Below are 100,518 nucleotides of genomic sequence, written 5' to 3' on the forward strand. Positions count from 1 at the left end.
CCGGAGGATTTTCCTGTTTCATTGTGCGCTTCCTCGGCCCGCATCGGCCATTCCTTGAGCCTCGGCAATGGGGATCTTGCCGTTGTACGGGCAGAGGATCCTTGTCTTGCAGATGCGGCGGCCACTGCTTACTGCAATATGTTGCGGGAACCTGCGGACGCGGAGCTGGCCGCAAAACAGGCGGAAAAAATCTGGAAAAATTTGCGGGGGAAAGAAAAGGGAATCGAAGGCCTTTTCGTGCAATGCGGGGAGGGCATGGCCGTATGGGGGCGCATGGAACTTACCCCGCTTTACTGGCCTTGAAATACCGGACTATCGCGTGACATTCTCACGCTGTACAGAAGTGCGGAGAATATCCTTGATTTCGGACCATTATTTTCTCTAAGGTGGAAATATGGCATATCAACCGGTCTCTTCGCCCTTACCTGCCGCCACATTACGCACTCTGCCCTGGATTGTGGCTATCGCCTTTTTCATGCAGATGCTGGACAGCACCATTCTCAATACGGCCATCCCCACCATTGCCAAAAGTTTGCATGCCAGCCCCTTGCGGATGCAATCGGTGGTGATCGCCTACCTGATCACCGTGGCCATGTTGATTCCCACTTCCGGCTGGCTGGCCGACCGTTTCGGCACCAAGCGGGTTTTCATTGCCGCCATTGCGGTGTTCTGCCTGGGGTCGTTTTTGTGCGTCATCTCCACTACCTTGAAGCAAATGGTGCTCAGCCGTATTGTCCAGGGGGTGGGCGGCGCGCTCATGGCCCCGGTCGGGCGGTTGATCGTCCTGCGGGTCTTTCCCCGGCATCAATTGGTCCAGGTACTGAGTTTGATCACCATCCCCGGGATGATCGGCCCCCTGTTGGGACCCGCGGTGGGCGGCATCCTGGTGGAATATGTGAGCTGGCACTGGATTTTTCTCATCAATTTGCCGGTGGGGCTGGTGGGCGGCCTCCTGGCGATGAAATATCTGCCCGAGCCCGAAGACACCCGAAGCGATCCTTTCGACTGGCTGGGATTTTTCCTGTTCGGTGCCGCGATGGCAGCCATCACCGTGGCAATCGAGGGGATGGGCGAGTTGGAGATTGCCTGGCCGCTCACCTTAAGCGTGTTGGCGGGCGGTTTGGCGAGTTTGGGCGGCTATTGTTTGCATGCCTGGCGCGCGGCACATCCCCTGTTCGCCCTGACCGTCTTTAGAATCCGTACGTTCAGCGTGGGTATTGCCGGCAATTTTTTCGCCCGGCTGGGCAGCGGAGCCATGCCGTTTCTTCTGCCCCTGCTGCTCCAGGTGGCTTTGGGATTTTCCCCTGCGGTGGCCGGACTGACCATGATTCCCAGTTCGCTGTGCGCCATATTCAGCAAATTGATCGTGCCGGGCATGATCCGGCGATTCGGTTTTCGCAGCATCCTGGTGGTCAATACCGTGTGTCTGGGCGGCTTCATCGCCTCGTTCGCCACCATTGGCGCCGACACCCCCTACTGGCTGATCATTCTCCACCTGGTACTGTTCGGGGCGGTCAATTCCATCCAGTTCACGGCCATGAACACGGTCACGCTTATCGATCTGCCGGCCGAACACGCAGCCGGCGGCAACAGCATTCTCTCGGTGGTGATGCAGATCGCCATCAGCTTCGGGGTCTCGTTCTCCGCGCTGATGCTGAGCCTGCTGGTGGGACCGGTGGACGCTGCCCACAGCCGGAACCCGGAAGTGCTGGCGGCCTTTCAAACCACCTTCATGCTGGTGGGTGGCGGCTCGATCCTGGCCACCTGGATCTTCTATCTGCTGCCCAAAAAAATGGCCGCCCCCTCTCCGCCCGTCGAAGTGTCCCAACCCCATTGAGCTGGAGTGTTCAGGGGGTGTTCTCCCCGGGTTTACGGGTTGTTGAACACGCCTAAAAGCCTGTCGGACTTGACGCCATTACCCAAGGGCAATATTCGTCATTTTGACTCATTGACTTTGAATCCTCACCGGTTTTTCGAATTTTCAGCCTTGCCTCGTCAGGATATGGTCGATTCGAGGTGTGCAGAGCATTTTTGGAAGGTTTTATACTGTCAACGCATGCAACCGTTTCAGGTTCCAAGCCATGCAGACCAAATCCCACTTTTTCCTGACCGACTTCACGCCTCGGAGCAAAAGTGCATCTTCAATTTTTTCTTGCGCCGGTTTCTTTAACGAAGAACACGACAGGTAAAGCCAGGGCTAACATAATCGGAATCGGTAGAGTGGCGAGACCGAAGCTCTCCACACTCAATACATTGCCCGAGGCATCCAAGGCGTAGGCTTTGATCAGCCAGCCGATCAGGCTGGAAAGCAAGGCCCCCATGGTAAAGTTCAGAGCGTTGATCACTCCGGATGAAGTCCCCGCGTATTCCGGCGGATTGGCTTCCTTGATGGCTGCATAGGCCACCATGGCTGATCCGGAAAAAATGCCGTAAGTAAACATGATCGCGGCCAGGGCAGCGTGTGGCACTGTGGCTAGATCGGTGACCCGAGTATAGACCGACATGCACAGGAGCAAGATGATGCTGGGGATGATCACCAGCTTACGCGAACCGATATAATCACTGAGCCAGCCCATAAGGGGTGCGCCTACTACCCAGCCCAGAGGCAGCAGAGTGACCAGAGAGGATCCGAACGTGCTGAAATGATACACTTTATGGAAAAATGTCATGCCCAAAGCCATGTCGCCCACAGTGGTGGGCGCGAACATGGCCCCGGCCACGAAGCCCAGCAGCCAGCTTTGCGGATTACTGAGCACGGCCTTCAGGGGGGCAACAAAGGCAACGCCTTCGCCTTCGCCAGGGCGTTGACGGGGCATTATCAGAAAAATAGCCACCGTGAAGACCAAGCCAATGCCTCCGAGAATCAGACTGATCTGACTGAAGTCCCAACCCTGAAAGGCGGCGAAATCAGCCAGAGGCTTGCCGCCCAGCGAACCGCCGGACATGCCGAAGGATTGGGCCGCGCCCGTGGCCAGAGCCAAGACGGCCACGGGCAAGTATTTAGCCGCGATGAATGCGCAGGCCACAAAGGCAAAGGCGCAACCTGCTCCTTGGACGATGCGTCCGGCGGCGACGATTTCGTAGTAATCCGAAGCCATCATGAGTGAGCCCGTACCAATGAATAAGGCGCCAAAGGGGAGAGCACGTCGTACGCCGAATTTATCCAGAATGGGACCGGTAAGGAGGCAGCCGGCGCCGTAGGTGTACATCAGCGCCCCCACCATGCCCGAAGCAGTGCCTAAATCAATGCCCAGAGAAGACTGGATCTCCGGGAGAAAGGTTCCCGGGACCGTTCGGATAACGTACTGATACAAGTAGAAAATGGAGGCGACAATAAATGCGGTCAGGGCTCCAGCTGTAATGCTGCTTGGAGGGCTAATCTTCATGGTTTGCGACATGGGGCACCTCGTTGGTTATAGTCTGGAGTTTGAAGTTTCATCCCGTCAGCCTGAGGTAGATTCCCAGGACCGCTGGAAGTAAGGAGATAATAAACATTCCTGGGATGGCGGAAAAGTGCCTGGTTTATCCTGGATGTCATGACAGATCGATTGCTCGTGCCGTATTGCGAACTCAGCCAATTTTCCAGCAACGGCTCAATCTCGCTGAAGTTCGTCGATGATCGGATAAAAAAAAGCAGCAAGCGTTAGCTTGCTGCTTTGTTGGTTAGCCGTTGCCGACCTGCTGGGCGTTTTCACGCCTCGGCGGCAGTTGCCGGAGGCTCTGTTGAGCCACCCAGAGGGGAGTTGTGCGTCGTCGGTCCTCACGGGCAGTTCATTGCATTATCCCCACACCCCGTGTCGCAATCGTTTTGTTTTACATGGTCCCCGCGGTTTTGAGCGAGTCGAGCCAGAATGCATCCAAAGCACGGAGAAATGCAATCCTGGTGTGCTCAAACTCCTGCATCAGGGCAATGGCCTGTTGGCGATCGTCCTTTTGCATGGCCTGAACAATCATCAGGCCGTAGTCATGAATCTTTTTATGTTGGGCCACCACTTCCGCACGATGAGCGCTCCCGTGCAGTGCCTCGCCTTCCGGTCCGAACAACCATTTGCCGAAGGCGCAGTCGCGATCCGAGGCAACGTTTTCCATGCTGGCCTGCTTGCGGCCGTAAACAATCTCCACCAAACGGGACCGCCACTGCATGTGGGCGGTACGGACGTTCGCCAGATCGAAGCCGGGGGGCGAGGTCTTGAATTGGGCGACAACGTCTTTCAGATTTGAAGAAAAATCAATCACCTCATACATTTGGGCATTCACTTCCGAGGATAGAATATTCATGTGGCGGGTATTTTGGTTTACCTCGGAGATATCGGAAGAAATGTCACCCGCGATGGCCGTGGCCTCGGCAACATTGCGGGTCGCATCCTGAATTCCTCCCGATGCCTGGTGCAGGTTGGCGGTGATCTCGGCGCTCCTCTGCGACTGGCTTTCCACCGAGGTCGCAATCATGTCGACAATTCCGTTGACTTCCTTGATGACCGCCACAATTTTGCCGATTTCGTTGACCGTGTCGTTGGTGGTGCTTTGGATCAACTCGATCTTGTTTTTGATTTCCCCGGTGGCCTGGGCCGTTTGTTTGGCCAGTTCCTTGATCTCGTTGGCCACGACCGCGAAACCCTTGCCGGCTTCCCCGGCGCGGGCCGCCTCGATGGTGGCGTTGAGCGCCAGCAAATTGGTTTGTTCGGAAATCTCGGTAATCACTTCGGTGACCTTGCCAATCTCGCTGACCACGTTGCCTAATCGATCGATGCGTTCGGTGGCGCCGCCCGCCTCGGAAGACGCTTTGTCGATGATGCCTCGCGCGTTCTCCGAATTTGCGGCAATTTCCCTGGCTGTGGCGGACATTTCTTCCATGGCCGCCGCCACCGTATTGACGCTGGCGGACGCCTGGTCACTGGCAGCGGCGACAGAATTCATGGTATTGTTCATGAATCCGGCGCTTTGAACCACTCCTTCCGATCGGGTCGAGGAAGAGGCCGCGCTGTCCACCATTTGTTTGACAAAGGCGTCGAGATCGGTGGTGGACAGTTGCAGTCCCCGGGCCCGCGAATTGATTTGGCCGACAATGAGCTCCATTTTGTCGAGAAAGGCGTTGAACCAATGGGCCAATTCGCCGACCTCGTCTTTTTGCGCGATCAGCAGCCGTTTGGTCAGGTCTCCTTCTCCCTGGGCGATGTCCCGCAGGCCTTCGGCGGCTTTCTTGATGGGGGAGACGATGAAGGAGGCGCCGAAGATCATGACCAGTGCTGCGACAACAAGCGAGATCGCCCCGATCAGGATGATCTTGCTGCGCAGGGCGGTGACCTCGGCCAAAAATTCCTGCTCGCTTTCGGTGATGACGACCCGCCAGTTGGTGTTCGGCACCGGTGCGAATCCCGCAATCATCTGGCTACCTTCATAGAGGTATTGCTGAACGCCGGTTTGTCCCGAGGAGACCAGGGTCATCAGGTCGCGCATGCTCGCAACCGAAGAGAGATTCAGTTTCAACACCTGGTCTTCCTGGGGATGGGCGACGACGAGCCCCTGCTCGTTCACCATAAGCGCATAGCCTGTTTTCCCCAGCTTGAAATCGGCAATCAGGTAGGTCAACCGGGTCGCTTTGAGCGAAAGCCCGAAAATGCCGCCAAAGGATCCATCCGCCAGCATGATGGGCGCGGCGATAACGCAAATCAGCTCGCCGGTCGCCTTGGAACGCACAATGTCGCCTGCAGCCGCCTTGCCGCTCTGCCGGATTTTTTTGAAGTAATCCCGGTCCGCCACATTGGTGCCCTTGTATTCGGTGCCGTTTTCCAACTCACCGGTATAGAGGTTGCCGGCCTGGTCCGTGACGAAAATGCCGAGATACCCGGCCCCGAGCAGTTGATACTTGGCTTTCATCTCCTGGCGCAGGGCACGGATCGCGTCGCCTGCGTCCTGCGCGCCGGCCTTGTGCACCTCGTTGGCCGTCTTCTTGACCAGATAATCGGAGGCCATGGCCGAGGCGGTTTTCATCTCGCTGGTCAGCAGGCTTTCAAGGCGGGTGGCAAGACCGCGGGCCAGGACTTCCTCGCTTTGCGAGGTTAGGGAAACCAGCGCCAGGGACACATCCCTGATCACCAGCGTGCCATTGATGAGCAGAAGCAAGATGAGCACAAGGCATCCCGCGCCCAGCAATTTGAAACGAATCGACGTAAACCGCATATTGATGATATCTCCGTGAAATAGGGGTTGTTGTCTGGAGCACCGACCACCGGCCCGATGGCAAGGATGGCGCTTGTCCGTGCATTCCCATTTTTGAGCACGTTGCATTTCGTTTTTGTAAATCTTATATCAAAAACAAAAAGGGAGACCCAAGGAAAATTACTCAATCAATCCCTGACTTGCTGGCTTGGATCCGTTTTCTCGGTTTGTTTTTTATGTATTTTTGTGTAGCGGGAATGGTGTTGTAATTAAGTGAAATTGTGTAAAAAATCTTTTTGAATGTCGAGGGGAATGTCAGGGACGATTTTTTTTTCGATTCGGCTTGCAAGGAGAGTGGGGAGCGGCCAGTTCGACGGCAAGGGACAGGGTACATGTGGCGTCGAATCGTGCCAAAGGTCTTCCTGCGGTCCGATGGGAATCCGACAGTGCCGGATGAACTTGGTGCTACAATGTATTATTTGTATCGGTCAAACAATTGCGGAATTCAGGAAGACGGGAGAGGAGGGGCCAAGGTGCCGGCAGCAAAGGTAAGGGATGGAGGATTCCGACACGCAGACAGGGCGCGCTTTGGTTCGTAACCAGCTTAAATCGCCATAAAAAATACTGGGAGGCGTAAAATGTATCTGTTCTTTTTTAACACCGCCTGCTATGCTGCCGCTTCGGCAATCTTCCGTTATCTTGACACAACTGCACCTGGGGAAACTTTGCCTTGCGAAAAGGCATGAGGATTGCCTTTTTCAAGATCATACGAAGTCGTTGCAGCGTACCATGGGATCTATGTTCGTTGGAGAGCGTGTCGGATGAGAAGGCTCACGCAATACCAGGATGAATTCTGGCCGCGCCGAGCGTGGCCCCGCAGTGCCGGCCGAAAAAAAGTGGCTGTTTTCGCAGGCACCCGCCCCGAGGCGATCAAGGTCGCGCCGGTTGTCTCGCTGCTCCGAGCCCATCCGGAATGCTTTGAGGTTTCGCTCTGTTCCACCGGCCAACACCGGGAAATGCTGGCCCAAACTTTCGCCGATTTCGGCCTGACGCCCGACTTCCGTTTCGATGTCATGGCCCCCAACCAGGGACTGAGCGCGCTCAGTTCCATGCTGTTTCATCAGGTGGGCGGATTTTTGGCAACGCATCGGCCGGATGTCGTCCTGGTGCAGGGCGATACCACCACGGTGCAGGTGACCGCCCTGGCCGCTTTTTACGCCTCCATTCCAGTGGGACACATCGAAGCCGGGCTGCGTACCTGGGACATCGGCAACCCCTTTCCCGAAGAGCTGAACCGCCGCATTACCGGCTTGGTCAGCCGTTGGCATTTCGCGCCGACCGAGCTTGCCCGCAACAATCTGCTGCAGGACAAGGTGCCGGCGGACCGCATCGTCGTGACCGGCAACACGGTGGTTGACGCCCTGCTGCTGACTCTGGATGCCGTCCGCCGAAATCCGCCGCCCCTGTCGGATCGGGTGGAGGAGGCCATTGCCCGGCAACGGGATATCATCCTGGTCACCGGGCACAAAAGGGAAATCTTTGGCCAGGGAATCCGTAACATCTGCCAGGCCTTGAACCTGATCGCCAATGTGCTGCCGGAGGCCCGGATCATTTACCCCGTGCATCTCAATCCCAATGTGCGGGGGCCCATGTTCGAGCTGCTGCGGCATGCACCCAATGTCTATTTGGAAGACCCGCTGCCGCATAAGGCCTTTGTTCGGCTTATGGCGGCGAGTAAACTGATCCTCAGCGATTCCGGCGGCATTCAGGAAGAAGGTCCCACCCTCGGCAAACCGGTGCTGATCATGCGCAACGTCACCGAGCGACCCGAAGGCGTGGAAGCGGGCGCCAACATGCTGGTGGGTATCGAACCGGAAAGCATCGTCCGCCATACCGTGCGCCTGATGCAAAACGAATCCGTCTACGCCGCCATGAGTTCCCGTCCCAATCCCTATGGCGACGGCAGCGCATCCGAGCGCATCGTCGACAAGCTGCGCAGCGACATGATGTGCGTTTCGCGCCAATCCGAAGCGGCCGGCTGATCCTGCCCCAGAACCGGCCTCCCCCAAGGTTTGCGCGGAGGCAAGGGCAAGATGCTTGCCAAAAAAACTCAAGTAAAAATGATGATAAAAATAAGTTTTACTTACTTTTGGCTTGATTTTTACAATTTTCGAGGGTAGTGTAGTAACCAATCCCATAAGTGGATAACCTGTCCCCTTTGCCGTGTGCTCCCCCTTACCCGGCAAAGGGGCTTTTCTTTTTCAGCCCACCAAAAGCCCGCGCCGGTAGCCCACAAAAGTGGCTGTTTGCCGGCAAGCGGGGCCTTTTCTCTTCTTATCCGATCAACTGAGGTAGTCTGGAAAAAGTGGACACCAATCTGATAATCGCGGCAGGTGAATCACGGCTGAACCGGTGAATAGCGAACGGTAACGCGTGGCTTCCGTAACCGCACAGATTCTTGACTCGTGCGTTCTTGGCCGTCATCCGCTATCATGTCTTGGCAAATCGTATGTGTTCCTGTTCCTTCTTCCCCCCAAGGCAACCATGAACATACTTCTTTTCAACGGCAGCCCTCGGAAACGCGGCAACACCGACCTGTTACTGGAGCGCATCGAAGCGGTCATCCACCGCTCCGGCTACAAGGCCGAACAAATCGATCTGCCCCGACTGGACATCCATCCCTGCACCGGCTGCGGCCACTGCGAAACCGAAGGGGTGTGCATCTTTAAGGACGACATGACCCCGCTTTACGACAAGATCGAGGCCGCCCACCGGATCGTCATCGGCTCGCCCATCTATTTCTTCGGGGTCACGGCCCAGGCCAAGGCTTTCATCGACCGGTGCCAGGTGCTGTGGAGCCGCAAATACCTGCTCGGCGAAATCAAGCCGGAGCGCGAATACCGGCACGGCTACATGGTCAGCGTTGCCGCCGCCGACAGTGACAAGATTTTCGAGGGCGCCCGCCGGACCATTCGCTACGCCTTCGATGCCATGGAATTCACCTTCAGCGGCGAATTACTGGCCCGAGGCGTGGACGGCAAGGGCGCGGTGGCCGACAAAGCCGAGCTCCTGGCCGAGGCCGAGCAGTTGGCCGCAACCATTTGCCAGAAACCTTGAACGCGCCATGAACAGACGTATCCGGACCGGCGGCTCCGTGCTCGCCGCATGCCTGTTGCCGTTGCTCTTAACAACAGGACTGGCCCTGCCGGCAACGGGCCGAGGCGTTTTGCCCGAACTGGCCGCCAGTTACCGCTTTCTGGTCAGCGACCGCCAGGACGGCGGCATCCTGTACACCGCCGGCGCCGGCGATCTGCGCGGCCAGCGCCTGCCCTTGAGTTTTCATGACAGTGCCGCCTACTGGGGTCGACACGTCTGCTCGACGGCCGACTGCGCGGTGACCGACCGCTACGATCCGCTGGCCTTTACCCTGCTGCCGCAAAAAACACCCGGCGGCGATCTCCAGACCGAACGGGTCAACACCCACAACGGCAGCAACATCTACGATGCCGCGACCTGGCAGATTGCGGTGATGCTCGGCCACCGGCTTAATCGACTGCCGCTGGCCGATGGCCAGGATGCCTATGGCCTGGTGAACGCCCAAAACCGGCTGTTGGCGGCCGGCCATTACGGCGACAGCCGCCATCCCTCGCCCCTGCAGACCCGCGCCCGCTCGGTCGGATCGGTGTTCGTCTACAACCAGCAGCGCATCACCGAGGCCGCGCATGCCTACAGTTTCCGCATGCTCCCGCGGGATTGGCTCTCGCGCGATCCCTTTGCCGGCACCCCCTATGCGCGTTTCATCACCGCCGCGGACCTGCCGGCCGGCAACCCCGACTATCGACCCGGCGTGATCAGTTGGACCGACTGGAAACCGATCACCGGCGAAAACGCCTGGGCCTTTCTCATCGGTCCGCTCCAGGCCGCCCATCTCCACTTTGTCCATGGCCGCGACAACGGCTATGTCCCCTTCCGCGAACAGGCCCTGACCAATGCCCTGGCAGTGCTGCCCGCCTTTGCCGCCATGCAAGCGCCGCTGGGCGGCGTGTATTACGCCCCGGCCGGCACGGTGGCCAACCAAGGAGATGAATTGGTCGATCCATCGTTCGTCTCGGTGGAAAACACCTTTTCCGTCTACGCCGGCCTGCGTATTCTCGAAGCCACTCTGACAACTACATTGGAACGGGACGGCACCCTTGCGCCAGCCGACAAGAACGCCATTGCCGACGGGCTTCACCTGTGCCGATCCATGCTCCATGGCGGCCGGCTCGCCCCCGGGCGCACCACCGAGGGCCTGCTCTCATTTCTGAAAAAGTATGCCTGGCAGGATGGCGCATTTGTTCAGGGTGGCCTGCTGGATAAGGCTGGCGCTTCGCGCCGGTGGCTGCCCAACTTGTCGCCCAAGGCGGTCGATGTCAACACCTGGGGCATTGCCGCCCTGGAGCCGACGGTGGTTGACGATTGGTTCGGATTTGGTGCCAGCTTCAATACCTGGCAACAGGTCAAACGCTGGGGCGGCTACGGCACGGACACCATCATCCGGGGGGTGGGATTTTCCGACCAAGACGGCAACGGCCTCGGCCCGGACGAACGCTATCGCCAGGGAGTGCTGTCCGGAGAATGGACGGCCGGGGCCATTACCATGGTCCGGGCCATGATCGCCCACTACCAAGCCATCGACCGCTCTTCTCCCCAGGCACCGCAGGCCGGCCGCATGGCCGGCATCCTCCGCCAGGACGAACAGGCCATGCTGAGCGCCATGAACACCCTGCGGGTCGACAACTATGCATCAGCCGGTTTTCCAGGAACTCCCGAGCAATACGACCAACTGTTCACTCTCTCCACCAAGCCGTACCTGTACGCCAGCAAGCGTTATCTCATCCCCTTTGGCTGGTACGCCAATCCCATTCCCAGCACCTGCGCCACCGCCTGGATGGTGATGGTGGCCAACCGCTACAATCCGTTTCTGCCCGGCGGCGGCCTCCGGTAATCCACCGGACGACATCCCTGGCCGCCGATACTGCGGCAGCACAGGACCTTACAGCCATTTTTTCCGCTTGAACAGATAGATAAGAAATACCGGCAGCGCAATGAAAAAAATCCACAGCGCCGGATAGGCCCAGCGCCAGTGCAACTCCGGCATGTAGTCGAAATTCATGCCGTACACTCCGGCGATGAAGGTCAGGGGGATGAAGATGGAGGCAAAAAGGGTCAGCACCTTCATGATCTCGTTCATGCGGTTGCTGACGCTGGAAAGATAGATATCCAGCATGCCGTTGAGCAGGTCGCGGAGGGAATCGGTGGTGTCGATCACCCGCAGGGTATGATCGAATACATCGCGAAAATAGGGCAGATTCCTTTCCTGGATCAGTGGGCTTTCACTCCGTTGGAGGGCGAGCAGCATCTCGCGTAGCGGCGCGATCGCCTTGCGGACCAGCACCATCTCGCGCCTGAGCAATTGGATGATGGCAAAGGTTTTGGGCTGCGCCCGGTGCAAGAGATCGCTCTCCGCGGTCTCGATCGCATCCTCCATGGTGTCGGCAAGGACAAAATAATTATCCACCACCGTGTCCAAAATCGTGTAGGCGAGATAATCGAGCCCCAGGGTGCGAATGCGCCCCTTGGCCCCTGATAGTCGTAGCTTGACGGCGTTGAACAGGTCGTCGGCCGTTTCCCTGAAGGTGAAGAGCACATCGGCGAACAAGAGGAAAGAAACCTGCTCGTGGCGGACTTTCAGCGCCCGGCCGCTGCGCAGGACTTTCACCACCGCAAACAGATAGTCGTCGAATTCCTCGAATTTCGGGCGTTGATGGGTGTTGAGGATATCCTCCAGCACCAAGGGATGGACATTGAAATGGCGGCCGATGGCCTCGATCAGATCGATCATGTCCAGTCCCTCGCAGTGCACCCAGAGCGAGGCGCCCTGGCCGCGATGCCGCAGGATATCGTCCAGGCCAATGACCGGAAAAGTCTCGAATTGATCGGCGGTGTAGCGATACAGAGTGACGCGGCCGGCCGTGGTCGGGGCTGGGCCCACATGTACCAGGGTGCCGGGCGGCAGGCCTGTTTTCTCGGACGGGTTGGTGAGGGAATCGGCCATGGGCATCTTCTCCGGAGCCGGAAAGCGAGTCAGGAACAGGGGCGGGAGGTCAAAAGGCGGCATTCGATCAGTTCGGCGATTTCGCGGCTTTGATCAAGCCGAAAACAATGCTCGCCCGCCAAGGGCGGATCGGAGGCCACGGCTATCACCCCCGCAACCAGGTCGCGGAGCAGCGGTGCCTGAGCGTCCCGGCGCACCTCGATTTTCAGCACCTCGGCATGCTTGAATCCCTCGGCCAGCACGATATCCGCTTCCGGAAAAAGCCGTTCGGCCAGTTCCGGCAGGTCGCAGGTCAGGGGCTGGCGTCGCACGATCAATTGATCCGGTGCCACCAGCGCCACCCCCTCGGCCCCGGCCTCCTTGTAGCGGGAGGTATCGGAGCCGGGCCGGTCAAAAACAATGCCGCTTTCCTTGGTCGACTTGATCACCGCCACCGTATGGCCCCTGGCCCGAAGATGGCTCACAACCTGGCGGGCAAGCGTTGTTTTTCCGGAATTGTGCCATCCAATGAAGGCGATGAGCGGCGGCATGGACCTTCTCCTGAAAAATGCGGGCAGGCAAATTTTCTTTTGCAAAAAATGCCTTCCAAGATGATGGGATTGTTATTATAAATTTATATTAAAACAACAAGTTAAATCTTGTGTTTTGCCGTTCCCTGTTGCGGAGACCGCCGCAAGATTGAGCGGTTGCAGCGTATCCGATATCACGCGCCCGCCGGCCGTAACCGGCGGCGCCGTCGTTTTCTTTATCCAGGAGGAACAGCTATGCGTATCCAAACCCTGACGAAAATCGGAGCGGTCTTGGTGATCCTGGCGGCAGTGCTGGTGGTGGGTGCGGTCGTGGCCGTCAAGTCGATCAACCTCGACCAGATCAAGGAGGTGCTCACCACCCAGGTGAAAACCGCCACCGGCCGGACGCTCGCCATTTCAGGCCCGCTGGAATTGCACCTCGGCCTGGTGCCCAGCGTGGCGGCCAAGGGCATCACCCTTTCCAATCCAGCGGGCGCGACCCGGCCGGAGATGGTCAAGATCGGCGGCTTTGAAATGGAAATGGCCCTGCTCCCCTTGCTGAAAAAGGAGATCGTGGTCAACCGCCTGATTCTGTCGTCGCCCGATATCCTGGTCGAGACCGAGACCAAGGGACCGGGCAATCTCGATTTCACCGTGCCGGCCCAGCCGGGCGAAGCCAAGCCGGCCGAGCAAAAGCAGGAGCAAAAGCAGCCGCCCAGCGGCGAGGGCGCGTTCCGGTTCACGATCAACGAGCTAAAAATGACCAACGGGGTTGTCGCCTGGTATGACCGCGACACCAAGAAGACCGAAACGGTTAAGGTTCAGGAACTGACCCTGCAGCCGGACCGGGCCGGCGGCGAGTCGTTGGCGGTGCGGCTGCTGGCAGAGGTGCTCGGCCATAATCTGGAGTTGAAGGGCACCATCGGCGGACCGCAGGCCATACTCGGCAACAAGCCCTGGCCACTCAAGCTTACGGCTCAACTGCCGGGGGCCACGGCGCAGGTCGAGGGCGCTGTCGCCAATCTCGCGGCCTTCAGCGGCATCAATCTGAAAGCAACCGTCCAGGGCGCGGAATTGGCCGAGGTTCTGCGGCTGGCCAAGCTCAACCAACCGCATCTGCCCGCGAGCATCGGCCCCTTCAAGGTGGCGGCCCAGTTGCAGGACAACGGCAAGCGGTTTGACCTGACCAACGTGGCGGTCGAGGTCGGCCAGGCCGGGCTGGTTCTGGTCAGCGCCACCGGCACGGTCAAGGACCTGGCCGGCGCCCTTGCCGTGGATATGCCGGTGACGATCGCCAGCGATAATCCGGCGGCCGCGGCTCAACTGGCCGGTGCCGATTATGCCGGCAAGGGTCCGCTCAAACTGGCCGGCCATCTGCAAGGCGGCGGCAGCGCCTGGAAGATGGTCGATCTCAAGATAACGGCCGGCAGCAGCGACCTGGGCGGCGATTTGGGCGTGCAACTGGCCGGCCGGCCGAAGATTGTTGGCAAGCTGTCGGCCAACACCATCAATGTCGGTGATTTCGTGTCTGCCTCGACGCCCGGCAGTGTTCCGGGAAAAGCGCCGGAAGCCGCCACCAAAGCCAAAAGCGACGGCCGGGTCTTTCCCAACGACCCGCTGCCGGTGGCCGCCCTGCGGTCGGTGGATGCCGACCTCTCCCTCCAGATCGGCAAACTGATCCACGACACCCTCCAACTGACCGATGTGGCCGCGACCATTCAGCTGAACAACGGCAATCTGGCGATCAAGCCCTTGCGGCTGGGATTGGCCGGCGGTACCATCGAGGGCGAGGTTGTCCTCGATGCCTCGGGCAAAACCCCGACCACCGCCCTGCGGCTGAACGGCCGCCAGGTCGAACTGGGCAAGCTCGATGCCAAGGGACCGATTGTCGGCGGCAAGAGTGACATCAAGGCGGATTTGAAGAGCAGCGGCGACACGGTTCGCGCCCTCATGGCCTCGGCCACCGGCGAGACCAGCGTCAGTGTCGGCGAGGGGCGGCTGCGGAACAAGGCGGTGGATGTGGCTGCCGGCGACCTGCTCTTCCAGGTGCTGGGGGCCATCAATCCCTTTGCCAAGAAAGAGGATGCCACCCAGATGGAGTGCGCGGCGGTCCGGTTTGTCATCCGCGACGGCGTGGCCACCGCCAACAAGGGCATCGCCCTACGCACCGGTCAGGTGGATGTGGTGGGCTCGGGCACGGTCGATCTCCGTTCGGAAAAACTCGATCTCGGCATCAAACCCCAGCCGCGCGGCGGGGTGGGGCTCTCCCTGTCCACCCCCTTGGCCGGTCTGGTCCGGGTCGGCGGCACCATCGCCAAACCGTCGATCGGCATCGATGCGGCCGGCACCCTGAAAACCGCGGCCTCGGTCGGCGCGGGTCTCGCCACCGGCGGCCTGTCGACGGTCGGTGAAATGCTGATCGACAAGGCATCCGCCGACGAGGATCCCTGCCGGACCGCCCTTGGCCAGGCTCCGCAGGGACAGAGTAAAACGAAAACCGAATCCCGGCCGAAACAGGAAAGCCCGGGCAGCTTGCTCAAGGGGATGTTTGGCCGATAACCGTTGCGGTTGACGGCATGACGCAACCAGCCCGGTCTTAGCCAGTGCCGGGCCGGTTGGCGCCATATCGTCTTTTTGCCTGAGACGGCCTGGCCGGAGCAGGCGGACTCTCACCACAAAGAGGTTTAGATGATGCGACCACGATGTTTGCTGTTCCTGTTGCTGTTCCTCAGTGCCCTCCCCTTGGACGCCCGCGCCGACCTCAACATCTTTCTCGGCGACCTCAATAATCGGGCCGCGGCTTCTCCCCTGGACTACAACACCCGGCTGGGCAGCCAGTTCGGCATTCCCCAGCCCCAGGTAAGCTCCCTGATGCGTTCCGTGGCCTCCCCGGCCGACGCCTTCATGATCCTGCAACTCGCCCAGATGCTGGGTCTTTCGCACGACCGGGTGCTGAATGTCTACAACTCCAACCGGGGCAAGGGATGGGGCGTGATCGCCAAGGATCTGGGAATCAAACCGGGGTCGCCGCAATTCCACGCCCTCAAGGACGGCCGGTTCAACTTCACCGGGGTGCCGCCGCGCGGCATCGGCCCCGGACCAGGACCCGATTATCATGGCCCCGGCCAAAAAGGACAGGGCAAGAAGCATGAGCAGGACGGTCCCGGCAACTGGCCGAATTTCGATGATTCCGGTTCCGGCAAGGGCAAGGGAAAAGGCAAGGGCCACAACAAATAGGCAATCAGCAGCATCTCGTCGCCATGTCCACCACCGCCGCGCCATCGCCGGCAGCCGCCACCTCCTTGGAAAGGTCGGCCTTGCTGGTCGCCACCCTGACCTCCTTTCTGGGGCCGTTCATGATCTCCTCGGTCAACGTGGCCCTGCCGGCGATCCAGGCCGATCTGGACCTGACCGCCGTCCAGTTGAGCTGGGTCGCCACCTCCTACCTGCTGGCGGTGGCGGTGGTGTTGCTGCCGGCGGGCAAGATCGCCGATATCCACGGTCGCAAGAAGGTGTTCACCGCCGGCCTGGCGGTCTACACCCTGGCATCCACCATGGCGGCCTTTGCCGACAGCGCGGCCGGGCTTCTGGTCTTTCGGGCCTGCCAGGGGATCGGTGCCGGGCTGTTCGTCACCACCGGCATGGCGATTCTGACCTCCATCTTTCCGCCCCACAAAAGAGGCCGGGCCATCGGCATCTACGTGGCCGCCGTCTATGTCGGCCTGTCGGTCGGCCCTTTTGCCGGCGGCGCGCTGATTCAGCAGTTCGGCTGGCGCTCCATCTTCCTGGTCATGCTACCGCTCGGCATCGGCGCCATCGCCATCACCTTGACCTTTCTCCGGGGGGAATGGGCCGACGGACCCGGCCAGCGGCTCGACGTCGCCGGCAGCCTGATCTACTCCGTCGCCATCCTGGCCCTGGTCTACGGGGCATCGATCCTGCCGTCCACGAGCGGCGCAGCCCTGGCCGCCGCCGGCCTAGCCGGGCTGGTGCTCTTTTTCCGCCAGCAGCAGCGAACAGCGCATCCCCTGTTCGAAGTCGCCCTGTTCACCGCCAACCGGACCTTTGCCTTTTCCAGCCTCGCCGCCCTGCTCAACTATTCCTCCACCTTTGCGGTCACCTTGCTCATGAGCCTGTATCTGCAATACCTCAAGGGCATGCCGCCCCGGAACGCCGGCATGCTGCTCATGGTCCAGCCGATGGTGATGGCGCTCTTCTCGCCGGTGGCCGGCCGGCTTTCCGACCGCATCGAACCGCGCCTGCTGGCCAGCACCGGCATGGCAATCACCGTGGTGGGGATGCTGGTCTTCAGCCGCTTGCATCCCGACAGCGGCCTGGTGGGAATCGGCTGCAACCTGGTGCTGATCGGTTTCGGCTTCGCCCTGTTTTCCTCGCCGAACATGAGCGCGATCATGGGCTCGGTGGCCAAGGAGCATTACGGCCTTGCCTCGGGGGTAGTGGCCACCATGCGGCTGATGGGCCAGATGATGAGCATGGCCATTGCCATGGTGGTGCTCTCCCTGCTGGTGGGCCACGAAACCATCGGGCCTGCGAATTTCGACCGGTTTTTACAAAGCATCCGGACCGTGTTCCTCATTTCGGCCCTGCTCTGCTCGACCGGCGTCTTTTTCTCCCTCGGCCGCGGCCGCCTCAGGCAACCGTGAGTACCGGCATCAACCACCTTTCCCCCCGCACACCGCAATGAACAAAGTCGACTGGAAACCGGGCACCACCCTGTACCCCCTGCCGGCGGTCATGGTCAGCCTGGGCGAAACCCCCGAGGAATACAACATCATCACCATCGCCTGGACCGGCATCCTCTGTTCCGATCCGCCGCTCTGCTATATTTCGGTCCGGCCGGAACGCCATTCCCATGCCATCCTGACCCGCACCCGGGAATTCGTCATCAACCTCACCACCCGAAAACTGGCGCGGGCCACCGACTGGTGCGGCGTGCGCTCCGGAAGACAGTACCGTAAATTCGAAGAGATGCGTCTGACACCCGGACCGGCGGCCAAGGTCAAAGCGCCGATCGTCGTCGAGGCGCCGATCAATATCGAGTGCCGGGTCTTCGACATCAGGCCTCTGGGCACCCACGACATGTTCCTGGCCGAGGTGGTCAACGTCAAGGCCGATCAGCAGTACATCGATCCCCGCACCGGGGCCTTCGACCTGGCCGGGGCGGAACCGATCGCCTTTGCCCACGGCAAGTACTTCACCCTGGGGCGTGCGATCGGCAAATTCGGTTTTTCCGTCGAAAAAAAGCGGCCACGGAACAATTCGGGCCCAGGGGCAGCCGCAACCGGGAAGAAAAAGAGCGGGTGAGCCGAGGTCGTGGCCGTGGCTATGCCGCGCCGGGCACTTCGATTTTCCAATGCGGCATATCGTGCAACTGCTCGGCTCCAACACTTTTGCCGGTGAAAAGCCTGGTTACCGCGCAACAGGTTCGAGTGTGGAGGGTGGGGGTCTGGCAGAAGAAAAACCCGCCCCGGGCCAGCGAGAGCGGCACAATGAGCTGATCGGCGAGATAGCGGTCGGCATTGCCCCAATATTCGCGGTAATAGGCCAGGCGGGCGCAGATTTCCTCGGCAGCCTTGCGGGCACTTGTCCTGCTGGTGCCGCCGTGGGCGCTGAGCACGCGCGTTCCCGTGGCCTGGACGCCATGCCACACAATCACGTTGCCGGGGCCGTCGGCATCGGCAACGTGTTCGATACGAGGCCAGCCGCCGTGCAGATACTCGCGGGCATGTTGCCTCAGTCCTTCCGTATCGCCCGGAAAAAATCCGCCCCACAACGACGCCACAATCCGCTCGGCTTCGTATTCGGCCAGGCCGTCCGGCAGATTGGCCGCCAGGATGCGAAAGCGCCACGGAACGCTGGTTGCCGGATGATCGATTTCCCACTCCAGCCGTTGGGGCTCGGGTGCAGGCAGAATCTCCACCGTCATGCTGCCACCGCCGGCCCCGAAGCCATGACGGTCAAGGCGGACCTTCAGCCTCGGACCAAGTCGTGCCAGAATGGGCAGCAGGGTTTCGGCGAAAAATTCATAGGTCGGGGCATTGGCCGTGTGGGTGGCGCCGCGAACGGTTACCCGGCTCGGACCGGAAGCCACGAGCAGGGGCGGCAGCACGGCCTGCAATACCAGGGTGCAACTGCCCGCACCCCGGATATCGAACAGATACTCGCCCGGTTGCACCGGACCCGGCTCAAAACTGAGGCAATCGGAGTCGATCCGAACCCCTGAGCATTTGGCCCGGCAAAGAGCGGCCACGGCGTTGACGGCGCAGAGATGTTGCTTTCTGAGTCCCGGCTTGCGGCGGGACCTCCTGATTCCGACGATGGAAAACGGTTTGCCCAGCCCGGCGGACAAGGCCAGGGCCGACCGCAATACCTGGCCGCCGCCCTCCCCCATTCCCCCGTCGATATGGATGTGCTCGGTGCGCACAGGCTCACCCTGGGGCGGCGACGCCATTGCGCCAGGGCCGAACCACAGCAAGCCTTGTCCTGTTCATGCCGGGCAAGTGGGCGTGGATCGCGGAAGGACAAGACAGGCCCGCAGCCCCGACCGCAAAGCGATTTTGGCCTTTTGTCATTTATCGCAGGTGAATTTTTTGGGATCGCCGGTTTTGGTCAGGCAGGCAACCACCGCCTCCTGGACCTCCTGGCCAAGATTGCCCCGCTGCCCCATGGTGGCGACAATGGCCTTCCAGTTGGCGTCGGGCTGGTCCAGCTTGGCACAGACCTGCTGCAAGCCGTGGCAACGGGCACAGTTGGTCTGCAGGGTTTGCGGACAAGCCTGCGGGTTGTCCCGATCGGCACCGAACGCTGTTCCTCCCAAGGCAAACAGGGTGGCGGCGGCAATGAGCAGATGGTTGTTCATGGGTGTCCTCCTTGCGGGTTGAAGGGATGCGCTTTTTGACAACTGCAGCGGATGGGGGCGGAACCGCCCCAAACGGGACGGCTGAAAACGATGCGGACATAAACCGACGAGCACAAGCCCGGCACAATCCGCAACGGCCCGGTTGGCCTAGAGATAGCGTTCAAGGATCCGGCCCTGCTCGACCTGTTCGGTCAACTCCTCCATATCGGCGGCGAGCTGCGCGACCAGCGCCGCCAGGTGCCGCACCGCCGGGTCGTCTTCGCCCAGCCGATGCCGGGTGTCGGCCAACAGCGTCCGGCCTTGATCGAGCCACGTTTCCAGATCGATCAACAACCTTTGCCGCCCCTGCTGTTTTTCCTGCTCGGCACTGAGGACCGGCATCAGCCGCTGAATGGAGATTTCGACCAGCAGATCGCGCGGCAAACCGTGCACCTTGGCGACATAATCGAGGGCAAGCAGCGAGCTGCGGCTGACGACATAGGTCTTTTGTTGCCGCTGCGCCTGTACGGGCCGGTAGCTGGCTGCTCCCGAGGCGAGCCGTTCGAGAATGGTCCGATCCTCGACCAACTGGTCGAAGAGCGATTTTTGCTTGAGCCCCAGCTGGCTGGCAACCACGCTGAGCAGTTCGATCACCGGCTGCGGCAGCTTGAACGTTGCCCTAACCGACTGCCTGCCCCGGAGCATCTCGGCCGACAACCCGGCCATCGACTCGTTGTTCTGTTCACATTGATCCGTTTTCCCGCTCATGGTCCCCTCCGGATTGCGCCCGGCCTCTTCTATTACCAACACCCTATCACTTGCATTTAGTAATGCAAGCAAAAGATTACCAAAGACGTTGACACGCCTTCCATGAGGATTACAGTTTTACTCAGCGAACAACACGGCGTATTGCCGTGCCAATCACAATAGCAGAACAAGGCGTCAGCAAGGAGGGAACGAACGATGACACGTTGGCAAGACATTCACGGTATGTTGGGAGCCATGGACCTGTTCCGCAATCAGATGAACAGCCTGTTCAACGAATTCGACCGCAGCCACGGCTATGGCCAGAGCTGGGAGATTGCGGAAACCTCTCCCCGGACCAATTTGAGCGACACCGGCGACAATCTGGAGTTGATCGCCGAGTTGCCGGGCGTCAACCGGGAGGAGCTTACGGTAAAGATTCAGGGCAATTACCTTGAAATCAGCGGCTCGCGCCGGGCGGATGCGCCGGAGGGCTACACCGTGCATCGGGCCGAGCGGCCGGCCGCCACTTTTTCCCGCAGTTTCACCCTGCCGTACGAGGTGGACGCCGCCAAGGTGACGGCAACGCTCAAGGACGGGTTGTTGACCATGACCCTGCCCAAATCCGAGGCTGCCAAACCCCGGCAAATCAGCATTCAATAACGTCCGCGATCCGCACGAACGAACAGGAGGAGCCTTTATGAACGAGAATCAAGTTGTTGCCCGCAAGGAACAGCCGGCCGAATTGGTGCGGCAATTGCCCGTGATCGCACCGGCGGTGGATATCTTGGAAAACGAAAGCGAAATTTTGCTCCACGCCGATCTGCCCGGGGTGCTCAGGGACGACATCGCCATCCATATCGACAACGGCAAGATGACCCTGTCGGGCACCAGGCGCCTACGAATGACCGGCGCCGCGACCTGGCGGGAGTTCGCCGAGGTCGAATTCCGCCGTACTTTCGCGGTGCCGCAGAGCATCGATGTCGACAAGATTCATGCCGATCTGAAGGACGGCGTGTTGCGGCTGCATTTGCCCAAGTCCGAATCGGCCAAGCCCCGTCAGATCGAAATCACCGCCGGTTGAGCTGCCGCGCTCGGCGCGTACGCCGGTGCAACGTCCGTAACGCGTACCAGGAGGAACTCGTATGGAACTGAGAAAACTTGCGCCTTGGAACTGGTTCAACAAAGAGGAAGAAATCGACCACGATGTACCGGTCAAGCATCACGGTAAAAGCGGGTACGGGGCCGATCGCTACTACGACCCCACCTTTCCCATCCACCGCGACATCGACCGGCTGTTCGACCGCTTCTTCCGCGGCTTCGCGCCGGCGGACCGGGGGTTCTTCGGCCGTTCCTCCTTGGGCGAGGGGCTGCTCTTGAAACCCAGGGCCGATTTGAGCGCCACCGATGCGGAATACCAGTTGACCGTCGAAATCCCGGGCGTTGCCGACAAAGACGTGTCAATCGACATCAGCAACGGCACCATGACGGTCAAGGGAGAAAAAAGACAGGAAAAAGAAGAGAAAGAAAAAAACTACTACCGGATCGAGCGGAGCTACGGTTCGTTCCAGCGGGTGCTTTCGCTCCCCGAGGATGTCGACCAGGAGGGGATCAAGGCCCATTTCAACAACGGCGTACTGACCATTACCATGCCCCGCAAGGCCACGGCCAAGGGGGCGGTAAAGCAGATCGAAATCTCCTCTGCCGATTGAGTGCCTTTACCTTTTCCCTGGTTCGGGCTCAACGGCCGTGTGGCCGTTGAGCCTTTTTGTTGTCGACAAAACCGCCGCTGCCCCGCAGGCCGTCTCTATATCCGCCAGCTTCATGGCCTCGGCATGGCATGAACGAACAAGTGCCTTGCATGTGCCTACAGGTTGTTGAGCTGCTCCAGCAATTCACCCATGACGGCCAGCTTTTCCCTGGCCACGGCCACCGAATTGTTCCGGCCGTCCACCTCCATGTCGGCGGCCAGCCACCGGATGCCATCCAGGCCAAGGCTCGCCGACGAGCCTTTCAGGCTGTGGGCGGCCCGGACCACCGCCTCGGCGTTGCCATCCGCCACTGCCCGTTGCAACTGAAGATAATCGTCGGCCGAGGAAGTGCGAAACAGGGTCAGCAATTCTTCCAGAAGTTCCTCGTCACCGGCTGTCTGCTCCAGGGCAAATGCCTTATTCCACTGTATGTCGGCCATCCAGCCTCCATTTTTTGTTATCGTTTTTGATAAAAGTCCGCGGCAGCCTCCTGCACCGCAGCGAATGCGATCTTGCCTTCCCGAATACACCGGAGCCGATCCCGTTCCAAGCCGACCAGGGTCGATCCGCAACCGCCGGGAGTGAGCCCGCCATCGACGATCAGATCGATTTCGTCGGCAAAGGTCCTGGCCACCTCCCGGGCCGATATCGACGCCGGAAAACCGGTGATATTGGCACTGGTGGCGGTCACCGGGCCACCGAAGGCGGCGATGAGGGCCGCCGCCGTCTCGTGGGGCGATTGACGCACGCCGACGGTGTGGGTGTCTCCGGTCAGCTGCGTCGGCAGCGCAGGCAGTGCCGGGCAAACCAAGGTCAGCGGGCCGGGCCAGAAGCGCTTGATCAATCGACGATAGACCATCGGCAGCGGGCCGGTCAACCGCGGTAACTGTTCGCAGCCGGAGACCAGGACCAGAATCGGCAGATGGCGCGGCCGCCGCTTGATGGCGAACAACCGGTCAAGGGCCCGCCGATTGAAAGGGTCAACCGCCAAGCCGTAATAGGTCTCGGTCGGAAAGGCGACCACTCCGCCCGCCCGCAGCAGGTTGGCGGCATGGACCAGCCCTTCCCGGTCGGCGGCGACAGGCCAGTTCACCCGTTCAAGGCCTTGTTCTTGGCCGCAACCTCATCGGCCATCTTCCGGGCGTGCTGCTCCAGCCGCTCCTGCAGGCCGCTGTCGCCGAGCGCCAGGATGCGCACCGCCAGTACCGCCGCATTTTTGGCCCCGGCCTTGCCGATGCCCATGGTGGCGACCGGGATGCCGGGCGGCATCTGCACCGTGGACAGCAAGGCATCCAAACCGTTTAACGACGACGCATCCAACGGCACCCCGATGACGGGCAAGGTGGTATGGGCCGCCAGGACGCCGGCCAGGTGCGCGGCCATGCCCGCACCGGCGATGATCAACCGAAGACCGCGATCCCGAGCTGTTTTGGCATAGGTGCAGGCCTGCTCCGGGGTTCGATGGGCCGAGGTGATGCGCATTTCGAACTCGATGCCGACCGATTGCAGGAAATCGGCCGCGGCCTGCATCACCGGCAAATCCGAATCGCTGCCCATGACGATTCCCACCTGTGGCCGTCGGCTCGCCTCCAGCCGCGACAGCGCCCGATGGCCGATGTCTTGGCGATAATAGCATCCAGGCCAGGTAATCTCTTTGGCCGCGGCATAGGCTCGGTCGATGGCCTCGCGTATGCTGCCGCCCGTGGCCGTCACCCCCAGCACCCGGCCGCCGTTGGTCACGACCTGTCGTCCTTTCATGGCGGTACCGGCATGGAAGACCTCGACACCTTCCACCTGGGCCGCCGCCTGCAGACCGTCGATTACCTTGCCGGTTGCATACTTGCCGGGATAGCCTTCCGATGCCAACACCACGCAAACCGTCGGCCGTGGATCGATCTCCATGCGCACCCGATCAAGCGTTCCGTCGATGCATGCCTCGAAAATCTCGATCAAATCGCTTTGCAGCCGCATCAGCAGGGGTTGGCATTCGGGATCGCCGAAGCGGCAGTTGAATTCAAGCACGTTGATCCGGTCGCCGTCGATCATCAGACCGGCATAGAGCACACCTTTGTAGGGACGGCCTTCCGCCGCCATGCCGCGAACCGTCGGCAGCATCACCTCCTCCATCACCCGCGCGGCCAATGCGTCGGTGATCACCGGGGCCGGTGAATAGGCGCCCATCCCGCCGGTATTCGGGCCCTTGTCGCCGTCGAAGACGGCCTTGTGGTCCTGGGACGAAGGCAGGGGCAGCACGGTTGCACCGTCGGTAAAAGCGAGAAAGGAGGCCTCTTCGCCCTGAAGGAACTCCTCGACCACCACCAGGTTGCCGGCGGTGCCAAAGGCCTTCTCCTTCATGATCAGGTCGACCGCCTGGTCGGCCTCCTCGAGAGTTGCGGCAATGATCACCCCCTTGCCGGCGGCGAGTCCATCGGCCTTGATCACGCACGGCACACCGATGGTACGAATGAATTTCTTCGCCGCCCCCCGCTTGGCAAAGGTTTCGTAGCGGGCACTCGCTATCCCGTATTTCTTGAGAAAATCCTTGGTGAAAACCTTGCTGCCCTCGAGCACGGCGCCCTGTTGGTCAGGCCCGAAAATCCGCAGCCCGTTTTGACGAAAGAGGTCGACAATGCCCTTGGTCAGCGGCTCCTCGGGACCGACCACCGTCAGATCGATCCGTTCCTTCAAGGCAAATTCCAGCAGTGCGTCGATATCGCCGGCGCCAATATCCAGGCACCGAGCCAGGGCTTTGATGCCCGCGTTGCCGGGCGCGCAAAAAATCGCCTCCACCTTTGGGGATTGCTTCAGCTTCCAAACCAAGGCATGCTCGCGGCCGCCTCCCCCGATCACCAACACCTTCATGCTCTCCTCCTTGTTGCCTTGATGAATCCTTATCCTTCACTTTCTAATAAATCGGCCCAAGTCCCGTCCAGCAAAATTATCGGCCGCCTCACGGCCTTCCTCCCGTGCCCCGGAACAAGATATAGGCATTTTTCTTGACAATTTACCCGGTATACTGGTAGTTTCGGAATGAGGATTCATTCATTTTCTCGGCAATTGTCAGTCGCAACATATTAAATGAAATCAACGGACAAACATAGGAAGATCATCCGCGCCGCCACCAAGGTTTTCGCCAAGAAAGGCTTCTTCAACGCCCGGATCTCCGATATAGCCAAGGAAGCCAAGGTGGCCGATGGCACCATCTACCTTTACTTCAATAACAAATTCGACATTCTCCTTTCTGTTTTCGAACAGGAGATCGGCAAGCTGATCGAACATGTCAACCTGCTTCTGGAAAAGGAAGCCAGCGCCAAAACCAAGCTCGAGATCTTCATCACCAACCATCTCGAAGAGATGAAGAAAAACCGCTATCTCTCCGAAGTCATTCACATTGAGCTGCGCCAGACCACCAAGATCATCCGCGAATACAGGAAAAACACCTTCAACGAATACCTGAAGATCATTGCCTCGATCATCGAAGAAGGGCAGGCGGATGGAACCTTCCGCCCGGATATCAAACCGGACATCGCCCAACAGGTCGTGTTCGGCGCCTTGGATGAAATCTCCATATGCTGGCATACGGACAGCAACTGCCCCTACACGCCGGCCCAGGTGAGCGCCCAGCTGACCAGCCTGTTCCAGACCGGTTTACTGACACCGACGCCCTGAGCCCCTTCTTGCCCGCTCCGGCCTGGGCGATCATCCGTCTCTCCGGCCGGAGATTCCTTACATCAACGCCTTGGCTGCGGCCTAGCGAATGGTTGAGGCCTCGATGGCGATAATCTCGAATTCGCGTATCCCTCCGGGGGTCTTGGTCTTCACCTCGTCGCCCACTTCTTTGCCGAGCAGCGCCCTGCCCAAAGGCGAGAAGACCGAAATCGAGCCCTTTTTCACGTCCGCTTCCTCGGGCCCGAGCAGTTGATAGGTGGCCTCGGTTTCGGTGATCAGATCCATCAGGGTGACAACGGTGCCGAAAACGGCCCGGTTGGTGGAAACCTTGGAGCAGTCGATGAGCTCGACCCGGCTGATTTTATCCTTCAACTCGAGGATTCTCCCCTCGACCAGGCTTTGCCGCTCCTTGGCCGCATGGTATTCGGCGTTCTCGCTGAGATCGCCATGCGCCCGCGCCACTTCGATCGCCTTGACGATTTCAGGGCGCTCCACCCGTTCTAGCCGTTCCAGCTCGTCCCGAAGTTGCTGGTTTCCAGTCAAGGACATCGGGATACGTTCCACCATTGCTCATCCTCCCTTGGATGTTGTAAGTGCTGACAAGAAGAAAGCGTTGGGGATATTCCCAACGCTTTCCGGTACCACTTCTGATTATTAAAGGTTCGATCGTACGGTGCGGACCGTCCGGGCGCCGGTGCAGCGGCGCTCACGCGGCCCTATTAGCCGGCACGATAAAATCTTTTGATCGTCTCAACTACATAAACCAGTTGTTCGTCGACCAATTCGGGAAAAATGGGCAGGGCCAGGGAATTGGCCGCCGCCTGCTGCGCCACCGGGAAGGACTGCTGTTTGTAGTGTTCCGGACGGAGGCATTCCTGCTGATGCAGGCAAAGGGGATAGTAAATCTCGCATCCCACGGAATGCTCCTGGAGATATTGCCGCAGCTTGTCGCGTTCGGAGACAAGAATGACGAACTGGTTGTAAATGTGATGGTTGTGCGAATCGGCCCCTGGCAGGTCGGCATACACCGCCTGGGGCAGGGTCACTTGCCCGCCGACCAGCCCTGTATCGCGGAAGAGCTGGCGGTATCGGTCTGCATTCCGGCGTCTTGCCGCGTGCCAGTTGTCGAGATGGTCCAATTTGACCGCCAAAACCGCAGCCTGGATCGGATCGAGCCGGAAATTGCCGCCCACCCGCGAATGGTAATATTTCGGTTCGGCGCCGTGATTGCGATTGGAGAGCACGACTTCGGCAAAATGGCGATCAGAGGTGGTCAACATGCCGCCATCGCCGATACCGCCGAGATTTTTGCTGGGAAAAAAGGAAAAACAGCCACACAATCCCATTGATCCGGCCCGGTGCCAGGTCACGGCGCCGTTCTCTTCGTACGGACATTCGGCACCGATGGCCTGGGCGGCATCCTCGATCACCGGAACGCCATATTCGGCGGCCAAGGCCGTGATCCGCCGCATGTCGGCGCATTGACCATACAGGTGAACCGGAATGATTGCCTTGATCTTGCCTCCGTTCTTGCGGTCGGCCGCCAGCGCTTCCGCCACCTGCTCGGGATCGATGTTGAAGCTCGCGGGCTCGATATCGACGAACAGCGGTTGCGCTCCGACCCGCAGAATCGTGCCCATGGTGGCAAAAAAGGTGTAAGGGGTTGTCAGCACCAGGTCGCCCGGGCCTATTTCCAGCGACATCAGCGCCGCCAGCAGGGCATCGGTGCCGGAACTCAAGCCCACGCCATGCTCGGTGCCGCAATACTGGGCGATCTTCTGTTCCAGGCCGGTGACCTCGGGCCCAAGGATATACCCGGTGGAGTCAACGACCCGGGTGACGGCTTCGATAATCTGAGGACGCAGGGCGGCCAATTGCGGTTTCAAATCAAGTAACGGTACTTTCATGGGGTGAAAACAAGCTGATAAGGGGGAAGAAAATAGGAGAAAAGCGAAGCGGTCAGGAAAGCTGATTGTCTGGTCCGGCTGCGAGGATCACTCCGTCGCCGCTGAGAAAATCCTGGATGTCAGGCATTTCTTTCTCGAACTGTTTCCGCAATTTTTTCAGTAAATTAGCCTCTATCTGCCGGACACGTTCCCGGGAGATGTTGAACTCGTCGGCAATGGTTTGCAGCGTTTTGGGCTCGTCGCTCAACAACCTAGTGGTGAGGATGACCTGTTCCTTGTCGTTGAGCCGCGTGCTGAGATCGGCCAGAATAGCTGCCAGACGTTCGCGCATTTCCTGGCTGGCGACCATTTCCTCGATGCCCGGTCCATCGTGGGGCAGGAAATTTTTTTGTTCATCCTCGGAATCGCTGCGCACCGGAGCTTCCAGGGAGACGTCCCAGTTGTCCATGCGCTGCCCCATCTCGATCACTTCGCTCTCTTTGACATTCAGCCGTTCGGCCAACAACTTGACCTCGGGCTTGAATCCTTGCGATTCAAGGAATTTCTTTTCCTTGTTCAGGCTGAAGAAGAGCTTGCGTTGGGCCTGGGTGGTGCCGATCTTGACCAGCCGCCAGTTGTCCATGATGAACTTGAGGATATAGGCGCGGATCCAGTAGGCGGCATAATAGGAAAATTTGACCCCGCGATAGGGATCGAATTTCTTGGTCGCCTGGACCAAGCCCACATTCCCCTCCTGGATGAGGTCCATGAAGTTCTGCATCCAGTACTTCTGGAAATCCATGGCCACCTTGACCACCAGGCGGAGATTCGAGGAGACCAGCCGATAAGCGGCGTCGGGATCGCCGGTTTCCTGGAAGCGCATGGCCAGCGCTTCGGTTTCCTCCCGGCTGAGCAGCTCATACTGGCTGATCTCCTGGAGGTAGCGGTGCAGGGCCGGGTTGCTGAGCGCCGGCAAATTGTCGTCCTGACTGGTCAGCATCAGGGCGTGCTGCGGCTGCTCGTCAAACTCCAAATTGTCGTTTTCGCTCTGATCGCTCATGATTTTTGCCTACCGTAAGAAAACGCAACCCTGCAAGGAGAAAGGACTCGCATGCAGGGTTTTTCGGTACCAGCCTACCCGAAAACAAAAAAAAAAACACATGAATAAGTCAGGAATTGGGTGAAGAGTTTTTTTTTGTGGCAATTTATGCTAAGGATAGCGGCTTCAACCCACCCTTTCAGGCCTCATGATGTTTACGCTCCCCATGGATAAAATAAGAAATTTCAGTATAATAGCCCATATCGACCATGGCAAGTCCACCCTCGCCGACCGGATGATTCAGCTCTGCGACATCGTCACCGACCGGGAATTCAAGGACCAAATTCTCGATACCATGGACATCGAGCGGGAGCGCGGCATCACCATCAAGTCGCAGACCATCTGCCTGCCCTTTGTCGCCGAGGATGGCGCGACCTATACCCTGAATCTGGTCGACACCCCCGGCCACGTGGATTTCAGCTACGAGGTTTCCCGCGCCCTTGCCTCATGCGAAGGCGCCCTGCTGCTGATCGACGCGGCCCAGGGGATCGAAGCCCAGACCCTGGCCAATCTCTATCTGGCCATGGAGAACGACCTGGAAGTCATCCCGGTGATCAACAAGATCGATTTGCCGGCGGCCGAACCGGAAAAGGTCGCCGCCCAGATCGAGGAAGATCTGGGGCTTGACGGCGACACCGTCCAGATGTGTTCCGCCAAGACCGGCCAGGGCGTACGCGAGTTGCTCAATGCCGTGGCCCGGCTGCTGCCGCCCCCCAAGGGCGATCCGGGCAAGCCGCTGGAAGCGTTGATCTTCGATGCCCAATACGACCCCTATCGCGGCACGGTCATCTCGGTCCGGATTATCAACGGCACGATCAAAACCGGCGACCAGATCGTGTTCATGTCCAACGGCGCCGAGTACCGGGTCGAGGAACTGGGCATTTTCCGCCTGCGCCGCGAGCCGCGGCCGCAACTTTCCGCCGGCGAGGTCGGCTACATCGTCGCCGGGGTAAAAACCGTCTCCGATACCCGGCCCGGCGACACCGTCACCCTCAAGGAGCGTCCCTGCCCGGCCCCCCTGCCCGGCTTCAAGGAGGTGCAACAGGTCGTTTTCTCCTCGCTGTACCCGATCTCCACCGACGAGTACGAGGACCTGGCCGCCGCCTTGGAAAAACTGAAACTCAACGACGCCGCCCTCACCTTCCAGAAGGACTCCTCGGCGGCGCTCGGCTTCGGCTTTCGCTGCGGGTTCCTCGGCCTACTCCACCTCGAAGTGGTCCAGGAACGGTTGGAGCGCGAGTTCGACATCAACCTGATCCTGACCGTGCCCACGGTCAAATACAAATTCTATCTCCAGAACAAGACCATGCTCGAGGTCGACAACCCCTCTTATTTCCCCGACCCCAGCACCATCGCCCGGGTCGAGGAGCCCTTTATCAAGGCGACCATCCACATCCCGGAACGGTACATGGGCGTGGTCATGACCCTGTGCATGGAACGGCGGGGCGAAAACACCAAATACCACTACCCCATGCCCGGCCGCATCGAGTTCATCTGCGAGCTGCCGCTGGCCGAGGTGATCTACGATTTTTACGACAGGCTCAAGTCGGTGACCCAAGGCTACGGCTCGTTCGACTACGAACTGATCGACTACCGCCCCAGCGACCTGATCAAGCTCGACATCCTGGTGAACGGCGAGCAGGTCGATGCCCTCTCCCAACTCACCCATAGGAACAAGGCCAGGGAACGCGGCCTGAAGGCCTGCGAGCGGCTGAAAGAGGAGATCCCCCGCCAGATGTTCAAGATCGCCATCCAGGCGGCCATCGGCAGCACCATCGTTGCCCGGGAGACCATCTCGGCCCTGCGCAAGGACGTTACCGCCAAATGTTATGGCGGCGACATCTCCCGCAAGCGGAAATTATTGGAAAAACAGAAGGAAGGGAAGAAGCGGATGAAGACCGTGGGCAATGTCGACATTCCCCAGCGAGCCTTTCTCGCGGTGCTTAAATCGGATCAATAGCCGGCGAGGTTCCGGCATAACGTGCGGCGTAGGCCCCTTGGACAAAGGTGGCCAGCCGCTGGCGCAGGGCCTCCACCCCCAGCCCGGTCCGGGCGGAAAACAAGAGGCGCTCGCCGGCGTTCAAGGTCAGGCCGGCATCCAGGGCGGCGGCGTTTTTTTCCTGCTGGTTGCGGGACAGCTTGTCCGCCTTGGTGTAGATCGGCAGCATGGGCTTGCCCAGATAACGCAGCCAGTCGATCAGTTCGCGGTCCAAGGTCTTGAGTTCATGCCGCAGATCGATGATCACCACCACGCAGGCCAGGGTGGTCCGGGTTTCGATGTAGTCGGTGATCAGGCCCCGCCATTCCTGCCGCACTTGCTGCGACACCCGGGCAAAGCCGTATCCGGGCAGATCGACCAGATACAGGCACTCATCCACCAAAAAATAGTTGAGACTTTGGGTCTTGCCCGGCTTGGCGCTGGTCTTGACCAGATTGGTGCGGCCGACCAGCCGGTTGATCAGGCTCGACTTGCCGACGTTGGAACGGCCGGCAAAGGCGATTTCCGCATGCTCCGGCGGCGGCAGTTGCCGGCTGGCATGGGCTGAGAGGAGAAACTGCGTCTTGTTGAACTCCATGTTCTTCTCCTCTAAGCCCGCGGGCAGCCGCTTGCCGTTCAGATGACCTTGTTCAGGGAATACTCGATGATGCCTTCCGCGCCGGCCTTCTTCAGTTTCGGCACCAAATCGCGCACCTGATGTTGGGAGATGACCGTCTCCACCGAAAACCACTCCTGCTTGTACAGTTGGGCCACGGTCGGGGCATTTAGGCTGGGCAGCATGGTAATCACCGAGTCCAGCTGTTCCTTGGCAACGTTCATCTTCAGGCCGACGATCCGGTCCGCCCGCAGGGCGCCCCGCAGCAGCATGGCGATGTTTTCAATCTTCTCGCGTTTCCACGGATCGGCCATGGCGGCTTTGCTGGCGATCAGCTGGGTATTGGATTGCATCAGTTCGTGGATGACCCGCAAGCCGTGGGCCCGGATGGTCGATTCGGTCTCGGTGACCTCGACGATGGCGTCGGCCAGGCCGGACACCGCCTTGGCTTCGGTCGCGCCCCAGGAAAAGGTGATCTCCACCGCCAGCCCGCGCTGTTCGAAAAATTTACGGGTGACGTTCACCAACTCGGTGGAGATGCGCTTGCCGTCCAGCTGTTCGACCCTGGTGATATTCGAATCGCCGGGCACGGCGATCACCCAGCGGGTGGGCTTCCTGCTGACCTTTGAATACACCAGGTCGGCGACGATTTCGACATCCGACTCGTTCTCCAGGGTCCAGTCCTTGCCGGTGATACCGGCGTCGAGCATGCCGGATTCCACATAGCGCGACATCTCCTGCGGCCGGCAGATCGAGCAGGACAACTCGGGATCGTCGACTTCGGGGAAATAGTTGCGCGAGGCCAGTTTGATCTGCCAGCCCGACTTGGCGAACAAGGCGATGGTGGCGTCTTCCAGGCTGCCTTTCGGAATACCCAATTTCAACAAATTCATATTGTTACCTGTTCAATCAATGGTTCGTCTTACATGGATCGCGAAGCTGTCATTTGGTGCCGTACACCGCGGCCGGATCAAAAACGCGCTCCTGTTCGCACACGGTCAGGCTGTCGCCCTCCACCTTGCGGTAAAAGCAGCTGCGGTATCCGGTATGGCACGCCGCGCCGCCCAACTGCTCGACTTTGTACACCACCGTGTCCTGGTCGCAATCAACCAGGATCTCCTTGATGAGCTGCACGTTGCCGGAGGTTTCGCCTTTCAGCCACAGGCTGGAGCGGGAGCGGCTCCAATAATGGGCCTTGCCGGTTGCCAGGGTTTTTTCCCAGGCCAGACGGTTGATGTAGGCCAGCATGAGCACTTCGCCCGTCTCGAAATCCTGGACAACGGCGGGCAAAAGACCATCGGCAGCCTTGGCAAAATTCAGTTCAATCATGGTGTTCCTGTGCAAGCAAGAATGAAGCCCTGGGCACGGGGTGGCGTTTCCTGCCCCGTTTTTGGCATGGCATATGTGGGGTTTGCACATTTATGCCTTCACAGCCGCTTTGTCAAGTCTTCATCATCTTACCGGGATTCTTGTCAAACGGTTGCGCAGCGACTATAGTGGCCCCACTTTTTTTAAATAACGTCTCATCCGCGAGGATTGTTTCCATGTGCCCTGTCCAGCTTTTTGATGTCGTCTCGGTCAGCTATACCGCCACCCTGCCATCCGGAGAAGTTATCGATGCCAGTCCGGAAGGCAAGCCGCTCACCCTGGCCATCGGCTCGGGCCGGATTCTCAGGGCAGTCGAAGCATCCTTGCTGGGCATGGAACCCGGACAAACCAAGACCGTGCACATCCAACCCGAGGATGCCTTCGGCCCCTATCATCAGGGGCTGGTGCAGGAAGTCCCCCGCAAGGTTTTCGCCGGCCGTATCGATCCCGCGCCCGGCATGGTTCTCTCGCTCAACCTGGAAAAAGAAGGCGCCAACCACCAGGTTCCGGCCACGGTCCTTGCCGCCGGCAAGGAATCGGTGACAATCGACTACAACCATCCCCTGGCCGGAAGAGTCGTTACCTACACTGTGACCCTGCACGCCATCGGGAACTGACCCCGCTTTTTTTAGTCCTTCCCTCCGCCCCCCTCCCCTGACGCGGGCAAAGGCGCTTCGTCTTTTTCCGTCGCCTGTTTTTCCGTGCCGACGGAACTCGAGCCGGATCTGCGTTCATTCCTTCACTCTTGCCGCCCCCACCATCCAAAAATCTCTGTACAATCACTTTCGGACACGTACAATACTTTTGAGTCCAGTATTCCCAATGGTTTCAAGGCAAAAACAACCAGGGATCGCTTCGGGCCGAACACACTTTCATTGCTGTAAGGGAGCACGGATATGTCTATCGAAGATGATGAAATATTACAAGGATTTGTAGAAGAATCCCTTGAACATTTGGCCGATATCGAAAACGATCTGCTCGCCATCGAGGAAGGCGGCGCCGACATCGATGTCGAACTGGTCAACAAGGTTTTCCGGGCGGCCCATTCCATCAAAGGAGGTGCCGGCTTCATGGGCCTGACCGTCATTCAGGATCTGGCGCATGCCGCGGAAAATGTGCTGGGACTGATTCGCAGCGGCAAGCTGGTCCCCACCCCCAATATCGTCAATGTCCTGCTTCTGGCCGCCGATGAGCTGCAAAATTTGATCGAGGATGTCGGCAACAGCAACACGGTCGATATCACCAGCCACACCACGGCCTTGAATACGATCTTCGAAGGCGGCGAAGCCCCGGTTGCAGCCGCCAAAAAAGCTCCCCAGCCGGAACGCGCCGCACCGGCACCCGCCAAGCCGAACGAAATCGCGCCGCCGGCACCGGAGGCGGTTGAGGAAGTCCAGGCGGAAGCGCCGGCCGAAGTCGAGGAGGAAGCGGAAACGATGGACGAGCACGACGTCGAGGCCGAGCACGAAACAGACCACGAAAGTGATCAGGAGGCGGTCGCCTCGGAGGCCACGGCCGGAACGAAAACACGCCGTTCCTCCGGCGGCGCGCAAAAGACGGATACCACCATCCGGGTGACGGTCAGCCTGCTCGACCAGCTGATGAACCTGGCAGGCGAGCTGGTGCTTTCCCGCAACCAGCTCCTGCAGACCATCACTTCCGGCGATGTGCGCAATGCCGAGGCCGTGGGCCAACGCATCGATCTGGTAACCTCGGAGCTCCAGGAAGCCATCATGCTCACCCGCATGCAGCCCATCGGCAACGTGTTCAACAAATTTCCGCGGGTGGTCCGCGATCTCTCCAAAAAACTTGGCAAGCAGATCGACCTGACCATTGTCGGCAAGGACGTCGAACTCGACAAGACCATCATCGAGGCGATCAACGATCCGCTCACCCATCTCATCCGCAATTCCGTCGACCACGGCGTCGAGACGCCCAGCGATCGCCTCAAGAAAGGAAAGGATGCCAAGGGGTTGATCGTCCTGAAGGCATACCATGCCGCCGGCCAGGTGGTGATCGAGATCAGCGACGACGGCAAGGGCCTGGATGGCGAGGTGATCGCGGAAGCGGCGGTCAAGAAAGGGTTAATCACCGCCGATCAGGCCAAGGTCATGTCGGAAAAGGAACGGATCAACCTCATCTTGCTTCCCGGTTTTTCCACGGCCAAAAAAGTCACCGACGTTTCCGGCCGGGGCGTGGGCATGGACGTGGTCAAGACCAATCTCGACCAATTGGGCGGTTCCATCGAAATGGACTCCGAGGTCGGCAAGAGCACGACCATCAGCATCAAGCTGCCCCTGACACTGGCCATTATTCCTTGCCAGATCGTCATGACCGACGGCGAGCGCTACGCCATCCCCCAGGTGAACCTGGAGGAGTTGCTCCGCATTCCGGCGGCCAAGGTCGTGGAACGGGTGGAACGGGTCGGCGATGCCGAAGTGGTGCGTCTGCGCGGCAATCTATTGCCGCTGATCCGCATGTCCGACGTTTTCGGCATCACTCCCACCTACTACGATCCGGTCCAGGACGAAACCCTGCCCGATCAACGCCAGAACATTGCCGACCGAAGATCCAAATCCAGCCCGCTTTTCCGGGACGAGAACGCGCCCGTTGCCGAGCCGAAAGTTCACGCCGGCCAGGACCGCTCGGTTGCAGAGCGGCGCCAGAGTGCCTCCAGCGCGCTGAACATTGTGGTGGTCTCGACCGGAGCCATGAAATACGGCCTGATCGTCGACCGGCTACACGATTCCGAGGAAATCGTCATCAAGCCGCTGGGGCGCCATTTGCAACAGTGCCAGGGGTACGCTGGCGCCACCATCATGGGGGATGGCCGCATCGCCTTGATTCTCGATGTTTCCAACATCGCCCGGATGGCCGGACTCACCTCGCTCGACGGCTCCGAACGGGCGGCCGAACTCGCCGACGCCGCCAAGGAAGCGATCACAAAATCCCGCGACAAGCAATCGCTACTCACCTTTTCCAGTTCGATCCACGAGCATTTCGGGGTGCCGCTCAATCAAGTGGAACGGGTGGAAAAAATCAAGCGCAAGGATATCGAGGAAGTGGGCGGCCGGCGGGTCATGCAATACCGTGGCGGCAGCCTGCCCCTGATCAGCATCGACGAGGTGGCCTCGGTCATGCCGCTGGACGACCGGGACGATTTGCTGGTCATCGTGTTCCATCTGGCCGGCAAAGATGTCGGCCTGCTGGCCATCGGCCCCATCGACGCCATTGAGATCAGCGCCGACATCGACGACATTACCCTCAGGCAACAGGGGATCATGGGCTCGGCCATTATCGGCGGCCGCACGACCATGCTGGTCGATATCTTCGAAATCATGAAAATTTCCAACCCGCAGTGGTTCGAGGACCATGCCGCCTACGCCGAAATACAGATCGACGAGGCCCAGGCACCGACCATCCTGATCGTCGAAGACTCGAATTTCTTCCGCCATCAGGTCAAGGGATACATGGAGGAGGCTGGCTTTAACGTGGTCGAGGCCGAGGACGGCCTGGTTGCCTGGAATATCCTTGGACAGCAGGGCGATGAAATCACCATGGTGGTGACCGACATCGAGATGCCCAACATGGACGGCTTCATCCTGACCGAAAAAATCAAGGGCGACAAACGATTTGCGCATCTGCCGGTCATCGCCCTGACCACCCTGGCGGCGGACGAGGACATTGCCCGCGGCAAGGCGGTCGGAGTGGATGAATACCACATCAAGCTGGACAAGGAACGATTGATGGCAAGTGTGCACCGGTACGCCAAGGAAGCAATGGCCGCCTGAACAGTGCCCGAATTCCCTCAAACCGTACAACAGATCACCGTCAGGCAAACCGCGCTTGCCACCGGTGTAATCAGGAACAGGGTCGATTCCATCCAGGATTCCACCGATGCAACGGTGCGGCAAATTCAACAGATCACCCGGGTAATCGACGAAATCAACTCCATCGTCGGGGCAATCTTCACCGAGGTGGGCGAGCAGTCGGCCACCACCAATGAAATTGCCGGGAACATCAACCAAGCCTCCAGCGGCATACTTGAGGTCACCGAAAACGTGGCCCAGGTCTCTGCGGTATCGGGGAGCGTGGCCCAGGATATCGCCGAGGTCAGCCATTCTTCCGATTCGATTTCCCAGGAGAGCGCCAGGGTCAAGTCGAACGCGACCGAACTGGCCGCCATGGCGGAGCAGTTACAGCAACTCGTGCAGCATTTCAAGGTCTGACAGCCCGGATCGCTGCTGCGCTTACGGATATTTTTTCAAGCAAGTTGGAGAAACGCATGGCTGAATCAAGCAAAGAGACGAAAACCACCATTGAACTTGCCACCTTTTATGTGGGTCACGCCCTGTGCGGCATGGATATCCTCAAGATCCAGGAAATCAATAAGCTCATGGAAATGACCAAGGTGCCCCAAGCGCCGGACTACATGGTCGGCATTCTCAATCTGCGGGGCCAGATTGTCACCATCATCGACCTCGGCCAGAAACTCGGGCTGGGCCGAGTGGAAATCAGCAGCGATTCACGCAATATCATCATCAATGCCCCGGGAGAACATGTCGGCCTGCTGGTTTCGAAAATCAGCGACGTCATCATGGCCGATCCGGACCGGATCGAACCCGCCCCCGCCAACATGAGCGGTGTCCAGGGTTCCTTTTTCACCGGTGTCTACAAAACCGAAAACAAACTGATCGGGATTCTCGACGTCAAAGAGGTGCTTCGCCTCGAATCGGACAATCTCGGCCGGGGACTTGAGCGTTAATTTTTCTCTCCACCGATCCATATCATCGCTTCCCTTACCCTTCCCGTACATGTTCAGCAAAAAAATCAAAGTATTAGTGGTCGACGACACCATCGTGTACCGTAAGGCCGTCAGCGATATCCTGGCCGAAATGCCCGGGGTGGAGGTGGTGGGCGTCGCCCATAACGGTAAAATCGCGGTGGCGAAAATTCAGAACCTCAAGCCCGATCTGCTCACCCTCGATATCGAGATGCCGGAAATGAACGGGATCGAGGTGCTGCAGTATCTGCAACAGCATGCCCCCCAGGTTTCGGCCATCATGGTGTCTACCCTGACCAGCGAAGGCGGCGACATGACCATGCGGGCTCTGGAACTGGGGGCCTACGACTTCATCCTCAAGCCCAACACCACCAACATCAACGACAGCAAGCAGCACCTTCGCACCCTGCTCACTCCATTGATCAAGGCCTTCCAAACCGGACGGACTGCCATCGGCACCATGCAGGACGAAAGCCGCGCCGCCGTGCCCCGCAAGCCACTGGCAGGGGGATTGCGACCGCAAACCGACAGTGCGGCCGCTGCCAGGGCAAGAATGGGCGTGCCGGCAGCCTCTTTGGCTCGGCGCCAAGGGAAATCGGAAATCGTAGCCATCGGCATTTCCACCGGGGGTCCCAATGCCCTGGCCCGGATGATGCCCATGCTGCCCGGCGATCTCGGGGTGCCGATTGTCATTGTGCAGCATATGCCGGCGGTGTTCACCAAATCCCTGGCGAACAGCCTCGACGCTAAATGCGCCCTTACCGTAAAGGAGGCGCAAGACAGCGAAATTTTGCAAGCAAATGTTGCATATATCGCACCCGGTGGTAAACAGATGAAATTGGTCGCCTCTGCGGACGGAACCAATCGCCAGATCAAAATCACCAACGATCCCCCTGAAAATTCATGCCGGCCATCTGCCGATTATCTCTTTCGTTCGGTGGCGGATTACTATGTGGGGCGGACCACGGCGGTGATCATGACCGGTATGGGATCGGATGGCACCAAGGGGCTGCAGGTCCTCAAGCAAAAGGGAGCGCTTGTTATTGGCCAGGACGAGGCAACCTGCGTTGTCTATGGCATGCCCAAGGTTCCGGCCGAGTTGGGGCTGACTGATGTGGTTGCGCCGCTGGACAGAATCGCTGCTGAGATTATGAAGTCGGTGAAATAAAGGATTTCTGAAAACGACGGACCTCATGCTGAAAATACTTTCGGAAGAAATCAAGCTCATCACCAAATATATATACGATATTTCAGGAATATATTTGGACGAGAGCAAGAAGTACCTCCTGGAAACCCGGTTAAATGCCATCGCCGATGAGCAGGGATGCGTCAGCTATCAGGATCTGTATAAAAAATCCAAAACAGATGCCACCAAGGCCATCGAGCGGAAAATTATCGATGCCATCTCCACCAACGAAACCCTCTTTTTTCGTGACACCGGACCCTTTCAACTGCTGCAGCATAAAATTTTTCCCGAACTGATTGATGCCCGTGCTGCGAAAGCCTCCTCCCTCAAAACCAATCTGAAGGTATGGAGCGCCGCCAGTTCCACCGGCCAGGAGTTGTACTCGGTGGCGATCGTGCTCCAGGAATTGCTGGGCGATCTGTCCAAATATTCCATCAAACTCCTGGGCACCGATATTTCCGATGCGGTCATTGCCCAGGCCAGCAGCGGAAAATTCAATAAATTCGAGATAGAACGCGGATTGTCCCGGGACAAGCTGACCAAATATTTCACTCCATCCGGTCAAACCTGGAAAATCAACGACCTGACCCGCTCCATGGTCAAATTCCAGAAATTCAACCTGATGCAGCCGTTCACCGGTTTGGGCAAATTCGATGTCGTCCTCTGCCGGAATGTGGCCATCTATTTCACCCTGGAAGACCGGAAAAAACTCTTCAATAAAATAGCCGATATTCTTGAACCTGACGGTTATCTGCTCATCGGTTCAACCGAATCCCTCACCGGAATCTGCCCGCGGTTCATTCCCAAACGGCATCTTCGGTCGATATTTTATCAGTTGCACTGATCTCCGAACCGCCCGCAATTGATCAAGGTACGCTTATGAACACAATGACCATTCTTGTTGCCGATGACGATCCGGTAATCCGCAATCTCTTTGAACGCCGGTTGGAAAATGCGGGCTACGAAGTGACCGTAGCCGTTGACGGTACCGAAGCGGCCCGACTGCTCGATGCCACCGTTTTCGACGTGGTAATCACCGATCTGGTCATGCCCGGACAGATCGGCGGCATCGAATTGCTGAAAATTGCCAAGGAAAAAAGCGTCGAGATCGACGTCATTGTCATCACGGCCCATTCCTCGATCGATACGGCGGTCGACGCCATGAAGAAAGGGGCCGTCGACTACCTCGAAAAACCGATTAACTTTGACGAATTGTTTCTTCGGCTGGACAAGATCGCCGAGGTCAAGGCCATGCTGAAAAACGCCGACGACCTCCGGGAAGCGATGAACGTCACCGAGCTTTCGGCGGCGCAAACCATCCAGGATCTGGAGATCGTCAACGGCAACCTGCGCAATCTGCTCGACCGCCTGGACGCAACCCTCAGCGACTCGCGCACTGCGGAACATGGACGGATCGAGCAGGCCCTGCGCCTGCTTGCAACGCGCTGACCGACATGGAACATCCGCCGGAGCAGGAGAGCTGCTCGGTCTCCGCCCGCCTGGAACGACTGGTCGCCACTCTGCGCGGCCCCGGCGGCTGTCCCTGGGATATCAAGCAGACGCCGCTTTCCTTGAAGAAATGCCTGCTGGAAGAATGCCAGGAACTGGCCGAGGCCATCGACAGCGGCGATGAGCGGGCCGTCTGCGAGGAAATGGGGGATATGTATTTCATCCTGGCCATGCTGGCCGCGATGTACAGCGAGCAAAACCGTTTTACCGCCGATGATGCCATCGAGGGCCTCATCGCCAAGATGGTCCGGCGCCATCCCCATGTTTTTGGCGACACCCCAATCACCGACGAGCAGGCGCTGCGAGAGCAATGGCGGCGCATCAAGGAACAGGAAAAGCGCCCGGTCAAGCCTTCTCTCTCCTAACCTGCTTTTCTCTTGACATTTCCCGCCATTCTCTACTATTTTAATCGTTTCATCTTACCCAACCTTCTCGCTCTCACCGTCAGGATAGAAGCGAGGGCCAATCAGACCACGAGGAGGAATCATGCGTCATTACGAAACCACGTATATTCTGCGCCCGAATCTGGGCGAGGATCAATGCACCGAAATCATCGATCGCACCAATGCCATCGTCACCAACGACGGCGGCGCGATCATCTGCCTGGATCGATGGGGAGTCAAGCGACTTGCCTACGAAATCAACCGGGAGATTCAGGGCTATTATGTCTACATGAACTATGCCGCTCCCGGCAAGACGGTTGACGAAATCGAGCGTATCTTCAGAATTGATGACCGGGTTCTCCGTTACCTGACGGTCAAGCTGGGTGACAATATGAATGCCGAGGCCATTGAGGCCGAAAAGCAGCATATCGCGGAAAAAGCCGCAGCCCGCGCCAAGGCGCAATCCGAAAATTCGGAAGGCGACGATTTTGATGGCGAGCCTCTGGAAGAGGAAGCCACAGAAGAATAATTCGCCGTTACGTGCTCAGTTTAACGCAAGGAGTTCCGCATATGTCTCAGCAGAAAAAAGTGTTTTCCCGCCGCCGTGTCTGCCGTTTTTGTACCGACAAGGAAATTGTCATTGATTACAAGGACGCGAAAACCCTGAAAAATTTTGTCACCGAACGGGGCAAGATCGTGCCTCGCCGGATTTACGGCACCTGTGCCAAGCACCAACGGCAGTTGACCGAAGCGGTCAAGAGAGCCCGTCAGCTGGCCTTGCTGCCCTACATGGGAAACACCCAGTTTTAACGCTTTTTCCAAGGGATGGATGGTTTCGGGACCGGGCGGCAGTCGTTCTCCTTGCCACCCGGCCAACTTTTGCTCTTGATTGTCCTGTTTTTTCTGCCTGCCGCGGTACCCTCCGTGCTGGGGTGGTTGACAGGGTTCTTGGCGACCCCCGTGTTCATCCCGCTCGCCATGCACGGCGCCACGAGAGGTTTGAGACTCGTGGCCATAGGCTTGGTTGTGGCGGGCGTGGGTGCGCTCTTGGTGCAGCAGAGCGAAATGTTTGTTTTCTCCCTGACCCTGGCGCCTCTGGGGGTTGCGCTCTTCTGTAGCGCGCGAGCCGGAGATTCGGCCGCAAAGAGCGGCGGCAAAGGTTTGGCAGCGCTCGGCATCACCTGGCTTCTGTTTTGGGCGATATACGGGATGTTGGCCGGGATCAACCCCTACGACCTGCTGCTCAAAGTGCTCGATCTCGGCTTGGCCCAGACTTTGGAATTGACCAAGTCCAAGGATGCCGGCCTTTCTCCGGAAATGATTCTGGGATTGACCGAGGCAACGGCCGCCATGCGGGAAACCATCCCCCGTATTCTTCCCGGTCTGCTGACGGTGATGGTCCTGTTCACCGTGTGGTTGAACATGGTGCTTATCAACAGCCTGTGTGGCCGGTTGACCGGCGTCGCCCCATGGGGGGCATACGCGGTTTGGCGCCTGCCCGACCATCTGGTCTGGCTCCCCATCGGGGCCATTGGCGTTGCGCTGTTCGGCCAGGATTCCCTGCAGAATGTTGGCAACTGGCTGGTAATGATCTCGGGTGCGCTCTATTTCTTCCAGGGGTTGGCCGTGCTCATTGCCCTGTTCGAACGGTGGCGCCTGCCCCCGTTCGTGCGAATGATTTTGTACTTTCTCGTCTTCCTGCAGACGTACGGCCTGATGCTGGTTGCCGTGCTGGGCTTGGTCGATGTCTGGTGCAACTTCAGAAAAACAAAAGAAACCAATGCATGACGACCGAGCGATTTTCTCGACATCAAGCTTCGCCCGGCTCGTTTGACCACTGCAATACAAGATACCACAAAGAGGGTCTGATCCATGGAAATCATCTTGAAAGAAACCATTGAAACACTGGGCCAGGAAGGTGAGGTCGTCAAGGTTAAGCCCGGCTATGCCCGCAATTTTCTCATTCCCAAACAAAAGGCGGTGCTCGTCACCAAGGCATCCCTGGCACAGCTGGAGAAGGAGAAACAGGCTATCGCCGCCCGTTTGGCCGAACAAAAAAAGCAGGCCGAAGGTCTGGCCGCGCAGCTGGCAGACAAGGTCGTCACACTGAGCAAGCGAGTTGGTGAGGAAAATCGTCTGTTCGGCTCGGTCACCAACAACGACATCGCCCTGGCCCTGCAGGAAGCCGGCATCATCGTGGACAAGAAAACCGTGATCCTGTCGGAACCGATCAAAACGATCGGCGAATTTGCCGTGACGATCAAGACCGGCTACCAGACCACCGCTTCCATCCAGGTCCAGGTCGTTCCTGAATCCATCGGCGATGCCCAGTAAGGAGCCCTCGCGGCTCACGCTCTGCCTGCGGATGCAATCCCGGCCGATGAATTGAGAAGCGCCTGCTCGTTTTTACCGCGTTTAATCCATTGCATCCATACCGGGCAACCCGGCTCAAGTGCCTTTTCTGCTTACAGAAAAGGCACTTGCATTTTTTCGACGTGCCATTCCCCGGCCAGACAGGTATAGTTGCGGCGAAATACGTTTTCAACCCCCTTGATGCGCGCCACATAAAACTCCATGCAACAGACCGTTCCCGCTGTCGTCACGCTTTCCAGCAAAATGATTCCTCCGCAAAACATCGAGGCGGAACAGACGGTTCTCGGAACGATTCTCCTGCAGGACAAGGCCCTGTTGCATGTGGTCGAGGTGCTTGCGCCCGATGACTTCTACCGCGACGCCCACAAGACGATCTATACCGCCATGCTCGCCTTGTTCGAAAGGCGGGAACCCCACGACCTGATCACGGTCACCAGTCTGCTGAGCGACCAAAACAAGCTGGAAGAGATCGGCGGAGCCTCCTATCTCGCCGCCCTGACCGACATCATCCCCTTTACCGGTACCCTGGGACACCATGCCCAGATCATCCGGAAAAAGTCGATTCTCCGCCGCCTGATCCAGACCGCCTCCGAGGTGGCGGCCCGCTGCTTCGATTCCCAGGACGATATCGAAACCCTGGTCGACCAGGCGGAAAAAACCATCTTCGAAATCGCCCATTCCAACAAGGGCATGGGATTTCAACCCATGTCGGCGGTGGTGCCGCGGGCCTTCGACCGGATCACCAAGCTGTTCGACCGGCAGGAGCACATCACCGGCGTGGCCACCGGCTACGAAGAGTTGGACCGGATGACCGCCGGCCTGCAGCCATCTGAAATGATCATCCTTGCCGCCCGTCCCTCCATGGGCAAGACCGCCCTGGCGATGAACATCGTTCAGCATGCCGCCCTGATCGGCAAGATCCCGGTGGCGGTGTTCAGCCTGGAAATGTCCACCGAATCCCTGGCGCTGCGCATGCTGTGCTCCCTGGGGCGGATCGATTCCCAACGCATCCGCACCGGCAAGCTCCACGAAAACGACTGGCCGAAACTGACCCGCGCCACCGGCATGTTGTCCGACGCCCCCATCTTCATCGACGACACCGCCGGCCTGACCGTCCTGGAAATGCGGGCCAAGGCCAGGCGGCTCAAGTCCGAGCACAACCTCGGCCTGATCGTGGTCGACTATCTCCAATTGATGCAGGGCAAGAGTAGCGCGGAAAACCGCGCCCAGGAAATATCCGACATCTCCCGCTCGCTCAAGGCCATGGCCAAGGAACTGGACGTGCCGGTCCTGGCCCTTTCCCAGCTCAACCGCAGCCTGGAAAACCGCACCGACAAGCGGCCGCAACTCGCCGACCTGCGCGAATCGGGCGCCATCGAGCAGGACGCCGACGTCATCGTGTTCATCTATCGCGACGAGGTGTACAACCGGGCCGAGGACAACCCGAACCGCGGCCTGGCCGAGGTCATCATCGGCAAGCAGCGCAACGGCCCGACCGGCGTGATCAAGCTGACCTTTCTCGGCGAATACACCACCTTTGAAAACTATACCGGCCGCCTGCCCGCCATCGATTTCGCGCCCGAGCCACCCGCTGACTTCGACATTCACTGAGCCACAAGGATCTTATGCAACCCACCCCACCAACCAACGACCGCTACGATTTCAAGACCATCGAACAGCGCTGGCAGCACCGCTGGGAAAAGGAAAAGACCTGGAAAGCCAGCCATCGTTCCGACCGCCCCAAATACTACGTGCTGGAGATGTTCCCCTATCCCTCCGGCCGCATCCACATGGGCCATGTGCGCAACTATTCCATCGGCGACGTCATTGCCCGTTACAAGCGCATGCAAGGGTTCAATGTTCTCCATCCCATGGGTTGGGACGCCTTTGGCCTGCCCGCCGAGAATGCGGCGATGAAACGCGGCATCCATCCCGCCGCCTGGACCTACGACAACATCGACTACATGCGCGGCCAACTCAAGGCCATGGGGCTCAGCTACGACTGGGAGCGCGAACTGGCTACCTGCCGCCCCGACTACTACCGCTGGGAGCAGCGGCTTTTCCTCGAAATGTTGGCAAAGGGGCTGATTTACCGCAAGGAGACTACGGTCAACTGGTGCGACGACTGCCAGACCGTGCTCGCCCGCGAACAGGTGATCGACGGCGCCTGCTGGCGCTGCGACCAGCCGGTTCTGCCCAAGACCATGCACGGTTGGTTTTTCAAGATAACCAGCTATGCCGAGGAACTACTGGCCGACCTGGACCAGCTCACCGGCTGGCCGGAAAAGGTGGTCACCATGCAGCGCAACTGGATCGGCAAGTCCACCGGTCTGTCCTGCCGGTTCCAGGTCGAGAACAGTGATCAGGCGATCGCCATCTTCACCACCCGGCCGGACACCATCTTCGGCGTCACCTTCATGTCGCTGGCCGTGGAACACCCCATGATCGACATGCTGGTCCATGGCAAACCACAGGAAGAGGAGGTCCGAACCTTTGTGCTTGAGACCGTGCTCGCCAAGCAACGGGCCGGCCTTGACCAGGAACTCGACAAGCGGGGCGTGTTCACCGGCAGTTACTGCATCAACCCCTTCACCAACGAGCGGATTCCGATCTACGTCGCCAACTTCGTGCTGATGGAATACGGAACCGGGGCGGTGATGGCCGTTCCGGCCCACGATCAGCGGGATTTCGAATTTGCCCGCGCTTACGATCTGCCCATCCGGGTGGTCGTGCAGCCGGATGGCGCCCCCCTCGATCCGGCCACCATGGCCGAAGCGGCCGAGGGACCGGGGCAGTTGGTGCATTCCGGCCAGTTTACCGGCATGGAATCGATTGCCGCCCAGCAAGCGATCATCGCCGAGGCCCAGCAACGGCAATTCGGCGCGCCCCATGTGACCTACCGGCTGCGCGACTGGGGAATATCCCGCCAGCGCTACTGGGGCGCCCCCATTCCGGTGATCCACTGCGACAGCTGCGGCATCGTGCCGGTGCCCGAATCCGACCTGCCCATCCTGTTGCCCGGTGCAAACGAGCCAGCGGGCACTCACAGCCCCCTGCACCAGCAGCCCGATTTCATTGCCACCACCTGCCCCGGCTGCGGCCGGCAAGCCCGGCGGGAAACCGACACCCTCGACACCTTTGTCGAATCGTCCTGGTATTTTGCCCGCTATACCAGCCCCGGCCTCGACAACACCCCCATCGACAAAGAGGCGGCCGCCTATTGGCTGCCGGTCGACCAGTACATCGGCGGCGTCGAACACGCCATCCTTCATCTGCTCTACGCCCGGTTCTTCACCAAGATGCTGCGCGATCTCGGTTACTTGACGGTGGACGAGCCTTTCACCAACCTGCTCACCCAGGGGATGGTCATCAAGGATGGGGCCAAGATGTCCAAATCAAAGGGCAACGTGGTCGATCCCAACGACCTGATCGAGCAGTACGGCGCCGATACGGTCCGACTGTTTTCCCTGTTTGCCGCCCCGCCGGAGCGGGATTTGGAATGGAACGCCCAGGGGGTGGAAGGGGCCTCGCGCTTTCTCAACCGGGTCTTCCGGATGGTGATGAACCAGCGCGCCTGTTTCGACCAAACCGCCGCCGTCGATCTGACCGGGCTCAACGCCGCATCCCGGGCTCTGCACCGAAAGACCCACCAGACCATCAAACGGGTGACCGAGTCGATCGAAAGCAATTTCCACTTCAATACCGCCATTTCCGGGATCATGGAACTGGTCAACCTGGTGGCCGCACCGGCCGACGAACCCCTTGACGCCGCGGTGCTGCGCGAGTCCCTGGAAACCATCCTCACCCTGCTCTTTCCCATGGCGCCCCATTTTTGCGAGGAATTGTGGCAGGCAACCGGCCATGGTCAGCCCCTGAACGATGCCGCCTGGCCGGCCTTCAATGCGGAGGCGGCCAAGGAAGACGAGATCACCATCGTCGTCCAGGTCAACGGCAAGGTGCGGGGCAAACTGCTGGTCGCCGCCGATGCCGACGAGGCCGCCCTGCAGCAACTAGCCCTGGACGAAGAGAAGATCGCCAAGATGCTCGCCGGGCAAAAACCGAAAAAAATCATCGTGGTACCGAGAAAACTGGTCAATATCGTCTTGTGACGTGACGGCCGCCGTCGCTATGCTCTCGCCACCGTTGCCATGCTGATGAACACAAGGAGTATCATGCTGAACCGCGCTTTTTGGGATTGGAAATTGCTGCTGCTGGCCGCGCTCCTGTTGGGCGGCTGCGGCTACACGTTTCCCCATGTGTACGAAGGACAGCCCCATGCCATCTACATGCCGACCTGGCAGAACCGGACCAACAAGCTGGGGCTCGACATGAAGATCTACCAGTCCCTTGGCCGCTGGTTCCAAAAATCTTCTTCCGTCTCCATAACCAAGGAAAAGGCCGGGGCCGATCTGATCCTGACCGGCGAGATCCTGTCCATCGATCTGCCCAGTGTGAGTTGGAACACCGTCTCCGAAGTCACCGGCACCAAGGTCAACCTCATCGTCCGCTACGCCCTCAAGGACAAGGCGACCGGCAAGATGTTGTGGGAAGTGCGGGACAAGCTGTACTCGGCCGACTACTCGATGTCGACGGTCAGCTCGGCCGCGGACGAACAGGCCCTGACCAAGATCATCGACGATCTCTCCGAGGACATCTATGTCGGCGCCCTCAAAAAAATTCGCAAGCAGCAGCTCCAGCAGCAAACTCAACAACAGGCCCAGCAACAAACCAGTTCCCCGCCTGTTAAAACGCTGGAAGTATTTCCCCAGCACCAGACTCAGCAACAGCCCCAGCCGCAAACTCAGCCGCAGACCGCTGCGCCCTGAAATCTGTTCACTGCCACCGCGCCCCTGAGATCGCTTCCAAGGCGCGGTGGCCTGTTTTTTCTTCCCTATGCCGCTGACTTCTCCACCGAATTTTCCTCCCCTGGCCATCGGCCCGCTCCACCTTCCCTCCTCCCTGATCCTGGCCCCCCTGGCCGGCTACAGCGATCTGCCCTTCCGGCTTCTCTGTCGAGAATTTGGAGCGGCGCTCTGCGTCTCCGAGATGGTCAGTTGTCATGGCTTGATCTTCGATCAGCAGAAAACCCACGAACTGCTGCTCACCGTGCCCGAGGAGCGGCCGTTCACGGTCCAACTGTTCGGCAGCGACCCCGAAATCATGGCCCGGGCAACAGCCATCGTCACCGAGCTGCCGGTGGACCTGATCGACATCAACATGGGGTGTCCGGTGCGAAAGGTGGTCAAAAAAGGATGCGGCGCGGCCCTGATGAAGGAACCTGGCCGGGCCGAGGCCATCATTCGGGCGGTGTGCGCCCATTCCACCCTGCCGGTGACGGTTAAATTCCGCAGCGGCTGGAACAACGAGCACATCATTGCCCCGGCATTTGCGTCCATGGCCGAGAATGCCGGGGCGGCGGCGGTGGTCGTCCACGGCCGCACCTGGGCCCAGGGATTTGGCGGCAAGGCGGATTGGGGCGTGATCCGGGCCGTGAAAAATACGGTCTCGATTCCGGTGATCGGCAACGGCGATGTCCTCACCCGGGCCGACGGTCTGGCCATGCTCGCGGCCACGGGGTGCGACGGAGTGATGGTCGGCCGGGGGGCGCTCGCCAACCCGTGGCTGTTCGGGCCGGATGACCGCCCGATTTCGCTGGCCGGACGGATACCGCTCATCCAGCGCTATCTGCAATTGGCGCAACGGTTTCTTCCGCTGCCCAAGGTGCTGTTCAAGGTGAAGAATCAGACGGCCAAACTGCTCACCGGAGTAAGCGGCGCGGCCCGCATGCGGCAGGCGCTCTATGCCTGCGACCGCATTGAGGAGATCGTGGCGGTGCTGCTTGCGCAACAGGCCACCGAAGAAGGGTAGGATTTATTTGTCCGACTGTTCCCGCCGTTCCGGAACGATTTGCTTCGGTTCCGACATTTTTTCCACCTGCCGATACAGCTCCAGCGACAGGGCTTGCGCCCGGTTCAGTTCCTCCCAGGACATGTTCATCATCAAATTGTTGCGGTTGACCGCAGCCCCCGCATTGCCGCGGCTGGCGGCCAGGGAATACCAGGCATAACCCTTGGCCTTGTCGGTATCGGTGCCGGTGCCGGTGGCGTACATCAGGCCGGTGTTGGCCTGGGCCATGGCATCTCCCTGGAAAGCTGCCTTTTCGTAGAGTTCCAGGGCCTTTTTGTAATCGCGCTCGCCCCCGAGCCCGTTGTAGTACAGGTAGGCAAGATCGTTCTGGGCGGCGAGATTGCCTTGGGCCGCGGCCTTGGCCAGCCACTTTTTTGCTTCCAGATAGTTCTGCGGCACCGTGCTACCCCGCAGATACATGGCGCCGATAATGGCCAGGGACTCGGGCGACACCTTGCCCTGCTCCGCCGCCGCCAGCAGCCATTTGAAACCGTTGCGCTTGTCCGGATCGGTCCCCTGCCCCTGATACAGCATGCCGCCGGCCACGAACTGGGCCTCGGCGTCGCCCCGCTCCGCCGCCTGGAGGTACAGTTGCAGGGCCAGGGTGTAGTTGACCGGCTGGTTCACCCCGTAATAGGCGCGATAGGCCTCGGCCTTGAGACGGCGGGCGGTCTCGTCCCCGGTCTTGTTCTGGGCACCGCACGGCCCGGCCAGTGCCAGGAAATACACCGCCATGGTCATCAGTTGCAGCACGGTCCGAACGATCGCTCGGCGATTGAATAAAGACGGCACGGAGCTCCTCCTGGCGAGGGTTTGTTGTTCTTCGTCCGCACCTGGCGCACGGGGCATGGAGTTCGTTTACCCTCATGGGAGGGAATATTCAAGAAGAAGCGGACGGCGCTTGCGCGGCCGACGTGGGGTCAACTGGTCAGGGTCCGGTAGATTTCCGACATCCGCGCCGGCAGCCGCTGGATCTTGTCGATGAAGATGTAGTTGACCTCGCCGTACATGTGCGCCATGTATTCGTGCGCCTGGCGGTCGATGGTGATGCAGAAGGGATGGACGCCCTTGGCCTTGGCCTCAAGGAGGGCATGGCGGGTGTCCTCGATGGCGTAATCGCCCTTGTAGTCGTCGTAATCCTCGGGTTTGCCGTCGGACAGCACGATCAGCAGGCGAATCTTGGCCTCCACCCGGGCAAAAAGCGAAGTCATGTGCCGAATGGCCGGGGCCATGCGGGTGTATTCGCGCGGGCCGATGGCACTGATCCGTTGCCGGACTGTCTTGCTGTAGCGCTCGTCGATCCGCTTGACCGGGAAAATCTCGCAGCGCAGCCGCCGCATCCCGGAAAAACCGTAAATGGCATAGCGGTCGTCCAACACTTCCATGGCCTCGCAGATCAGGACCAGAGCCTCCTTGATCGACTGGCCGACCCAGCCGGAAGTGGAATTGGACATGTCCACCAGAAAGGTGACGGCAATGTCGCGATGGTCCCGCGTCAGGCGGATGAAGAGCCGCTCCGAGGGGGGAAGGCCGGCGGCGATGTCGATCCGGGATTCCACCAGGGCATCGATATCGATATCGTTGCCTTCGCGCTGGCGGCGGACGAACCGTTCGCCGGTCTGCAGCAGCTCGAACTGATGGCGCAGGCGGCGGATCTGGCCCCGGTATTTTTTCAGGGTCTGCTCGATAAAGGCGTTCTGGATCGGCGGCAGTTCCTTTTCGCTGACCACACACCACTTTTTCCGAAACCCCTTGCGCCGGTAATCCCATTCATCGTACACCACCGGCTCGGCCATTTCCCCGCCTTTGCCGCCGCCGGCATGCGGGCTGCGGGCAATGGCCGAACCCGCCCGGCCCTCGGTGGCGCCGACCGTTTCCTGGACCGCCTGGGTCGGGCCGTGCTCCTGGGAGGGTTTGCCGGACGGCTCCGGCATCTCGTTGATGGTTATCTGCTGGGCCTGGGACTGCATGAACGGGGTCAACTGGTCCCAGGCGCGTTCCATCTCCATGATCAGGGCGGCATCGTACCCCTGTCCCTCGCCTCCGCCGGAATGGACGTCGGTATCGGCCTGCTTGGGCACCGCGGGCAAGGACATAGAGGCGGCCTGCATCATCCGCAATTCCTTGTCCATTCGCTGTTTCATGCCCAGGTTGCGCATTTCCTGCAACCTGAAGATGCCCTGAAAGATCAAGGGCCGGGTGGTTGCCAGGTCTTCTTCCGGCGGCAACAGCGCCATCATCTCCCGCACCGCCTCCAAACTGGCCGCATTGTCTCCGGTCAATCCTGCGCCATGACGCATCAGGGCCATGGCCCGGTCCATGAAAGGAGAATGATCGGCAGCGGGCCATTGGCCGCGTAGCAGCCCCCGCTGCAGCAAGTCCAGCGCATTGGGTTCGGGCGCCTCGTCGCCGGACAGGGGCAAACGGGGCAGCAACGGCGCCAGTGCCCGCATCAAGCCCGGCAGCTCCTGCCGCAAGAATCCCAGCACCCGGCCGGTTTCCAGTAGGTGGAACAGCCGGCGGGCATGATCCGGCTGCGAAAATTCCGAAAAAAAACAGTCGAGGGGATGGGCACTTTTACGGTGCAGGGCAAGAAACCGAGGCTCGGTGAAAACCCCGGCCGCGAGGCTGGCCCACTGGAAGGAAACCATCAGTTTGTAGAGGAGAAAATTCTCCTCCTGTTCGGCAAATACCCCGACTTCGCCGGGTAGGAAGATGGCCTCCGAATCGGTGGCGGCCTCGGCGGCGGCAATCAAGTGCAGCTCGCGGCCGGCCAGGCCGTTGACATAGGGCTGCAGTCGGGAGCGAACATCGGTCAGGCGCAGGCAGCCCTGGCCGCGCAGCGGCCGGGCGAATTGCTGGTCGACATCGGCCATGAACAGCTGGGCGCCGTGCAGGCCGCCGATTTCATAGCGATCGAGCAGAGTATGCACCCACAGGGAAAGTTCATCCAGCGCCAAATAGCAAAGAGCCGGGCCGGCGGCGGAGAGATAGGCGAAACACAAGGCATGCGACACCGGCCAGATAGCCGGAATTTGAGCAAAAATCTCGTCGACGCAGGCAGCCTCGCTTTCGGCTAGCGGGCCGAGCGCATCTTCCACGTCCCATTCGTTGGGCAAGCTGGGCGCCACCAGCAAATAGAATTTCTCCTTGAGCCGTTCGAGATCCATATCCATCAAAACAGCGAACTGACCATCTCGTCCAGGGCGGCCAGCAATTCCCGATCATCGGTGAGCGCCTCGCTGATCGAGGCCCGGCAGGCCGCCTTGACCGGAATGCCCCGGCCGATCAGCTTGCCGGTCTGGATGAGCAGCCGGGTCGAGGCCCCTTCGGCCAAGCCCGAATCCTTGAGTCCGCGGGTCATCACTGCCAGCTTGACCAGCGACTTGGCCAATTCCGGCGCAAGCCGCCCCTCCCGGCAGACGATCTCCACTTCCTTCTCCGCAGCCGGATAGTCGAAGGACAGGGCCACGAATCGCTGCCGGGTCGAGGCCTTGAGGTCCTTGAGCACGCTCTGGTAGCCGGGGTTGTAGGACACCGCCAGCATGAATTCGGGCGGGGCGGTCAACAATTCCCCCCGCTTCTCGATGGGCAACTGGCGGCGGTCGTCGGCCAGGGGATGGATGACCACGGTGGTATCCTTGCGCGCCTCGACGATTTCGTCCAAATAGCAGATGGCCCCGGCCCTGACCGCCATGGTCAACGGCCCGTCGGTCCAGACCGCTTCGCCGGCGCGGATCAAATAGCGGCCCACCAGGTCGGAAGTGGAAAGATCGTCGTGGCAGGAGACCGTGACCAGGGGGCGCTGCAGTCGCCAGGCCAGATACTGCATGAACCGGGTCTTGCCGCAGCCGGTCGGCCCCTTGAGCAGAAGCGGCGTGCCATCGCGGTACGCGGCCTCGGCAATGGCCAACTCGTCGCCGATAGGCAAATAGTAGGGTTCCTGTTCGATCCTGAATTCGTCGATGCGCATCTGTCGTCCGGCCATGGCTCGTTGCTCCCTGTGAGAAATTTCCTTCAATAATAAGAATGGGGTCCGTTATTGACAACCTGCGCTTTACCAGGCGATTTCATTTGGTTATTGCGCGATGTCCGGGCCATGAGTACAGTGCTTTGGCAAGCATCCGGTCTTTTCGGCCCCGCCCCATCCATCCCGCAACCCGGCCTTATCCATGTGCATCGATCTCCACACCCACTCCATTTACTCCGACGGCAGTTGCACCCCGGCGGAACTGATTGCCTTGGCGGTGGCCAACGGTCTGCAGGGGCTGGCCCTGACCGACCACGACACCGTCGAGGGGGTCGAGGAGATCCGCCACCTGGGCATTGAGGCTGGAATTGCGGTTATTTCCGGAGTGGAGATCAGCACCAGCCTGCACGAACGCACCATCCACATCCTGGGCTATGGCATCGATCCGGCCAACGCCGAGTTGCTGAATTGGCTGGTTCCGCTCCAGGAAGGGCGGGAGCGGCGCAACGCCGTCATCATCCAGAAACTGCAGAACCTGGGGATCGACATTACCGCCGAGGAAGTCCGGGAGCTTTCCCGTTGCGGTCAGACCGGCCGGCCGCACATTGCCCGGCTGTTGATGGCCAAGGGGGTGGTGGACAGCTTCGACGCGGCCTTCCGCCGCTATCTCGGCCGCCACCGGCCCGCCTGGGAAGGGCGGTTCAGCTATTCCGCCGTCGAAACCATCGGCATGATCCATCGGGCCGGCGGCCTAGCCGTCCTGGCCCATCCGGGGCAGATCGATCCGGCGATGTCCGCCCAGCCGGCCCTGGTCCGCGAGCTGACCCGCCGCGGTCTCGACGGCCTGGAATTGCACTATCCGACCCACAGCCGTAGGATGAAGAAACACCTCAAGGCGCTGGCGGTCGAACTCGGACTCTTGATGACCGGAGGCAGCGATTTCCACGGCAACACCCGGCCCGTCCACCGTCTTGCCGGCAAGAACCTGGGGTTTTGCCCGCCCTGCTCCATCCTCGAGCAACTCACCGCCCGCCTGGCCGGGCCGCATCATTAACCTTTCTTCTCGCTCAAGTCGCCATGCATACCATTCTCATTGTCGATGACGAACCCAATTACCAGATCATTCTGGCCGAGATTCTCAGGGACGAAGGCTACGAGGTCTTCACCGCCGACAGCGGCATTGCCGGCCTGCCCATCGTGTACAGCACCGACCTGGACTTGGTGGTGTCGGACATGAAGATGCCCGGCATGGACGGCATCGAATTCCTGTCGAAAATCAAGGAGCACAACCGCGAGCTGCCCGTGATCCTCATCACCGCCTACGCCGAGGTGGAAAAGGCGGTCGAGGCCATGCGGCTGGGCGCCTTCACCTATCTGGCCAAGCCCTTTTCCAACCAGCAGCTGCTGGCCAGCGTGACCAAGGCGGTCGAGCATTACGGCCTGATCCGTGAAATCAGGCGGTTGCGGGACGAGGCCACCCCGCGTTCCGGCTTCGGCGGCATGATCGGCAAGAGCGCGCCGATGCGGGCGGTCTACCAGTTGATCGAGAAGGTGGCGCCCACCCCCTCCTCGGTGCTGATCACTGGGGAATCGGGCACCGGCAAGGAGCTGGTCGCTCGGGCCATCCACAACCTGAGCCCGCGCAAGGACGCGCCGTTCATCTCGGTCAACTGCGCCGCCCTGTCCGAACATCTGTTGGAGAGCGAACTCTTCGGCCACGAAAAAGGCGCCTTCACCGATGCGGTGGCCATGCGCAAGGGCCGGTTCGAGTTGGCCGATTCCGGCACCCTCTTTCTCGACGAGATCGGGGAGATGCCGCCCCAGCTCCAGGCCAAACTGTTGCGCGTGCTTCAGGAAAAATGCTTCGAGCGGGTCGGGGGGTCGGTCACCCAGCAGGTCGATGTCCGCATTCTGGCCGCCACCAACAAGGATCTCAAGGACGAGGTCGAAAAGGGGCATTTCCGGGAAGACCTCTACTACCGGCTCAATGTGATCCACATCCATCTGGCGCCGCTGCGCGAACGGGTGGACGACATTCCGGCTCTGGTCACCCACTTCATCGAAAAAAACAGCCAAAATCTGGGGAAATCGCTCGATATCTCACCCGAAGCCCTGCGGCTTTTGGTCAGCCTGCCGTGGGAAGGCAATGTACGGGAGCTGGAAAACACCATCGAGCGGGCCGCCATTCTCTGTAACGGCGACCGGATCGAGCCCGAGGACGTCCATCCCGATTCCATGGAATTGGCCAGCGCCCACGAATGGAGCACGAGCCTCGAGATCAGCCAGTTCATTCCGGAACATCTCAGCCTGGCCGAGGTGCTGAACGGCATCGAGGAGAAGCTGGTGCGCAAGGCCCTGGAGGACAATTTCTACGTCCAGGCCCGGGCCGCCGAACAGCTGGGGATCACCAAGAGCCTGCTCCAGTACAAGATGAAGAAATACAACGTGCAGCGGCGCAAGCGGTAAGTCCGGAACTCAGGCGCCAGGACGGCCCGGAGGGGTCAGCAATACTTACAGACCTTCTCCGGCAGGGGCACGTCGACGCTTGCCCCGCCCCAGTTGAGTTTGTTGCGCAGGATGTTGAAGTAGCTCTTCCACGGCGAACTGATGATCAACAGCGGCTTGGAGGCCTTTTTCACCAGCAGGTAGTCGTTTTCGGTGATGGTCCATTGCAGCTCGCCGTCGACGATCACCTTAACCTGGCCGGCCGGGGCCAGCAGCTGGGTGGTGACTTTCTGGCGGGAGCCGAGCAGCACCGGCCGCGATTCGAGCATGAAGGGGCAGATCGGGGTGAGGACGATGGCCTCCAGTTCGGCATGGACCACCGGCCCTCCGGCGGAAAGGTTGTAGGCCGTCGATCCGGTGGGGGTCGACATGATCAGCCCGTCGGCCCGGTAGGTGGTGACATATTCCCTGCCCGCCCAGCACCGCAGCCGGATCATGGCCTCAGTGCTTTTCTTGACGATGACCACCTCGTTCAGGGCGTGGACCGAGGTGCTCTTCTTGCCGGTCATCCCGTTCACATAGGCGGCAGTCAGCATGATCCGCTTTTCCATGCGGACGTTTTCCTCGACCAGCAGCGTCTCCAGGGCATGATATCGCTCATCGGCGGCCACCTCGGTGAGAAAGCCCAGGTGCCCCAGGTGAACGCCCAGAACGGGCAACTGATAGCGGCTGGCCTTTTCCGCCACGTGGAGCAGGGTGCCGTCGCCGCCGAGCACGATCAAAAGATCCATCCCCGGTTCGATGCCGTTCAGTTCCGCCCTGATTCCGCGCCGATTGAACCAGGCAATCATCTCCCGGCCGATCTGCTCCACCTCGGGGCTGTCCGGCCGGGTGACCACTCCCGCATACTCGATCTTCATCCGCCCAAGGCCCTCGACCGTTCGGTTGCCGCCACCACCGCGTCCATGATCGTCCCCCTCAAGGCCCCCTTTTCCAGCACCCGCAGGCCGGCAATGGTGGTGCCGCCGGGCGAGGTGACCCTGCCCTTGAGAATGGCCGGATGTTCGCCGCTTTCCAGGGCAAGCCGGGCCGAACCGAGCACGGTTTGCACGGTCAGCTGTTCGGCCACGGGCCGGGGCAGGCCGGCCAGCACTCCGGCGTCGACCATGGCCTCGATGAAGGCGAACACATAGCCCGGACCGCTGCCGCTCAAGCCGGTCACCGCATCGAGCAGGTGCTCCGGTACCTCGACGCAGGTTCCCACCGCGGAAAAAAGGGCCATGGCGATCTTTCGGTCGCGGTCGGTAACCAGGTCGTTGGGGCTGAAGGCGGCGGCACCGGCCAGCACCAAGGCCGGGGTATTGGGCATCACCCGGATCAACCGGACCGGCACGGCGAACGCCTCGGCCAGACCTTGCAGAGTGACCCCGGCCATGATCGAAAAAACCAGGTGCCGCTGGTCGACCAAGGGTCGGTAGGCGGCCAGCACCGTCGCGGCCAACTGCGGCTTGACCGCCAGGACCAGGATCTCGCTTTTCTGGCAAAGTTCCGCCGGATCCTGGGTGCAGGCAATGCCGTACTCTTTTGCGAGATACTCGCGGCGAGCCGGCATCGGTTCGGCGATGGTTATCTGTTCCGGTGCGGCCAGGCCGGCGGCCAGAATGCCGCGGACCATGGCCTCGGCCATTTGGCCGCCGCCGACAAAGCCAATGTTGGCAAGGGGAAGTGTCGCGCCCATGTTCGTTTTCTTGAACCGTTCCGATTGATGAAAAAAGAAGAAAGATGAAATGACCGCGTCATTATACGCGGCTTGACCACGAGCGACAACCGTTGTCCTTGTCGGTGCCGCTGACGGCAAAAAAAAACCGCCGGCAAAACCGGCGGTTTTTTACAGCGGGCCAATCCCTTGTTCCGATATCCGCCTCCGACTCAGACGGCGCAGGCCGGCCGGGTGGTCATCACCTCGCCCGCCGGAGCGAAGAAAGGGGCGAAACGGCGACCCGAATTCCTGGCGGACTGCACCTTGTGGCGGCACAGGGAAGCGCCCCGCTGCTTGAAGGTCACGTATTCCCAGGACTGGGGATTGTCGATGACCGCCTGCATGAAGGCGCGGTGCAGGCCATGGCCGGACCGGTCGGCAATCACGTGGCCGAGCACCGGCGAGCCGAGCAGAGTCATGTCGCCGATGACGTCAAGCACCTTGTGGCGGATGAATTCGTCGTCAAAGCGCAGGCCGTCCTCGTTGAGGATCGAGCGCCGGTTCCAGTGGATGGCGATCACGTTATCCAGGGTGCCGCCCAGGGCCAGACCGTTTTGCCAGAGCTGCTCCACCTGCTCGACAAAGCCGAAGGTGCGGGCCCGGGCAATTTCCTTGCCAAACCGCTCCGGCGTCACTTCCACCGAGTAGCGCTGCTCGCTGATCAGGGCGTCGTCGAACTGAATCCGGGCGGAAACCTTGTAACCGTCGTAGGGCTCGATCCGGATCGATTTGTTGCCGTCGGCAAGGCTGATCGGCCGGGTGATCCGCAGCATCTTGCGCAGGGAATGCTGCCGGCTCAGACCGGCGGTCTTCAGCAGGCGGACGAACGGTCCGGCGCTGCCGTCCATGATCGGCACCTCGTGGGAATCGAGGTCGATCACCGCATTGTCGACACCGCATCCCCGCAACGCCGCCAACAGATGCTCGGTGGTGGAAACGGTGCACGAACCTTCGCCGATGGTGGTGGCTAAAGTAGTGCTGACCACCCGCTCCACCCGCGCCGGGATGACGGGGCGGCCGGAGATGTCGGAACGGAGGAACTGGATGCCGGTGTTCGCCGGGGCCGGATTGATGGTCAGATTGACGGTCCGGCCGGTATGGAGGCCAACGCCGCAGCAACTGACCGGGCGTTGAAGGGTATATTGATACGGCTCTATTTGAGGTGCCATGTTGAGTGCCTATGACAAGCGAGTAAACGGAAAAAGTAAAATTTTTTAAACCACATGCAACAATCAAACCACCTGAATCAACAGGCCTCTCGTAGGGAGAATTCTGTATTTTTTGTATGAAAAATCAAAAGGATAAAATCTTGACATTTCTTTAAAGTCGCCGATGCCACTCACCGTAAATCTGTGGCAAAAAACACACAAATTGCATAATCCAGTGAAAATGTGGCCGATTCGACACAAAGACCAGGCCGGCTTCAACGCCGCGCCTTCCGTGATTCGAGGTGTTCGAGCATGGTCCGGGCAAAATCCTCATCGGCTGCCACCCGCATGCGCAAGCCGTACAGGGGTAAAGGCAGCTGCGCCGCCCTGCCGGCCAGCTTGACCAGATCTTTTTCCGTGGTCAACAGCCACTGGGCTCCTGATTTTCGCGCCAGGGTGAGCAGCCGATCCAGCTGCGCCTCGCCGTAGCGCTGATGGTCGGACAAACCAAGGAAACCGGCCGGGGCAAAGCCCTGATCGGTCAGGGTCTGCCGGAACAACTCGGGGTGGGCGATGCCGCAGAAGCCGAAGCAGGGTGCGCCTTGAAGCGGACCGGCATTGGCCGGGACGATCATGCCGGAGGAGGCGACCTCCACCAGGCCTTCCATCTGCAAGCCGGCAAAGGCGATCGGGGTATCCGGAAATTTCGAGCGGAGCAGCTCGGCGAACCGTTCGGCCCGTTCTCGGTTGGCCTCGTGCACCCCGGTCATGACAAAGCCGGTGGCGCGGCGCAGGGCGGCCACCGGCTCCCGCAGGTCGCCGCCGGGAAAAACCCGGGAGTTGCCGGCCAGGCGATCGGTGTTGAACAGCACCAGGTCGATGTCGCGGACGATCGGCAGATGCTGGAAGCCATCGTCGAGCAGCAGCACGTCGGCCCCCATCTCCAGGGCGCGGCGGGCCGGCAGCCTGCGGACGATGCCGGTCAGCACCGGCACGCCGGGCAGGGTTTCGGCCAACAGCCGCGGTTCGTCGCCGGCGGCATGGGCATTGAGCAGCAGGTTGCTGCCGTCGGATACCAAATTCACCTTGCCCCTGGCCGCGCCGCCGTAGCCGCGGCTGACAATGGCGGGCCGGAAGCCATGCTCCTGAAACAGGCGGGCCAGGTACTGCACCATCGGCGTCTTACCGGTGCCACCCATGGTCAGGTTGCCGACACTGACCACCGGCACCTCGAACCGGTAGGAGGGCAGCATTCCCCGCCGGTAGAGCGATTCGCGCAGGCGCATGGCCAGACTGTACAGGGGGGAGAAAGGACGGCCGAAGGTAAAAAACAACGAGTTCGTTTCCATGGCGGACACGCCGGCCGGGCAACGGGGCGTGGGACCTGCCGCCGCTTCGATCCGGTCATTTTTAGTGCAAAAAAAAAAGAATACGGTATGAAAAAGGCACAGTAGAGCATTCCCGCCGCTTTTGCAATTCAATCCCCAAACGAGGCTGCCATCGTGTCGCATGCGCAATTTTTTCTTGTCGGACTCGCAGCGCTGGCCTTTTCGGCCTGCGTCGCCGGGACATCATGGGCCTCCGAACCCATCAAGATAGGATTTGCCGGCTCCCTCAGCGGCGATTTGGCGCCCTATGGCCTGCCGCCCCTGAAGGCGGTCCAGCTGGTGGTCAAGGAGATCAACGCCAAGGGCGGCATCCAGGGCAGGCCGGTGGAACTGCTGGTCGAGGACGACGCCTGCAAACCGGAACTGGCCACCAACAGCGCCACCAAGCTGGTCGCCGGCGGGGTCAGGGCGGTAATCGGCCATATCTGCTCCGGACCCACCAAGGCGGCCCTGCCGATCTATCAAGCCGCCAAGGTACTGGTCATCTCGCCTTCGGCAACCAGTTCCCTGCTCAACCGGGACGGCGAATATCCGTTCTTTTTCCGGACCATTGCCGCCGACGACGTCCAGGCCGCGGCCCAGGTCGACTTTGCCCTGCACACCCTCAAGGCCGGCAAGATCGCGGTGCTCCACGACAAGGGCGACTATGGCAAGGGCCTGGCCGAGTTTGCCAAGGCCCTGATCGAGCGTTCCGGCACGGCGCAGGTGGTGCTGTTTGAAGGCATCACTCCCGGCGCGGTCGATTACTCGGCCGTGGTCCAGAAGATCAAGCGCTCGGGAGCCGAAGCGGTCCTTTTCGGCGGCTACCACCCCGAGGCCTCGAAGCTCGTCGGCCAGATGCGGCAGAAACGGCTGGCCATCCCCTTTGTCTCCGACGACGGCGTCAAGAACGACACCTTCATCAAGGTGGCCGGCAAGGATGCCGAAGGCGTGTATGCCACCGGCCCGGCCGATGCCTCCAACAATCCGGTCACCAAGGCCTATCGGGAACAATTCAGGCAGGCCGAGGGCAGCGATCCGGGCGCCTTCTTCGACAATGCCGTGGCCGCGGCCCTGGCCCTGACCAACGCCCTTGCCAAGGCGGGCTCCACCGACCCGGAAGCGGTGGCGCGCATTCTCCGCAGCGAGGAGGTGGCCACGCCCTTCGGCCCCATCAAGTTCGGCGCCAAGGGCGAGCCGGTCGGCATCGGGGTCACCTTGTACCAGGCCCGCGACGGGCAATTCGTCCAGGTCCGATGACTCCGGGGCACGGACAGGCAACGGGCGCCTCGTCGCGCCCGGCCCGCCGCACGGACTGACCCGCTCGGAGCGCTTCTGTGGAGTACTTCCTCGAGCTCTTGTTCAGCGGCCTGACCAGGGGGGCGATCTACGCCCTGATCGCCCTGGGCTACACCATGGTCTACGGCATCATCGGCCTGATCAACTTCGCCCACGGCGAAATGTACATGATCGGCGCCTTCACCGCCCTGATCGTTTCCTCGGTGCTGTCGATCTACGGCCTGCCCCTGCCGGCCATTCTCATCCTGGCCGCCCTGGCGGCCGCCATCTGGGCCGGGGCCTACGGTTTCACCGTCGAACGGCTGGCCTACCGGCCCCTGCGCGGCGCCCCCCGGCTCGCGCCCCTGATCTCCGCCATCGGCATGTCCATCTTCCTGCAGAATTACGTCCTGCTGGCCCAAACCTCGGATTTCGTCCCCTTTCCCTCGCTGGTGCCGGAATTCGCCTTTCTCGAACCCTACGGCGCCATCGTCGATTCCTCCGGCCTGACCATCCTGGCAGTCTCGGCCCTGGTGATGACGGCGCTGACCCTGCTGATCAAGTTCACCCGGACCGGCAAGGCCATGCGCGCCACGGCCCAGGACCGGAAAATGGCCTTGCTGATCGGCATCAATGTCGACCGGATCATCTCCCTTACCTTTGTCACCGGCTCGGCCCTGGCGGCCGTCGGCGGCTTGCTGATCGCCTCCCATATCGGCCAGATCAACTTCGCCATCGGCTTCATCGCCGGCATCAAGGCCTTTACCGCCGCGGTGCTGGGCGGCATCGGCTCCATCCCCGGCGCGGTGCTGGGCAGCTTTGTCCTCGGCCTGACCGAAGCCTTTGCCACCGGCTATGTTTCCAGCGACTACGAGGACGTGTTCGCCTTTTCCCTGCTGGTGCTGATCCTCATCTTCCGACCCGCCGGTCTGCTGGGCAAGGCCGCGGCGGAAAAGGTGTGAGGCGCGACCATGAAGAGCCTGCCCATGCCCACCGGCAAAGATATCCGCCATGCCCTGCTCACCGGCCTCTGGTTCATGTTCCTCACCTTTCCCTTGCTGGTGATCAAGGTCGATCCGACCGAGCAAACCGTGACCTGGCGCTGGGCTAATCTGCTGTGGGTGGGCGGCGCCAGCGCGGCCGTTGCCCTGACTTGCCGGCTGCTCGCCGCCCACCGGGCCGCCAGAGCGGAACGCCTGCGCCGGATGCCGGACCAGGCCTCCCCGCACTTCCCCAAGCCGCCGCTATTGTTCCGGCCGGAGCGCCTGTTGCCGCTTAGCGCCATTGCCATGCTGTTTTTCCTGGCCTTTCCCCTGGTGTTCTCCACCTATCAGGTCAACATCATGACCACGGCCCTGATGTACGTGATCTTGGGGCTGGGGCTGAACATCGTGGTTGGGTTCGCGGGCCTGCTCGATCTCGGCTACGTGGCCTTTTACGCGGTGGGGGCCTATGCCTACGGCCTGCTCCACCTCCATTTCGACCTGGGCTTCTGGGTTGCGCTGCCCATCGGCGGCCTGCTGGGGGCGCTGTTCGGCATCCTGCTCGGCTTTCCGGTGCTGCGGCTGCGGGGCGATTACCTGGCCATCGTCACCCTGGGATTCGGCGAGATCATCCGCCTGATCCTGGAGAACTGGGGCGCCTTTTCCCAGGGGCCGAGCGGCATTGCCGACATCCCCCGGCCGGGCTTGTTCGGCCTCGACATGACCCTGGACCAATCCCTGATCTACCAGTACTATCTCACCATTGCCATGGCGCTGGCGACCGTCTTCGTGGTCAATCGCCTGCGCCACTCGCGCATCGGCCGGGCCTGGTTCGCCCTGCGCGAGGATGAAATCGCCTGCCAGGCCATGGGCATCGACAAGACCGCCATCAAGCTGACCGCCTTTGCCCTGGGAGCGGCCTGGGCCGGAATGGCCGGGGTACTGTTCGCCGCCAAGACCACCTTCATCAATCCGGCCAGCTTCACCTTCCTGGAATCGGCGATCATTCTCTGCATCGTGGTGCTGGGCGGCATGGGATCGATCACCGGGGTGGTGCTCGCCGCCCTGATTCTCATGCTGCTGCCCGAATATCTGCGTGCCCTGGCCGAATACCGCATGCTGGTGTTCGGGGCCGTGTTGGTGATCATGATGATCGTCCGTCCACGCGGTCTCATGTCGCCGCCGCGTCAAACGTACTCACCCAGCCGCTAATTTGTGGCATTATTGACACACTCATGCATCCTTTGCTCATTGTCAGCGGCCTGACCATGGATTTCGGCGGCATCCGCGCCCTGGACCAGGTGGATCTGCGTATTCTTCCAGGCGAAATCGTGGCCTTGATCGGCCCCAACGGCGCCGGCAAGACCACCTTGTTCAACTGCCTGACTGGAATGTACCGCCCCACCGGCGGCCAGGTGCTGCTGAACCCGCCGGGGCGGACGCAACGACGGCTGCACGGCCTGCCGCCCCACCGGATCACTGCGGCGGGGCTGTCGCGCACCTTCCAAAATATCCGTCTTTTCCCCAACATGACCGTGCTGGAGAACGTGATGGTCGGCCGCCACTGCCGCACGACCGCCAAGCTGTTCGGGGCCATCTTTCGGCCGGCGGCCACGGTGCGCGAGGAAAGGGAAACCGTTGGCATGTGCCTTGCTTTGCTTGACCGGATCGGGTTGAGCGATCAAGCCGACGAGTTGGCCCCAAACCTCCCGTACGGCGCCCAGCGCCGGCTGGAAATCGCCCGGGCCCTGGCCACCGATCCCCAACTGCTTTTGCTCGACGAGCCGGCGGCTGGCATGAACCCGCAGGAAACCGCGGAGTTGGAAGCCTTGATTGCCTCCATCCGGGACGACGGCCGGTCCATCTTGCTGATCGAACACGACATGAAACTGGTGATGCGCCTGTCCGACCACATCTTTGCCATGGATTACGGCCGCCTGATCGCCGAAGGCACGCCCGACGAGGTGCGGTGCCACCCGGCGGTGATCCGGGCCTACCTGGGCGAGGAGGCAACCGATGCTTGAATTGTGCGGGATCGACGCCGCCTACGGCAGCATCCAGGCGCTGCACCGGGTCAGCCTTCGGGTCGAGCAAGGGGAAATCGTCACCCTGATCGGCGCCAACGGCGCCGGCAAAACCACCACCCTGATGGCCATCAGCGGCCTGGTGCCGCCCCATCGGGGCGAAATCCTGTTTGCGGGCAGAACGATCACCGGCCTGGCGCCAGAGGTCCTGGTCCGGCTCGGAATCTGCCAGGTGCCCGAGGGCCGTCACATCTTTCCCGACTTGAGCGTGGCGGAAAATCTCGACCTGGGGGCCTTTCTTCGCCGGGACCGGCGACAGGTGGCCGCGGATCGGGAACAGGTATACCGCCTGTTTCCGGTCTTGCAGCAACGGCGCCGCCAACCTGGGGGTACCCTCTCCGGCGGCGAGCAACAGATGCTGGCCATTTCCAGAGCGCTGATGGCCAGGCCCCGGCTGCTGCTGCTCGACGAGCCTTCCATGGGCCTGGCACCGCTCATGACCAAGCATCTGTTCGAGATCATTGTTGCAATCAACAAGGAACAGCACACCACCATCCTGTTGGTGGAACAGAACGCCAACCTGGCCCTGCAGGTGGCGGATCGGGGATATGTCCTGGAGAACGGGCGTATCGTCATGCACGACACGGCCGAGGCGCTTCGCCGCACCCCTGCCGTTCAAAGCGCCTACCTCGGCATCTGAGCGCACCGCTTGCCCGAGGGAACGCACCAGCCAAAAGGAAACAGCCAAACATGAAGAAAGTTGTTAAAGTTGGAGTTATAGGTGTTGGATATTTGGGACGTTTTCATGCCCAGAAATATGCGGCCATGGCCGATGTCGAACTGGTGGGCGTGGCCGATACCGACCCGGAGCGGGCTCGGCAAATCGCCGATGAATGCGCCACCCGGCCCTATGCCGATTACCATGAGCTGCTCACCCAGGTCGACGCGGTATCGGTGGTGGTGCCGACCAGCCTGCATCACGAGGTGGCCAAGGCCTGCCTGCTGCAGCGGGTCGACGTCCTGGTGGAAAAGCCCATCACCACCACCCTGACCGAGGCCGACGACCTGATCCGGCTGGCCCGCGACCGGCAATGCATCCTCCAGGTGGGGCATTTGGAGCGCTTCAATCCGGCGGTGCTGGCCATGCAGCCCCTGCTCACCCACCCGCTGTTCATTGAGGCACACCGCATCTCGGTGTTCAAGGAACGGGGCACGGATGTGGATGTGGTGCTCGACCTGATGATCCACGACATCGACATCGTGCTGTCTATCGTCAAGTCGCCGATCGTCTCGATCCTCACCGCCGGCACCCCGGTCATCACCCACCTGACCGACATCGCCAACGCCCGCCTGATCTTTGCCAACGGCTGTACCGCCAATATCACGGTGAGCCGCATATCCATGGAAACCATGCGGCGGATGCGGATCTTTCAACCCGGCCAATATCTGTCGGTGGATTTCGGCCGCAAGGAAATCATGGAGGTGCGGTTACAGCCGGGCCGGGACGGCGGCACGCCGGTGCCGGAAATCAACAAGTCGGCCTTCCAGGACCAGGATGCCCTTGAGCTGGAACTCTGCGATTTCATGGACCATGTTCGCGAACGCAGCGAACCGGCGGTCAGCGGCGAAGAGGGCCGCCGCGCCCTGGACGTGGCCCTGCAGGTGATCGCCCAAATCCACGGCAACCGCGAGCGGATCGAGCAGATCCTCCGGGACGAGGGCCACGCCAACCTGTTGCCCTACCTCAAGCCCCATTGATCCCGGTGGCTGCCTTGCAAGAGCATGAACAGGGGCGCGAGGTCATGATCGTGGCCGGCGAGGCCTCGGGCGATCTGCACGGCGCCCGCCTGGTCCAGGCCATGCTGGCCCTTGATCCGCGGCTGCGCTTCTGCGGCATGGGCGGCAGGGAATTGCAGGCCGCGGGCGTGGAACTGCTGGCCGACGCCGCCAAACTGGCAGTGGTGGGCGCGGTGGAGGTGCTCGGCCATTTGGGTGACATCTTGCGCGCCCGCCGTGCCCTGCTCGAGCGCATGCGCACCCACCGCCCCGATCTGTTGATTCTGATCGACTACCCGGACTTCAATTTCCTGCTGGCCAGGAAGGCCAAAAAGCTCGGCATCCCGATCTTTTATTACATCAGTCCCCAAATCTGGGCCTGGCGCAGCGGCCGGGTCCGCACCATCAAGCGCCTGGTCGACCGCATGGCGGTGATTCTTCCCTTTGAACCCGCCTTTTACGCCCGCCATGGCGTGGAGGTCGATTTTGTCGGCCATCCGCTGCTCGATTCGGTCAAGCCCGGACTCTCGCCCGAGGCATTCAGAAGCCGGCACGGCATCGAGCCCGATCGGCCCTTGATCGGGCTGTTGCCCGGCAGCCGGCGCAAGGAAATCGCCACCCTGCTGCCGGTTTTTTTGGCCGCGGCAGGCCTGATCGGCCAGGAACTGCCCCGGGCCACCTTTCTGCTGCCCCTGGCGCCGACCGTCAACCGCGACCTGCTCGACCAACACGGCCTGGCCACCTGGCAGGAGCGCCTCGACATCCGGGTGATCGACGAGGATCGGTACGCGATGATGGCGGCCTGCGACGCGGCGATGGCGGCCTCGGGCACGGTGGTGCTGGAACTGGGCATTCTGGGCGTGCCGACCGTGGCCGCCTACCGAATGAGCCCCCGCACCTACTGGCTGGGGCGCTTGTTGATCCGGGGCCTGCGTTTTTTTTCCCTGGTCAACCTGATCGCCGAACGCGAGGTCATCCCCGAACTCCTGCAGGACGCGGCCAGTCCCGAACGCCTTGCCCAGGCTACCCTGGCCATGCTGCAGGATGACGAAAAACGGCAGGCGATACTGGCCGGGCTGGCCGAGGTCCGCAGCCGCCTGGGCGGGCCGGGCGCCTCGCAGCGGACAGCCGTGGCTGCCTTGGATTTGCTCGAAACGCGGAGAATGTCCCGTGGATGACCTCGAACCGGTGCCCCTGCCCATCGACGGCACCCTGGATTTGCACGCCTTCCATCCGGCGGATATCAAGACGCTCGTTCCGGACTACCTGGAGGAATGCCAACGGCTCGGCATCCTGCGGGTGCGCATCGTTCACGGCAAGGGAACCGGCACTTTGCGGCGGACAGTGCACGCCCTGCTCGGTCGGTTGGAAATGGTGGCCGAATTCCGTCTGGCCGACGAAACCGGCGGTTCCTGGGGAGCTACGTTGGTGACGCTTCGGGGGCGGGAGCCATCGGCTCGATAAGTCCATGCTCGGCGGCCAGGCGGCGTACCTGGCGCATGAAGGTGGAGGGCAGCGGCAGTTCGCGGTTTTCCTGAAGAATGCCGAGGGCCTTGGCCATCAGCAGGGTGGGAATGGAATGGATGCCTTCCTGGTTGTCGCAGATGGTCTTCATCCGCAGGGTATCGGTGAGTAAAGGTAAAAGCGGGGCGCAGGTAACGGCCAACTCCCGCAACTCCCGTTCGACCAGTTCGCGGTTGGCGGCGCCAAAGGCGGCCACCGCCGCGTCCGCAGGCAGGGTGCCGAACAGGTTGTTGATCACCGCCCCGGCCAGCATCGTATGCTCCGGGTCGGGTCGGTCGACATACCGGTCGTGGATGCTTTGCCGCAGGGTCTTGAACAGCAGCATCTGCATGGTGACGATCGCCTCCCGCATCACCGGGATGACCTTGTTGTCGATCAGGGGTTTGTCCCCTTCCGGAGAAAGATTGCTCATAACACCACCTTGACGGCCGGATCGTCGGCAAATTGCCGATACAGGCGCAGTCGTTCGGCTTCGTCGGCGACCGTGGTTTCCACGACCACGCTCAGATAACGGCCGCCGGCGCTGACGTTGCCGTCGGCAATCGCGCAGGCCGCCAAGTCCACCACCCGGCCGATGGCCGCGACCACGGCGCCGCGCTCTTCCCCGATCAGGCGGAACTGCCAGCGGCAGGGGTAGTGTATTTCCGGCTTGCAGCCGTGCCTGTCCTCGTTCATGTTTTCGCTCCTTCGGCGGCCTTATAGCGCGATCCGCTGTCCTTGCCAATAAAAAGAGTACTCCTCATTTTGCGGCCATGATGGTATGCTTTTCCAGAGTGATCTTCCATCGCCGTTGCCTGGAGCAGAGCCATGCCTTCCCCTTTTCTGATTATCAGCCATCACCTGAACTTCGAATCCTTTTTTGCTGAATTTTCGACCTCGTTCGAGGCAACCGTGGTGACAAGCGGCCAGGACGGTCTCGAAGCCCTGGCCCAACCGACCCCCTGGAACGGGGTGCTCGTCGCCGTCCGGCTGCCCGACATGGACGGCCTGGAGTTGATCGAGCAGCTCGACTCGCAGGCCGGGCCCGTGCCCTTGCTCCTGGTGCCGGACGACCAACTGGCTGAATTGCTGCCGCTGGCCAACAGCCGCTCTGTCTTTCGAGTGGTGCCGGAAAGCACGCCGCCGCACATCCTGGCTGCCATCCTGATCGATACCGTGCGCCAATTCGAACTTCTCCAGCAGGAACACCGCCTGCTGGCGCGGATCGAGCAGCTTTCGCTCACCGATTCCCTCACCGGTTGCTCTGCCAGGCCGCACATCCCCGCCCTTTTGCACCGGGAGCTGCGCCGCTCCCTCCGCTACCGCCATCCCCTTTCGATCATCCTCTGCGACCTCGACGGCTTGACGCGCATCAACGAGGCCTTCGGCCATCAGGCCGGCGACACGGTCCTTGCCGGTTTTGCCCGGGCCGCGGCCCAGGTGACCCGTCAGGATATCGACACCATCGCCCGATGGGGCGGAGACGAGTTCCTGGTGGTCCTGCCCGAAACCCCGATCAGCGGGGCCGGCCGGGTGGCGACACGGATGAGGGAGCGATGCGCCCAGCTCGGCCAGACCGAGGATGGTCGTACCCTGGCCTGCAGCGCCAGTTTCGGGATCGCCGGTTTCACTCCGGACAACGCCAAGCGCAACGCCACCGCCGAGGACCTGCTGCTGCTGGCCGAGCGCTGCCTGCTCCAGGCCAAGGCCGCCGGCGGCAACCAGGTGCTCTGCTGCCCCTGAGCGCCGCTCGGCCCGGCTTGTCCCGCCACTCCCTGTCTCCCGCTTCGATCAAGAGCGTTCGCCCCTGCCGGGGAGGGTGCTGCCGTTGACCAGGGTGATCTGGTCGTTGAGGGTCCACATATCGTAGATATAGCCCAAGCCGCACAAACCGACGGTGAACAGGTAGAGGACGCCGGTGCCGATCTTGCCCAGATAGAAGCGGTGGGCGCCGAACAAGCCCAGGAAAACCAGGAGCAGCCAGGCCACGTTGTAGTCGATCGGCCCGGGAATGGAGCGGATTTCCGCCTCCCGGTCCATGGCCGGGATGAGGAAGAGATCGACCAGCCAACCGATGCCCAGCAGGCCGAGGGTAAAGAAGTAGATGGTGCCGGATACCGGCTTGCCGTAGTAAAAGCGGTGGGCGCCGATAAAGCCGAACAGCCAGGCGGCGTAGCCTATGACCAGGTTGTGGGTGGGCCGGGGAAATTCCATGGTTGTTGTCCTGCGATCATTGCCTTGAAGCGCGCGATGCGCGCCAGTGAACACTGAATACGTTGCGGTTCTATCCGGCCGCTGTCAAGCAGGGCCTCGATCGCCTCGATGCCCTCCCGCACCGCGTGTTCGGTCGGACTGAGGTTGTTGCCGACCACCACCACATCCACTCCGGCCAGCACCGCCCGCTGCACGGCTTCGGCGTACGGCCAGCCCGCGCTGATGGCGCGCATCTGCATGTCGTCGCTGAACACCACCCCGCCAAACCCGAGCTCCTGCCGCAATTGCCCGGTCACCATGGCCGGCGACAGGGTGGCCGGCAGCCCGGACGGATCGAGCCGGCGGTTGATGAGGTGCGCTGTCATGATTCCGTCGGCATAGCCCGCGGCCAATAATTGCCGATAGGGTTCCAGCTCGATCGTCTGCCACGGGGTCGTGGTGTCGACGAAACCGAGGTGCGAATCGCTGCCGGCGCTGCCATGGCCGGGAAAATGCTTGAGGCAGCAGCCGATGCCCTGGCGATGGTGGGCCTCGATGAAGGCGCGGGCATGGGCCGCCACCTGGGCCGGATCGGCGCCGAAGCTCCGCTGGTAGCGGCCGATGATCGGATTGTCCGGATTGAGGTTGAGATCGACCACCGGCGCGAAATTGAGATTGATCCCGTATTCGGCCAATTCCGCAGCCATGGCCTCGGCGGCCCGCGCCGTGGCGGCCACGCCCTCGGCGGCCAGTTCCGCCGCGCTGCGGGAAGGTAAAAAGCCGTTTTTCGGCGCCAGCCGGCAGATTCTGCCGCCCTCCTGATCGATGGCGACCAAGGGGGGAATGGCGGCAAATTGACGCAATCCGGCAACCAGCTGTGCAAGCTGCCGGGGCGATTCGATATTCTGTACCGAGCCGTCGACGTTACGGCTGAAGAGGATCACCCCGCCCAGCCGGTCCTCGGCCAGGGACCGGGCAAGCCAATGGTCCGCTCCGACCTCGCGGCCGAGAAAACCGGCCACGAACATCTGCCCCAGATTCAATCCGCTTTCCATCGCCTCTCCTTGCCTTGCCTGTTTGCTGCCCCTGTTCGTCGAAAATTTGACAACCGAACGCCACTTGCTCCAATCGATCGGGAATCGACAAGGGAACCAATCGTTATCATTGAACAATATAAATTATTGTACAACAGGCATGAAAATCGCTTTCTACAAATAATTACTCACTGCGCGATGCGCTCCGCCTCCAGCGCCGGTGCCTCGCGCCATGACTTCCAAGCCGATTGCGGGATTGTTATGAACGTGCAAATGCTCGACGATCAAGTTGACTTTCAGGTTGCCTCCAGGGTGGAAAATCTGCTGTCCGAACTGTACCACTACCGGCACCAATCGGAAAAACTCCAGAAAATCAACACGCTCTATCAGAGGATGGCGGGGATTCTCGACCTGCCCTCCATGATCGAGGCCTATTCCATCTGGCTGATGGAATTTGTCGACCACGAGCTGATCGGCTACCACAATCCAGCCCGGCAGCGCATGCACATGTTCTGCTCCTACCACGGGCCCAAAAGGCGGGAAGCCATTCAATTGGCGCAGGAAATTCTGGAACAGCCGATCAGCCGGACGCCGGATGGCAGCCAGGCCGCCGGCTTCAAAATCCACAAATGGGCGTTCAACTCCGCCGACTGCGAGGGCATGATGGTCATCCTGACCAAGGGCAAGGCCCTGGTCGAGGACGAACTGCAATTCATCGACGAGTCCCTGGTCATCCTGGCCGAACCGCTGAAGCGGGCCCTGGAATACGAGGAGATCTTCGCCCAGGCCCGTCGAGACAGCCTCACCGGCCTGCCCAACCGCTTTGTGTTCGAGGAGCGGATCGGCTCCGTCATCGAACAGGCCCGCCGGCACGGCCGCCCCCTCACCCTGGCCGCGCTCGACCTGGATCGTTTCAAGGCGGTCAACGACACCATGGGCCATTTCATGGGCGACCAAGTGTTGAAACAGGTCGCGGAGGCGCTGCAACGGGAAATCCGGCTCTCCGACATGCTGGTCCGCATGGGCGGCGACGAGTTTCTCCTGGTCCTGCCCGACACCAGCCTGCAGGATGCCAAATTCCTGGCGGAGCGGCTCTGTCTGGCGGTGGAGCAACTCGACCTGACGACCAAGGCCGGAAAATTGGCGGTCAGCATCGGTTTGATCGAGTGGCAGCCGGGTCTGACCATCCAAAGCTGGCTCGAACAGGCCGACGATATCCTCTATCAAGCCAAGGCCAACGGCGGGGCGCAGGTGGCGGTGGCCAATTAGCGCCGCCAACAACCGCCCCGGTCAACGACACCGCCGATCAGCCGGCAACGCTCCCAAGCCCGGCTGCCATGCCGGCTTACTTCTTTGCCAGCTGAATCCGCAGCGGGATGCTGTGCAGCGAGCGCCCTTTTTGCTCGGTGCGTCCCAGCTGCCAATCCGCACAGCGCAGCTCGCCGCCGAGCACCTGCTCGATCTCTCCCACCAGTCCCTTGATATCGATCACCGGATGCCGGCCAAAGACTTCCGGCAGGCCGTAGGTCAGGTTGCAGGCCAGACAGCGCCCCGGCCGCTCGTGCAGGTTGAGGAGGAAATCCAGGGTGTTGGCCTTTTGGTCGTACCCGGCATAGGTCAAGGCGATGTCGTAGGCGCCCTCGCTGGTGTCGCCGAACAGGGCGTCGAAAAAAGCATCGGAGCGTTCCGGCGGAAACAACGACCGGAGAACCTGTTCCGTGAAGATGTGCTCTGGCTGTATCATGGGCTGTGGCTCTTTGTCAGAAATCCGTCTACACTGCGTATGAAACCGAATTCACCGGGCGCAAGCCGCGACGAACCGGGAGTCTGCGACTTTACCCAGTGGCAGCCGCCGGTGTCAACAGGCATTGCGCCCCAGTTGCCGCTGTGGTAGAAGAGCGGCTATGCACTCCCCTGTCCCTTCGCTTTTCGATCGGGCCGCGATGCCCTCCTCCTCTTCGTTTGCCGAGCAGCTCAATCGCGCCCAACACGCCGCCGTCAACCATGGCGACGGCCCCATCCTGGTGATAGCCGGGGCCGGATCGGGCAAGACCCGCACCCTGGTCTACCGGATGGCGCATCTCATCGACCGGGGCGTGCCGCCCGAATCGATCCTGCTGCTGACCTTTACCCGCCGGGCCGCCCAGGAAATGCTCGGCCGCGCCGCCGAGCTGACCGCCGGAACCTGCCGCCGGGTCATGGGCGGAACCTTCCACGCCACCGCCAACATCCTGCTCCGCCGCTACGGCCATCACCTCGGCCTGGGCGCCAATTTCACCATCATCGACCGGGGCGACGCCGAGGGCATCGTCAACCTGCTCAAATCCTCCTTGGGCATGGCCGGGGCCGGCAAGCGCTTCCCCTCCAAACGGGTGGTGCTGAACCTGATCTCCGGGGCAATCAACCGGGCGACCACCATCGAGCAACTCGTCTACGGCGACCACATTCATCTTACCGAATTCATAAACGATTTCTACACAATCGCCGAGCATTACCGCCAGTTCAAGCTCGATCACGGCCTGATGGATTACGACGATTTGCTCATCAACTGGAAGCGGCTGCTGGCCGAATCGGAAGCTGCCCGCGACGAATTGTCAACCCGCTTCCAGCACATCCTGGTGGACGAATACCAGGACACCAACCTGCTCCAGGCCGAAATCGTGCGGTTATTGGCCTATCGCCACAGCAACGTGATGGTGGTCGGCGACGACGCCCAATCGATCTACAGCTTCCGGGGGGCGGATTTTTCCAACATCATGCGCTTTCCCGAGCAGTTTCCCGGCACCGCCATTGTCAAGCTCGAGGAAAACTACCGCTCCACCGAGCCGATCCTGCAGCTGACCAACGACATCATCGCCCACGCCGAAAAAAAATTCGCCAAAACGCTCTTCACCAGCAAAACCGGCGGCAACAGACCGCAACTGGTGGCCGCGCCCACCGAGGCCGCCGAGGCGCGCTTTGTGGTCGAGGCCATTGAGCGGCGCCGGCAGGAAGGCGTGCCGCTCCACGAAATCGCGGTACTGTTCCGTTCCGGCTTCCACTCGTTCAAGTTGGAGATCGAACTGGCCAGCCACGCCGTCGATTTTGACAAGCGCGGCGGCCTCAAGCTGACCGAATCGGCCCATATCAAGGATCTGCTCTCCTTTTTCCGGGTGGTGATCAACCCCTGGGACAACCTGAGCTGGAACCGCATCCTGCTGCAGCTCGACAAGGTCGGTCCCAAGACGGTGCAAAAAATCCTGGCCGCCCTCCGGGCCACGGACTCGCCCTTTGCGGCCCTGGCCGCCTACCGGCCGGGCCCGGCCTGGAAAACCCAGTTCGACCTGTTGACCGCCACCCTGGAGCGATTGCGGCAGCCGGAGCTGACCCCGTCCGATCAATTCGACCTGGTCATGCGCTATTACGAGCCGGTGTTTGAAAAGATGTATTACGACGACTACCCCAAAAGGCGCCGGGAACTCGACCAGATCAAGGCCCTGATCGCCGGCTACGGCGACCTGCAAGCCTTTGTCGACGATACTGCCCTCGACCCGCCCGACACCGGGACCGCGACCGATGCCTTTGCCGACGACACCCGGCTGGTGCTCTCCACTATCCACTCGGCCAAGGGATTGGAGTGGGACACGGTCTTTGTCATCGGCCTGGCCGAGGGTCGTTTCCCCCACCTGAACGCCGCACCGGGCGAACAGTGGGAAGAGGAGCGACGGCTGCTGTATGTGGCCGCGACCCGGGCCCGCAACCAGCTCTACCTGACCTATCCCAAGGAGATGGTCACCCCCGACCGGCAGCAGATGCGCACCGCGATGTCGCCTTTTTTGCGGGAGATCAACCCCGGTTTGTACCAAAGCATCGACCGGGCCGGCACCGTCACCGCGCCGTCGACCAGCCAATACCAACCGACGGCGTCCCCGGCTTCGCTGGCGAGAAAAACCGCGCCCCACCCGGAATATATCGAGGGGATGCGGGTCAACCACGCCTTTTTCGGCCCCGGCCGGATTGCCTCGGTTCCGGGCCCGCGCCGGGTGGAGGTCCATTTCGACCGCCACGGCAGCAAGATCCTGCATCTCGATTACGCCAAACTCGATCCGCTCGGCTAGACCGTGCCGCCGCCATGCCCGCATCCATGACCATCCGCCAGGCCGAAGATTGGCTGGCCCAGCGTCAGCTCTTCACCATCAAGCTCGGCCTGGACCGCACCCGCAACCTGCTGGCCGAGCTGGGCAATCCCCAGGATCGGCTGCAGATTATCCATATCGCCGGCACCAACGGCAAGGGCTCGGTGGGCGCGAGCCTGCTGGCCCTGCTCTCGGCCGCCGGCTTTCGCACCGGCTTCTACTCCTCGCCGCACCTGGCCGACGTCCGGGAACGGTTCCGGATCGACGACCGCCTCATCTCCGAGGCCGATTTCGCCACGCTGGTGGCCCGGCTGGCCGCCCTGACCGGCAGCCGCGACCACCAGCCCACCTATTTCGAATGTACCACCCTGCTGGCGCTGATGTGGTTTGCGGAACAGAAGGTCGACGCCGCCATCCTAGAAACCGGCATGGGCGGCCGGCTCGACGCCACCAACGTGGTCAGGCCGCGCGTCGCCATCATCACCGATATCAGCCGCGATCACGAACAGCACCTCGGCCCGACCATTGCCGCCATTGCCGGCGAAAAGGCGGGGATCGTCAAGGCCAAGGTGCCCACCGTCTTTTCCGGCAGGGCAAGCGAGGCGGTGGCGGTGATCGAGGCCCGTTGTCAACAATTGCACAGCCCGCTGTCGCTGTTCGGCCGCGATTTCTTCGCCCAGGCAGCCGCGCCCGGCACATTCGACTACCAGGGCCCCACCGGGACGAAGCTGGGCGCCCTGCCCCTGATGCTCCAGGGCGCCCATCAGGTGGTCAACGCCGGGGTGGCCCTGGCGGCGCTCGAATTGCTGGCGCCGGTTTTTCCGGTCTCTCCCGAGGCGATTGCAATCGGCCTGCGCCAGGTCCGCTGGCCCTGCCGCATGGAAGTGCTTGCGGTCCGGCACCGGGACAAAAACCTGCGGGTGCTTCTGGACGGCGCCCACAACGAGGCGGGCGTGGCCGCGCTGGCCCAGGGGCTGCGTGCCGGCTATCCCGGCTGCCGGCTGTTGCTGATCTGGGGCAACATGGCGGACAAGCACATGGGGCAGCCGTTGCTCGATCTCCTGGCCCTGGCGAACGCGGTGATGCTCACCCGCACCGAGTCGCCGCGCTTTGCGGAGCCACAGATGCTGTATGCCGGCCTGCCGCCAGCAATCCGCGACAGAACCGACTGGTGCGAAACCGTGGAACAGGCTTTGGACCGTATGTTGGCACGGGCGGAACCCGACGATCTGGTCTGCGTGGCCGGGTCGCTGTACCTGGCGGGCCGGGTCCGCCGGATATTGACCGGAGGTCCGGCCGCGTGAAGCACGAAGCATACTTTACCCTGGACGCCATCGACGAGACCCTGATCAAGGCCGAACGCAACAAGGCCAGAACTCTGCGCAAAAGCCGCTGGTGGCAGCAGAAAACCGCCTCCGGCACCTGCTGGTACTGCGGCCGGCAGGTCGGCTACCATAACCTGACCATGGACCATGTCATTCCCTTGACCCGGGGCGGCCGCAGCACCAAGGACAATCTCGTCCCCTGCTGCAAGGAGTGCAACAACAAAAAAAAATCCCTGCTGCCAGTGGAGTGGGAGGAATACATGGCGGACTTGCACCGCCGCAAATAGGGCTCGCCTCCCCGCCTCCGGAACCGCCCATCGCACATTGGTGTTTTTCTGATATTACCCTCGAACATTGATCCTTAGATTTGCCACCCCCAGGCCTACGCCATTTTTTGTATGAAGTTGACGACACGCTTCTCGGTTTTTTCCGTCAATACATGCACCCCCTGTGTTTCCAGCCGCGAGAGCAAGCAGGAACGGACTTGTTCACCGGGCAGCATTATGTTAGCGTTTCGATCACATAGAGTTTCAGCCCCTGGCCGTGAGTCGTGAACCGAGTATTTTACTACCTGCATATCCCAGCCGATCACCTCAGCGCCCGCCTGCAGGATGCCGCCTCGGCCGATAGCGACCTGCGCCTCGGCATGGGCGACCAACTCCACCGTCTGCTGCTTCGCCAGGGCATTGTTCACGGTCTTGACCTGACAGCCGTCGATTTTGCCCAGCGCCGGATCGATGCCGGCGAGGCGCTGGTCGAACCGGTCGCGGTGGCCGCGGGAACGCCGCCGGTGGTCGGCCGCAGGGGCTTTCATCCGTGTTTTGCCTCCGTCTCCAGGAGCGTCGACCAAACCGACGCCTCCGGCCAAGCCTGCCAACGCGAACTGCTGCTGGTGCCGCTGATCCGCAAGGGCGAGGTGGTGGCCGGCCCCGGTCCGAGGATTGCGCCGCAAACCGGCATGAATATCTACGGCCGGGAGGTTTCCTGTCCGTTCCCGGAGGAGCTGGTCATCGAACCGGGAGCCAATGTTGCCCCCCACACCGACGGCAAGAAGCTGGCCGCCACGGTCAGCGGCTATCCGCACTACCTTTCCGCCGGCAAGCAATCCCTCGAGTATCAATGCATCAGCATCGAGCGGCTGATCGACCCCACCCCGGGCCACATGCAGGCGATTTTATCGCTCATTCCGCCGCTCCCCGGCCACAGTCTGCCGAACCGCGATACCATCATGGAGGTGCTCGACGAGGAAGGCATTGTTTTCGGCCGTCTTCCCCAGGCCATCGACCATTGCCTGGAGCGGTGCGCCCGCCTGCATCTTCCCCAGCATGAAGTCGTGGCCCTGGGCATCCGCCCGGTCAACGGCACGGACGCCCATCTCCGTTTCGCCATGGAGGTCGGCCCCCTGCCCGGCAAGATCATGGGCAACGGCGAAATCGATTTTCGCGAACGCAACATGTTCGTCGGCGTGAGTAAGGGTCAACTCATCGCCGTCAAGATTCCTCCGACCGAGGGCATTGCCGGCCGGGACGTGTTCGGCGAGGTCGTGGCCGCGCTGTCCGGCAAGGACTTCACGGTCCGGGCCATGGACGACGCCGTCCTGGACGAGGCGACCGGCGAACTCAGGGCCCTGCGCAACGGCGTGTTGTCCATGGTCACCGATAATTCGGTGCGGGTCAGCTCCCATCACGTCGTGGCCAGGGATGTCGATTTCGAGACCGGCAACATCGTGACCCGCGACGCCGTGGATATCCGGGGGTCGATCCGGCCGAAATTCAAGGTCAATGCCCTGGGCGACATCCTGATCGGCGGCGACGTCGAAAAGGCCATGGTGCGATCCGACGCCAACGTGGTGGTCAGGGGCGGGGTTGTCGGCACCTTCGCCTCGGTGAGGGCCCGCGGCGACCTCGATATCGGCTTCGCCATCCAGGGCCGGACCCAAAGCGGCGGCAAGACCATCCTCCGCCAGCACGGATCCTACTGTCGGCTGCACGCCATGGGCGATCTGCATTGCAATCCGTCGGCCCGGATCATGGCCTCCCAGCTGGTGGCCTACGGCTGCCTCACCACCGGCACCGTCGGCTCGGACATCGCAACGCCATCCATGCTGGCGGCCGGAGTGGTGTTCGAGCAATTGGACCGCTATTTCGAGTTGCAGCGCACCATTGCCGAACAGCTCCAGGCGATCGAAAAAATGCAGAATCGCAAGAAATCGCAGACGGACCGCGATGAGCTGGAGGAGTTGATCGAGGCCCACCGCGCCAACCGCAAACAGTTCGCTCGCCTCAACCTGGCCGTCCCCAAGGACCAGGAGGCGGAAGACAACGGGGTCACCCATGCCCTGGCCTGCACCATCACGGTCAAGGGCCAGGTGTTTGCCGGCACCGAAATCCGCATCGGCAGCAGCCGCATGGTGGTGGCCGAGACCCTTGAGAATGTCCATTTCCGTCTCAAGGAGGAAGCGGCCAACAAGGAGGGCCTCCGCTACATCCTGGTCCTGCCCAACAAAAAAAGAGGATAATTTCCGGAGCCCGCCCATGTTCGTCAAACTGTGGATGACCAGCAACGTACTCACCGTGGCCAGCGACCAGCCGATTGTCGAGGTCGAGCGCCTCTTGCGGGAGCATCGCGTCCGCCGGGTGCCGGTGGTCGACGATGGCAAATTGGTCGGCATCATCGGCCAGGAAGACCTCTTCCGCGCCATGCCCTCCATTTTCGATCCCAGCGCCGGCCAGGAAAACCAGGAGCGCACCGGCTGCATCAAGGCCGGCGCCATCATGACGCCCGCGCCGATCACCGTCGACCCGTCCACGCCACTGGAGCAGGCGGCGCTTCTGATGCGGAGCCATAAATTCGGTTCACTGCCGGTGCTGCAGGACGAACAACTGGTGGGCATCATCACCGAAACGAACATCTTCGACGCCCTGCTCGAAATCTTCGCCGCCCGGAAACAGGGCGCCCGCATCGAAATCAAGATCGACCGAACCCCCGCCTCCTTCTATGCGATGCTCCAGGTCTTCAAAAAATGCGAGATCACGATTTTCGGCATCGCGGTGCTGCACGACTATTCCGAGGAACATCAACTGGTCACCCTGAAGGTGCAGGGCGACAACCTGGACCGGCTGATCGACGGCCTGTGGGCCGCGGGCCTGCAGATCAACCGGATGCACGCCGAGGCACCGGACTCCGAATCCTGATTACACTCCTCCGGACACGAGCGCCGCGCTTGCCTTGTTTGTCTCCACCAGGATTGCACAATCGCGATGCCAAACAAGGAAAATTACGCCCGCACTTGTTGTCTTACCGCTGAACGCAGCGACGCCGCATCCTTTCGCACTTTCAACCGCAACACCTTTATCTTTCGATCTTTTTTCGACCCATCCGCTTGTTCCCAATCCGCCCCGCCCACTCCTCACCCCCCCTCAGCATGGCACATTGTGCCACCTTTGTCACTGGCATTATCTTGATTTTCCGTAATTATGCCCAAGCGAATCAGTAACTAATTTTATGTAAATCACTTTCCTGCACCAATCCTCATTTGACAAAAATATTGGTAACTATACCATGGGAATTAACGAGATATTCTGCTGCAAATTCATGTAAGTGCAGTGTTGACCGCGCACCATCGTGAAAAATAGATAAATCCATGTACGGCATTATCCGATAAACAAGCTGCGATTGTCCGTTTAATCTGCATCGAACCATGCAGTTGCAACCGTAAAGAAAAGAAATGTTCCGATCAATAACCATCGGCACGGCATCGCACCATGACTACCCATTGCACGTATAACCGGAACATCCTCTCGATTCCTGTGCCGATGAACCTTCCGCAGGATACGGTTTTTAGCCATGATTGCCGCCGGACAAACCGCCCCGTCGTCCAGCGCCGCATTGTCCTGCACTTCAAGCATACAATCCAACACGAACCAGACAGTTGACCGTGACGGTTGTCGGCAGGATAGTTTTTTTGAGGGAGTACGCCAAAAACCGGCATATCCGCCACGGAGCCCTTGAAAGCCGTCCAGTCGAGACAGCCTGCATGACCGGCGGAGATATGGCCGTCTCGCGTCCGGCCTTTGCCAACGGGACAATCATGTGCCACAGGCCGAAAGGCGCGATAAAAAACAAGGACTACCGACCCGTTGGGATTCAAAGCATGCTCGACTGCGGCATACTTGACGAAAAAAATTTTCGAAGCATTTTGTTGACAGCGGAAACAGAAAAGCATCCGGATGACAACACGATTTACTTACTCAGTTCCACGCTCGAGCAATGGAGGCACGGCAATGTTGAAGAATTTTAAACTGGGAACAAAACTCATGGGGGGCTTCACCCTGGCGGCTTTGCTCATTTTGGTCGTCGGGCTTTTGTCCTTCTGGCAGCAAAGCAATTTGCGCAAGGACTTGAGTTTTATTGTCGAGCAGACCTCCGAAGGCCTCCAGGACTGCCTGGTCATGGAGAAAACTCTCTATGCGGGCTTTGCCGAGGTCAACACCCTGCTCAGCCCCTACCTGAGCGCCGCGGACCGGCAGGACGCGCTGCAGCGATTGGGCGCGATCCGGGAAGAACGGGCCAAAAGCCAGGAAAGCTTTCTGGCCAAGCCGATTGCCAAGCAGGTCGAAAGCGAATGGAAAGCCTATCTTCAGGCCGCTGAAGCCACTGTTAAAAGCAACAATCAACTCGTCGCCTATTCCAAGGAGTTGGTGGAGCTGGACATCCTCAATCCCTACAGCATGCAGCACGACCTCGACACCTTTGAAATAGAACTGCGGACCGGCCGGGCCAAGACCGCGGATCTGGTGCAAAAACGCATTCCCTTTGAGGGCGGCACCGACGATCAGGCCACGCAACTAGGCAAATGGCTTGCCAATGTGAACACGAATAACCCGACCATCAAGGCCGCGGCCGATACCATCCGGCCCCTGCACAAGCAATTCTATCAAGGAATCGCCCGGATCAAGGATTTGGTCGCTCAGGGCGACTACACCCAAGGTGCCCAAATCCTCGACACCCAGCTCAAGCCGCTGATGCAGGAGATGAATAAGGCCCTGGCCACCGCCGATGTGCCCCTGAACAAGGCCATGGAAAACTTCCGCGCCATGTCGAACCTGCAGCTCAACGAGGGCCATGTCAATATCCAGGTGCTCACCAAGGCGATCGGAACCCTGGTCACCAAGATGAACGGCATTGCCGACAGCACCGCAGAGCACGCGGTCAAGTCCGCCGACACCAGCAAACTCATCACCATGATCTGCATGATCGCCGGGGTGGCCCTGGCCTTGACCATGGGATTTTTGCTCACCCGGATCATCACCAAGCCCCTGTTCATGGGGGTCAATCTGGCCAGAGCCATGTCCGAAGGCGATCTCACCAAAAACCTGGCCGTTGACCAACGGGATGAAATCGGCGTGCTTGCCAATGCCTTGAACGAAATGACCGGCAGTCTGCGCAAGATGTTCGGGGATATCCACGCCGGGGTCGGTGAGGTGGACAACTCCTCCTCCCAGTTGGCTGCCATTTCCCTCCAGATGTCCGCCAGCCTGGCGTCCACGGCCAAGCGTTCCGGCCAGGTCGCCACCGCCGCCGAAGAGATGAGCAGTAACCAGAACACCATCGCCGCCGCCATGGAGCAGGCCTCGATCAACGTCAACATGGTTGCCACCTCCGCCGAGGAGATGAATGCCACCATCACCGAGATTGCGAGCAACTCCGCCAAGGCCAAGGAAATCACCACCGAAGCCGTGAACCATTCCCAGAAGGCTTCGGAGCGGGTCGACGAGCTCGGACGCGCCGCCGACGACATCAACAAGGTCACCGAGGTGATCACCGAAATTTCCGAGCAGACCAACCTGCTCGCCTTGAACGCCACCATCGAGGCCGCCAGGGCCGGCGAGGTGGGCCGGGGCTTTGCAGTGGTCGCCAACGAGATCAAGGATCTAGCCAAGCAGACCGCCGAGGCCACCCTGGACATCAAGAACAAGGTCCAGGGAATCCAGCTGGCCACCGGCGTCACGGTCAAGGAGATCAACGAAATCAGTTCGGTCATTGTCGACGTCGACAGAATCGTGGCCACCATCGCTTCCGCTGTCGAGGAGCAATCGGTCACCACCAAGGAGATCGCCGAGAACGTTGCCCAAGCCTCGATGGGGATTACCGAGGTCAACGAAAACGTTGCCCAGAGTTCGATCGCGGCCCAGGAAATCGCGCGGGATATCGCCGAGGTCAGCCAGAGTGCCAACGAATTGAGCGACGCCAGCAATCAGGTGAAGGTCAATGCCGAGGATCTGAAGCGGATTTCCGACAGGCTGAAAGTCATGGTCGATCATTTCAAGATCTGAGCGCCATACAAACCGTCGCGACCAACGGCCATCGGGTGGAGTGTTGACGCACACCGCCCGGTGGCCCCTTGAGCCGGAACACTTTTACGCAACAACCCATTGGCCGTCACCTGTTCAGGAGAAATCCACCGTGGATCACAACAAGGAATCGCAGCGCTCGCTCAAGAAAATGTTCGTCGTGTTTTCGCTGGCCGTGGGCGTTTTGCTGATCGCCGCCATTGCTCTGCAAAAGGTGGTCAACGATCGCGCCACCAGCGCCAACGAAGCCCAGGTGCGTCGGTATCTTTCCTACCTGATCGCCAACGAATTCCGCCAAAGCTCCAGTTCGCTCACCAATCTTTGCCGGACCTACGCCGCCACCGGCGACAAGAAGTACAGCGACGCCTATTGGCAGATCGTCGACTGGCAATCCGGTAAAGCCGCCCGTCCGGCAGACGTGCATCCCCTCCTGCATCCGGGAGAGCGGCTTGCACAAAAAAAGATCATGGAGGAGCTGGGCTTTTCCCCAAAAGAGCTTGCGCTGCTGGAGCAGGCCCGCGCAAATTCGGATGGCTTGATCGCCACCGAGGCCCAGGCCATGAAGGTGGTGGCCACCGGCGCCTTTGCCGAGGGGCCGTGGAAGATGAAGGAAGGAGAGCAACCGCGGGAGTTCGCCGTGCGTATCCTCTTTGACCAGAACTACCACACAGCCGTGGATTCCATCATGAAGCCGGTGAATGATTTTTTCACCGAGCTCGACGCCCGTACCGGTGCGGAAGCCGACCGGACTAGCCAGGCCCTGCACACCTATGTGCTGATCGCCATTCTCCTTGAAATCGGCGTGGCCCTGTTAATGGCCGGCATGGTCGTTGTTCTGATGCGCTCGGTGTTCTCGCCGCTCGACAAGCTGTCGGCCCTGATGCAGGACATTGCCCAGGGTGAAGGCGACTTGACCAAACGGCTGCTGGTGCGCAGCAACGACGAAATCGGTCGTCTGGCCCGTTTCTTCAATATTTTTGTCGAGAAACTGCAGGGAGTCATCGCCAGTGTGGCAAGTAACGTCGAGACCCTGGCCGCCTCTTCGGACAGCATGACAACGGTTTCCAAACAATTATCCACGGCGGCCCAGGAGACCTCCGGCAAGTCCAGCTCGGTGGCCGAGGCCTCCGAGCAGATGACCGTCAATTTCCAGTCGGTTTCCGCTTCCATGGAACAGTCCACCGCCAACGTCAGCATCATCGCCTCCTCCACCGAGGAGATGACCGCAACGGTCAACGAGATTGCCGAAAGCGCCGAAAAGGCCAGGGTGATTGCCGATGCCGCGGTTCAACAGTCGACAACGACCTCGGTCAAGATGAGGGAGCTTGAGGAATCGGCCCAGAAGATCGGCAAGGTCACCGAAACGATCACCGAGATTTCCGAACAGACCAACCTGCTGGCCCTGAACGCCACCATCGAGGCGGCGCGGGCCGGGGATGCCGGCAAGGGATTTGCGGTGGTCGCCAACGAGATCAAGGAACTCGCCAAGCAGACCGCGGCCGCGACCGTGGACATCAAGAACCAGATCGGCGAAATGCAGCACACCACCAACGCCACCATCGAGGATATGGCCGGGATATCCAAGGTGATCGTCGAAATCAACTCGGTGATCAACGCCATCGCCACCGCAGTCGAGGAACAGTCGGCGGCCACCAGCGAGATTGCCGGCAATATCGCCCAGGCCTCGCTGGGCATAGCCGAGGTTAATGAAAATGTGAGCCTTTCGACCGAGGTGGTCAGTACCATCAGCCGCGACATCCACGGCATCAACCAGCAATCGCTTCAGGTCGGCGAAGGCGCCGGCCAGGTGCTGGCACGGGCTCAGGAGTTGGCCGTCCTGGCCGAACAATTGGAAAAACTGGTGAATAAATTCAGTTTCTGATTCGAGCGGATCGGACCACGCCGGATTTTCGACCAGGCAAGGCAGGCGGCAGCCAGATGCCCCCCTTCACCCCTGGTCATGAGTGGAAAACCGGTGCCGGTCCGGCAACGCTCTGCAGGATGCTGAAAAAGCTCCGGTTTGTTTGCCTGCGGGAGGCCCGCACCGAAGCGGCCCGGCCCAGAACGGGATCGGCTGCGGAGCCTCCCGCAGACAAATGTCATGGCCTGGAGCAATCGGTTTTCCACCACGGGGACCGGAGTCCCTCTACTCTTTCACCCAACCGATCTTCCCGGTTCTCGGCATCCGCAAGTTTTTTGCTGCCAGCAGTCCGCATCCACCGTCTTGTTTTCCGGCGCACCAGGCATCGCCCGGACCGTTCACCGCCGTGGTTTCCCGATTTCCCCTCACCTGCAATCCGACACCTGGAAGCGGAGTCAGGGCGTACGCCCCCGGTTCGAATTCATCCCCGCCCTACCCGATCGGGCTGATATTGTCCCCCGCATTGCCGATACCAAGCCGTGAACGCCGCTTCGGGCAAGGGGCTTGCAATCAAATAGCCCTGCGCCATGTCGCAGCCGATAGTGCGCAGCACCTCGTACACTTCCGGCGTATCCACCCCCTCGGCCACCACCTTCATCCCCAAACTGTGCGCCATGCTCACGGCGGCCTCGACAATGGATATGGCTTGCCGGTCGCGATGCAACCGACGGATAAACGACTGATCGACCTTGAGAATTGAAACCGGCAGCCGGTGCAGGTATTGCAGCGATGAATAGCCGGTGCCGAAATCGTCGATGGTGATCAGGATGTCCATCTTGCTCAGCTTGTTGAGTTCCGAAATGGCATGTTCGGCATCCATCATAAGGGCGCTCTCCGTCACCTCGATTTCCAATTCCGAGCCGCTTACCTGGTATTGCTCGAGAAGACGCGCCACCAAATCGGTGAAATCCGGCTGCGCCAGGTTTCTGGTGGACACATTGACCGCAATGGGCAGCACGATCTTCTGGCGTCGCATGGCACTGACCGTTTCCATGGCCCGGCGCAGGGCAATCTCTGTAATAGACTGAATAAGCGTGCTTTCTTCGGCACGGGGGATGAACGACCCCGGAGGGATACGTCCCCGTTGCGGATGATCCCAGCGCAGCAAGGCCTCGGCTCCGTGCACCGTGCCGGTGGCGATGTCCACTTTCGGCTGATAATGCAGGGAAAGCTGGTCGTGCGCGATCGCCTCTTCCAACTCTCCCAACATCGCCAGATTCTTTTCCGCCACATCCTTGAGATTCGGCTGGTACACGGCGCTATCCTTGCCCTTTTGCCGGGCCGTGGCCAAGGCCACCTCGGCCTGTTTCAAATATTCCTCGGGCGGACGCGATTTCTCGCTCATCTGCACGGTGCCCATTCTGGTGTCAACGTGCAGGGTCACGCCTTTATAGGTGATGGCCTGCCTTGAAGTATCGAACAGAATTTTTTGCAGTTCTTCGCCCTGCTGTTGATTGCAACGAATCAGCAAGGCAATGATCGTGGTCTCGGCATGATAGATGTTATGACTGATATCGGTGGCCCGAATGTGCTCAACCAATTGGATAATTGCCTCATCGATTATATCGGGACCGAAGGTGCTTTTGAGTTCCGTTGAATTTTCGAGCGAGATGATCGCCAGGTTGGTGACGGTCGCAGGATCGTTGCCCGGGCTTTCCTCGGAGATGGTCTTGAACAGCGCTCTTCTATTGGGAAGCTGGGTAAAGGCATCGTGCAGGGCAATCCATTTCAACTGGGCTATGTATCGTTTCGCCAAAGTGCTGGCCATGCCGCTGAACATCCCGACCAGGATGAAAAATCCCATCCGATACACCCAGTTGAGCATCGATTGTTCCTCGCCGGTCATTGTATTGAGCGGCATCAACGGCCCCAATGCAATCCCCCCGACAATTGCCATCAAGATCCCGCCCCATACTCCAAAAAAGGATCCTGCGAACAAGACCGGAATATACATCGAATGTACGTACACATATTTGCTTCCTCCGGTCGCATACACCAACAGGCACACCAAAGCGATACTCAACAATAAAAATAGAATCACAATCACTTTGATCAATCGGTTCTGCTCGTAAGTCCAATCGAATCCTTTTTCCAACCAAAGCAACCAAGGAGAATATTGCTGCTTTTTCATTGTTGCGCACTGATAATTGAAATTGATTATATGAGGCCGACAACATGGCCGGCACGCCGGAATCCTTTTTGCTCGCATGCCCGATAAGCCGCACACCCTGCCCGTTGCAGGAATGGCAAGGTATCAACCGCAAACACGACCTGCCGACCGGCGATTTTTAGCGAAAGGTATGTAGTCAATATATTATCGATGAGAAAGACTTGCACAAAATTCAAGCCGATCCGAAAAAACAAATATCCCTTTCCCTCCCATTATCACCTTCTGCCCCTGAATCTTCAGGCTCTTCAATATTTTTTCAGAGATTGCAGTTCCCTTCCTTTTCTTCCATCAAGATACATGTCGACGATAGAATTTGACATTATACCGAATTATCATGATTTTTCTCCATCTATCTCGCTCGATCCCACCATCAACACTCATCGAACGACGACAATACTTGACCAAACAAATCATACAACTATAAAATAGTGCATACACAAACCAGCCATGACCAATATTCGCGTATCTCAATCAAGACTCAGGGGTAATCATGATCAATAATCTGAAATTAAGAACCAAACTTTTTCTTGTCGGCATTACCCTGTCATTTATCCCACTTGCCGTTATTTTGACCACGGTGTTCAGCCAGAACGAACAGGTTGTCAAACTCGGGAAAGATCAAAGCCTGGAATTGGCCTATGCGAATTTAGATCAAATAGTCGAGGAGTTGTACACCTTGGCCGAATCGCACCAGGAGGTGACTCAAAAAAATATCGATGCCGCCCTGCGCGTTACCGAGGAGTTGGTGGGGCAAAAAGGCGAAATCGGGTTCTCGTCGGAAACGACCGTGTGGCAGGCAATCAACCAGGCTGACAAGAAGCCGCAATCCATTTCGTTGCCTAAGATGGTGATCGGGTCTCAGTGGTTGGGCCAGGTCAGCGATCCCAAGAGTGCGGTGCCGATCGTCGATTCGGTGCACGACCTGCTGGACGTCACCTGCACGATTTTTCAACGTATGGGCGACAAGGGAGACATGCTGCGGGTGGCGACCAACGTGATCGACCAGAGCGGCAAACGGGCCATTGGCACCTTTATTCCCGCCCTGCAGCCGGATGGCACCGCCAACCAGGTGGTGCGGACCGTTTTAAACGGCGAGATCTACCGGGGCCGGGCCTTTGTGGTCGACACCTGGTACATCACCGCCTACAAGCCCATTTTCAATGGAAACAAAGAAGTGGTCGGCATGCTCTATGTCGGCATTCCCCAGGAAAATGTCAAAAGCCTGCGCCAGGCTTTCGTCAATATGAAAATCGGCCGCACCGGCTATGTTTCGGTGCTTGACAGCAGCGGGACCTACATTATTGCATCCAAAGGCAAGAAGAATGGGGAAAATGTAATCGATCTCAAAGATTTGCAAGGAAAATCCTATATCCGTGAGCGCCTGGAAGCCGCCAAGAGCCTGACGGGACGCGCTGCCGGCGATCAACTGTTCAGCTCCGGCGAGGCGCAAGGCGCCGACCATCTGCGCACCGCCCGCTTCGTCTATTTTCAACCGTGGGACTGGATCATCACCGCCGAAGCGGATCAAGCCGAATTTACCGAGGCATCCGACCGGATCGTGGAGATGAATCAGCGCTCCCGGCTCATCCTTCTTGCGGTCAGCGCCGGCGCGATCGTTCTGACGGGTTTGGTGTGGCTGGTGATGGCCGGTTCGATCAGCAAGCCGATCAGGCAGATGGTGGTGGTGCTGGAAGAAGTGGCCGCCGGCAACCTCACCAAGCGGTTGACGGCGAAAGGCCGTGACGAGTTGGGCGAACTGGCCCATTCGTTCAATGGCTTTCTCGAAAAACTCCAGGGGATGATCCGGTGTTTTGCCGGCAACGCCAAGGATATCAACGAGGCCGCCGCCACCTTGACCCATCTTGCCGGTATCATGTCGAAGGGTGCGGGCGCGACATCGCAGTCGGCCAGCAATGTTTCCACCGCCGCCACCGAAATGAGCTCCAACATGCACGTCATTGCCGCGGCCATGGAGCAATCCACCACCAATACGGCCATGGTGGCGAGCAGTTCGGAGGAGATGGCGGCAACCATCGGCGAAATCGCGCACAATGCGGAAAAAGCCAATGTGGTGACCGCCAGTGCCGTGTCGCAGGCCGGCAGCGCCAGCGAGAAAATGGATAACCTGGGCCAGGTTGCCCAGACTATCGGCAAGGTGACCGGCACCATCACCGATATTTCCGAGCAGACCAACCTGTTGGCGCTCAACGCCACCATCGAGGCCGCGCGTGCCGGAGAAGCGGGCAAGGGGTTTGCGGTTGTTGCCAATGAAATCAAAGAATTGGCGAAACAAACCGCTCTGGCGACCCTCGACATCAAGGACCAAATCACCTTGATTCAGACAACCACGCATGACACCAGGGTGGAGATCAGCATGGCGAGTGCGTCCATCGAGGAAGTCAGCCAGATCGTCAGTACCATAGCGGCCAGCGTCACCGAACAAACCGCCGCAACCCAGGAGATCACGACCAACATTTCCCAGGCCTCGGTGGGCATCCGCGAGGTCAATGAACATGTCAGCGAAAGTTCCGTGATGGCGTCGAATATCGTTTCCGATATCAAAACGATCCACAGTTCGGCCGAGGATTTTGCCCAAAGCAGCCATGAAGTGGAAAACAGCGCCCAGGCGCTGCAGAAAATGGCGGTCGGCCTGCAAACCCTGGTCAACGAATTCACCGTGTAGTGCGCGGGCGCCAAATTTCACGGGCGCTCCGTTTACCTTGCCGTAAGCCGTTGCTGTAAGCAAAGTGCCACCGGGGTCTCCTTTCCGGTGGCACTTTGTCGTACGAATCCAAAAGCACTTTTCTCCTCAAGCCTGGAGCGTCCGAACGGTACCCCTCGCTTGCCCGGTCCCAAAATTCTTTTAGCAACACGGCCATTTCCAGCAAAATCCCCTCCTCCTGGCGGCAACGCAGCGGTGCCGATTCCGCCTTTTTTGCACAGCGCTTGAAGTGCCGCCATGGCGATAATGTGTTGCGCAGGAACAACGCAATGTTTTAATGAGACGGACGCGCATCAATCCATTTCTTGTCGAGCGCTTTTTTTGCCAAGGAATTCAACGCAAACACAACGGAGGTTGCAGGATGGAACTACAGGAAGCCATACTGAAAAGGCGCAGTGTGCGAAGGTTTACCGACAATGTCGTCACGGATCAGGAATTGCAGCAGCTTTTCGAAACCGTCCGATGGGCGCCCTCCTGGGGAAACACCCAAGTATGGGAATTTGTGGTGGTGCGGGACAAGGAATTGATCCAGAAGATAACCGAGACCTACAGGATGGATAAGGGGACCAACCCCGCGACCAAATGCTCCCAGGCCGCTTCCGCGCTGATCGTCGTTTGCGCCAAGACAGGCGTCTCCGGCTGTTACGGCGGCAAAGAGAACACCAAGTTCGCCAATTGGTTCATGTTCGATCTGGGCATCGCCACCCAAACCCTCTGCCTGCGCGCCCACGAAATGGGGCTGGGAACGGTGGTGGTCGGCCTGCTGGATCATAATGCCTGCAAGCAGCTGGTCGCCTTGCCGGAGGGCTACGAGGCCGTTGCCGTCCTCCCCATCGGCCGGCCGGCGGTCGAACAGAAAGCGGGCCCACCGCGCAAAGCGGTCGCCGACATGGTGTATCGCGACACCTTCGGCAACAAGATGTTTTGAGAGATTGCCCACGGGCGGGTCGAAGCGTGGGCGATCGAGCCGATGCTCGGCCTGCCCGAGCCAAGAAAAGGCAAGCGGCTGGTTTGCAGTCGGGCGGGTTTGGTCCGGCAACTGCCCAGGCTTGACGCCTTTTCCCGTCCGAGCAATGGACGCCTCAACGCTGCATTCGCCGCCTGAAAAAGAAATCCGGGAAGAGCTGGAAGCCCTTCCCGGATTGTCTGCCCGCAGAAAAGTACATCAAAGGTCCATCAAGGCCTGCTACCGATTACCGCATGTCGTTTTATCCTGCTGATTTTGCTTGGTATCGACCATCACGGTCACCGGCATGCCCAGCCGGAGTTCCTGGCCGGAATCGCAGACGAAAATCCTGGCCCGGTAGACCAGTTTGGTGCGCAGTTCCGTGGTTTCAACGGTTTTCGGCGTGAATTCGGCCGTTGACGAGATAAACCCGACCCAGCCCTTGTACCGCTTGCCCGGCTGGCTGTCGGTCTGGATTTCAGCGCCCATGCCTTCCCTGATCCGGCCGAGATCCGGTTCGCTGATATAGGCCCGGACCCAGAGCGGATCGGTCAAGGCCATGGTCAGGACCGGGGCACCGGCCGAAGCCATGGCGCCGGGCTCAAGGATGCGGTTGCGGATGACTCCGGCGGCCGGGGCACGCAATTGGGTATCGGCCAGACGCTGCGCCGCCAGGTCCCTGGCGGCCTGCAAGGCGGCCAACGAGGCTTCGGCGGCGGCGATATCTTCCCGGCGCGGCCCTTCGATCGCCAACGACAAATCCTCCTCCGCCGTTTTGAGGTTGGCCTGCCAGGTTTCCATCCCGGCCAGGGCACTGTCCACCTCCTGCTGCGAAATGCGGTTCAGGAGCCGCAACGCCCGTTTCCGGGCCAGAACCAGCTCCGCGTCCTTGAGGTTGGCCTTGGCAGCGGCAACCGCCGCCCTGGCCCGCGCGATTTCCTGCGGCCGGCTGCCGCTCTTGAGTCGCGCCACCTGCTGCGCCTGGGATGCCACTTCGCCGGCCAACCGCTCGGCCTCCATCCGGAACCGGGCCGGATCGAGCTCGGCAACCACCTGCCCTGTATCGACCACGGCCCCTTCGTCGACCGCCAGCCCGAGAATCCGCCCTCCGTCCTGAAACGCCAGTTGCACCTCCCGGATATCGACCGTGCCGTACAAGGTCAGGCCGCCGGCCCCACCGTCGCCTCCCGGCTGATTCGAGCATCCCGTTGCAGCCAGCAACAGTGCCGTGCCGGCTGCCGTCAGCAGGCCCCGCCAACCCGGCCCCGGCATGAAGGGCTTTTTCACCCGATCTCCTCGATCCATCGGCAACACGCTGGCCGCCGCCTACTCGCCAATGATCTTGACCAGCACCCGTTTCTTGCGCCGGCCGTCGAATTCACCGTAAAAAACCTGCTCCCAGGGACCGAGATGCAGTTTGCCCCCGGTAATCGCCACCACCACTTCCCGGCCCATGATCTGGCGCTTGAGATGGGCATCGGCATTGTCCTCGTACCCATTGTGCCGGTACTGGTTGACCGGTTCGTGCGGCGCCAGCCGCTCCAGCCATTGCTCGTAGTCGTGATGCAGGCCCGATTCGTCGTCATTGATGAACACCGAGGCGGTGATATGCATGGCGTTGCAGAGCAAAAGCCCCTCCTTGATCCCGCTTTCCGCCAGGCATTGTTCCACTTCCAGGGTGATGTTGACAAACGCGCGCCGGGTGGGCACGTTGAACCACAGTTCCTTGTGATAGCTTTTCATGGCTGGATGTCGGATATAAAGCGAGGAAATCGGAATATCGGAGACAAAAGGCGCCCGGCACGGCATAACCCCGCGCCGGGCATGTTTCAATCGGCGTTGGCGGCGGCGATTTCCCGGAACTGCAGTTCCACCGAAACGAAGGCATCGATCAACACCGGGTCGAAATGGCTGCCCTTGCCATCGAGCATGATGCCCATGGCCTCATCATGGGTCATGGAACTCTTGTACACCCGTTTGGAAATCAGGGCATCGTACACATCGGCTATCGCCATGATCCGCCCGGCCAGGGGGATGGCCTCGCCCACCAGGCCGCGAGGATAGCCGCTGCCATTGAACTTTTCGTGATGGCTGCCGGCAATTTCCTTGGCGCAGTTGAGGAAGGAGGTCGGCTGCCCGGCCATGTGCTCCAGGTTGGCGATGACCTCCTCGCCAAACAGGGTGTGTTTTTTCATTTCGTCGAATTCCTCGGGCGTCAGCTTGCCAGGCTTGAGCAGAATGGAATCCCGGATCGCCACCTTGCCGATATCGTGCAAGGGCGCCGATTTGCCCAGCAGCACCACATAGTTCTCGGTCAGTTGGGAAAGAAAATGCCCCTGCTGCACCAGGGTTTCGGCCAGCAGGACAACATACGCCCTGGTCCGGTGGATGTGGCTGCCTGTTTCCGGATCACGATATTCCGAGAGCTCGCCCATGGCCTCGATGATGACGTCCTTGAGCAACTCCGCCTCTTGGGTCCGCTCCTCGACCAACCGTTCAAGATTGCTCCGGTATGCGTGCAATTCCAGATGGTTGCGGACTCGGGACCGCAGCTCGACCCCCTTGAACGGCTTGGTGACGTAATCGACGCCGCCGAGGCTGAAGCCCCGGACCACGTCGTCGGATTCGGCGCGGGCGGTCAGGAAAATAACCGGAATGGAGCGGGTCGCCGGGTTTTGGCTGAGGGCCTCCACGGTCTGAAAGCCGCTTATTCCCGGCATCATGACGTCCATCAGGATCAACTGCGGCAAGGTGGCCGCGATCCGCTCCAGGGCCTGCTCGCCGGTGGTGGCATAAGCAAAATCGCAATCGAGTTCCTTCAACTGCGATATGGCGATTTGAATGTTCTCGGGAACGTCGTCGACAATAAAAATCAGGGGCTTTTTCTTGGTCATGATTCGCTCCGCTGGGACATCCGGGACAATTTGGCGAGGAGGCGATCCACGCCTAAGATATTGGGATCTTGGGCATGTTGGAGCAACTCTTCGCCCAAGCGGGTCAGGATCGGCTGGTTCACGGCCTCTCCCCGCTGCCGCATGCTGGTTCCCAGCGAGGCGGCATCGGTCAGGTTGCCGGAAAAGGCGGCCTGTCGCCGCAACTCATCCAGTTCGTCATTCCAGGCATCGCCGAGAAGCGCAAGGAGTTGGTCTTCCTCGACCGTCACACTTTCGCCCGCGGCCGCGGCCGGAGCCGGCTGCGGCTCCGCGGTGATGCGGACGAAACGGTCGACCACGTTCTGCAGTTCTTCCAGCCTGAAAGGTTTTTGCAAAAAGGCGTCGAACAGAGGCCGATAGTCGCCCTCCTCAAGGATGTGCCCGGTCATGACCACCACCGGAATCGAAGCGGTCCCGGAGTCCTCCCGCAACTGTTTGGTCACTTCGCGGCCATTGGATCCGGACAGATTCATGTCCATGAAAACCAGGTCCGGCCGTTCGTTCCGGGCAATGGCCAGGGCTTCGGGGCCGGTGTCCGCGGTGAACACCCGGTAGGGGCTGTCCTGGAAAAAGTCGAGGAACACATCCTTGATCAACTCGACGTCGTCCACGACCAGCAATTTCTTCTGCGCCCCCTGCGCGGGCTTGCCGGCCGGGACCGCTTCCGGCACGACCTGAATCGGCTCGGTCGCCGGCACCTCGTCGAACAGGAGGATGAATTTGCTGCCCACTCCTTCCCTGCTCTCGAGTTCGATCCGGCCGCCCATCATCATCGTCAATCGGCTGCACAGGGTCAGCCCCAGGCCGACTCCGCCAAAGTGCTTGGTGGCCTCTTCCTCGGTCTGGTGGAAGAGGTCGCGGATCTTGCGCTGATCCGCCTCGGAAATGCCGGTGCCGGTATCGTCGATGACAAAGCGCAGGTCCAGACACTCGGGCTTGTTCGCGTTGGGGGTTCCGTCCACGGTCAGGCTCACCGCCCCTTCGCTGGTGAACTTGACCGCGTTGCCGACCAGGTTTTGCAGGATCTGCTTCAAGCGCACCCCGTCGAACCGCACGTATTCGGGCAGGCGGTCAGCCACCCGGCAGGTGAAGCGAATGCCCTTCTCGTCGGCGAGATCCTTGAACAACCCGTCGACATCGTTGACAATCGACTGTAAACGCACCGAAGTGGCCGTGATCTGGAGCCGATCGGAATCGATCTTGGACAGCTCCATGATATCGTTGAAGATCGAGACCAGGGCCATGCTGCTTTTGTGGATGATGGCCACAAAGCGTTTTTCCTTGGCCGCGAGTTGAGAATTGGCAAGCATTTCGGTGTAGCCGATGATGGCGTTCAACGGCGTCCGCACCTCGTGATTGATGTTGGCGATGAACTCGCTCTTCATCCGCCGAGCCGATTCCTCGGCAAACGAATCGGGCTCGCAGGGGCATGGCGCCTCTTGCGGTGGCGCCGCCACGGTTCCGAACCAGTACAAGCGGCTTGCGCCCTGGGCGGCCAGCGACACCAGTTGCCCCGGCGCCTCGTGCTGCTCCCCTGCCGGCGGACTCGCGTCAGCCGACACCGTTGCCTGCTCCTGGCCGCTTACGCGCAAGGCCGCGATATCGGGATGTCCCGCCAGTTCCGGCAGGAGATCGAGCAGGCCGGCGCCGACCGGCGAAGCCTGTTCGCGGGCATACGCCTGCCGGGCGCTTTGGTTGGCGGCCACCACCCGCAGATCGGCATCCAGCCGGAGAATGGGGATCGGCGCCTGTTCCACGGCCTGTTCGGCCAGGTGCAGTTGCAGGGCCAACTCGTCCTTGTCGCGCCGCTGTCGCTTCAACCACGGAGCCAGCGCCAAAAACGTGGCGATGAGCACCACCACGGCCAGCAACAACGGCAACCAGGTGACAAAAGAGGCATCGCCTTCCGCGGCGGCGGCAGGAAGGGGCAAGAGCGAGGCGGCGACCAGGCAGGCAAGGGCGGGCAATAAGGTTTTCACATTACATCATCCTGAAAAGAAAAAGAAAAGTGATGGCCTTTCCCATTATAGAACCTGCCCGGATGATTGTCAAAACCAGCTTGGCGGCGCCGGTGTTTTCCCATCCGGGACAGGGGCCGGCCGCGCAGGGCGAACCGGCTCGACCAGCGCCGGCGAATCGCACGGCTTAAGCCGGCGGAGCCATTCGCCTGCTGGCGGCAAAGGAGCGAGCGGCGGCGATGAAACCGGTCGCCCATTCCGGCGTACCCGAGGCCATGACATGGGTGTAGAGGGCCAGCACATTGCGCTTGACCAGGCCGTCGCGGCCATCGCGAAAGCCGGTCCCCCGATTCATGGCAAGGGCCAGGTCGTCGGTGCTCCCGTCCCATCGATGCACGATCGAATACCGGAATTCATGTCCCTTGATGCGGGTTCCCACCGGATAGAAACTGTTGGGCTTTTCCACGGTAAAGGCGGAATAGCCGTGGGCCTGCGGCTTGGCGCCAATGGCGAAGGTGACCGGAAACACCCCGGCCAGGGGATATTCCCGATTGTCGAGCAGGATGGAGCGGCCGAGATAGATCAAGCCGCCGCACTCGGCGTAAACCGGCAATCCGGCGTCGATGCGTTCGCGCACCGACCGGCGGAATCCGACGTTTTCGGCCAGTCCCCTGGCACTGGTCTCGGGAAAACCGCCGCCGATGTACAAGCCGTCGAGGTCCGGCGGCAATTCCTGGAACCGGAGGGCGTCGATCATCACCAGCCGGGCTCCGGCCGCAGCCAGGGCCTCCAGATTTTCCTGGTAATAAAACTGGAAGGCGGCGTCGCGGAGCACGCCAATGGTCACTTCTGACGCTGCCTGCTCGTCCTGTTCCGGGGGCAGCGGCGCCACTTCGCGCATGCGGCCGACAATGGCATCGAGATCGAAATGGTTCTCGGCCAACACCGCCAGGCTGGCCACCGCCTCGCTGGCCGCCGCGTATTCCTGGTGCGGCGTGACCCCGAGATGGCGCATGGGAAACACATCCTTCTTCAGCCGGGGCATGATGCCGAGCACCGGAAGATTGGTGTATTTTTCCAGGGATTGCCGAATCACCTTCTCGTGTCGGGCCGTGGCGATCTGGTTGAGAATGACGCCGGCAAAACGAATGCGGGGGTCAAAGGCCTGGCATCCCAGGACCAGGGCGGCCACGGTGCGGGTGGTCTTGGCACAGTTGATCACCAACAGCACCGGAAGATCGAGCTGTTGGGCCAATTCGGCGGTGGAAAACTCTCCTTCGGCGCTCACCCCATCGAAAATGCCGCGATTGCCCTCGACCACGGCAAAGCCGTTGCCGTGGATGCGGCGCTGGAAGGTGGTGGTGATGGCCTCGGCCGACATCAGGTAGGGATCGAGATTGTAGCAGGGTTGGCCGGAAGCCTTGCCCAGCCAGCCGGCATCGATGTAATCCGGCCCCTTCTTGAACGACACCACCCCCTTGCCGCGATTGCTCAATGCCGCCACCAGGCCGACCGCGACCACCGATTTGCCCGACCCGCCGCTCAACCCGGCCAGCACCATGCTTCTGACTGTTTCCACAACGATCAACCCCTGTCTTGTTCGGCAAAAAAACTAGTAATGCGTTGTTCCGTCCCGCAGCGACGGCTCGTTCCGTGGCGGGGACAACCTGTCGGCCCCCGGCCTGCCGCCGTCGTGGGTCTTGCGGCCGACCTCGTGCCAGGCGGCCTCGTACAGCCGGTTGAGCCGCTGCTCCAGTTCGAGCCGCCAGGCCTCCACCTGCTCCGCTCCGATTCCCGACTCTACCCACAGGGGCTCGCCGTGCCGGACCACGATGGTGGTGAAGGGCAGCGGCACCGCGGTCCGGTCCCAGCTGTTGAAGATCAGCACCCGCCGGGCGGCCCAGGCAACGGGAAAGATGGGCAGGCCCGTTTTGCTGGCCATGAGGATGCAGCCGGCCTGGGCCTGTCGGACCGGTCCCTGGGAACCATCGGCCACGATAGCGCCATTGAGGCCTTGGCGCAACCGCTCGATCATTTCTTTCAGGGCCTTGACCCCGCCCCGGTGCGACGACCCCCGGACCGGCACATGCCCCATCAGGCTTGCCAAGCGGGCGATGTATTCGCCGTCCTTGCTGGCGCTGACCATGATCGCGCTGGGGAACATCCTGAAATAATAGAAAAGAAACAAGAATGAATAGTGCCAGAAGACGGCAATGCCCGCCTTGCCGGTCTGCACGTGTTGCCGGAGCGGGGCATCGCCCCGCACCTTCACCCGGCAGGTGGCGAACCACAGCCGGATCAGGCCGTACACCATCCGGGGCACTATCGCCAGGGCGCATCGATACCAAAAATCAGCCAACTGCCAGCTCCATCATCTTGAGTTCCTTGATCCGATCCCGGTAACCGGCCGCTTCCTCGAAGGCCAGTTGCCGGGCCGCCTCGCGCATCTTGTTTTCCAGCTCCGCAATTTCGCGTTGAATCTCGGCAACGCTGTGATAGACGATCTCCGGCTCGGCCATCGCCGCCACCGAGCGACCGACCGCATCCTCGGCCCCGATCCATCCCGAGGCCTTGAGATGCTGGGCCATGGTGTCCTTGATCTCCGAAATCACGGTCCGCGGCACGATATCGTGCTCCTGGTTGTAACGTTCCTGGATGGCCCGCCGCCGGTTGGTTTCGTCGATGGTGGCCCGCATCGACGGGGTCACGTTGTCAGCGTAGAGGATGACCGTGCCCTCGGCGTTGCGGGCAGCCCGGCCGCAGGTTTGAACCAGCGAGCGTTCGGAACGCAGAAAGCCTTCTTTGTCGGCATCGAGCACCGCCACCAGCGACACCTCCGGGATGTCCAGGCCCTCGCGCAGCAGGTTGATGCCGATCAACACATCGTACTGGCGCCGGCGCAGATCGCGGATCAGCTCCACTCGCTCCAGGGTCTTGATGTCGGAGTGGAGATAGCGGACCCGCACCCCCAATTCCTCGTAATACTGGGTCAAGTCCTCGGCCATCCGCTTGGTCAGGGTGGTGACCAGCACCGCTTCGTTGCGGGCGGCCCGCAACCGGATCTCCTCCAGCAGATCGTCCACCTGGGTCGAGGCCGGACGCACCTCGATACGCGGATCGAGCAGCCCGGTGGGCCGGATCAGCTGCTCGACCACATGCTCCTTGGCATGCGCCAGCTCATAGGGTCCGGGCGTGGCCGAGACGTAGACCACCTGGCGGATGCGGCGCTCGAACTCGTCGAAGCGCAGCGGCCGGTTATCCAGGGCCGAGGGCAGCCGGAAGCCGTACTCCACCAGGGTCTGTTTGCGCGAGCGGTCGCCGTTGAACATGCCGCCGACCTGGGGCACGGCGATATGCGACTCGTCGATAATCAACAGGTAGTCGTCCGGAAAATAGTCGAGCAGGTTGGGCGGCGGCACGCCAGACGGCTTGCCGGTGAGATGGCGGCTGTAATTTTCGATGCCGTTGCAGTAACCCAACTCGGCGATCATCTCCAGGTCGAACAGGGTGCGCTGCTCCAGGCGCTGGGCCTCGACCAGCCGCGCCGCCCCCTGCAGCTCGGCCAACCGCACCTGCAACTCGTCCTGGATCGCCCGCATGGCCGTCTTGAGGTTTTCCTGGCTGGTGACGAAGTGGCTGCCGGGAAAGACGGCCATTTCCTCGACATCGGCCAGGATCTCGCCCCGCAGGGGATCGATCAGGGCGATGGCCTCGATGGTGTCGCCGAAGAATTCGACCCGCACCGCCCGGTCCTCCTCGTGCACCGGAAAAATGTCGAGCACGTCGCCCCGCACCCGGAAGGTGCCGCGATGAAAGGAGTAATCGTTGCGTTCGTAGAGCATGAAGGCCAAGCGCCGCAGCACCTCCTCCATGGGATAGTCCACGCCGGTGCGGAGGAAAAGATGCATGTCCCGGTATTCCTCGGGCGAGCCGAGGCCGTAGATGCAGGAGACCGAGGCCACGATCAGCACGTCGCGCCTGGTCAGCAGCGAACGGGTGGCCGAGTGGCGCATCTTGTCGATGGCGTCGTTGATCGACGAATCCTTCTCGATATAGGTGTCGGAGGCCGGGATGTAGGCCTCGGGCTGGTAGTAATCGTAATAGGAGACGAAATATTCCACCGCATTGTGGGGGAACAGCTCGCGGAATTCGGCAAACAGCTGGGCGGCCAGAGTCTTGTTGGGGGCGATCACCAGGGTGGGCCGCTGCACCTGGGCCACCACCTGGGCCATGGTGAAGGTCTTGCCCGAACCGGTGACGCCGAGGAGTATCTGTTCGCGCACCCCGGCCTCAATGCCGGCGGTCAGCCGGTCGATGGCCGCGGGCTGATCGCCGGAGGGGGTGAAATCGGAAACGATTTCAAAAAGGCGGCTGCTGTCGTAGAAGGCGGAGGACACGGTGGGCGCTTGCGGGTTCGGCTTAAAATTTGTTATGTTTATGGGCTGTTGCGAGGTGTTGCATCATGCTGGGCTCGGAAAATATCCGAGTTCATGACCAAATATTCGGTCCGGAACTGGTATTACAGATGTTCAAGTTTCTGCACAAACCATTCGTACGAACCGTTCATGGTAACAGCGCCCTCTTGATCCAACACTTCGGCACAAACAATGACGGTTGCCCGCCCTTTTCTTTCAAGCTGTTGTTCAAATTTCTCTTTTTCGCTGATATCGATCCTGGCTCTTGCATGAATATGGGTTTGAGCTGGTTTTTTAAATTTCTGATTACCACTGAACTTCAGCCGGCATTTTTTTTTGGTGGTATGACGCTATTTGTCATACCAGCTATGGCATAGTGCTCCCAACCTTCACCTCAAAAGGAGCACGGCATGGCCAAAAATACCATTCAGTTCCAAAAAGGAATAAGTTTGCCACAATTTCTCTCACAATACGGCACCGAAAAACAATGCCGGGCCGCCCTGTTCAGCATGCGCTGGCCCCAGGGCTTTCGATGTCCGAAATGCGGCCATGGAGCCTATTGCGAGATCCGCGGCCGTCAATTGTACCAATGCCAGGCATGTCGTTTCCAGGCTTCTCTGACCCAGGGAACCATCTTTGCCAGCACCAAGCTCCCGTTGACAACTTGGCTTTTAGGCATCTATCTGGTCACACAAGCAAAAGATGGCATATCCTCGCTCAATCTAGCCAGAACCGTCGGGATCTCCGCCAACGCCGCCCTACGGATGAAGCATAAGTTGCAACAGGTGATGAAGAACCGGGACGACCGACATCCGCTACAGGGAGTACTCCTCATGGACGATGCCTATTGGGGCGGCAAAAAGCGTGACGGTAAAAGGGGACGGGCCGCTTCCGGCAAGATGCCGTTTGTGGCTGCCCTGTCGCTCTCTTCCGAAGGACACCCCCTCTTGCTCAAGCTGAGCCGGCTCAACGGCTTCACCAGGAGAGAGATCGCTGCTTGGAGCACAAAGTATATCCGGCCGGGAAGTCTCGTTGTCTCAGACGGCTTGACTTGTTTTCCAGGTGTCATCCAGGCCCAATGCGACCATGAGCCGATCATCACCTACAACCAAGGCAAGTATGACGACCGCAAAGTGTTCCAATGGCTCAACACCGTGCTCGGCAATGTGAAGAATTCCCTGCGTGGCACCTATCACGCCATCAGCGACAAACACTTGCCCCGGTACCTTGCCGAATTCTGCTATCGCTTCAATCGGCGGTTCCAATTGCACACCATGGTGAATCGGCTGATTCATGTGGCTCTG

Annotated in this window: 91 protein-coding genes and 1 pseudogene; 54 read left to right on the forward strand and 38 right to left on the reverse strand. The window is 60.4% G+C overall.

All coding sequences use genetic code 11. The features are described 5' to 3' along the window. Both RMR13_RS06385 and mdtD read left to right on the forward strand, forming a co-directional pair. Nucleotides 1–303, forward strand: a pseudogene (locus RMR13_RS06385) (UPF0280 family protein); the annotation flags it as partial. A gap of 91 nt (nucleotides 304–394) precedes the next feature. Then, nucleotides 395–1,837 carry a multidrug transporter subunit MdtD gene (gene mdtD / locus RMR13_RS06390; RefSeq protein ID WP_310599803.1) on the forward strand — a complete coding sequence of 481 codons (1,443 nt, stop codon included), beginning with the start codon at nucleotides 395–397 and terminating at the stop codon, nucleotides 1,835–1,837. 304 nt (nucleotides 1,838–2,141) lie between these two features. Here the strand turns inward: mdtD and RMR13_RS06395 are convergent, their stop codons facing one another. Both RMR13_RS06395 and RMR13_RS06400 read right to left on the reverse strand, forming a co-directional pair. Next, nucleotides 2,142–3,398 carry an MFS transporter gene (locus tag RMR13_RS06395; protein ID WP_310599804.1) on the reverse strand — a complete coding sequence of 419 codons (1,257 nt, stop codon included), beginning with the start codon at nucleotides 3,396–3,398 and terminating at the stop codon, nucleotides 2,142–2,144. A gap of 415 nt (nucleotides 3,399–3,813) precedes the next feature. Next, entirely contained in the window at nucleotides 3,814–6,132 is a 2,319-nt protein-coding gene (locus tag RMR13_RS06400) for a methyl-accepting chemotaxis protein (protein ID WP_310599805.1), read from the reverse strand. Between the two features lie 923 nt (nucleotides 6,133–7,055). Here RMR13_RS06400 and wecB point away from each other — a divergent pair. From wecB to RMR13_RS06415, 3 genes are all read left to right on the forward strand, one after another. Then, nucleotides 7,056–8,201, forward strand: a complete 1,146-nt coding sequence (gene wecB / locus RMR13_RS06405; RefSeq protein WP_310599806.1) for a non-hydrolyzing UDP-N-acetylglucosamine 2-epimerase — start codon at nucleotides 7,056–7,058, stop codon at nucleotides 8,199–8,201. A 502-nt stretch (nucleotides 8,202–8,703) separates the two neighbouring features. Further along, complete coding sequence (locus RMR13_RS06410; protein WP_310599807.1) at nucleotides 8,704–9,276, forward strand: flavodoxin family protein; 573 nt, start codon at nucleotides 8,704–8,706, stop codon at nucleotides 9,274–9,276. 7 nt (nucleotides 9,277–9,283) lie between these two features. Continuing rightward, nucleotides 9,284–11,146 (forward strand): hypothetical protein, encoded by a 1,863-nt coding sequence (locus RMR13_RS06415; protein ID WP_310599808.1) that lies wholly within the window; start codon nucleotides 9,284–9,286, stop codon nucleotides 11,144–11,146. 48 nt (nucleotides 11,147–11,194) lie between these two features. Here the strand turns inward: RMR13_RS06415 and corA are convergent, their stop codons facing one another. Continuing rightward, a complete protein-coding gene (gene corA, locus RMR13_RS06420; protein WP_310599809.1) occupies nucleotides 11,195–12,256 on the reverse strand; it encodes a magnesium/cobalt transporter CorA in 1,062 nt (353 codons plus the stop codon). Between the two features lie 29 nt (nucleotides 12,257–12,285). Further along, nucleotides 12,286–12,786, reverse strand: coding sequence for a molybdopterin-guanine dinucleotide biosynthesis protein B (gene mobB, locus RMR13_RS06425; RefSeq protein WP_310599810.1), 501 nt, complete (start codon nucleotides 12,784–12,786; stop codon nucleotides 12,286–12,288). Nucleotides 12,787–13,020: 234 nt separating this feature from the next. Between mobB and RMR13_RS06430 the strand changes: the two genes are divergently transcribed. The 4 genes from RMR13_RS06430 to RMR13_RS06445 all read left to right on the forward strand — a co-directional run bounded on the left by RMR13_RS06430 (nucleotide 13,021) and on the right by RMR13_RS06445 (nucleotide 18,090). Then, a complete protein-coding gene (locus RMR13_RS06430; protein ID WP_310599811.1) occupies nucleotides 13,021–15,324 on the forward strand; it encodes an AsmA family protein in 2,304 nt (767 codons plus the stop codon). Between the two features lie 129 nt (nucleotides 15,325–15,453). After that, a complete protein-coding gene (locus RMR13_RS06435) occupies nucleotides 15,454–16,002 on the forward strand; it encodes a hypothetical protein (RefSeq protein WP_310599812.1) in 549 nt (182 codons plus the stop codon). Between the two features lie 23 nt (nucleotides 16,003–16,025). Further along, nucleotides 16,026–17,429 carry an MFS transporter gene (locus RMR13_RS06440; protein WP_310599813.1) on the forward strand — a complete coding sequence of 468 codons (1,404 nt, stop codon included), beginning with the start codon at nucleotides 16,026–16,028 and terminating at the stop codon, nucleotides 17,427–17,429. A 37-nt stretch (nucleotides 17,430–17,466) separates the two neighbouring features. Beyond that, entirely contained in the window at nucleotides 17,467–18,090 is a 624-nt protein-coding gene (locus tag RMR13_RS06445) for a flavin reductase family protein (RefSeq protein WP_310599814.1), read from the forward strand. 19 nt (nucleotides 18,091–18,109) lie between these two features. Here the strand turns inward: RMR13_RS06445 and rtcA are convergent, their stop codons facing one another. The 3 genes from rtcA to RMR13_RS06460 all read right to left on the reverse strand — a co-directional run bounded on the left by rtcA (nucleotide 18,110) and on the right by RMR13_RS06460 (nucleotide 20,392). Next, a complete protein-coding gene (gene rtcA, locus RMR13_RS06450) occupies nucleotides 18,110–19,210 on the reverse strand; it encodes an RNA 3'-terminal phosphate cyclase (RefSeq protein ID WP_310599815.1) in 1,101 nt (366 codons plus the stop codon). Nucleotides 19,211–19,354: 144 nt separating this feature from the next. Next, on the reverse strand, nucleotides 19,355–19,645 hold the full coding sequence (locus RMR13_RS06455; protein ID WP_310599816.1) for a hypothetical protein: 291 nt from the start codon (nucleotides 19,643–19,645) through the stop codon (nucleotides 19,355–19,357). Nucleotides 19,646–19,792: 147 nt separating this feature from the next. Then, entirely contained in the window at nucleotides 19,793–20,392 is a 600-nt protein-coding gene (locus tag RMR13_RS06460) for a hypothetical protein (RefSeq protein ID WP_310599817.1), read from the reverse strand. A gap of 195 nt (nucleotides 20,393–20,587) precedes the next feature. Here RMR13_RS06460 and RMR13_RS06465 point away from each other — a divergent pair, with 195 nt between their 5' ends. From RMR13_RS06465 to RMR13_RS06475, 3 genes are all read left to right on the forward strand, one after another. Further along, the gene (locus RMR13_RS06465; RefSeq protein ID WP_310599818.1) at nucleotides 20,588–21,031 is read left to right on the forward strand and encodes an Hsp20/alpha crystallin family protein; all 444 of its coding nucleotides are present in this window, start codon (nucleotides 20,588–20,590) and stop codon (nucleotides 21,029–21,031) included. A 37-nt stretch (nucleotides 21,032–21,068) separates the two neighbouring features. Next, nucleotides 21,069–21,452 carry an Hsp20/alpha crystallin family protein gene (locus RMR13_RS06470; protein WP_310599819.1) on the forward strand — a complete coding sequence of 128 codons (384 nt, stop codon included), beginning with the start codon at nucleotides 21,069–21,071 and terminating at the stop codon, nucleotides 21,450–21,452. A gap of 61 nt (nucleotides 21,453–21,513) precedes the next feature. After that, nucleotides 21,514–22,080: an Hsp20/alpha crystallin family protein gene (locus RMR13_RS06475; RefSeq protein ID WP_310599820.1), complete on the forward strand. Its 567-nt coding sequence runs from the start codon at nucleotides 21,514–21,516 to the stop codon at nucleotides 22,078–22,080. A gap of 155 nt (nucleotides 22,081–22,235) precedes the next feature. On the opposite strand, the gene RMR13_RS06480 is transcribed toward RMR13_RS06475, so the two are convergent. The 3 genes from RMR13_RS06480 to purD are packed head-to-tail and all read right to left on the reverse strand — an operon-like array spanning nucleotide 22,236 to nucleotide 24,981. After that, entirely contained in the window at nucleotides 22,236–22,559 is a 324-nt protein-coding gene (locus RMR13_RS06480; protein ID WP_310599821.1) for an Hpt domain-containing protein, read from the reverse strand. A 17-nt stretch (nucleotides 22,560–22,576) separates the two neighbouring features. Continuing rightward, complete coding sequence (locus tag RMR13_RS06485; protein WP_310599822.1) at nucleotides 22,577–23,212, reverse strand: L-threonylcarbamoyladenylate synthase; 636 nt, start codon at nucleotides 23,210–23,212, stop codon at nucleotides 22,577–22,579. Continuing rightward, nucleotides 23,209–24,981 (reverse strand): phosphoribosylamine--glycine ligase, encoded by a 1,773-nt coding sequence (gene purD, locus RMR13_RS06490; protein ID WP_310599823.1) that lies wholly within the window; start codon nucleotides 24,979–24,981, stop codon nucleotides 23,209–23,211. Before purD ends, RMR13_RS06485 begins: the two co-directional genes overlap by 4 nt. A 216-nt stretch (nucleotides 24,982–25,197) precedes the next feature. On the opposite strand from purD, the gene RMR13_RS06495 reads away from it, so the two are divergent. After that, the gene (locus RMR13_RS06495) at nucleotides 25,198–25,788 is read left to right on the forward strand and encodes a TetR/AcrR family transcriptional regulator (RefSeq protein WP_310599824.1); all 591 of its coding nucleotides are present in this window, start codon (nucleotides 25,198–25,200) and stop codon (nucleotides 25,786–25,788) included. A gap of 81 nt (nucleotides 25,789–25,869) precedes the next feature. Here RMR13_RS06495 and greA read toward each other — a convergent pair whose 3' ends face one another. The 3 genes from greA to RMR13_RS06510 form a co-directional block, all read right to left on the reverse strand. Beyond that, the gene (gene greA / locus RMR13_RS06500) at nucleotides 25,870–26,352 is read right to left on the reverse strand and encodes a transcription elongation factor GreA (protein ID WP_409070270.1); all 483 of its coding nucleotides are present in this window, start codon (nucleotides 26,350–26,352) and stop codon (nucleotides 25,870–25,872) included. Between the two features lie 155 nt (nucleotides 26,353–26,507). Further along, nucleotides 26,508–27,695, reverse strand: coding sequence for a DegT/DnrJ/EryC1/StrS family aminotransferase (locus RMR13_RS06505; protein WP_310599826.1), 1,188 nt, complete (start codon nucleotides 27,693–27,695; stop codon nucleotides 26,508–26,510). Between the two features lie 52 nt (nucleotides 27,696–27,747). Continuing rightward, nucleotides 27,748–28,734: an RNA polymerase factor sigma-32 gene (locus RMR13_RS06510; RefSeq protein WP_310599827.1), complete on the reverse strand. Its 987-nt coding sequence runs from the start codon at nucleotides 28,732–28,734 to the stop codon at nucleotides 27,748–27,750. Between the two features lie 205 nt (nucleotides 28,735–28,939). On the opposite strand from RMR13_RS06510, the gene lepA reads away from it, so the two are divergent. Further along, complete coding sequence (gene lepA, locus RMR13_RS06515) at nucleotides 28,940–30,733, forward strand: translation elongation factor 4 (RefSeq protein ID WP_310599828.1); 1,794 nt, start codon at nucleotides 28,940–28,942, stop codon at nucleotides 30,731–30,733. On the opposite strand, the gene yihA is transcribed toward lepA, so the two are convergent. The 3 genes from yihA to hisI are packed head-to-tail and all read right to left on the reverse strand — an operon-like array spanning nucleotide 30,717 to nucleotide 32,696. Next, nucleotides 30,717–31,349, reverse strand: a complete 633-nt coding sequence (yihA, locus tag RMR13_RS06520) for a ribosome biogenesis GTP-binding protein YihA/YsxC (protein WP_310599829.1) — start codon at nucleotides 31,347–31,349, stop codon at nucleotides 30,717–30,719. The two genes, lepA and yihA, sit on opposite strands and share 17 nt — an antisense overlap. A gap of 38 nt (nucleotides 31,350–31,387) precedes the next feature. Further along, the gene (gene hisG / locus RMR13_RS06525; protein ID WP_310599830.1) at nucleotides 31,388–32,260 is read right to left on the reverse strand and encodes an ATP phosphoribosyltransferase; all 873 of its coding nucleotides are present in this window, start codon (nucleotides 32,258–32,260) and stop codon (nucleotides 31,388–31,390) included. A gap of 49 nt (nucleotides 32,261–32,309) precedes the next feature. Further along, complete coding sequence (gene hisI, locus RMR13_RS06530) at nucleotides 32,310–32,696, reverse strand: phosphoribosyl-AMP cyclohydrolase (RefSeq protein ID WP_310599831.1); 387 nt, start codon at nucleotides 32,694–32,696, stop codon at nucleotides 32,310–32,312. Nucleotides 32,697–32,911: 215 nt separating this feature from the next. On the opposite strand from hisI, the gene RMR13_RS06535 reads away from it, so the two are divergent. From RMR13_RS06535 to dusB, 16 genes are all read left to right on the forward strand, one after another. Next, nucleotides 32,912–33,352: a peptidylprolyl isomerase gene (locus RMR13_RS06535; protein ID WP_310599832.1), complete on the forward strand. Its 441-nt coding sequence runs from the start codon at nucleotides 32,912–32,914 to the stop codon at nucleotides 33,350–33,352. A 279-nt stretch (nucleotides 33,353–33,631) separates the two neighbouring features. Beyond that, nucleotides 33,632–36,526, forward strand: a complete 2,895-nt coding sequence (locus RMR13_RS06540; protein ID WP_310599833.1) for a chemotaxis protein CheW — start codon at nucleotides 33,632–33,634, stop codon at nucleotides 36,524–36,526. A 3-nt stretch (nucleotides 36,527–36,529) separates the two neighbouring features. After that, the gene (locus RMR13_RS06545; protein ID WP_310599834.1) at nucleotides 36,530–36,964 is read left to right on the forward strand and encodes a chemotaxis protein; all 435 of its coding nucleotides are present in this window, start codon (nucleotides 36,530–36,532) and stop codon (nucleotides 36,962–36,964) included. 56 nt (nucleotides 36,965–37,020) lie between these two features. Beyond that, entirely contained in the window at nucleotides 37,021–37,500 is a 480-nt protein-coding gene (locus tag RMR13_RS06550) for a chemotaxis protein CheW (protein ID WP_310599835.1), read from the forward strand. Nucleotides 37,501–37,549: 49 nt separating this feature from the next. Then, complete coding sequence (locus RMR13_RS06555) at nucleotides 37,550–38,686, forward strand: chemotaxis response regulator protein-glutamate methylesterase (protein ID WP_310599836.1); 1,137 nt, start codon at nucleotides 37,550–37,552, stop codon at nucleotides 38,684–38,686. A gap of 25 nt (nucleotides 38,687–38,711) precedes the next feature. Next, a complete protein-coding gene (locus RMR13_RS06560; protein ID WP_310599837.1) occupies nucleotides 38,712–39,548 on the forward strand; it encodes a protein-glutamate O-methyltransferase CheR in 837 nt (278 codons plus the stop codon). Nucleotides 39,549–39,583: 35 nt separating this feature from the next. Beyond that, on the forward strand, nucleotides 39,584–40,153 hold the full coding sequence (locus RMR13_RS06565; RefSeq protein WP_310599838.1) for a response regulator: 570 nt from the start codon (nucleotides 39,584–39,586) through the stop codon (nucleotides 40,151–40,153). Between the two features lie 5 nt (nucleotides 40,154–40,158). Then, nucleotides 40,159–40,578: a MazG nucleotide pyrophosphohydrolase domain-containing protein gene (locus RMR13_RS06570; protein ID WP_310599839.1), complete on the forward strand. Its 420-nt coding sequence runs from the start codon at nucleotides 40,159–40,161 to the stop codon at nucleotides 40,576–40,578. A 121-nt stretch (nucleotides 40,579–40,699) separates the two neighbouring features. Next, on the forward strand, nucleotides 40,700–41,125 hold the full coding sequence (gene rpsF / locus RMR13_RS06575) for a 30S ribosomal protein S6 (RefSeq protein ID WP_310599840.1): 426 nt from the start codon (nucleotides 40,700–40,702) through the stop codon (nucleotides 41,123–41,125). A 41-nt stretch (nucleotides 41,126–41,166) separates the two neighbouring features. Next, complete coding sequence (rpsR, locus tag RMR13_RS06580) at nucleotides 41,167–41,406, forward strand: 30S ribosomal protein S18 (RefSeq protein WP_309411281.1); 240 nt, start codon at nucleotides 41,167–41,169, stop codon at nucleotides 41,404–41,406. A gap of 15 nt (nucleotides 41,407–41,421) precedes the next feature. Beyond that, nucleotides 41,422–42,384 (forward strand): DUF2232 domain-containing protein, encoded by a 963-nt coding sequence (locus RMR13_RS06585; RefSeq protein WP_310599841.1) that lies wholly within the window; start codon nucleotides 41,422–41,424, stop codon nucleotides 42,382–42,384. 96 nt (nucleotides 42,385–42,480) lie between these two features. Then, nucleotides 42,481–42,930: a 50S ribosomal protein L9 gene (rplI, locus tag RMR13_RS06590; protein WP_310599842.1), complete on the forward strand. Its 450-nt coding sequence runs from the start codon at nucleotides 42,481–42,483 to the stop codon at nucleotides 42,928–42,930. A gap of 240 nt (nucleotides 42,931–43,170) precedes the next feature. Then, on the forward strand, nucleotides 43,171–44,580 hold the full coding sequence (dnaB, locus tag RMR13_RS06595; protein ID WP_310599843.1) for a replicative DNA helicase: 1,410 nt from the start codon (nucleotides 43,171–43,173) through the stop codon (nucleotides 44,578–44,580). 14 nt (nucleotides 44,581–44,594) lie between these two features. After that, on the forward strand, nucleotides 44,595–47,078 hold the full coding sequence (gene leuS, locus RMR13_RS06600) for a leucine--tRNA ligase (protein ID WP_310599844.1): 2,484 nt from the start codon (nucleotides 44,595–44,597) through the stop codon (nucleotides 47,076–47,078). A gap of 63 nt (nucleotides 47,079–47,141) precedes the next feature. Beyond that, entirely contained in the window at nucleotides 47,142–47,795 is a 654-nt protein-coding gene (locus RMR13_RS06605; RefSeq protein ID WP_310599845.1) for an LptE family protein, read from the forward strand. A gap of 67 nt (nucleotides 47,796–47,862) precedes the next feature. Beyond that, entirely contained in the window at nucleotides 47,863–48,837 is a 975-nt protein-coding gene (gene dusB, locus RMR13_RS06610; protein WP_310599846.1) for a tRNA dihydrouridine synthase DusB, read from the forward strand. A gap of 3 nt (nucleotides 48,838–48,840) precedes the next feature. Here dusB and RMR13_RS06615 read toward each other — a convergent pair whose 3' ends face one another. The 3 genes from RMR13_RS06615 to RMR13_RS06625 form a co-directional block, all read right to left on the reverse strand. After that, nucleotides 48,841–49,668 carry a tetratricopeptide repeat protein gene (locus tag RMR13_RS06615; RefSeq protein ID WP_310599847.1) on the reverse strand — a complete coding sequence of 276 codons (828 nt, stop codon included), beginning with the start codon at nucleotides 49,666–49,668 and terminating at the stop codon, nucleotides 48,841–48,843. Nucleotides 49,669–49,796: 128 nt separating this feature from the next. Beyond that, complete coding sequence (locus tag RMR13_RS06620; RefSeq protein WP_310599848.1) at nucleotides 49,797–52,052, reverse strand: VWA domain-containing protein; 2,256 nt, start codon at nucleotides 52,050–52,052, stop codon at nucleotides 49,797–49,799. Beyond that, entirely contained in the window at nucleotides 52,052–52,864 is an 813-nt protein-coding gene (locus RMR13_RS06625; RefSeq protein WP_310599849.1) for a CbbQ/NirQ/NorQ/GpvN family protein, read from the reverse strand. The genes RMR13_RS06620 and RMR13_RS06625 overlap by 1 nt, the downstream gene beginning before the upstream one ends. Before the next feature lie 184 nt (nucleotides 52,865–53,048). Between RMR13_RS06625 and RMR13_RS06630 the strand changes: the two genes are divergently transcribed. Both RMR13_RS06630 and RMR13_RS06635 read left to right on the forward strand, forming a co-directional pair. Then, nucleotides 53,049–53,900 carry a PHP domain-containing protein gene (locus RMR13_RS06630; RefSeq protein ID WP_310599850.1) on the forward strand — a complete coding sequence of 284 codons (852 nt, stop codon included), beginning with the start codon at nucleotides 53,049–53,051 and terminating at the stop codon, nucleotides 53,898–53,900. A gap of 23 nt (nucleotides 53,901–53,923) precedes the next feature. Beyond that, a complete protein-coding gene (locus RMR13_RS06635) occupies nucleotides 53,924–55,312 on the forward strand; it encodes a sigma-54 dependent transcriptional regulator (RefSeq protein ID WP_310599851.1) in 1,389 nt (462 codons plus the stop codon). 35 nt (nucleotides 55,313–55,347) lie between these two features. Here the strand turns inward: RMR13_RS06635 and RMR13_RS06640 are convergent, their stop codons facing one another. The 4 genes from RMR13_RS06640 to lpxK form a co-directional block, all read right to left on the reverse strand. Continuing rightward, nucleotides 55,348–56,211: an NAD(+)/NADH kinase gene (locus RMR13_RS06640; protein WP_310599852.1), complete on the reverse strand. Its 864-nt coding sequence runs from the start codon at nucleotides 56,209–56,211 to the stop codon at nucleotides 55,348–55,350. After that, complete coding sequence (gene proC, locus RMR13_RS06645; RefSeq protein ID WP_310599853.1) at nucleotides 56,208–57,029, reverse strand: pyrroline-5-carboxylate reductase; 822 nt, start codon at nucleotides 57,027–57,029, stop codon at nucleotides 56,208–56,210. The genes RMR13_RS06640 and proC overlap by 4 nt, the downstream gene beginning before the upstream one ends. A gap of 191 nt (nucleotides 57,030–57,220) precedes the next feature. Further along, nucleotides 57,221–58,219: a UDP-3-O-acyl-N-acetylglucosamine deacetylase gene (gene lpxC / locus RMR13_RS06650; RefSeq protein WP_310599854.1), complete on the reverse strand. Its 999-nt coding sequence runs from the start codon at nucleotides 58,217–58,219 to the stop codon at nucleotides 57,221–57,223. A gap of 254 nt (nucleotides 58,220–58,473) precedes the next feature. Then, on the reverse strand, nucleotides 58,474–59,547 hold the full coding sequence (gene lpxK, locus RMR13_RS06655; RefSeq protein WP_310599855.1) for a tetraacyldisaccharide 4'-kinase: 1,074 nt from the start codon (nucleotides 59,545–59,547) through the stop codon (nucleotides 58,474–58,476). A 153-nt stretch (nucleotides 59,548–59,700) separates the two neighbouring features. Here lpxK and RMR13_RS06660 point away from each other — a divergent pair, with 153 nt between their 5' ends. From RMR13_RS06660 to RMR13_RS06695, 8 genes are all read left to right on the forward strand, one after another. After that, nucleotides 59,701–60,825 (forward strand): branched-chain amino acid ABC transporter substrate-binding protein, encoded by a 1,125-nt coding sequence (locus RMR13_RS06660; RefSeq protein ID WP_310599856.1) that lies wholly within the window; start codon nucleotides 59,701–59,703, stop codon nucleotides 60,823–60,825. Between the two features lie 77 nt (nucleotides 60,826–60,902). After that, complete coding sequence (locus RMR13_RS06665; protein ID WP_310599857.1) at nucleotides 60,903–61,805, forward strand: ABC transporter permease subunit; 903 nt, start codon at nucleotides 60,903–60,905, stop codon at nucleotides 61,803–61,805. Nucleotides 61,806–61,814: 9 nt separating this feature from the next. Continuing rightward, the gene (locus RMR13_RS06670; RefSeq protein WP_310599858.1) at nucleotides 61,815–63,038 is read left to right on the forward strand and encodes an ABC transporter permease subunit; all 1,224 of its coding nucleotides are present in this window, start codon (nucleotides 61,815–61,817) and stop codon (nucleotides 63,036–63,038) included. Between the two features lie 23 nt (nucleotides 63,039–63,061). Further along, complete coding sequence (locus RMR13_RS06675; protein ID WP_310599859.1) at nucleotides 63,062–63,850, forward strand: ABC transporter ATP-binding protein; 789 nt, start codon at nucleotides 63,062–63,064, stop codon at nucleotides 63,848–63,850. After that, on the forward strand, nucleotides 63,843–64,550 hold the full coding sequence (locus RMR13_RS06680; protein WP_310599860.1) for an ABC transporter ATP-binding protein: 708 nt from the start codon (nucleotides 63,843–63,845) through the stop codon (nucleotides 64,548–64,550). The genes RMR13_RS06675 and RMR13_RS06680 overlap by 8 nt, the downstream gene beginning before the upstream one ends. Nucleotides 64,551–64,600: 50 nt before the next feature. Continuing rightward, a complete protein-coding gene (locus RMR13_RS06685) occupies nucleotides 64,601–65,608 on the forward strand; it encodes a Gfo/Idh/MocA family oxidoreductase (RefSeq protein WP_310599861.1) in 1,008 nt (335 codons plus the stop codon). A gap of 44 nt (nucleotides 65,609–65,652) precedes the next feature. Further along, nucleotides 65,653–66,804, forward strand: coding sequence for a lipid-A-disaccharide synthase (gene lpxB, locus RMR13_RS06690; protein ID WP_409070271.1), 1,152 nt, complete (start codon nucleotides 65,653–65,655; stop codon nucleotides 66,802–66,804). Beyond that, nucleotides 66,797–67,090 carry a Smr/MutS family protein gene (locus RMR13_RS06695; protein ID WP_310599863.1) on the forward strand — a complete coding sequence of 98 codons (294 nt, stop codon included), beginning with the start codon at nucleotides 66,797–66,799 and terminating at the stop codon, nucleotides 67,088–67,090. Before lpxB ends, RMR13_RS06695 begins: the two co-directional genes overlap by 8 nt. Here RMR13_RS06695 and RMR13_RS06700 read toward each other — a convergent pair. From RMR13_RS06700 to RMR13_RS06710, 3 genes are read right to left on the reverse strand one after another with little or no spacing between them, the layout of a single operon-like run. Beyond that, entirely contained in the window at nucleotides 67,047–67,562 is a 516-nt protein-coding gene (locus tag RMR13_RS06700; RefSeq protein ID WP_310599864.1) for a hypothetical protein, read from the reverse strand. The two genes, RMR13_RS06695 and RMR13_RS06700, sit on opposite strands and share 44 nt — an antisense overlap. Next, nucleotides 67,559–67,825 (reverse strand): DUF493 domain-containing protein, encoded by a 267-nt coding sequence (locus RMR13_RS06705; protein WP_310599865.1) that lies wholly within the window; start codon nucleotides 67,823–67,825, stop codon nucleotides 67,559–67,561. The genes RMR13_RS06700 and RMR13_RS06705 overlap by 4 nt, the downstream gene beginning before the upstream one ends. Next, a complete protein-coding gene (locus RMR13_RS06710) occupies nucleotides 67,822–67,959 on the reverse strand; it encodes a hypothetical protein (RefSeq protein WP_310599866.1) in 138 nt (45 codons plus the stop codon). The genes RMR13_RS06705 and RMR13_RS06710 overlap by 4 nt, the downstream gene beginning before the upstream one ends. Here RMR13_RS06710 and RMR13_RS06715 point away from each other — a divergent pair. Further along, on the forward strand, nucleotides 67,958–68,872 hold the full coding sequence (locus RMR13_RS06715; protein WP_310599867.1) for a diguanylate cyclase domain-containing protein: 915 nt from the start codon (nucleotides 67,958–67,960) through the stop codon (nucleotides 68,870–68,872). The genes RMR13_RS06710 and RMR13_RS06715 overlap by 2 nt on opposite strands. A 48-nt stretch (nucleotides 68,873–68,920) precedes the next feature. On the opposite strand, the gene RMR13_RS06720 is transcribed toward RMR13_RS06715, so the two are convergent. Further along, nucleotides 68,921–69,343 (reverse strand): TM2 domain-containing protein, encoded by a 423-nt coding sequence (locus RMR13_RS06720; RefSeq protein ID WP_310599868.1) that lies wholly within the window; start codon nucleotides 69,341–69,343, stop codon nucleotides 68,921–68,923. After that, entirely contained in the window at nucleotides 69,307–70,377 is a 1,071-nt protein-coding gene (locus RMR13_RS06725; protein ID WP_310599869.1) for a glycoside hydrolase family 3 N-terminal domain-containing protein, read from the reverse strand. The genes RMR13_RS06720 and RMR13_RS06725 overlap by 37 nt, the downstream gene beginning before the upstream one ends. 240 nt (nucleotides 70,378–70,617) lie before the next feature. Between RMR13_RS06725 and RMR13_RS06730 the strand changes: the two genes are divergently transcribed. Then, on the forward strand, nucleotides 70,618–71,625 hold the full coding sequence (locus RMR13_RS06730; RefSeq protein ID WP_310599870.1) for a GGDEF domain-containing protein: 1,008 nt from the start codon (nucleotides 70,618–70,620) through the stop codon (nucleotides 71,623–71,625). 76 nt (nucleotides 71,626–71,701) lie between these two features. Here the strand turns inward: RMR13_RS06730 and RMR13_RS06735 are convergent, their stop codons facing one another. Further along, nucleotides 71,702–72,100 (reverse strand): pancreas/duodenum homeobox protein 1, encoded by a 399-nt coding sequence (locus RMR13_RS06735; RefSeq protein ID WP_310599871.1) that lies wholly within the window; start codon nucleotides 72,098–72,100, stop codon nucleotides 71,702–71,704. 160 nt (nucleotides 72,101–72,260) lie between these two features. On the opposite strand from RMR13_RS06735, the gene RMR13_RS06740 reads away from it, so the two are divergent. From RMR13_RS06740 to RMR13_RS06760, 5 genes are all read left to right on the forward strand, one after another. Continuing rightward, complete coding sequence (locus tag RMR13_RS06740; protein ID WP_310599872.1) at nucleotides 72,261–74,453, forward strand: ATP-dependent helicase; 2,193 nt, start codon at nucleotides 72,261–72,263, stop codon at nucleotides 74,451–74,453. Nucleotides 74,454–74,467: 14 nt separating this feature from the next. After that, nucleotides 74,468–75,775 carry a folylpolyglutamate synthase/dihydrofolate synthase family protein gene (locus tag RMR13_RS06745; protein ID WP_310599873.1) on the forward strand — a complete coding sequence of 436 codons (1,308 nt, stop codon included), beginning with the start codon at nucleotides 74,468–74,470 and terminating at the stop codon, nucleotides 75,773–75,775. Continuing rightward, entirely contained in the window at nucleotides 75,772–76,083 is a 312-nt protein-coding gene (locus RMR13_RS06750) for an HNH endonuclease (RefSeq protein WP_310599874.1), read from the forward strand. Before RMR13_RS06745 ends, RMR13_RS06750 begins: the two co-directional genes overlap by 4 nt. Nucleotides 76,084–76,346: 263 nt before the next feature. Next, the gene (locus tag RMR13_RS06755; protein WP_310599875.1) at nucleotides 76,347–78,314 is read left to right on the forward strand and encodes a FapA family protein; all 1,968 of its coding nucleotides are present in this window, start codon (nucleotides 76,347–76,349) and stop codon (nucleotides 78,312–78,314) included. Nucleotides 78,315–78,330: 16 nt separating this feature from the next. Then, nucleotides 78,331–78,990 (forward strand): CBS domain-containing protein, encoded by a 660-nt coding sequence (locus RMR13_RS06760; protein ID WP_310599876.1) that lies wholly within the window; start codon nucleotides 78,331–78,333, stop codon nucleotides 78,988–78,990. A gap of 489 nt (nucleotides 78,991–79,479) precedes the next feature. Here RMR13_RS06760 and RMR13_RS06765 read toward each other — a convergent pair whose 3' ends face one another. Next, nucleotides 79,480–79,704, reverse strand: a complete 225-nt coding sequence (locus RMR13_RS06765; protein ID WP_310599877.1) for a hypothetical protein — start codon at nucleotides 79,702–79,704, stop codon at nucleotides 79,480–79,482. Nucleotides 79,705–79,727: 23 nt separating this feature from the next. Between RMR13_RS06765 and RMR13_RS06770 the strand changes: the two genes are divergently transcribed. The 3 genes from RMR13_RS06770 (at nucleotide 79,728) to RMR13_RS06780 (ending at nucleotide 84,031) form a co-directional block, all read left to right on the forward strand. Further along, complete coding sequence (locus RMR13_RS06770; protein WP_310599878.1) at nucleotides 79,728–80,096, forward strand: hypothetical protein; 369 nt, start codon at nucleotides 79,728–79,730, stop codon at nucleotides 80,094–80,096. Continuing rightward, entirely contained in the window at nucleotides 80,080–82,131 is a 2,052-nt protein-coding gene (locus tag RMR13_RS06775) for a methyl-accepting chemotaxis protein (protein WP_310599879.1), read from the forward strand. Before RMR13_RS06770 ends, RMR13_RS06775 begins: the two co-directional genes overlap by 17 nt. A 130-nt stretch (nucleotides 82,132–82,261) precedes the next feature. Beyond that, the gene (locus tag RMR13_RS06780; protein ID WP_310599880.1) at nucleotides 82,262–84,031 is read left to right on the forward strand and encodes a methyl-accepting chemotaxis protein; all 1,770 of its coding nucleotides are present in this window, start codon (nucleotides 82,262–82,264) and stop codon (nucleotides 84,029–84,031) included. A 460-nt stretch (nucleotides 84,032–84,491) separates the two neighbouring features. Here the strand turns inward: RMR13_RS06780 and RMR13_RS06785 are convergent, their stop codons facing one another. Next, nucleotides 84,492–85,931, reverse strand: coding sequence for a bifunctional diguanylate cyclase/phosphodiesterase (locus RMR13_RS06785; protein WP_310599881.1), 1,440 nt, complete (start codon nucleotides 85,929–85,931; stop codon nucleotides 84,492–84,494). Between the two features lie 799 nt (nucleotides 85,932–86,730). Between RMR13_RS06785 and RMR13_RS06790 the strand changes: the two genes are divergently transcribed. Further along, a complete protein-coding gene (locus tag RMR13_RS06790) occupies nucleotides 86,731–88,923 on the forward strand; it encodes a methyl-accepting chemotaxis protein (RefSeq protein ID WP_310599882.1) in 2,193 nt (730 codons plus the stop codon). 400 nt (nucleotides 88,924–89,323) lie between these two features. Further along, entirely contained in the window at nucleotides 89,324–89,890 is a 567-nt protein-coding gene (locus tag RMR13_RS06795) for a nitroreductase family protein (protein ID WP_310599883.1), read from the forward strand. A 258-nt stretch (nucleotides 89,891–90,148) separates the two neighbouring features. Here the strand turns inward: RMR13_RS06795 and RMR13_RS06800 are convergent, their stop codons facing one another. The 7 genes from RMR13_RS06800 to uvrB all read right to left on the reverse strand — a co-directional run bounded on the left by RMR13_RS06800 (nucleotide 90,149) and on the right by uvrB (nucleotide 99,196). Then, nucleotides 90,149–91,195, reverse strand: coding sequence for an HlyD family efflux transporter periplasmic adaptor subunit (locus RMR13_RS06800; RefSeq protein WP_310599884.1), 1,047 nt, complete (start codon nucleotides 91,193–91,195; stop codon nucleotides 90,149–90,151). Between the two features lie 39 nt (nucleotides 91,196–91,234). Next, complete coding sequence (locus RMR13_RS06805; protein ID WP_310599885.1) at nucleotides 91,235–91,651, reverse strand: secondary thiamine-phosphate synthase enzyme YjbQ; 417 nt, start codon at nucleotides 91,649–91,651, stop codon at nucleotides 91,235–91,237. Nucleotides 91,652–91,737: 86 nt separating this feature from the next. After that, entirely contained in the window at nucleotides 91,738–92,802 is a 1,065-nt protein-coding gene (locus RMR13_RS06810) for an HD domain-containing phosphohydrolase (protein ID WP_310599886.1), read from the reverse strand. Beyond that, nucleotides 92,799–94,820, reverse strand: a complete 2,022-nt coding sequence (locus RMR13_RS06815) for an ATP-binding protein (protein WP_310599887.1) — start codon at nucleotides 94,818–94,820, stop codon at nucleotides 92,799–92,801. Before RMR13_RS06815 ends, RMR13_RS06810 begins: the two co-directional genes overlap by 4 nt. A gap of 166 nt (nucleotides 94,821–94,986) precedes the next feature. Beyond that, nucleotides 94,987–96,378, reverse strand: a complete 1,392-nt coding sequence (locus RMR13_RS06820) for a cobyrinate a,c-diamide synthase (RefSeq protein ID WP_310599888.1) — start codon at nucleotides 96,376–96,378, stop codon at nucleotides 94,987–94,989. Between the two features lie 33 nt (nucleotides 96,379–96,411). Next, complete coding sequence (locus tag RMR13_RS06825; RefSeq protein WP_310599889.1) at nucleotides 96,412–97,158, reverse strand: lysophospholipid acyltransferase family protein; 747 nt, start codon at nucleotides 97,156–97,158, stop codon at nucleotides 96,412–96,414. Further along, nucleotides 97,151–99,196, reverse strand: coding sequence for an excinuclease ABC subunit UvrB (gene uvrB / locus RMR13_RS06830; RefSeq protein WP_310599890.1), 2,046 nt, complete (start codon nucleotides 99,194–99,196; stop codon nucleotides 97,151–97,153). The genes RMR13_RS06825 and uvrB overlap by 8 nt, the downstream gene beginning before the upstream one ends. A gap of 65 nt (nucleotides 99,197–99,261) precedes the next feature. Between uvrB and RMR13_RS06835 the strand changes: the two genes are divergently transcribed. Continuing rightward, nucleotides 99,262–99,591 (forward strand): hypothetical protein, encoded by a 330-nt coding sequence (locus RMR13_RS06835; RefSeq protein WP_310599891.1) that lies wholly within the window; start codon nucleotides 99,262–99,264, stop codon nucleotides 99,589–99,591. Nucleotides 99,592–99,624: 33 nt separating this feature from the next. Next, a partial coding sequence (locus RMR13_RS06840; RefSeq protein WP_310599892.1) for an IS1595 family transposase occupies nucleotides 99,625–100,518 on the forward strand: 894 nt, incomplete at its 3' end.

Source organism: Desulfobulbus sp., assembly GCF_031547805.1.
Classification (GTDB): domain Bacteria; phylum Desulfobacterota; class Desulfobulbia; order Desulfobulbales; family Desulfobulbaceae; genus Desulfobulbus.

Coding starts and splice junctions, on each gene's coding strand:
- RMR13_RS06705 (WP_310599865.1), bottom strand. CDS start 67,825: ATGAACGAGGACAGGCACGGCTGCAAGCCGGAAATACACTACCCCTGC.
- RMR13_RS06410 (WP_310599807.1), top strand. CDS start 8,704: ATGAACATACTTCTTTTCAACGGCAGCCCTCGGAAACGCGGCAACACC.
- RMR13_RS06555 (WP_310599836.1), top strand. CDS start 37,550: ATGTTCAGCAAAAAAATCAAAGTATTAGTGGTCGACGACACCATCGTG.
- rpsF (WP_310599840.1), top strand. CDS start 40,700: ATGCGTCATTACGAAACCACGTATATTCTGCGCCCGAATCTGGGCGAG.
- RMR13_RS06735 (WP_310599871.1), bottom strand. CDS start 72,100: ATGATACAGCCAGAGCACATCTTCACGGAACAGGTTCTCCGGTCGTTG.
- RMR13_RS06685 (WP_310599861.1), top strand. CDS start 64,601: ATGAAGAAAGTTGTTAAAGTTGGAGTTATAGGTGTTGGATATTTGGGA.
- RMR13_RS06535 (WP_310599832.1), top strand. CDS start 32,912: ATGTGCCCTGTCCAGCTTTTTGATGTCGTCTCGGTCAGCTATACCGCC.
- RMR13_RS06630 (WP_310599850.1), top strand. CDS start 53,049: ATGTGCATCGATCTCCACACCCACTCCATTTACTCCGACGGCAGTTGC.
- RMR13_RS06510 (WP_310599827.1), bottom strand. CDS start 28,734: ATGAGCGATCAGAGCGAAAACGACAATTTGGAGTTTGACGAGCAGCCG.
- RMR13_RS06620 (WP_310599848.1), bottom strand. CDS start 52,052: ATGGATATGGATCTCGAACGGCTCAAGGAGAAATTCTATTTGCTGGTG.
- RMR13_RS06475 (WP_310599820.1), top strand. CDS start 21,514: ATGGAACTGAGAAAACTTGCGCCTTGGAACTGGTTCAACAAAGAGGAA.
- RMR13_RS06720 (WP_310599868.1), bottom strand. CDS start 69,343: ATGGAATTTCCCCGGCCCACCCACAACCTGGTCATAGGCTACGCCGCC.
- lpxK (WP_310599855.1), bottom strand. CDS start 59,547: ATGGAAACGAACTCGTTGTTTTTTACCTTCGGCCGTCCTTTCTCCCCC.
- leuS (WP_310599844.1), top strand. CDS start 44,595: ATGCAACCCACCCCACCAACCAACGACCGCTACGATTTCAAGACCATC.
- RMR13_RS06805 (WP_310599885.1), bottom strand. CDS start 91,651: ATGAAAAGCTATCACAAGGAACTGTGGTTCAACGTGCCCACCCGGCGC.
- RMR13_RS06435 (WP_310599812.1), top strand. CDS start 15,454: ATGATGCGACCACGATGTTTGCTGTTCCTGTTGCTGTTCCTCAGTGCC.
- lpxB (WP_409070271.1), top strand. CDS start 65,653: ATGATCGTGGCCGGCGAGGCCTCGGGCGATCTGCACGGCGCCCGCCTG.
- RMR13_RS06565 (WP_310599838.1), top strand. CDS start 39,584: ATGAACACAATGACCATTCTTGTTGCCGATGACGATCCGGTAATCCGC.
- RMR13_RS06765 (WP_310599877.1), bottom strand. CDS start 79,704: ATGCTTGAAGTGCAGGACAATGCGGCGCTGGACGACGGGGCGGTTTGT.
- RMR13_RS06455 (WP_310599816.1), bottom strand. CDS start 19,645: ATGAACAACCATCTGCTCATTGCCGCCGCCACCCTGTTTGCCTTGGGA.
- RMR13_RS06675 (WP_310599859.1), top strand. CDS start 63,062: ATGCATCCTTTGCTCATTGTCAGCGGCCTGACCATGGATTTCGGCGGC.
- rpsR (WP_309411281.1), top strand. CDS start 41,167: ATGTCTCAGCAGAAAAAAGTGTTTTCCCGCCGCCGTGTCTGCCGTTTT.
- RMR13_RS06810 (WP_310599886.1), bottom strand. CDS start 92,802: ATGACCAAGAAAAAGCCCCTGATTTTTATTGTCGACGACGTTCCCGAG.
- hisG (WP_310599830.1), bottom strand. CDS start 32,260: ATGAATTTGTTGAAATTGGGTATTCCGAAAGGCAGCCTGGAAGACGCC.
- RMR13_RS06560 (WP_310599837.1), top strand. CDS start 38,712: ATGCTGAAAATACTTTCGGAAGAAATCAAGCTCATCACCAAATATATA.
- yihA (WP_310599829.1), bottom strand. CDS start 31,349: ATGGAGTTCAACAAGACGCAGTTTCTCCTCTCAGCCCATGCCAGCCGG.
- RMR13_RS06640 (WP_310599852.1), bottom strand. CDS start 56,211: ATGAAGATCGAGTATGCGGGAGTGGTCACCCGGCCGGACAGCCCCGAG.
- RMR13_RS06465 (WP_310599818.1), top strand. CDS start 20,588: ATGACACGTTGGCAAGACATTCACGGTATGTTGGGAGCCATGGACCTG.
- purD (WP_310599823.1), bottom strand. CDS start 24,981: ATGAAGGTGTTGGTGATCGGGGGAGGCGGCCGCGAGCATGCCTTGGTT.
- RMR13_RS06635 (WP_310599851.1), top strand. CDS start 53,924: ATGCATACCATTCTCATTGTCGATGACGAACCCAATTACCAGATCATT.
- RMR13_RS06745 (WP_310599873.1), top strand. CDS start 74,468: ATGCCCGCATCCATGACCATCCGCCAGGCCGAAGATTGGCTGGCCCAG.
- dnaB (WP_310599843.1), top strand. CDS start 43,171: ATGCAACAGACCGTTCCCGCTGTCGTCACGCTTTCCAGCAAAATGATT.
- RMR13_RS06795 (WP_310599883.1), top strand. CDS start 89,324: ATGGAACTACAGGAAGCCATACTGAAAAGGCGCAGTGTGCGAAGGTTT.
- RMR13_RS06460 (WP_310599817.1), bottom strand. CDS start 20,392: ATGAGCGGGAAAACGGATCAATGTGAACAGAACAACGAGTCGATGGCC.
- mdtD (WP_310599803.1), top strand. CDS start 395: ATGGCATATCAACCGGTCTCTTCGCCCTTACCTGCCGCCACATTACGC.
- RMR13_RS06715 (WP_310599867.1), top strand. CDS start 67,958: ATGCCTTCCCCTTTTCTGATTATCAGCCATCACCTGAACTTCGAATCC.
- RMR13_RS06470 (WP_310599819.1), top strand. CDS start 21,069: ATGAACGAGAATCAAGTTGTTGCCCGCAAGGAACAGCCGGCCGAATTG.
- RMR13_RS06835 (WP_310599891.1), top strand. CDS start 99,262: ATGCTGGGCTCGGAAAATATCCGAGTTCATGACCAAATATTCGGTCCG.
- corA (WP_310599809.1), bottom strand. CDS start 12,256: ATGGCCGATTCCCTCACCAACCCGTCCGAGAAAACAGGCCTGCCGCCC.
- RMR13_RS06725 (WP_310599869.1), bottom strand. CDS start 70,377: ATGGAAAGCGGATTGAATCTGGGGCAGATGTTCGTGGCCGGTTTTCTC.
- RMR13_RS06700 (WP_310599864.1), bottom strand. CDS start 67,562: ATGAGCAATCTTTCTCCGGAAGGGGACAAACCCCTGATCGACAACAAG.
- RMR13_RS06440 (WP_310599813.1), top strand. CDS start 16,026: ATGTCCACCACCGCCGCGCCATCGCCGGCAGCCGCCACCTCCTTGGAA.
- RMR13_RS06395 (WP_310599804.1), bottom strand. CDS start 3,398: ATGTCGCAAACCATGAAGATTAGCCCTCCAAGCAGCATTACAGCTGGA.
- RMR13_RS06740 (WP_310599872.1), top strand. CDS start 72,261: ATGCACTCCCCTGTCCCTTCGCTTTTCGATCGGGCCGCGATGCCCTCC.
- RMR13_RS06775 (WP_310599879.1), top strand. CDS start 80,080: ATGTTGAAGAATTTTAAACTGGGAACAAAACTCATGGGGGGCTTCACC.
- RMR13_RS06760 (WP_310599876.1), top strand. CDS start 78,331: ATGTTCGTCAAACTGTGGATGACCAGCAACGTACTCACCGTGGCCAGC.
- mobB (WP_310599810.1), bottom strand. CDS start 12,786: ATGCCGCCGCTCATCGCCTTCATTGGATGGCACAATTCCGGAAAAACA.
- RMR13_RS06430 (WP_310599811.1), top strand. CDS start 13,021: ATGCGTATCCAAACCCTGACGAAAATCGGAGCGGTCTTGGTGATCCTG.
- RMR13_RS06680 (WP_310599860.1), top strand. CDS start 63,843: ATGCTTGAATTGTGCGGGATCGACGCCGCCTACGGCAGCATCCAGGCG.
- lepA (WP_310599828.1), top strand. CDS start 28,940: ATGGATAAAATAAGAAATTTCAGTATAATAGCCCATATCGACCATGGC.
- RMR13_RS06415 (WP_310599808.1), top strand. CDS start 9,284: ATGAACAGACGTATCCGGACCGGCGGCTCCGTGCTCGCCGCATGCCTG.
- RMR13_RS06605 (WP_310599845.1), top strand. CDS start 47,142: ATGCTGAACCGCGCTTTTTGGGATTGGAAATTGCTGCTGCTGGCCGCG.
- proC (WP_310599853.1), bottom strand. CDS start 57,029: ATGGGCGCGACACTTCCCCTTGCCAACATTGGCTTTGTCGGCGGCGGC.
- RMR13_RS06625 (WP_310599849.1), bottom strand. CDS start 52,864: ATGGCCGGACGACAGATGCGCATCGACGAATTCAGGATCGAACAGGAA.
- RMR13_RS06670 (WP_310599858.1), top strand. CDS start 61,815: ATGAAGAGCCTGCCCATGCCCACCGGCAAAGATATCCGCCATGCCCTG.
- dusB (WP_310599846.1), top strand. CDS start 47,863: ATGCCGCTGACTTCTCCACCGAATTTTCCTCCCCTGGCCATCGGCCCG.
- RMR13_RS06570 (WP_310599839.1), top strand. CDS start 40,159: ATGGAACATCCGCCGGAGCAGGAGAGCTGCTCGGTCTCCGCCCGCCTG.
- RMR13_RS06495 (WP_310599824.1), top strand. CDS start 25,198: ATGAAATCAACGGACAAACATAGGAAGATCATCCGCGCCGCCACCAAG.
- lpxC (WP_310599854.1), bottom strand. CDS start 58,219: ATGGCACCTCAAATAGAGCCGTATCAATATACCCTTCAACGCCCGGTC.
- RMR13_RS06785 (WP_310599881.1), bottom strand. CDS start 85,931: ATGCCGCTCAATACAATGACCGGCGAGGAACAATCGATGCTCAACTGG.
- RMR13_RS06730 (WP_310599870.1), top strand. CDS start 70,618: ATGAACGTGCAAATGCTCGACGATCAAGTTGACTTTCAGGTTGCCTCC.
- hisI (WP_310599831.1), bottom strand. CDS start 32,696: ATGATTGAACTGAATTTTGCCAAGGCTGCCGATGGTCTTTTGCCCGCC.
- RMR13_RS06585 (WP_310599841.1), top strand. CDS start 41,422: ATGGATGGTTTCGGGACCGGGCGGCAGTCGTTCTCCTTGCCACCCGGC.
- RMR13_RS06710 (WP_310599866.1), bottom strand. CDS start 67,959: ATGGCTCTGCTCCAGGCAACGGCGATGGAAGATCACTCTGGAAAAGCA.
- RMR13_RS06540 (WP_310599833.1), top strand. CDS start 33,632: ATGTCTATCGAAGATGATGAAATATTACAAGGATTTGTAGAAGAATCC.
- RMR13_RS06790 (WP_310599882.1), top strand. CDS start 86,731: ATGATCAATAATCTGAAATTAAGAACCAAACTTTTTCTTGTCGGCATT.
- RMR13_RS06550 (WP_310599835.1), top strand. CDS start 37,021: ATGGCTGAATCAAGCAAAGAGACGAAAACCACCATTGAACTTGCCACC.
- RMR13_RS06480 (WP_310599821.1), bottom strand. CDS start 22,559: ATGGCCGACATACAGTGGAATAAGGCATTTGCCCTGGAGCAGACAGCC.
- RMR13_RS06445 (WP_310599814.1), top strand. CDS start 17,467: ATGAACAAAGTCGACTGGAAACCGGGCACCACCCTGTACCCCCTGCCG.
- RMR13_RS06505 (WP_310599826.1), bottom strand. CDS start 27,695: ATGAAAGTACCGTTACTTGATTTGAAACCGCAATTGGCCGCCCTGCGT.